Genomic DNA, 115,343 nt, shown 5'->3' on the forward strand with positions numbered 1-115,343 from the left:
CTGGTCTGGCAGGGGACAGAGGAAGACCGCCATGACTTTATGGGTTTTCTGATCACAGCGGAAAATTTATTTATGAGCAGCGGGCACCCAGGGCACGGTTCTGACCTTCAGAATCCTCTAGGCGTAATGACAAGTGACGACCGCGGCGAAAACTGGGAAACAGGAGCACTTTACGGGGACGTGGATTTTCATCTTATGGATGCTAATGAAGGGGACTCCAGCTTTCTGTACGGTTTTGATGCTTACGGCGGCAGAATGTTTAAGTCAGAAGACGGAGGCCAGGAATGGGAGCAGGTGGAAGCTGATGGAATAAATGATCGCTTCCAGGAACTGTATTCTATCACTTCCGACCCCGAAGACCCGGAAACAGTCCTGGCAGGTATGTCAGACGGTATTTACCGTTCAGAGGATGGCGGGGAAAGCTTTACGTTATTTAACCGGCAAGTAACAATGACAAGTGTGAGCCAGGGACCGGATGGAGTGATTTATGCCCACGGTATCGGCGCGATCGAAGGGTTAATGACGAGCAGTGATATGGGTGAAACATGGGAGCCGCTTGGAGTATTGCCAGAAGGGTCAGATCCGGTCATTTCACTTGCGGTCGACCATCATAACCCGAATACTCTTGCTATTGGTACAATTGCCGACTCTCTTTACTGGTCAGAGGATCAGGGGGAAACTTGGGAGCTGCTTATCGAAGATGGAGAACCAGTTTAAATAAGTGAGGAGATTGAAAGATGAAAAAATCGAGCATTTTAACAATCCTGGCTGCATCAAGTTTATTTCTCGCAGCATGTAACAATGATGCGGACGATACAGCGACGAATGGCGGGCCGAATAATAACAATAACGAAATGAGTAATGAAGAAATGAATGATGACAATGGTGACGGACATGGAGATCATGGCGGCGATGGTGAAAACAATAATGAGAATGAGGAAAATCATCATAACGACCATGATGGTAACCATCATGAGAATAATGATGAAAACGATCACCACGGCCATGGTGGTGAAGGTGCCGGAGACAGAGAGGACATTGAAGCTGAGGCAGCTACTGGCCCAGAGTCTATAAATGAAAATGCAACTGACGGTTTAATGGTAGAAAACACGAAAAACGTTACGAGAATTGGAGAAGATGATCCAATTACTTTTTCTATTTTAGCCTCCCAGACAATCTGGCCGGCAACTCATGAAGGTAACCAGCCAGGGACTGTTATACTTGGTCCGCTGGATTCCTGGCAGCATTCTCTCGCTGCTCTGACACTTGTTCACCATCCTAATGACGGTCCGTTGCTTTATACAGAGGGCTCTATTTCAGATGAAGTGCTTCAGGAAATTGAGCGCCTGCAGCCGTTAGGAAACTCCGAAGGAATACAGGTTATGGTGATGGAAGACCTCCCTGAAGAGGAAATGGACAAGCTTTCAGGATTCGAAGTGGAAACAATTTCAGCGGATGATCCTGCGGAGTTCGCAACTAAGATTGACGAGCGTTATGCGGAGATCGTTGGCAGTCTGCCGGGAAGTGTGATAATCGGCTCAGCGGAAGAAGAAGCACAGCTAATGACAATGGTGGCAGGTGACTGGATTTCACACATGGATGAGCCTGTGCTTTATGTAAACGAGTTTAGCATTCCAGAAGCAACAGTAGATGCACTGGAAAAACGTAATGGAGAAGCCAATATTTATTTATTAGGATCTGAAGCAGAGGTTTCCGCAACTATTGAAGAAGAACTTTCGGAATATGGGACAGTAACACGTATTTCCGGAGAAACACCAGTTGAACTATCGATCGCGTTTGCTTCTTTTTACGATGAGGAAACAGGATTTGGCTGGGATATTACTGAGCCTGGCCACGGAATCACTTTTGCATCTACAGAAACTCCGGAGCTGGCACTGCCTGGAGCGCCTCTGGCCCATTTAGGAAAGCATGCTCCAATGATCTGGCTGTCGGAAGGTGAGCTAAACCAGAAGGTATATGATTATCTGGCAAAACTAAAGCCTGCATTTGAAGAAGTGCCAACGGAAGGTCCATATAACCACGGCTATGCTTTCGGAAGCACAGATTCCATCAGTTTTTCCGTCCAGGGCATTATTGATGAAAAAATGGAAATCGTCTCTATTAGCGGAGATGACCACGGCGGCCACGGGCATTAAAATTATTTATTTGAATTTCTAATAGAGAAAAGACGTACGAGGATGCATACGTCTTTTCTCTTTTTTGTCGTTAGTTGGTGAGATTATTCAGCAGGAAGTGCTGCTCCCGTATCGGGTGGCGATACGCGCCGGGGAGCCGTTGTTTTATACCAGTGATAGCAAAGGATAATGATTATAACCACATCGACCATATCGCCTCCGTAATACATGAGCATACCGCCTGTTTCAGCATCGGCCCTTGCTACGCCTTCTGGCGGATAAGCATAAATATGCTTGGACAGGATTTTATGCCCGGCAAGCGCAAGAATGAGTACCAGAGCACGATACACATAGCTGTATCGGTGTGGCGATACGTCCATATAAATAATCGAAGCAGTGAAAAGATACCCGGCTAAAAATACATGGAGATGCACCAGTACATGGAGGAGCAGGGAGTCGTGCATAGCGCTGTACAGGCCGGTAGTATATAGGACAGCCAGCCCGCCAATGTTTAATGTTCCCGCCACAATCGGATTGCTTACAAACTGAATATATCGGCCTTTTAATAAGCGTGATAATATTCTTGCATTAGTGGTGTTCAGTGTACGGAGAAGAAGTTTCACAGGCGCTGATATAACAAGAAGGAGCGGGGAAAGCATACCCAGGAGCAAGTGCCCGAACATATGGGCAGTAAAGCTGCTGTGAGCAAGCTCTGCAAGGGGACCAACTAACGCAGCGCCGGCTGTAACAACCCCCAGAATCCAGAAAATGTAGCGATACAACGGCCAATTTTTATATGTTTTGCTTGTGAAATATGCTGCAAGGGGGTAGGCGAGCATAGCAGCTATCAGTATGCTTACTATGACTATGTCATAACCAGCCCCGGTGAGTGTCTCGTGATGGTTGTGGTGATGCATTTCCATCTTAACTACCTTCCTTCATTTTCCCGGATGCTTTCCTTGTCTGTTTAAGGAGAACTAAGCCGATTATTAAAAGAACGACTGCGCTGGCATTCCAGGCGATATCGTATACGAGAATATTATCCGCGTTATAGCGAATTTGATGCACACGGAGGATTTTGTGATTAACGATTCCATCAAAAAGCTGAAAGATACCTGCTCCCAAAAACACAGCACCCGCCCATTTTTTCATCCAAAAAACATTTCTCCGCCGGAGGTCAGCAAACATAAACAGGGACCCAATGGCGGCAAACCAGGCAAAAGACATAAGCAGCCCATCGCTGAAAATCCCGACAGCCGTTGTAGATAGATCGTAAAAATGATGCCACTGCAGTAAAAAATGAAAGACTACTTCGTCCACAAAAGCCATCGTTCCTATACCAAAGAGGAGGCCGCTCCATAAGTTTCGTTTTGAATACTCGAGCTTTTTATGTAAATCATTATGTAGATTAATCTCAGCTGAGGTTGTTTCCTGCATTTAATCACCTCATTTATTTATTTTTTCATCTTTACCCGGTTATTTACTTTCTTAAAAGGTGGAGATGGGAGGTTGTTGTACATTTAGAGGGGTGGTTCGCGCAACTTGGTGGGGCGTTTGCACAACTTCGATGGTCGTTTGCACAACTTGAGGGAGTACACGCTCAAGTAGAGGTTAATCGCACAAGTTAGAAGGTGATTCGCGCAATTTCGGAGGCGGTTCGCACGGTTCGCACGGCCGTTCGCACAACTTAAAACGTTTCTAAAGAGAGAAGAGGAGTTTCCGCCTTGCTTATTCGTTGGCAGAGCTTCGAAGCATATCAGCACTATTAAGAATTGAAATTAATTAAAATAGTTTTTTACTAATTTCGATGGCATAATTCGCATTTCCTGAATAATTTCCCGGGAAAAGTGCCGGAGTTTGATGATTAACTGCAGTTGCCCTCATGCAAAAGGCAGGATTCGTTCTGCGAAGTCTTATTACCGCAGAGAAGTGTGCATATTCGAGTATAAGAGAGGGAATCGACAGCAAAGAAGAGCAAACGAGAAGAAACTTAACTTAGGCAGAGAAGAAGAGCAGACAGCACCCGCAATAAATATATTTCCCTGGTAGATGTGGAATTTCCAGCCGGTTAGAAAGAGGAATTAAAAAGTGACCGGAGGAATTTATAGAAAACACTTTACATTAACCTCCAATCCGGTATACTAATAAGCAACTGAATAGTTATAACTAGGGGTGCCCGTGAGCGCGGGCTGAGAAAGAAACGCGATGAAGTTTCTTGACTCTTTGGACCTGATCTGGATCATACCAGCGTGGGGAAGTTAAACATCGGCAGTCATTACATACGCAATTATCCGCATATAAAGCCGGGTCCATCCTTTTTTTCTGGACCCGGCTTTTCTGTATTCACACTCTATTTTTACAAGGGTATCTCTATTCCTCTGTATTCCCCGTCCCCAGTCTGCTTCCAGGTCTCGTCCCACTAACATAAAAAAAGGGAGAGATCACAATGCAAACACCACTTAACGAAAAGAACATCTCGATTATGTCCAGCTTTACAGGCAGCAAAAAAGTTTATGTCGAGGGATCCAGACCAGACCTCAAAGTTCCAATGCGGGAAATTGAACTTACGCCTACAACTGGAACCTTTGGCGAGGAGGATAATCCTCCGGTGAGAGTTTATGATACGAGCGGGCCGTACACCGACAATAATTTTACCCCGGATATTTCAAAAGGGCTTCCAGCCGTCCGGCGCAACTGGATTGAAGAGAGAGGCGATGTGGAGGAATATGAAGGGCGATCCATCAAACCGGAAGATAACGGCTATCGTGACGAAAGTGATCCCCGAACTACGGAAAAACAGTTTCCAGGGCTAACAAGAAAACCTTTCCGTGCGAAGAAGGAAAAAAATGTTACACAGCTCCATTATGCGAAAAAAGGTATTATCACGCCGGAAATGGAGTTTATCGCAATCCGTGAAAATATGTCACCGGAGTTCGTCAGAGATGAAGTTGCAAAAGGGAGGGCGATTATCCCTTCGAATATTAACCATCCGGAAACTGAACCGATGATTATCGGACGGAATTTCCATGTAAAAATAAATGCGAATATCGGTAACTCAGCGGTCACTTCCTCGATTGAAGAAGAAGTGGAAAAAATGACATGGGCCACTCGCTGGGGCGCTGATACTATAATGGACCTTTCGACCGGGAAGAACATCCATACGACAAGGGAGTGGATCATCCGCAATTCCGCTGTTCCAGTAGGTACAGTGCCGATTTATCAGGCCCTTGAGAAGGTGAACGGAATAGCTGAAGACCTGACCTGGGAGGTTTACCGTGACACCTTGATCGAGCAGGCGGAGCAGGGAGTGGATTATTTTACGATCCATGCTGGTGTACTCCTGAGATATGTGCCAATGACAGCGAAACGTCTGACAGGAATCGTGTCCCGTGGTGGATCGATTATGGCGCAGTGGTGCCTGTATCACCATAAGGAAAACTTTCTTTACACGCATTTTGAAGATATCTGTGAAATTATGAAAGCTTACGATGTGGCGTTTTCCTTAGGGGATGGGCTGCGTCCAGGCTCTATTGCAGATGCGAATGACGAAGCGCAGTTTGCGGAACTGGATACCCTTGGTGAACTGACGAAGATTGCCTGGGAGCATGATGTGCAGGTGATGGTGGAGGGACCTGGCCACGTACCGATGCACTTAATAAAGGAGAATATGGATAAACAGCTGGAGGTATGCCAGGAGGCGCCATTCTACACGCTCGGACCATTAACAACAGATATCGCTCCAGGGTATGACCATATCACATCTGCAATCGGAGCTGCGATGATCGGCTGGTATGGTACGGCGATGCTGTGTTACGTTACCCCGAAGGAGCACCTTGGCCTTCCAAACAAAGATGATGTAAGGGAAGGGGTAATTACTTATAAGATTGCGGCCCATGCTGCCGATTTGGCGAAAGGACACCCTGGCGCACAAAAACGGGATGATGCTTTGTCGAAGGCCCGCTTTGAATTCCGCTGGCGGGACCAGTTCAATCTGTCACTGGATCCGGAGCGTGCCACAGAATACCATGATCAGACCCTTCCGGCAGAGGGAGCGAAGACAGCGCACTTCTGTTCCATGTGCGGGCCAAAATTCTGCAGCATGAGAATCTCTCAGGACATCCGAAACTACTCGAAAGAAAACAAGCTGGATATAGATGAAGCCTTCGAAAAAGGGATGAAGGACAAATCAGAAGAGTTTAAAAAGTCCGGGAGTAAATTGTATTTGTAAAACTGTTCTGGCGTGATGATTAAAGGGGTAGCGGCAGTTACGGACTTGGCGCGATAACTCATTGAATCGGCGTAATAAATAGAGAGATCGGCGCGATAATGTATCAGTTTGGCGTGATAAACATACAGTTCGGCGCGATAAGTATTCAATTTGGAGTAAGTCTGCGCTAAACTCGTACTAAAAACCGAGTGAGCGGTAACGCAAGATGTTCTCGCATGCCCGCTCGAGCTGAAAAGGCGCGATAACTCATTGAATCGGCGTAATAAATAGAGAGATCGGCGCGATAGTGTATCAGTTCGGCGTGATAAACATACAGTTCGGCGCGATAAGTATTCAATTTGGCGTAAATCTGCGCTAAACTCGTACTAAAAACTGAGTGAGCGGTAACGCAAGAGGCGCTCGCATGCCCGATTGAGCTAAAAAACTGAGTGAGCGCTAACGCAAGAGGCGCTCGCATGCCCGCACGAGCAAAATAACCGAGTGAGCGGTAACGCAAGAGGCACTCGCATGCCCGCACGAGCTAAAATACTGAGTGAGCGGTAACGCAAGAAGCTCTCGCATACCCGCTCGAGCTAAAAAAACGAGTGAGCGGTAACGCAAGGGGCACTCACATGCCCGATTGAGCTAAAAAACTGAGTGAGCGGTAACGCAAGAGGCGCTCGCATGCCCGCACGAGCAAAATAACCGAGTGAGCGGTAACGCAAGACGTTCTCACATGCCCGCTCGAGCAAAAAAACTGAGTGAGCGGTAACGCAAGAAGCTCTCGCATGCCCGCTTGAGCTAAAAAACCGAGTGAGCGGTAACGTAAGAGGCTCTCACATGCCCGCTCGAGCCAAAAAACCGAGTGAGCGGTAACGCAAGACGTTCTCGCATGCCCGCTTGAGCTAAAAAACTGAGTGAGCGGTAACGCAAGACGTACTGCATGTCACTTCAGTTATAAGTGATTACAAGGAAGCTGGCGTGATAAGCACACAGTTCAACGCGATAACAATCCATAACTCTTTAATAACTCAACTTTTTACGCTAAAACTGTTCATGGGAGGTATTTTCATGAAAGGACAGCATATTGAAGCGGAAATCAGAGAGCTGGAAAACCGGCTGGATTTTTTGAAAAAACAGCTGCAGGAAACCCAGGAGCACTGTGATCATCAATTCGAAGGCAATAACATCATGGAGAAATGCTCGAAATGTAATAAAGTGAATGTGCTTTATTATTAAAAGTAGCGTCTCCTTCCCCAGGCTGAAGGGATAGTTTTATGAAAATAACAGGGTAACCTAACGCCTTAACTCGCCTGTCTAATGAAAAAAACAGTTTTAAAAGCACCTGAATTTTGATATTCTCCCCCAAAGGTAAACAGGTTTTGTTATTTCCGCTGTCTACATGACGGGGTGCTGTTCATTTTCAGGTGCTTTTCTCTATGTGTATATTTTCTGCAGAGTTCATCTGATTGCTCCACTGAAGATAGTAATTACATATGTGCAACACCAAAGATGATGGATATAAGGAGAAATCCAATAATTAGTAAGCCATACAGACTTAATAAAATAGTTTTCAGTTGACCCTTCTCACTGAACAAAGCTGTAAAAATAGTTAGTCCTGCCCCTGTCAATAGAATAATAATATCTGCTGGGCTCGATACTTTTCCTCCTACAAAAAATTGTATAACCAGAGTTGTTGAAATAAGAGTGATAATTGACACAATCCCTAAGTATTTCCTCATTTTTACTTCTCCTCTTTCTATGATAAAAACCTTTACTCAATATACTCTTTGTCAGCACAGCTCCTGGTTTTTGCACTCCGCTACTTTAAAAACTATATAGGTTTCCAATCAGGTTCTTGACATCATTTTCATCTGGTTTTCTTACAAACTCAACACATCTTTTTTCACTAGCACCAAATAACATATAGTTTTTCTGTGCTTGTCTTAAAGAAGGGGTATTCGCACCGCCGCTATAATCAGGATCATCAAATTGAATTCCATCATCTTCCCAATAGCAGATGCTGCAAATAGCATATGTTCCAGGAGGTTCTTCGTCTAAGGTTTTATAGCCGCAGCAGGGGCAAGTAAATTTCATCTGATCACTCTCTTTCACTCTACCGTTCATTAGGGGTTACTTAAATTATATATCGTCTCTCCTTAAGAGAATTTAAGTGTTCTGCTATAGTTATTGGCTGAAAATTATCAGAGAGCATGGCTTCTTTGCGGCTCTTCAAAATTCTCTGTCCGGGTTAAATTAAAGAACAGAATCATACTAACAACCCCCATGCTGCCAATTATAAAAGTTAAGATGACAGGGGGAAGCCAGCTGCTGATGATTATAAAAACTCCTGCTGTGCTTACTCCAAGGAGAACAGCCACGGCATACACCGCCATGTAAGTGCTGCGTGCATGATCAGGCACAATTTTGGACAAAAGCGTCTGGGTAACGGGGATGTGCATCATCTCGCCAATTGACACGATAAGCATAGCAATAATAAGGATGATTGGGGTAGTACTAATACTTATTACGGTGAATCCGCTGAAAAACAGAAGTAAGCCTATCATTAAACTGTACCTGTCATTCCAATTCCTGATTAAATAAGCGACGAGTATTGTGAAACTAACAACGATAATGGTATTTTCCGCTTTTAGTATACCAAGGAGGTTTACCCCATCAATATGCAATGGAAAAAAGGAGGCAAGAGGTACCGGTTCGTTTATTTCATTGGCCAGACGAACCCCAATGTAATTCGTTAACTGCTCCTCAACGGATACGATGAGAAGGCTGGCAAGGGAGAAGATGGTGAAAAACCTGTGAGTCAGTATTTTAAAATATGCCTGGAACATGCGGGTTGTACTGCGTGTATTTTGCATACTTGTTTCTATAACAGGCGTAAATGTTTCTTTTATAAAAAATAAAGTGATGATGAATACGAACAACGTTGCAGCGGCAACAGCTAAAAACAAATTAAAAAGATGACTGAAAAACATAAATGCTCCAATCATACTTCCAAAAGCAATCCCCGCATTCCGAACCCAGTAAGAGTAGGTGTAAATGGTTTTTCTTTCATCTGGCGTACTGATATCAATGATTAACGCTTGATAAACAGGGGTGCCTGCCCCTGTACTGAACTGAATGATTACAAAGCAAAGAAAGGTTAAATAAGGATATATTCCCCAAGGTGAGTTAGCCAGGGCTGCGCCCAAAAAGCCAAGAAAAACAATAAATTCAGATATGAGAATAATTTTCTTTCTGCCGCTTCTGTCAGAGACATATCCTCCTAAAACAGATCCAGTTACATTGGCGAGCATTACAACTAAAAACAACAAACCTGTGATTACAGGGCCTTTCTGTCCGGAAAAATAAATAATCAAGTACGGGAGAACAGACATTGTTGCCATGGTGGAGATAAATAACAGGATTAGCCGGATCTTAATAGTAGAATTTAAAGATTTTAATGACATTTCTTTACCTCACTTTATTTATGATTGATTAATCAATCATTTGTTAGTCAAAAGCAGAACCTATTTTTCAATAGGCCCAAAAAGATTTAACGCGGAAGGAACATATTTTTCCCATATGTCATTGTATCTGGTGTCAGTGGAGTTTAAGCGGATTCCAATAAGAAGACTAGTATACAGTGTAGCGACAGTCAGAGGATCCTGTTTAACAAGCACACCTTGCTGCTGGCCATTTTTTACAAGACTGCTTACTTTCTCTCTGAATTTATCATGGAACTCATCAAGTTCTTTGAAGATATTCGGATATCGCTGGTACTGCCCGATAACCTGAACTACAAGAGTCAAATAATGATTAAATCCTGAAAAAAGCTTTATATGTTTCTTAATCATTTCTTCGAGCTCCGCAACAGGGTTTTCTGCATTATGGTTAAAATCGAGTATATGAATGGATATTTCTTTTAATGGTTCTGTCACAGCGGTATAGAAGAGCTCTTCTTTATCCTTAAAGTAGGTAAAGACACTTCCAAAACTGATATTTGCAGCTTCCGAAACCTTTTTTATTGTCGTTCCCTCATAACCCTCTGTGGCAAAAAGGTATGTAGCTGTTTCTAGGATTTTTTCTCTTCTCCTTTTCATATTTAACAATTGCTTTTCTGATAATGGCATGTATCTCCCTCTTTTATGAATGATTAATCAATCGTTAGTGATAATTATAAAGAAACTGGTTTAAATTGTAAAGTTTATTCTGAGATTAATTTTAATGAAAAGAGGGGGGAATGAAAGTGGGTGGTCAATGAACGAAATCTGGGTTTCAATGAATGAAAACAGGGGGACAATGAACGAAATCAGATGGTTAATCGACGAAAGCTGTATTAACTTAGTGGCCAATCCACAATCATCTTGATAAAAACCAAAAATATCATATTAATTAAAATCTCACTTAATTGTATGAGCTGCTCGAAAGCTCCGCGTGCAATCCAGCAAGGAAGTTAAGTAAATCAATCATTAACAGGGGATTAGAATTATTATAAGTTGTGCGAACGCCCCCTTCAACTGTGCGAACCACTCCTCCCAATAGGCGCACAGCCCCCAAACTTATACGAATCCTCCACTTTAAAAAGTAACAAAATAAAAAACCGCCGCCTGTCATGCAGGCAGCGGTTGGGATGAGTGTAATTACTTTTTCAAGAAAATGGTTTATATAACCGGTTTACCGGGTAATCTTCCATTTATATAAGTCTATCTAATTAGCGTACGCGGCCAGCGCCAAGGTAGCGAGGAGCCCAGTAAGAGTTGCTCATGCTAGCTACAGTTACACCAGTAGAAGATCCGGAGTGGATGAACTGGTTGTTTCCAATGTAGATACCAGCATGGGAAACGCCGCTTCCGGAAGTGTTAAAGAATACTAGATCACCAGGCTGTGGGTTAGATACGCGAGTTGTCGCAGACCACATCTGGGAAGTAGTTCTTGGAACTGAGATTCCGTTTTGAGCGAAAGCGTACTGGATGAAACCACTGCAGTCAAAGCCGCGTGGAGTAGTGCCGCCCCATACATATGGAGAACCAGTTAAGCTTCTGGCTGTTGAGATAACGCTTGAAAGCTGTCCGGATGCTGAGCTTGTTGAAGCAGATGCTGTCTGAGTTGTACGAGTGCTTGTCTGAGAAGAAGAAGCACTTGAACTTGAGCTTGAGCTTGAGCTTGAAGAACCGCCTAACGCGCCGAACGTTTGTGGTCCTGCAATTCCGTCAACAGAAAGTCCGTTAGAACGCTGGAAGTCACGTACAGCCGCAACTGTAACAGAACCGTAGAATCCAGTAGAGTTAACACTTCTGCTGAAATGGCCAGACGCCTTTAATGCGTCCTGAAGCGCTCTTACATCATTTCCGCTTGAACCTTGTCTCAGCGTGCGTGAGAAGTTAGCAGATGTTGATGAAGATGAAGAGCTGCTGCTTGCAGAGCTGGAACTGGATGATGAAGATGATGAACTGGAAGATCCGCCGTTTGCTCCGAGTGCGCGGAAAGTCTGTGGTCCAACGATTCCATCAACTGTAAGTCCGTTTGCTCTCTGGAAATCACGTACAGCACTTACAGTGATTGATCCGAAAAATCCTGTGGAGTTAACACTGCTGCTGAAGTGTCCGCTGCTTTTTAAAGCGTCCTGCAATTCAGCTACGTCACTGTGGTTCATGCCCTGGCGTAAAGTCTGATCTCCTAAAGCTGCGTCTGCCAAACTTGGTGCTGCGAATAATGTCCCCGCTAAAACTAAACTCATAACCATCTTTTTCATAAGTTAAATACCTCTCCCCTGTTTGTTTATATTCTTTCTCACGGCGTACTAAAGTAATATAAAAATAGGCTTGTCTGTAATTTTAGTAGAAATTGTTTTAGTAGATTGTCAATTAATGGGCTGTTTATTTCATAAGTGTGACGGTTCTTTCTTTTTTGTAAAAGTAAGCCTGTTACATTTATTACTTTAATCCCCCTGAAAACACTTTCTTGCGATAACTATACTTTACTGCCTGTTCTCTCGCTTAACAATAGAAAGCGATAAACAGACAACAAACTCTAATGGTATTGTAAAAATTGAAACATTCCTGTAACAATTAAGGGGAATAAGACCAGTTTTTGGCGAAAAACATAGTACCAGCCCATAAAAAACTCTTTTTTCCCCCTTTAACGCAATCCAGAAACAGCAAATGCTGTCTTAATACGTGTCGATTAAACTTCGTTTTTTCACAGGGAAACGAAAAAAAGGCATTAAAAAACCGCCGCCTGACCTGCAGGCAGCGGTTGGGATAAGTTTATTCATTTTCCTGAGATAAGGTTTCAGAATTCCTCAGAGCGGGTAATCTACTATTATCTCATTCTTGCATTCAATTAGTTTACACGGCCGGCGCCAAGGTAACGAGGAGCCCAATAAGAGTTGCTCATGCTCGCGATTGTAACACCAGTAGAAGCACCAGAGTGGATGAACTGGTTGTTTCCAAGGTAGATACCTACGTGAGAAACGCCGCTTCCGGAAGTGTTGAAGAATACGAGATCTCCAGCTCGCGGGTTAGATACACGAGTAGTTGCACTCCACATTTGTGAAGATGTTCTTGGAAGTGACACGCCGTGCTGAGCGAATGAGTACTGTACGAATCCACTGCAGTCAAATGCCCGTGGAGTAGAACCGCCCCAAGTATATGGTGTTCCGATTAAGCTTCTTGCAGTAGAAAGAATGTTTGAAACTTGTCCGGAAGTTGAGCTTGATGTTGAAGACGAAGCTGTCTGAGTTGTACGAGTGCTTGTCTGAGTTGCAGACGAAGAGCTTGACCCGTTAAGAGCTCCGAATGTTTGCGGACCAGCGATTCCGTCAACTGTAAGACCGTTAGCTCTCTGGAAGTCACGAACAGCCTGAACAGTAATTGTTCCGTAGAATCCAGTGGAATTAACACTGCTTCGGAAATGTCCTGTTTGTTTTAATGCGTCTTGTAACGCAACAACGTCATTACCTCTTACACCCTGTCTCAACGTGCGTGAAAAATTGATTGAAACTGATGATGAAGAAGAGCTGCTGCTAGCTGAGCTGGAAGAAGATGAACTTGAAGAAGATCCACCGTTCACTCCAAGTGCTCTGAATGTTTGTGGTCCAACGATTCCGTCAACTGTAAGACCGTTAGCTCTTTGGAAATCACGAACTGCCTGAACAGTGATTGTTCCGAAGAATCCAGTTGAATTAACGCTGGTTCTGAAATGTCCAGTGTCTTTAAGTGCGTCCTGTAACTCTACAACGTCATTGTGGCTCATGCCCTGGCGTAAAGTCTGATCTCCTAAAGCTGCATCTGCTAATGTTGGTGCTCCAAATAACGTCCCCGCTAAAACTAAACTCATAACCATCTTTTTCATGTTAAAAATACCTCTCCCTTTTTAAGTTCTCTTTGATTTTTCTCTAAGTAGCTGAAAAAAGGTTCGTCTGTTTCTGGTTATTTTATTTTGTCGAATAATTGTAGTAGTAAGTTGATATATTGCTGAAATATTATCTGTATGTATTTGTACTGGTGTAATTATGTACTGTATTTAATCTGGAATTCTTGTAAAACCTTTAATATTTCTCTCTTTTTTATAACTCCTGATCCACTTTCCTGAGACATATATACTTTACCTTCACCTCGCTCGCTTCTCAATACCTTTCAAGGAACAGAAACGAATTTCTAATCTCTGTGTAAAATTTGAAATGTTTTTGTAACATTTTGGGACTAAAGGCTTGAATTTTGTGACGAAAAATAGCGGAAAAACAGTGAAATAATAGTAAAAACTTCCTTTGACAAAAAACGCAGAAAAATGTAGAGAATTAATGCAGTTAATTAAGAGGTGAAATTTAATTGAAGGGTTAAGGTGGTTTTTTGGTGGAAATTGAGGTTTCTATCAACGAACTGGAATTCAATCAACGAAACCGGAGATGCAATAAACGAATTGGAATTCAATCAACGAAACCGGAGGTGCAATAAACGAATTGGAATTCAATCAACGAAATCGGCTGTTCAATCGTCGAAATCGAGTGTTTAATCAACGAAACCAGCATACCAATCAACGAAATCCTCATGCCTATCCGCGAACCTCAATCCCTCATCAAAAACAATTTAACTAATTCCTCCACATAATTGAATTCAACACTCATATTTTGGGAAGGCTTTTAATTAAAACTGGCGGCAATGTGAATTTTTACGTTAACACACTTGATCTGGATGTTGAAATAGTGCCTGGCAATCATACTAACCTTCTGATCTTATAGCATTCATCACTCCACTACCGGAACGCCGCCCGCCAATACATAAAAGTTATCAATGGAGGAAACGGATGACCTTAATTCCAATCGCAGCTGTCTTTCTTTTCCTGGCAGGGTTCCTTGAAAGGCGCTGGCACCAGAGAAATGTTGAAAAAATACCAATTCGGATTAATATAAACGGCGTCCGGGGAAAATCCACGGTCACCCGCCTTGTCACCGGCATTGTCAAAGAGGCCGGTTACCGGACTGTCGGAAAGACGACGGGCACACAGGCACGGATGATTTACTGGGACAGCCCTGAGGAAAAGCCCATTCTCCGTGATCCGGAAGGGCCTAACATTAAGGAACAGAAACGGGTTGTAAGAGAAACTGCCAATATAAAAGCAGAAGCTCTTGTGAGCGAATGTATGGCAGTGAACCCTGATTATCAGGTGGTTTTTCAGGAACTTCTTCTTCAGGCGAATATCGGCGTCATCGTAAACGTGCTCGAGGACCATATGGACATGCTTGGCCCAACCCTCGATGATGTGGCTGCCGCTTTTGTGCCCACGATTCCTTACAACGGCCATCTGATTTTGAACAACTCACACTACGTGGATTATTACAGGGAAATTGCCGAGCGCAGGAACACCGAAGTGATTATCGCTGACAACAGCCGAATTTCCGAAGACTATTTGCGGGAGTTTTCCTACATTATTTTTCCGGAAAACGCAGCCCTTGCCCTTGCTGTTGCCGATGCAATGGGTATCGATGAAGCCACCGCTCTGCAGGGAATGCTGAACGCCCACCCGGATCCAGGAGCTTTGAGGATCACCCCGGTGAAAAATAAGGCGGGGGAAGAATCGCCATTTGTAAATGCCTTTGCAGCGAATGACGCCCATTCCACGCTGGCGATCTGGGAGCGGGTGCAGATGCTCGGCTATCCGGCGGAACACCCGATAGTTATTATGAATTGCCGGGAAGACAGGGTGGACCGGACCGAACAGTTTGCAAGAGACGTACTGCCGAAAATGGGAATCGGCACCCTTGTTTTGATAGGGGAGGTTACGAGCCCGATCGTAGAAGCTTTTGAGGCGGGAAAAATTGAAGCGGAACGGCTGGAAAATCTAGAGGGAGTCCGGCCAGCTGAGGTTGCAGGAGTACTGCGGGAGCACGTGAACGGAAATGTCATGATAGGGATCGGAAACATCCACGGAGCAGCCGAAGAAGTACTGGAGCACTTTGAAAAACAGTGAAAATATACTTCTAATTTATGAATTTTATTTTAAAAAACAGGATTTAAGCAATACTAGTGAGAGACGCAGGTTAATTAGTTTGCTGTATGCACTTGATCGTGTACCTTGTGCACAGGATCGAGTGGTGTTTGCACAAGTTGGGTGAGGGTATGCACAGGTTTGGGTGCTATATGCACAACTCAAATGGTGATATGCACAACTTAAAATAATTATTAACTAACTTCTCTGCTTAATTGTCAGGTTAGCTTCGAAGCCAGGACATGCAATAAAGCCGGATCTTTGTTCAATAAAAATTTGTTACCTATAGGATTGAGATGAGATTCGCACGAGATCGGAGTGTTTATGCACGGAATCAGGTTGTGTTTGCACGACTTGGAGTGGTATTCGCACAACTTAAAATGATTATCGAAACGCCACTCCAATAAAAAACCAACTGCTTTGCTGAATTACCGAGTTACGCTTCGCAGCCGCTGTAAAGGAGGAATCCAGTTTAATGTTCGGTTCAGATTTATACATAACACTAGTTCTGGGAATTGTCATAAGCCTGCTTTACGCGGAAAAAGCCGGAGTGCTGCCAGGAGGGATCATTGTTCCTGGATACCTGGCGCTCATCTTTGACCAGCCGTTCTTCATCATGTCTATATTCTTCATCAGTTGTCTTATTTATCTGCTCGTCATCCATGTGCTCACACGGTTCACGATTCTTTACGGACGGCGGAAGTTCGCCGCCATGCTGCTTACAGGGGTTGTTTTAAAACTGGCATTTGATTATTTTTATCCGATTATGCCATTTGAAATATACGAACTCCGGGGAATCGGGGTAATTGTCCCTGGGCTGATCGCCAACTCTTTTCAGAAACAGGGCGTGCTTATAACGGTTACAGCAACGATGGTGCTCAGCGGAATAACCTTTGCAATTATGACTGCGTATTACTTTATTTTTTAGGCGGATATCGCTACCCGATATAAGAGGGGAGGAGGACTTGGAGCCTTCAGATCGCCACCCGATACAGAGTTGTACGAACGGTTAAAAGGCGTATCGCCACACGCTACACGAAACAAACACCTTGTATCGCCACCCGATACGCACACGAAAACCTAGGTTTCACCAACAAATAAAAGGAGCTGCCGGCTTATGAGTCATCGGTTTACGTTTCAGGAGCATTTGCTTCGCTGGTCAAAAAAGCATAAAAAACAGCTCACTTTCCATACATCAGTACTTGCTGCTGTTACCGGCACCATCCTTATTGCTTCGAATTTTTTCGCATTCACTTCCCCGCCGGAAGTCATCGAAAACGAGGATTCCATACTTACGGCAACATTCGTAGGCGATATGATGTTTGGCAGATATGTGGAGGAAGTGATCGACAGGAAAGGGTATGATTACTTGTTCGAATACACAGACCCTTATTTTGCTGTGTCCGACTTTGCCACCGGGAATTTCAAGCATCCCCTCCTGATCGAAGACCGGCCGCCGAACCCTGACCAGGCTTTCGTTTTTTCCACAACGACAGATACGGTGGATGCCCTTAAACAGAGGAATTTCCGCTCCCTGTCCATCGCCAACAACAACATCTACGACCACGGCCAGCTTGCCTTCCGGGACACGGTGAATTACTTCAATGACCAGGAGGATATCGCGGTAACCGGGCATATGACCGACCATGAGGACCTGGATAACGCGGCGATCTACGACCATAACGGGCTCACGATTGCCACCCTTGGAGTGACGGATGTCCTTGCAAAAAATTCAGCTGTCACCTCCTACAGACCCGGGGTGATTCCTCTGGAGCCGCCTCACTACATTATCAATTCTATCGTCAATGCGAGCAAAGTATCCGACCTTGTTATCGTTCATGTCCACTGGGGGGAAGCGTATGACTCCCATATCAGCAGCCGGCAGCGTGATCTGGCAAAAGCTATGTCACATGCAGGGGCAGACATCATTATTGGTCATTACCCGCACGTCTTAGCACCGATCGAAGTTTACAATGACACGGTCATTTTCTACAGCCTCGGCAACTTTATTTTTGACCAGGGCTGGAGCCGGACGAAGCAGACAGCCCTTGCGCAGTACAATCTGCTGGAAGATGGGACAGCGGAAATTGAGCTCGTCCCGTATGTCACCCGGGAGGGGCAGCCCCGTCCGGTGGGCGACAGATCACCCCGGGCGAGCGTTATCCAGAAGATGCTCACGAAAAATCTGGACCCGGAAACGTATGAACGAAACGGGGCGAAAATAATCCTGAAGGTAAATCACGAACGTGTCATCCAGGCAAATAATGAGCCACTTGAGACGGTGAAGAAAGGCGGTGGCAGCGATGTGGCTTCGTAAAATGACCAATATCGTTGGAATTCCGCTGATCATCTTATTTATCATCGGTGCTTATATTGAAATTAACCCGGAGCGGGACGAGGATCAGCAGCAGGGGCAAATTTTTGAAGCGGTAGATGCAAATAACGCATTCGCTGTGTCAGCCTCCAATGCAGAAGCAGTGCAGGCCGGTATCGAAGTGATGGAAAACGGCGGAAACGCTATCGATGCTGCAATCGCTGTTTCGTTCATGCTCGGTGTCGTTGAGCCGTACGGTTCCGGCATTGGCGGGGGCGGATCCATGCTCATTTTCGATCCGACAGCAACTGACCAGGCAAGCCAGATGCGCTATATTGATTACCGGGAAACCGCGCCACTCTCCCTCGTAGTCCGGGGGCAGAACCAGATTGGGGAAGAGGAACCACTGGAAAACCAGGAGGACGGTGATGCAGGGGAGGAGCCTGCCCGAATTCCACAGGGGCCGGCTGCCCAGCAGATTAATTTAACGGAAATGCGTGATTTCGGCGTGCCTGGTTTTCTGAAAGGGATGGCTTATCTGTTTGACAACTATGCAACAATGGATTTTTCCGATCTGATCCGACCTTCGATTGAAACGGCGGAAAACGGCTATACGGCTGACCGCTATCTGGCAGAGCGGTTCCACTATGCGCAGCACCGGCTGAACCATGCGGAAATACCGCATTTTTACCCGGAGCATCAGCTGATTCAGGAAGGCCAGCTTCTCGTTCAGACCGAGCTTGCGGAAACACTCAGGGAAATCGAGCGTCTCGGGCCGGACAGTTATTTTCACGAGGAGCTTGCAACGGCCATGTCTGAGCGGTACCCGATTCTCACGGAGCAGGACTTCGAGGAGTACATGGTGCTTACAAATCAGCGACCGTCCCATGGAGAATTCCAGGGTTATCAGGTGTACGCCGCCCCGCCGCCACTCGCCGGACCGGTGCTCATCCAGACCCTGTACATGGCAGAAATGATGAATCTCGGGGAGCATGAACTTCTTGCGGAAACAGAGCCTGACATCGAATCATACATCGACCTGGTGGAAAAAATCGCCGGAATCAATGACCAGACGTACCGTGCCCGGTTAGGGACGATCGGTGATCCGCACACATCTTATACTGCATCAACAGAAGCGGAACGGATCGTCACACGTGAGTTCGCCGGCGAGCTTGTTTCCAGATGGGAATCCGCCCAGGCAGAAAGAGATGAACAATTTTTCCAGGACGAAGAGGATTACAGGGAGGAAGGGACGGAATCGTACGTACCGCCAGCAAACCGAAGCTTGTTTGCCGGGAAAGGTTTCGGAACGACCGAAACTACCAGCCCGGCCGTTTCGTTCCTTGATTCACCGGCTGATATCAACCAGCACAACAACACGACTCACTTCGTTGTCATTGACCGTGAGGGAAGGATGGTCTCTGCTACACATACATTGAGTAACTTCTTCGGCTCTGGTGAGTATTACAAAGGGTTTTTCCTGAACGACCAGCTGAGCAACTTCAGCTCCACCGAAGGAAATATTAACGCCCCAGCACCTGGCCGTCGTCCGAGAAGTTTTATGACACCGACTATTTTTATCAGGGAAAACGAAGGGGCAATTGAAGAGGTGATCGGGCTCGGTTCCCCAGGAGGAGCGCGAATTCCGATGATGCTTTCCCAGGCGCTTATCTACCATCTGATTCATGGGGAGGATTTCCTTGATGCGGTGGAGCGTCCCCGCCTGCAGTACGATTTTAATGAAAACACCCAGCAGTTTGAAGTGCGTCTCGAGCCTCGTTTTACCGAACTGCCGGAATACCCATGGATCCGGGAGGCTCTCATTCAGCGGGGCTACCCGGTCTCCGTGGAATATAGCGATATGTATTTTGGCGGAATTCAGGCATTGATTTTCGATGCACGCCAGCAGATCATCACCGGAAGCGCGGACACACGCCGTGGCGGAACCTGGGAACACGGGGAATACAATGAGGGAGGAGGGGGCTGATGAACAGAAAATGGTTTCCAATCGTATTTTTCCTGGCCGTCTTCTTCTTCATGGTCGTCTTCCGTCACGAAGAATACCTCTCCGGATCGGAGTCCCGCCAGATTGAACAGGTGACCTTCGAAGAGGACTGGGCCGAGCACGGGAACATTCCCGAGCATCTGCGGGACATCACCCGGGGGCTGGACGGCCCCCTCCGGAGCAAAATTATTCATAAAGTGATCAACGGGGAAACACTGAATGTTTTGTATCTCCCGTCCACACCGTTTTTCGAGCGGACTGTAAGGACAGACATCGAAGAGCAACAACCCCTCTGGCTGGAAAAAACAGAGGAAATCCTCTCTGACGTTTATAAATATGATTTCGTGGATTTGCTCGTTTTGCCGCCAGACGCACTAAGGTATGAGCTTCAGGAAGATGGGGAAGTCATCGAGGATGACGATGATCTGAATGATGAGGCTCCATATGGTGAGCTGCCTGGCCAGGAAGAGGAGCCTGATGCGCCGGAACCGAGCTATCTCCAGTCGGTAAGGGAGCTCCGGGAGCTTGAACCGGACGTGATTCTTCTCGATATGGCACTGATCGCTGAGCATCTGGATGACAGTGAATATTCGGTGGAAGGGTATACAGCCCAGGTGCTTGAGCTGCTGGAAACTTTGTATCGGCCCCGTGACAGGTATTTTACCTATATGCTCGCTGGTGTGGAGCTACATGAAGCGTTGTTCTTTGAGCGGGAGGATACTACACTGAATGATCATATCGAGCGGTTGTCCGAGCAGCTGGATTTCGGTGTCAAGCAGGCGGTTATCGACTTCGAGCGGGGCGCAGCCTACATGCCAGAGGACCAATTGCATGAACGGTGGGCCCGCCAGGTCATGGTGCCGCTGTTTTATCGGGGGATCATACCGGAGTAGGTGGTTTGTCTTTTCTGTAGTAGGTTCGGTTGGCGCGATAAGCATGGAGTTTGGCGTGATAAGTATGTGGTTTCGCGCGATAAGCATGAAGTTTGGCGTGATAAATATCGAGTTCCGCGCGATTACATGAATTAAGTGCTTTGTTTAATTGTAAGCTTGCGTTGAAAAAGCCCTCACTGGAGGGCTTTTTCAACGCATCGAAGCTTAACCCCAGCATACAGCAAAGCAGTTAGTTAAATAATCTTTTAATAAATTTCTCTTGCTTCGCGCGATAAGTATGGAGTTAGGCGTGATAAGCAGTTGGTTTGGCGCGATAAGCATGCAAATCGGCGTGATAAGTACCGAGTTCCGCGTGATAATATGAATAAAGTGCTTTGCTTCATTGTAAGCATGATGTTTAAAAAGCCCTCACTGGAGGGCTTTTTCAACGCTTCGAAGCTTAACCCCAGCATACAGCAAAGCAGTTAGTTAAATTATCTTTTAATAAATTTCTCTTGCTTCGCGCGATAAGTATGGAGTTAGGCGTGATAAGCAGTTGGTTTGGCGCGATAAGCATGCAAATCGGCGTGATAAGGATTGAGTTCCGCGCGATAATATGAATTAAGAGCTTTGTTTAATTGTAAGCTTGTGTTGAAAAAGCCCTCACTGGAGGGCTTTTTCAACGCATCGAAGCTAAACCCCAGCATACAGCAAAGCAGTTAGTTAACTAATCTTTTAATAAAATTCTCTTGCTTCGCGCGATAAGTATGGAGTTAGGCGTGATAAGCAGCTAGTTTCGCGCGATAATCAGTGAAATTGGCGTAATAAGTATCGAGTTCCGCGTGATAATATGAATAAAGTGCTTTGCTTCATTGTAAGCATGATGTTGAAAAAGCCCTCACTGGAGGGCTTTTTCAACGCTTCGAAGCTAAACCCCAGCATACAGCAAAGCAGTTAGTTAAATAATCTTTTAATAAATTTCTCTTGCTTCGCGCGATAAGTATGAAGTTAAGCGTGATAAACAGCTGGTTTCGCGTGATAAGCATGAAGTTTGGCGCGATAATTAAACAAGTGCCAAGTGACTACAACAAACTTACAAATAATAACTTATATAAAGGAATTATGTCTGTCTTTGCCGAATATAAAGGCGTAATAGCACATCACCATACAAAGGAGGAAGACTTATTGATTAAAAAAGTACTGAAACCTTCATTAACACTTCAGCAGCATGAAGCTTTACTTAGGAACCTTGATCCTCACCATTTTCGAAGAAATCTCATTGAAAAGAATTATCGGAAACTACTTTCCGGTTTCAGAGGGGAGAAGCAGCTTAATTATGAACTGACCTTTCTGAGAAATCACAAATTCACTATTTATAATGATCTCCGCCTCCCGCATCAGGGTAATTTTTTTCAAATCGACTGCCTCTTGCTTTCCCCGACTCTTATCCTTCTCCTTGAAGCAAAAAATCTTTCCGGTCGTATCACAATTAACCACCATACAAACGAGATGTCTCGCATTGTACCTGCAACAAACGAAGAAGAAGGTTATGCTGATCCAACTCTTCAGACAGCCAGGCACAGGCTTCAACTATACGAATGGCTAATAAAAAATAACCTCCGCACTATTTCTATCGATTCCCTCGTGGTTTTTACTAATCCAAACTCAAACCTGTCTATTTCCAACGGGCACCCTTCCGGGAAAAGTATAATAAAGGGCCCAGCTACGGCACAGTCGGTTAGTCAACTACAAAAAAAGCATGAAAAAAACGGACCTGTAACTACACATGAGCTTAGCAACATTAGCAGTCGGCTTCTGGCAGATCATACTCCTAAAAAGGAAGACATTCTGCAGAGATATAATATACGAGCCAGTGAAATCACAACCGGGATTGCTTGTCCTGACTGCAGCCAACGCCCGATGATTAGAGTACGGGGAAAATGGAAGTGTATAAATACTGTCTGCTTAAAAACAAGCAATGATGCTCATTTAACGGCACTGAAGGATTACGCCCTCATGTTCGGTCCCCGAATAACAAACACATCGGCTAGACATTACCTGAATATTAAATCCTCCTCAATTACACAAAAACTGCTTGCTGAAATGAACCTACCTAGTAATGGTACTACAAGAAACTATTCCTACGAGCTCCCTATAGAAAATTGAAGGCTCAGTCTGAAAATACTGCGCAAGGGGTGAAAATTACAAAAGGTTAGGCGCGATAACAGTAGAGTTTCGCGTGATAAGTATAAAGTTTCGCGCGATAAGCAGCGGAATCGGCGTGATAAGTGCAGAGTTCCGCGCGATTAAAATCTAATTGAACAAAAGGTTTAAACCCCTTCCCGAAATGAACCACCCTGTTATAACCCGCCTCCCTTCTGGGTATAGATAACCACACAACCAACAAAGGGGGAGACCCGCATATGGAAGATAACTACTTAAATTTAAAAGGAAAGACGGCAATTATTACGGGAGGAAGTTCCGGAATCGGGAGGGGGACTGCTCTTAAACTGGCTGAGCAAGGTGTTCGTCTCGGCCTTATTGATATTAAGCATGAAAGAGGAGAAGAAGTGGTGCAGCAGATTGAAGAAAAAGGGAGCGAAGCCGTGCTTGCCGAAGCGGATATTTCTGACCCCGGGGATACAGAACGGGCAATTAAAGAAATAGCCGATAAGTTTGGCGGGAAAATTGACATTGTTTTTGCCAATGCAGGTATGAATGGGGTGCTTGCACCCATTGAGGACATGGAGCCGGAGGACTGGCACAGCACTATCAGCACCAACCTTAACGGGACTTTCTATACGGTGAAATATGCAATTCCTTATATGAAAAAAGGCGGCGGGAGCATCATCATAACAAGCTCGGTGAACGGCAGCCGGATTTATAATAACTTCGGGTTTTCTGCCTATAGTTCATCGAAGGGAGGAATTAACGCCTTTGCAAAAATGGCTGCTCTGGAGCTGGCCAATCATGCCATCCGGGTGAACACCATCTGCCCCGGAGCGGTGAAAACTAAAATTGGCGAGGAAGGAACAGAAAGATCGGAAGCGGTGGAAAAAATAGAAATACCTGTGGAATATCCGGAAGGAAACCAGCCTTTGGACCACCGGCCGGGCCAGCCAGAGGAAGTCGCCAACCTCGTTCTGTTTTTATCATCAGAAGCATCTCATCATATCACAGGGACCGAGATATTCATCGATGGAGCAGAATCACTGCTGTAAATAAAAAGCCCTCCAGTGAGGGCTTTTCTAATGTGGAAGGATAATTAATAAAAAGCCAGCATCATTGAGGGCAGGGGCTTCGGAGCTTTGCTAATCAATTAAGCAAAGCATTTAGGTAATTAAGAATTAATCTAAGTTGTGCGAAAGACACTCTGAGTTGAGCGAATCCCCCTTGAATTAGTGCGATTCACCATTAATGTTGTGCGAACTACCTCCTGAAGTTGTGCAATCCCCCTAGATACACCTCCCCCAACTAAATAACCTCCATACCTTCTCCATACATCGACAATAAATCTGCGGCTTATATGATATAACCTAAATAAACGGGAGGGGATCATGATCGAATGAATAAGAAACCTAGAGTTTTTATTGGATCCTCGCGAGAGGCGATTCCGTATGTGGATGCCATCCACGGCCGGTTACGATATGAAGCTGAAGTTACTCCATGGCATACCGCCTTTCGGGAAGCGCATGCTTATAATATGGAAGAATTGGAAAGAGCACTTAATAATGCTGATTATGCTGTGTTTGTCTTCTCACCTGACGATGTGGTGAAAATCCGCGGCCAGATTTTTTACACAGCGAGGGATAACACCTTATTTGAGCTCGGTCTGTTCTGGGGCAAACTGGAGAGGTGGAGGGTATTTTACCTGATACCTGATAAGCTGCCGGAACAAACCAACGGTGAACCGGCGGCTGGGCTGCGTCTCGCAACAGATTTAGACGGTATCGCTCCGCTGACCTATGAGGTGAGGGAGGATAATAATTACGATGCAGCGGTAAGTTTTCCCTGCAGTAGGATCATTAGAAGAATTCAGGAATTGGGGCCGTTTGAAGACCCTCAAAAAGTAATAGAGCAGCTCGAGAAGAAAAACACAGACAAGGCACATGCACTTCAGTTTTTAGTCCCATTCTCAAAAGCGTTAATGGAGAAAGAAGCCAATAAATATGAAGTGCTGTATGAAAGCCTGAGGAGTGCCTTTGCTCCGCCAGCGAGATTCAAAGTGAGCGGAGGGACAGTCTTCAAAGCCGCCGACAAAGGCCTCGCATATGCCGCTGGGAGGGAGAACAGAGAGACATTTATTCCCTATGATATAAACGGCGGGAAACAGGGGGAGAAGCTGGTGGCAGACTGCTTTTTAAACAGCGAGGAGCGTGTTTTGTTAATCAACGACCTGCTCGTGAAAACCTATATGATATGCTACCCGTTTAAAAATATAGTGGCAACGGTTCATATAAGCGGGCCTTACGAACTTAATAAGGAGCAGTTAGACGAAATGTTTTTAACGAACCAGGAATTGCTCAGGATCATCCAGTTTCTTTTCGGTCCTCCAGCCAAAAAGGTTTTCAACCAGGAAAAAGACGACCACACAGCTGTCTTTGCCAACTTAACCAGCCATTCAGAGTCCATTGTTTACAAACGAAAAGCCGAATATAAAACACCGGACTATCTAATCTGAAAAAAGGCACCGCAAATGGTGCCTTTTTCATGGAAAAAGAAACCCTCCATATTTATTGGGGAGTTTCTATCCTAAATGTCTGAGGGAGTCACACACTTATTCTTCATAATCAGCTGCTTCTTCTACTTCGTCATCTTCACTATCATCTCTCACTGTAACGTCGTGGTCTTCATCCAGTTCCAGGTGGGTGCGGAGGTCTTCGGATACACGTCGCCGTTCCTCGTCTTCCACGAGGTAGTACCATACTTCATCAATTAAAGTACCGCTGCCATCGATCTCTACTGACTCTGTGTTATGCCTGGCATCGCCGTATTTCTCATATATTTCCCACATCTCATCGAAGGTCATGTCTGTTCTGATGTTATCGCCAAGAGCCTGGAGGATATGCTCGACCCTTGTTACAGATGAGAAGCTGGCCGCCTCGTCAATAATCGCATCGAGAACTTTTCTTTGCCGGGCGTTTCGTCCAAGGTCACCGTCCGGGTCTTCCTTTCGCATGCGTACATAATGGAGGGCTTCTTCTCCGTTCATGCTGATTTCTCCTTCGGGGTATTCGTGGCCCCTTTTTTTAAAAGCGAAGGTGTTCTCCACTGTTACTCCGCCGACAGAATTAACAATATCCCGGAAACCGCTCATGTTTACGGCTACGTAATAGTCGATTGGCACATCGAGGAAGTCCTCCACGGTTTCCATGACCAGCTGTGGTCCGCCATATGCATGGGCGTGGTTGACCTTATCCTCAGAGCCACGGCCGGGGATTTCCAGTCTTGTATCCCTGGGGACGCTTGTCATTTTCATGGAGTTGTCATTGGGATTGACGGTAACTACAAGGATCGTGTCAGATCTGCCGCTGAAATCATCTTCATCGAGACCGAGCAGCAAAAAGGACAGGGGCTCCCTCGTTTCAATATTCACTTCTTGTTCCCGTTTCTCGGAATGTTCCCGTTCGGTTGGGGCGTGCATGCCTTCGTCCACAGTACTTACAGCGTTATTATATAGATAAACGGCGTAACCTCCGGCAGCACCGATAAACAGTGTCAGAACGATTCCAATAATCAAAAGTATTTTTTTCATATTTATAGCTCCTATTGTGGTTGACTTTGCCTGAAAAAAGAAGGGTTTGCAAGCGGCTATTAAAACTCCTGCCTCACAAACATGAGATTAGATAAGATGTGTCGGTGTAGAGAACGGACGCTAGAATCCCGATAAGTTGGCCTAAAAATCAGTGGGGGATAAATAGTACCCTCACTGATTGAAGTTTCACTTTACTACTTTTTACCCCATATCTCCATTGCATTACCGTGGAATTTTACATAATAGAAATGTTTCTGAAAAGTTTTTGAAAAATTGGCGGTTAAAAAGAAAAAGTACTAATACAAATGTATTAGCACTTTTTATAGTTATGTGCAGAGGCAGTGAGGTGATGAAAATAAACTTTGCCTTTGCAGCTCCTTATTAATCGTCTTCGTATTCCGGTTCTGGCTGGGAGTTATTAGAGCCGCCGGAATTACCGCCTGAGTTCCCCGAACCTGAGTTGTCAGATCCTGAGTCTCCAGTACCGCCGGAGTTATTGGAACCGCCTGAACTTCCGGAACCACCTGAGCTGCCGGAGTCGTTTCCGCCACTGGAGCCGCCGGAATTGCCCGATCCTCCGGTGCTGCCAGAGTTATTGGACCCGGAACCACCAGATCCGCCACTTGAACCTCCGGAGCTACCTGAAGATCCACCAGAACTTCCCGAACCGCTGCTTCCTGAGTTATTGCTTCCGGAGCCTGAGCTGCCGGAACCACTTGATCCGCCCGATCCTCCAGAACTACCAGATGATCCACCAGAACCTCCGGAACTACCAGAACCGCCTGAAGACCCACCAGAACTTCCAGATCCACTGGAACCTCCGCTACTTCCAGAGCTTCCCGAATTACCGGAACTACCTGAACTATTTGTTCCGCCAGAACTACCTGACCCAGAACTTCCTGAACTGCTGGAACCTCCCGAACGGTTAGAGTCAGATGATGACCCGGAAGAGCCGTCTGACGAAGAGTCGTCTGATCCAGTGGAGGAGGAGTTGTTATCCTGGCTATCTTCCGGATCTATATTCTGGGAATTTTCCTCGTTTGCCGTGCCTTCCTGTGCAAAAACTGCAGTAACTGATTTACTTCTGTCCATATCGAAGTTTACAGTTGCTGTTGCTCCAGATATATCCCCTTCCCAGCGGACAAACTCCCAGCCGTCAGCTGGCTGAGCTGTCAGTGTGACAGGATCCATATACTCGAAGCTTGTTTCAGCAGGATTTGAAAATATTGTTCCTTCACCAACTATGCCGAGGCTTAGTTCAAAGGAAGAAGTCTCTTCAAACACTGCTCCAATGGATTTATGGTCGTCCATCACTAACTCCAGAAGGTTATCCGTACCAGATGCATCGCCTGTCCATTCTACAAACGCCCAGCCAGGCTCAGGTACAGCTTCGATTGTTACTGTGTCTCCGAGCAGGAATGAGTCTTCGTCAGGGGAGATGGATAAGCTTCCTTCTCCGGTAATTTCATATTCCAGACTTCTTCGTTCGTCACCGATAGATATATTAAATGCTGATTTGAAGTCTTCAAAGCTGATGATCAACGTTTCCAATCCTTCTTTTTCAGCTGTAAAAGTATTTGTGTCACCAGTATCTTCGCTTAAGGTCCCTAGACCTTTTTTCAGCTTCCATTCCAATTCCTCATCCATTTCTTCGCCTGTAGCATCAAAAGCTGCGACGGAGAGTTCAACAACTTCCCCGACAGCAAGTGCTTCGTCAATTTCCGGCCCCAGGACTACTTCTTCCAGTACCTGTTCGAGGATGGAAATCTCTAATTGAGCGGTAATAGATCCTACAGAGCCTTCAACCATTACTGAACCCAGATCATCCGATGCAGTAAAAACAGCTTCTTTCGGATTTTCAGCCAGTTCAATGTTACCGAGCTCATCCTCTACTTCCCATTCCGCCTCAATAGAGATAATGATATTATCACCTTCCATCCAGACGAGCTGCAGTGTTCGGTCATATCCTTGCTGAACGACCGTGCGCTCGGCAAAAACTTGAAGGTTGTTCTCCAGTGCCTGGTAAAAACGCTCCAGTTTTGCAGCCCCTCCGTCAGCAGGGTTGTATGAGTCAAGGATATGGACTGCCTTTTTTATTTCTTTTTTGTCTATATACATTTGAGCAAGGTTTGAATAATAGTCAACGGCATGTGGACTGAGCTCAACCCCTCTGAGCAGTGTTTTCTCGGCGTCCTCCCAGCGATTCACAGCCATATAGGAGTCAGTTAAACCAAGCCGTGCCCTGAGGTGTTGCGGATCTGCGTCCAGGATCCCGCGGAAAGCATTAATTGCTTCCTCAAACTCCCCGTTATTATAAAAATCCTGTGCAGCTTCCAATTGTTCATCCAGACTGTCAGACTGAACAATGTTCCAGGTGAAGAAACTCATAAACAAAACAACAACAGCACTGCTCAAATAAAGATACAGCTTCTTTCTGTTCATCATTTGCTCCTTTCCCGCTAAATGACCGTCCGTCCATGTAAATAGTATAAAAAAATGGTATAGGTGTTTTATTGTTCGGTTCATTTCCAGTTATGTATATCGACATAATACCATATAATTCTATAAATTGTTGGAAAACTTTAGTAGAGTTGTTTTGAAGCAAGGAAGTTAGTTAAATGGAGTTATTCATACTAATTATAAGGTGTGCGAACGCCTGCTGAAGTTGAGCGAATGCCTCATGGAAATGTGCGATCAAGTATGAAAATCGTGCGAATGCCCCCTGTAGACGTACGATTAAGTATGAAAGTTGAGCGAATCCCCCTGAAGATGTGCGGTCGGCCCTTCAGGACGTGGGATTCAGCATAGAAAACAAAACCCCTGCTCCATATGGGCAGGGGGCATTTAAACAAACGTTTGTTTAATCTGCAGAGACTACTTCGTTGTTATCAATTCCGAGATGATCACGTAACGTGTTTGATACGCGGAGTCTTTCATCTTCTTCGACGAAATAGTACCAGATGCCGTCGATACGGCCGCCGGAGCCTGTAATTTCAAGTGTCTCTGAGTTGTGGCGGGCATCCCGGTAGTTTTCCTGAATTTTCATCATGTCATCGAAAGTCATATTAGTCGTAAGGTTATTTCCTAATGCGTCTAAAATAGAACCAGCTTTAGTGACACTTGAAAGCTGGGCGCCTTCCTGAATCATAGCATCCACGATCTGACGCTGACGGTCGTTACGTCCTAAGTCGCCACGTGAATCTTGCTTTCTCATTCTGGAATAAGCTAGTGCCTGATCACCGTCTAAGAAAAGCTGTCCTTCTTCGAATGTGTGGCCGCTTTGATTAAATGCAAAAGCATTATCAACAGTCACCCCACCTAATGCATCAACAATATCTTTAAAGCCTTCCATGTTTACAGTTACAAAATAATCAATAGGTATATCTAAGAAATTCTCAACTGAAGCCATTGCCATTTCCGGGCCGCCAAAGGCATATGCATGGTTTATCTTATCCTGATGTCCACGTCCTACCATTTCTGTATAAGTATCACGAGGGATACTTACCATTTTCATCGATCGGTCCTCCGGGTTAACGGTAACAACCATCAAGGTGTCAGAGCGGCCGCTGTCAGCAGCACGGGCGTCAACACCCAACAAAAGAAAAGATAATGGTTCTCTATCTTCCATATTTACTTCAAGATCCCGGCGTTCTGACTTTTCCCGTTCAATAGGCTGGTGCATTTGATCCACCGTGCTCTGTACACTGCTATATAAATAGTAACCATAGCCGCCAATCGCCAACACAACTGTGAGGAGCAAGGCTCCAATGATTATCAACGCTTTTTTCATGTTTTCATTTCTCCTAATAAAATTAATAATTACAATTTTTAGTATAGTCGTAAATAACGATACTGACAATCCTCTTTTTTGCAGAAAATATTCCAATTTTCCTCAAGCTTATTTACAAGTTTAGTAAAATCGGATAGCATATGAGTATTGAATACGGAACGACATGGTGTCGACAGGAGGAAAAAATGGAAGAAACTATAAGTTTAAAAGAGATATTTGACACGCTTAAAAAGAGAGTTGCTTTAATTATATCTATTACACTAGCTGCTGTAGCAATTAGTGCTATTGTATCCTATTTCTTACTAACCCCAACATACCAGTCCTCAACGCAGCTTTTAGTTAACCAATCAGTGGAAGAAGGTCAAACTTACACTCAAGGAGATGTCCGCACAAATCTAGAACTAATCAATACGTACAACGTAATTATAACTTCCCCGCGTATTTTAGAACCAGTAGTAGACGAACTTCAGCTTACCCGGTCCGTTGGTGACCTGAGGGACCAGATAAATGTAGGGAGCCAGGGAGATTCTCAGGTAGTATCAATTAGTGTAGAAGACACAGACCCGGCAATGGCTGTAAACATTGCGAACACGATAGCTATGGTATTCCAGAGAGATATTGTAGATATTATGAATGTAGACAACGTGTCTATCCTATCCGCTGCTGAGTTAGGAGAAAACCCTTCACCAGTAAGCCCGAACCCAACACTTAATATGGCAATCGCTTTTGTAGTGGGCTTAATGGCTGCTGTTGGCTTGGCATTCCTGTTAGAGTTTCTTGATAACACGGTAAAAACAGAAGATGATATTGAAAAGAAGCTGGGCATTCCTGTATTAGGAATGATAGCTACAATGGATACATCAAACACGGAAGTGAAAAATGTTTCCCATAACAGAAGAAACAAGAATGGAAGTGAGAAGTTTGGCGCGTAAAAAGAAAGACAACACACAAATTTCTGATAAACAGAGAAGTCTTATCGCTTATTATGACCCGAAATCACCGGTGTCTGAACAATACAGAACGATCCGAACGAACATAGAATTTGCTTCCGTTGATAACAAAGTAAAAACATTAATGGTAACTTCGAGCACACCTGGTGAAGGGAAGTCAACGACGACTGCTAACCTTGCAACTGTGCTGGGGCAGCAAGGCAAGAGCGTGCTGGTAATCGATACAGACATGAGAAAGCCTACTGTTCATTTTACATTCCAGCTTCCGAATACTTCAGGGCTGACAAATGTAATTACGCGGCAGCAGAAGTTTGATGATGCCGTTTATGAAACTTCTATTCCGAATGTAGATGTACTAACGTCAGGGCCAATACCGCCAAATCCAAGCGAGTTAATTGGTTCACGTGCCATGCAACATCTAATAGGTGAACTAAAAGAAGCGTATGATTATATTATTTTTGATGCTCCTCCAGTAAAAGCTGTTGCTGATCCGTTGATCCTTTCCAAATATGCCGACGGTGTGGTACTTGTAGTAAGAAGCGGTAAAACGGAAGAAGAAGCGGCGAAAGATGCTGTGGATGCTTTGAAAAAAGCAGAAGCGAATATATTAGGCGCTGTATTAAATGATGTGAAGATAAAGGATACAAGTTACTACTATTACTATAGTGAAAAATAATGAAAATTCAGAAAAAACAACAAGGGCTATAGCGAAAGTTGCAGATTGTGCTATAATTATGCCTAGTTATGTAACAAAGGAAAGGGGCCTGAACTATGATTGACTTACACTGCCATATACTACCGAATCTGGATGACGGCTCCCAGTCTTTTGAAGACACACTTCTGATGGCTGAAAAAGCTGTGGAGGAAGGAATTACTTCTATCATAGCTACTCCTCATCATAACAATGGGAGCTATGAGAATGAGAAACAAGTTATTAATCAAAAGACAGAAGAAGTTAATAAATTTTTGAGCGACAGAAAGATAGATTTAAAGGTTTATCCGGGACAGGAAGTTAGAATATACGGAGAAGTTATCGAGGATTATGAACAAGATATTATTCATACATTAGCAGGCAGTAAGTACATATTTATTGAGCTGCCATCAGGCTATGTACCGAGATATACGAAAGATCTTCTTTACAAGCTTCAACTGGAAGGACTAATGCCTGTCATTGTCCATCCGGAAAGAAACCAGGAGTTAATCAGCAAGCCGGAAAAGTTGTATGAATTTGTTAAAAACGGCACGCTTACTCAGCTTACTGCAGGTAGTGTGGCAGGGAAATTCGGCAAAAAGATTAAAGGCTTTTCAGACGAACTAATCGAAGCTAACTTAGCACATTTTATAGCATCTGATGCTCATAATACGACAAACCGTAGCTTTCACATGACCGCAGCTTATGACTATGTACAACAAGAGTTTGGGGAAGACTTGGTTTATTTTTTTAAGGAAAATGCACAACTGGTCCTTGAAAATAAACATGTGATGCTGGAACAACCGATGCCGGTTAAAAGACGCAAAAAGATATTCGGCCTCTTTTAACTTTTTATGACAATGTTTTCAAAAAAGTTCTTAATATTAAGGGATACGCTATGGTTTTTGTTTCTGGCTGTTATCCCTTTTTTATTAAAAAAACAAACAAAGTATTATTATGCCATTAAAGATAAGGTATATCGGTAATGCCTCCTCACCGTTAAAAATGGAGGTACTCGGCCGTGCTGTGGGAATTTCGTAGAATTTCCTTAGGCGCAGCAGTTGCCAATGGTGCGGTGTGAGGTCAGGTTAAATGCCTGTTTTTAAAACAACGGAAGTGTAGGTTTAGTCCTATTACTTTAATTGTTTTCTTTTAAAATTATTATAACATGAAGTATGAAAACCACAATAGTTTAGGTTCTTGCGGTTAATTAATTTATCGTTTTTTAACAAACTTTTGTGAGATATCGCTATATTTATTGCAATTATGCAATAAAACAACCAACATAACCTTTTTTATATATGATATTTTTCAAGACTTTTAATATATACCCTCGCCCCCTAGGTATCTAAACCTTAATAAAAAAGCATCATGACTTATTCATTAGTTTTTTAGGAAGGCGTTCAGCGATATTTCGCATAGTTTTTATGCGGCGGATCGCTGAGCGCTTTTTCTTTCTGAAAGAAAAATACTAATATTTCCTTGGAAGGAGGAGCGATTTTGAGTTATCGCTTACGTTTGTCTTTATTAATTCTCGTCGACTCTATTATCGTCCTATTTTCTGTTTTCTTAAGCTATTGGCTACTTTTAACAACCTCTTCAGTTATGGTGCCACTAGCAATAGTGGTGAGTTCTGCATCGTTATTTGCATTTCATCACCTCTTTGCCCACTTTTTTAAATTGTATAAACGAGTTTGGGCTTATGCGAGCATTCAGGAATTAATTGCTATATTTAAAGGGGTGAGCTTATCTGTTGCGGCAACTGGTCTCATTCAGCTGATCGCTTTTCAGGGGATTTATACTCGTACGTTATTAATCACATGGATGCTGCATATTCTCCTTATTGGTGCTTCGCGTTTTTCGTGGAGGCTTATCCGTGATACTAAGTTCGCTGTCAATAAAGATAATACACGGGCACTGATTATTGGAGCTGGTTCTGGAGGGACGATGGTTGCCAGACAGCTTTTAAACAGTGAGAATTCTGAGCTTCATCCAGTAGCGTTTATTGATGATGACTTCTCGAAACAAAATCTTGAAATTATGGGCTGCCCTGTTGTGGGAAAAACAAAGGATATTGAAAAAGCCGTGGAAGAACACGACATCGAACATATTATTATTGCGATTCCTTCCATGAAAAAATCAGAAATCAATCATATTTTCCAGCAATGCCTTAACACAAAAGTGAAAACTCAGATCATGCCTTCTGTAGAAGACATCATGGCAGGGAAGATTTCAGTAAGCCAGATGCGTGATGTGCAGGTGGAAGATCTGCTCGGCAGAGATCCTGTAGAGCTTGACACTGGAGCGATTTCGAACAAGCTCACTGGAAAAACAGTATTGGTTACTGGTGCTGGCGGATCGATTGGTTCGGAAGTTTGCCGCCAGGTTTGTGGCTTTAACCCAGGAAAACTTATTCTCCTCGGCCATGGAGAGAACAGCATTTATACGATTGAAATGGAATTAAGAAATACGTTTAGTGAGATTGAAATCGAGCCAGAAATTGCAGATGTCCAGGATGCTGAGCGTATGAATGAAGTGTTGCAAAAATACAGGCCGGACGTAGTTTACCATGCAGCTGCCCATAAGCATGTACCGTTAATGGAAAGAAATCCTCACGAAGCGGTTAAAAATAATGTGATCGGCACAAAAAATACTGCCGAAGCGGCAGATGCGGCAGGGGTAAAAACATTTGTAATGATCTCCACAGATAAAGCAGTAAATCCAACGAGCGTAATGGGAGCAACGAAACGGATCGCAGAAATGGTCATCCAGCATATGGACATGGTTAGCAGCACGAAATTTGTTGCAGTACGGTTTGGTAATGTACTAGGAAGCCGTGGAAGTGTAATTCCTTTGTTCAAAAAGCAGATTGCAGCCGGTGGCCCAGTTACAGTAACACATCCCGAAATGGTACGTTACTTTATGACAATTCCTGAAGCATCACGACTTGTCATCCAGGCGGGTGCTATTGCGAAAGGCGGAGAAGTATTTGTCTTGGATATGGGGGAACCAGTAAAGATAGTAGATCTGGCTAAAAACCTTATTAGGTTATCTGGATTCAGTGAAGAAGAGATTGGTATCAAATACTCTGGAATGAGACCGGGAGAGAAACTGTTTGAAGAACTTCTCGGTGAGAATGAAGTTCATAGTGAGCAAATTTATCCTATGATTTACAGAGGGAAAACTCCTACCGTGAATATATCAGTAATATATGATTTGATAAAGGAATTTGAAAAAAGCCCTAACACTGAGCTACGGGAGTGTCTGTTAAATATTGCACATTTTAAACTTCGTGAGTTAAAGTATTTGGAGTTAGCGAAATAGGTAATAGCTCTTAAATAAGTTATTTTGATAAATAAATAAACGATCTTCAATTTGTACCGATTAGGAACTAGTTCAAGTGTTTAGGTAGTTAACTTAATGGCTTAGTAACTAAACTAAAACTTACTTAATAACAGTAACTCTAAAGTGAGGTAAAAATATATGATTAATTCAACAGCAAGAAGGAATATTCTCTTTTCTCCACCAGATATTTCCGATGTGGAAATCGAAGAAGTGATAAAGACATTAAAGTCAGGCTGGGTAACAACTGGACCCAGAACAAAAGAATTTGAGAAAAGAATTGCTGAATACATTGGTACAAAAAAAGCTGTTTGCTTAAATTCTGCAACTTCTGCTATGGAGTTAACACTTCGTATTTTAGGTATTGGACCGGGAGATGAAGTTATAACTTCCGCCTATACCTACACAGCCACCGCATCAGTCATAAATCATGTGGGGGCTAAAATAGTGCTGGTAGATACTGCCCCAGATTCATTTGAAATGGACTATTCAAAATTAGCTGATGTAATTACTGATAAGACAAAAGCTATAATACCTATAGATATTGCGGGGAAAATGTGTGATTATGAGGCGATATTTAGAATAGTAGAAAGTAAAAAAGATATATTTAAAGCAAATAATGATCTTCAAAAGTTATTCAATAGAGTAATAGTAATGACAGATGCAGCCCATGCCTTTGGAGCTAAAAGAAATGGCTTAAATTGTGGACAAGTAGCAGATTTTACTTGTTTTTCATTCCATGCAGTAAAGAATTTGACCACTGCTGAGGGTGGAGCTGTTGTTTGGTCAAGTATACCAGGATTAGATGAGGAGTGGCTTTATAAGCAGTATATGCTCTATAGTTTGCATGGTCAGTCAAAAGATGCTCTATCTAAAACGCAAAAAGGTTCATGGGAGTATGATATTCTATATCCCGCCTATAAATGTAATATGACAGATGTTATGGCGGGTATAGGTTTAATACAATTAAAAAGATACGAACAATTAATAAATAGACGTAGAGAGATTATCGAGATGTATGATAAAGCATTATCTCCAATAGGCATTAAAACTTTAAAGCATTATGATGATAATTATTTATCATCCGGACATCTTTATTTAGCAAGAATACCAGGAATAAATGAAGACGAAAGAAATGGGATAATAAGTAAATTAGCCGAAAAGGGCGTTTCGAGTAATGTGCATTATAAGCCACTCCCAATGTTTACGGCTTATAAAAAATTAGGTTTTGATATAAGAGAGTTTCCTAATGCTTATAAGCAATATGCTAATGAAATTACACTTCCACTGCACACTTTGTTGAGTGACGAGGATGTGGAGTATGTTATTAGGAGTTTTATATCAGTAGTATGAGCGGTTAATCAGCTGAAGTTGGCAGGGATAAATATTCTCATTGATATGAAAGGTGCTATATTCCAGAACTTATAGTGAGTTCATATGATATGAGAATTGAAGGGGGATATTTAATGGAATACAAAATATTAACAGTTTCTGAATTGGCGGCTCTGACTGATCAATTTTGTCATTTATATAGAAAATGTTTTACAAGTCCCATTAGCAAAGATATTGTTAGATGGCGTTATCTCGAGAATCCATTAAATGAACTTCTTGTTTGTGTGGCAGTTGATAATGGCCGAGTAATTGCTAATACTGCTGCATCCCCTTGCGAGTTTTTTAATAACGGAATAATAGAGAAAACCGCAATCTCTTTAAACTTAATGATTGATCCAGACTACAGAGGGAAAGGAATATTCACTGATATAACATCTAAACTTTATAAATATATGGAAGAGAAAGGATACAAATCTGTCCTGGGCTTTCCTAATTATCTCTCTAACCCTACATTCGTAACTAAGTTAGGTAGACAAACAATTTATGAGATACCGACTTTAGAATTAAATTTAACAGACGTAAGATTAAAAAAAACAAATACTGCTCACATATTAGAAGACGATCAATTTACTTTAAATTACTCTGAATATAGTCATGAAAGCCGTTCATTATATTTATATAAAACACGTGAATATCTGAGATGGCGATATTATAAAAATCCAATAAATAATTATAAAAACTTTATTATAAAAAACGAATTAGGCCACGTAAGGTCTTTTATAGTCTGCAAAGAATATCATGATAAACTTAATATTGTTGATTATTGTTTCAATGAAAGTTCAGACATCGAACCATTAATAAATAGTGCAATAAAATATGCGCTAGATATTAAAAAAAGCTATGTAACAGTTTGGTCACAAATAGGAACAGACGAGCATTTGTTAATGCAGTGGTTAGGTTTTAGAAACAATTATCCAATAACATATTTTAGTGGGAAAATATTAGGAATAACTGAGAACCTTAATGAATTTTATGATTATAGAAATTGGTTTATTAATATGGGTGATGACAACGTGTACTAAATATAAAAAAAAGAAAATGTTTATAAAGGTAGGGGGTTCAGTTTGAAAAAAATACTAATCATTGGTGCTGGTTTCCTTCAATCTTTTGTTATTAAAAAGGCAAAAGAGTTGGGGTATTACACTATTGCAATAGATAAAAATCAATATTCGCTAGGCTTTCAATACGCTGATGAATATGGAATTGTTGACATTGTTGATCAAAAAGCTTGTTTAGAATATGCTATCTCTAAGGGTATTGATGGGGTAATAACCGCTGCTACAGATTATGGAGTACTTTCGACAGCTTATATTGCAAGAAAAATGAGGTTGCCAGGTCTTAATTATGAAGTAGCAAAAGTTATAAAAGATAAATATAAAATTCGCAATATGTTGTTTGAAAATAAGGTAGACGATGTATCGCAATATTACGAGGTTTATAATAAAGACTTTGTTGATAATTTAAAAGATAATATAAAATTCCCAGTCATGGTCAAACCTAGTGATGGCTCAGGTAGTAAGGCCGCTAAGAGGGTAGATTCATTTGTAGAGATGAAAGATGCTTGTAATGAAGCGATAAGAACATCTTTGGTGGGGAAGGCATTAATAGAAGATTTCATTGAAGGAGAAGAGTTTGGGGTTGAATCCTTTGTGTACAAGGGAGAAGTCCACATACTTGGAGTTTTAGGGAAAAAAATGACAAGTCCACCAGATTACGCTGAATTAGGACATTATATGCCTAGTCGATTAGATAGCGAAATGAAGATTAAAGAAGTTGTAAGAAATGCTATTAGATCACTGAATATCAACTTTGGTGCAGTAAATATGGATGTATTAGTTACTGAAGATAACCGTGTGTGTATTGTGGATGTGGGAGCGAGAATGGGTGGGAATTTAATAGGATCCCATATTATTCCTAAAAGTACAGGGATTGATTATATGAGAATTCTTATTCGAGCTGCTGTAGGAGACGAAGTTGATTTGAAAGCTCACAACAACGGCGGGTGTATTGTTACTCGGTTATTGGCGTTAAAACCAGGTAAAATAAAAAGTTTACCAGATTTTGAAAAAATAAAAGAAGAATACAAAGTTGACATATATCACGATCTTAAAGTTGGGAGAGAAATCAGAGAATACCATAATAACATAGATGGTTGTGGATACGTTGTTTCTATGCTAGATGATATTAAAGATGCAGCAAGCCGAGCTGAGAAGGCGAAAAGATCAATTGATTTAGGGATCATTAGAGAATAAATGAATTCTAACTTGTAAGGAGTGAAGTTATGTATAAAACGGTCTTTAAACGCATCCTTGACATTACAGTGGGTATTGTTGGACTACCAATATTTATATTGTTTGTTATTGTTTTCGGGTTCATTATTAAGCTTGAAGATAGCGGGCCTATATTTTATAAAGCGGAGCGCATAGGCAAAGATAGAAAAATATATTCGATGTATAAGTTTAGGTCGATGAAAGTAAATGCCCCGAAATTATTAAATCCAGATGGTAGTACTTATAACGCTACCGATGACCCAAGAGTAACAAAAATAGGGAGATTTATGAGAGAAACTAGTATAGATGAGACCCCCCAGCTCTTAAATGTGCTTAAAGGTGAGATGAGTATAGTAGGCCCGCGTGCTAGTTTAGCAACTGCGCTTGACACCTTTAAAAGTGACGAACTTGATAAAATGAAGGTCAGACCGGGGATTACTGGCTACACACAGGCGTACTTTAGAAACGGCTTATCTAATAGGGAAAAAAGAATTAAAGATGCTTGGTATGCAAATAACGTGTCCCTGTGGTTAGATATGAAAATTTTTATGAAAACTATTTCAACTGTTTTAAGAAAGGAAGGGTTATATACAAATACGTCAGGAAATGAAACGTCAGAAGTTAAGAAAGATATCAATGTTTAGAATTTAGAAGAAAAAGTACCTGTATGCACATATATATGTAACTACTCATATTTACACATGAAAAATTAAGAGTGATATAATTATTTGTTAATGGTGGGGGATATAAATAGATGAAATACATTTTCAATAAAATTAAGAAAGTAAACCAACATATAGAAAGATACATTGATACAAAAAATAATTTCCTTTTGAAGATTACAATTTATTTTGATATTTTATATTCGATTTTAAGATACGGGATGAATTTAGATGAATATTTTCAATATAAATTTTTCGGAAAAAGACACTATGAGAAGAAAAGCTTTTTTGTATATAGAAAGCGTATGTTAATAGTTAATAAATACAATAGCTTTGAAGACATGAAAATATTTGATGAGAAACCCTTATTTAATCAAGAATTCAAAGAATTTGTAAATAGAAGATGGATGAATATTAAAAATAATACTTTTGATGAATTTGTCAATTTTACAGAAAGCTTTAGAGAATTTATTGTTAAACCATCTAACGGGTATTATGGGTTAGGTGTTAGAAAAGAGTCTATAAATAACGAGGTCAATTTACGAGATTTATATAAAAAATTAGTGGAAGAAGAGGCTCTAATAGAAGAAGTGGTTAGTCAGTTAGATGATATAGCAGAATTTAATCCTTCTTCAGTAAATACACTTCGTGTAGTTACAATGAATCAAGGGCAAGGAAGAGTAGAAGTAACAACAGCTAATTTAAGAGTCGGAAATGGTGTTGACAAGTGTGCGGACAATTTTCATCATGGTGGTATTGCCTCATTAATTGATATAGAAACTGGTATAGTTAAAACTACTGGAATTGATAAATATTTAAACACTTATGTTAAACATCCTATTAGTGGGAAACAAATTGTTGGTTACGCTATACCATATTGGAATAAGGTTAAGGAAACTGTAAAAGAAGCCGCTTTAATTAAGCCAACAGTAGGGTATGTTGGGTGGGATGTTGCAATAGGAAAAGATGGTAAGATTATCATTATAGAAGGGAACCCTAAGGCAGACCCGGATGTCTCTCAATTACCAGACGGGAAAGGGAAGTGGCATCTATACAAAAAGTTTGTTTAACTATCATTTATGGAACTTCTCACCTGCCCCCTAGTTAACTATCAGAAAAAGGGTGAATAATCTCTTATGTATTTACCGAAAAATTAATTAATACTTAAATAATTTTAATGAGCAAGTATAAAGGAAGAGGGACAAGATGAATAACAAAATTGACTTTGTAATCACCTGGGTTGATGGAAATGACCCTGAATGGCAAAAAGAGAGAGCCCAATTTTCTAATTTTAGTGGTGATAACCGGAGTGTACGTTTTCGGGACTGGGATAATTTACAATACCTTTTTCGAGGCATTGAAAAATTTACCCCGTGGGTAAATAAAGTTTACTTTGTAACTTGGGGACATACACCTTCATGGCTTAATGAAAATAATCCAAAATTGAAAATTGTAAAACACACAGAATTTATACCTCAAAGGTACTTACCGACTTTTAATTCACATACAATTGAGCTGAATTTACATCGAATTCAGGGACTGTCAGATAGGTTTGTATATTTTAATGATGATACGTTTATAACCGGTCATATGAAGGAAACTGATTTTTTTAAAAAGGGTTTACCTTGTGATTCTGGAGTATTAAGCCCGGTAATTGGGAATTTTAGAGGTTCTATCTCATCAATTATCATAAATAATATGGAAATAATTAATTCTAACTTTACAAAAAATGAGGTATTGAAAAATAATTTAGGTAAGTGGTTCAACCCTTTATATAAAAAGGATAACATTAATACATTTTTGCTGCTACCTTGGAAAAAATTTGTAGGATTTAAAAATCCACACTTGCCAGTTTCTTATTTAAAGGAAACCTTTAACCATCTTTGGGAACAAGAGCATGAATTACTTGATGATACATGTGAGTTTAAGTTTAGAAATAAACAGAACATTAATCATTGGTTAATGAGGTATTGGCAACTAGTAAATGGAACGTTCACTCCGAGAGATACAAATATTGGATACTGTTATAGTCTTACCAATAAAAATGAAAAAGTATTTAATGCAATAAAAAACCAAAAGTATAAGTTAACATGTGTGAACGATAATGACAGTGATCCCATTTCAAACTTTAATTTGGAAAAAGATTTATTAAAGAAGGCATTCCACAATATTCTCCCGGAAAAGTCTTCTTTTGAAATGTAACTTTTTTCGAATGAAGGGTAGACTTGGCATCTAGGGTTTTGACTAACGATAATAGCTTTTGTAAAATTTTTCATACAAGAAGCAAGTAATAGAGGCTTTAGATTACGTCAATTTTTAAAACACAAACTCTAATGACTCTACTTTGATTTGTTCTAGTAAATAAGATAACAGTTTAGAAGTGGTCTATATGCCAATTTACTCCATTAGCACCGTTAATTAGATACAGTTAGTTAGTAAAATTTCACATGATTTTTTGAAGGGATAGGGAACTATGAGCTTTAAAATCGTACTAATACGATTTAGCGTGTATATTGACGCTAAAGGAATTATATGAACATACTCTATCTCCAATAAAAGAATACATGTATAAAAAATGGGTGGTCTTTTGGATATAAAACTATCTTTAATAAGTCTATACAGACATATAATCATTCTCATATCTATGGTTGTGATGGCTATCAGTATAGTAGCTGATTCACCGATGTGGGCGTTTTATTCAGTAATGTTAATTTGGTTAAATAATATTATCTTTGCTTTCCAAAAAAGTCATGGCCGAACTGCTTTGCTGGTGTTTCAACTTGCTTTTTTTAATTTTTTATTGGGTGGAACGTTTATAAATTTTATAGATACTGGAACCCCGTTATATAATTTTGATAATAGCATTTTATTACATTCTTATTTAGCACTTTATATTAGTCAATTATTTTTATATATTAGCTATAATTTTTTTGAAAGAAGGACACTTACAAAAAAAATTGCTAATCCTGAGGGTGAACGTAAAAGCAATATAATTAGTTATATCCGTTTTGCAAGTTTAATAATTATGGGAATAACTTTTATACCATATTTATTGGAGATCTACGATAAAATTCATTATGTATCTAATAACTCGTATGCTGATATCTACTTAAGGAGTTCTTCAAGTCTTCCTTATCCTATACAGAAAGCTGCTCAATGTTTTGCACCTTCATTTTTTGTGTACCTTGGCACAATGCCTTCAAAAAGAAAAGCTATGCTACCAATTTCAATGTATATTTTCGCGGGTGCTTTATCAGTACTGGTAGGAGCTAGGGCAGACTTTGCAAGGTCAATTATGGTTGTTTTCTTCTACTTCTTAGCCAGAGACAGGTGGGCTAATAAGCGCGGGGAACGTTGGTTTGGAAAAAAAGAAAAATTAGCTTTGATAGCCTTAGTCCCTATTTTACTATTGTTTTTGTATAATGTTGGTAATGAGAGATGGGATAACTCAGAAGAATCAAGCTCAGGGTTAAATAGTATTAATAGCTTTTTCGTGGAACAAGGCGTAAGTGTTTCAGTAATTCATTATGCTAAACAATATGAAGACGTTATTCCAAATAATATGTATGTCCTTGGTCCTGTTATAAACTTGTTTATAGAAAACCCAGTAATAAAGGATGCTTTCGGTACTGAAACATACCGTAATCAAACTATTGAGGGAGCTTTATATGGTAATAGATTTGGTGATACAATCTCTTACATTGTTATGCCAGGACGTTATCAGTTAGGCTACGGAATGGGGTCATCTTATATAGCTGAGGTATACCAATCGTCTGGTTATCTAGGTTTAGTATTAATTAATATTTTATATGGTGTTGTATTTCTTTTAATTGATCGTTTTTTTGGAAGAAATACTTGGGTAACTGCTATTTCACTTTTAATGTTGTATCGCTTAATTTATGCACCTAGAGCTGCAACTTTAGATTTTTTATCTAATACATTTAATATCACCTATATTGCTATATTTCTTGGTATCTTTATAATTGCGAAAATGCTATCTGAGAGTACTAACAAAGATCATAGGTTAATGATAGATACTAGTCAAAACCAAAAAACATTATAAATGAGATAGAGTATATTTCGAAGTGTATTCCTCTTGTAAATACGACTATAGATTCAAAACAATAAGTGGTTATATTATAAACAAAAATGAGGTAATTTAACTTGAAAATTAATCAAAGAAAAGCTGGTGCATTGCTTTCATATATATTTACTGTAACTAATGCAGCAGTAGGTTTTATTTATATTCCACTATTAATTTACTTTTTAGGTCAAGAAGAATACGGTTTATATCAATTATTAGGTTCATTCTTAATATATTTAGGTTTATTTGATTTTGGGCTCGGCAAGACAGTAACAAGGTACTACTCAAAATATATTGCATTGAAGGATGACATAAGGAAAGAAAATCTATTAGCTTTATCTACTATTATTTTTTCGGGATTAACGATTATTTTAATAATAGTAGGTAGTATCTTTTATTTTTTCTTGGAGGAATTGTTTAAAAACTCCTTAACGTCTAATGAGATAATAATAGCACAACAAATGTATATTGTTATACTTGTAACAGCTACAATAACTATACTAACCACAATTTTTAAAGCAATTGTAACAGCAAATGAGAAGTTTGTTTTTTTAAAAGGTTTATTAATTGTACAAGTTATCATGCGTCCCATAATCGTTTTAGCGGTATTCTCTATTCAAGCTAGTGCCTTTAATTTAGTAATAGTCCAGGCTGCAATAAATATATTAGGTATAGTCGCGATGGTATATTACTCATTTAAGAAACTTAATGTTAGAATAAAATTTCACTATTGGGACATCTCTCTATTAAAAGATCTACAACGTTTTTCATTTTTTATTTTTATTACAGCGGTTATGGATCAAATTTTTTGGAGATCTGATCAAATTATATTAGGCATTATTGTTGGAACAGCTTCAGTTGCTGTGTACTCCATCGGTTCCCAAATTGTTATGTACTATATGACGTTATCTACTGCAATGTCAGGAGTTTTTCTTCCAAGCATTACTAAGAGAGTTGCTCAAAATGCCTCCAACAAAGAATTAACAGATATTTTTATAAAAATAGGGCGGTTACAATACATCTTATTGGGAGCTGTTTTAATTGGGTTTATATTGTTTGGCAAAGAATTTATTTCTTTATGGGTTGGTGATGATTTTACGCAGGCATACTATATTACTTTAATTATCATGCTCCCATTTACAATTGATTTAATTCAAAATATTGGTTTAGCTATCCTCCAAGCAAAAAACATGTATGGCTTTAGAGCTTCTATATTTCTAGGAATGGCGTTATTAAATGTAGCAGTTTCAATTCCTCTTGCAAAATACTACGGAGGTATAGGAACTGCTGCGGCTACTGGTATATCGTTTTTAATCGGAAATGGATTAATAATGAATATATACTATTACAAAAAAGTGGGTTTAAACATTTTCAGATTTTGGAAGGAAATATTTAAATTAAGCATTTATATAGTATTTCCTTTTTTAATTGGTTATTTTATTATAAATCAAATTTCCTTGGAATCTCACATACTCACATTGATAATTAAACTCTCTATCTTTGTTTTAGTATACGGTTCTATCCTGTGGGTATGTGGTATGAATAAGTACGAGAAGGACTTATTCATAAGGCCAATCAGGAAGATCATAAATCGAATTGCCTAATAGTAGCTCCTTAATTTCTCTTCTTCTTCTTCTAGGATAGTATTAGGGAGTGACAATTTTATGTAGTATTTCTAAGTGTGGAATAATAAACAATGGTGGAACTGTATTAATTGCTGTTGAAGGTTTATCTTTTTAGAGTATATATACTATCGGAGTGGGCATTTATTAAAAAGTGCCTGCTCTTATTTAATTTAAGGGGGGAAAGATGTGCGTGTAGAGGACTTGGAAAAGATTATGACTGAGATTAAGGAGCGGAGTGAGCAAGACCCTAATGTTGATGCAAGTACTATTCTTCAATTAATAAAAGAGCGGCTGGAGAGTGGGCTTAAAACAACAAAGAATAACAGGTGAGGAAATAATGAAGAACTTGAACGACTGCCCAAAGACAATCAAGAAAACAGCAAGATACATACTCCAGGATGCCGATTTAGAAAAGCTGGAGCAGATCGAGGATATCCTATTGTATAAATCAAAGAAAAGCTAAATTAATCAAACAAAGTGAGGAAAATGGATAGCATTCCTTTACTATAATTAAAAGTTTTATATGCCCTTTAATACTCGAGACACTTAATCTAGCAAAGGAGATTTACATGCGCGGCAGTATTTATTTAGTGAAGATAAACAATCAAAGGACCGTACCAGCGCTCTGTTTAAAAGTTAACGGGGAAAGCTTAATCTTTGCCCAGCTGCGTACTGCGAAAAAGGAGGATCAACCTCAACAGGCTGGCTATATGAAACGAAAATACAGAAAAAAGAGAGTCCTCCAGGAGCAAAAGGAAAATAACGATCCTAAAAACATAGACGGAGTTTTCATCGGTAAGCCGGAAGGCTTGAAAACCCAATCTGTAGTCATGGTGAAAAAGCTATTCAAAGTAAATAAAGAAGCTGGCAGGAAACTTATTTCTGAAGTATCCGAAGACACCGTTATAAAATGCCTGAAAACCTTAAAAGAAGTAAAGGAAATCGACCATCTGCAACAGGAACTAAAACAGCTTCAGCAAAAAGTCCAATTCGCTCAGCTCCACAACGAACGATACGACCACCACGAAAAACGAATCGACCAAATACGCAAAAAACTCAACTACCCAGCCATACCACCCAAATCCAGCAAAGCCTACCTAAACTACAGAGAAGTACCAACAGACAAACACATAACCATTTATAGAGGGTGAGTGGCGGTGCCTGTGACACCCCGAACATCTTGTTTCACAAAGACGTTCCAAGGCAGGCAGGGTCCACTTTTAATCAAAGCCCTTTGATAAAAGCCACAAGATTGATCAATATGGCTGGTTCAGCAATTAGAAGCAAACCTTGCTGAGGTATCTGTCATATAAGCTAAAGGCCCGGTCTTCATTATCCATAAAAAAGGGCTGCATTCCTGCGAAGGAAAATGCAGCCCTTTTTCAATTCTCTCTTGATTACTGTATTCCGCAGCTTCCTTACTAGTCCTTTTCCTCCTCAAACAGAGGCAGGAGCCCTGTTTCTATTTCTTTGCTTAACTCAGATGGGACGGTACCGAGTGCCATTGCCACCTGAAGCAACACTTCGTAGGAAGGATTCCGTTTACCGCCTTCGATACTTGCTAAATAGGAAGGATCAATCCCGGCTGTGTTTGCTATATACAGCCGGGATTTGCCCAGCTTCTGTCTTCTCTCCCTGACAACGTTGCCTACAACTTTTTTATAATCGTATGTTTCTTTCAATCTATCGACCCCCTTTTTTCTCAAAAAAATAACTCGAAGAAAATCTCCCGCGATATACAGACCGGATTAGCAGAAAACAATATGTTTGTCCCAATATTATTGGGTGCCTGATGGAGGAACAAAAGAGTTATATACGCTGTCATTCCCGTTCCATTTACTTGCGAAGCAGGTCATGCAGTATGAAGTACGGTATAATTGCTTTTGTACGAGCTGGCTGCGAAGTTTGAGATTGATCTTATGGCCATTTTTAAAAGTCAGGATTGATGCACCACTGCTCGCTTTGCTGTCAGAAACGATGGTATCTACATGGGACAGCATAATCCATGAACAGTCCGGATGTGCTGGCGAGCAGGTTGGAAAAGCGAAAATGTTCTCATCTATATCAACAGGGATCGGCAGCTTTCTCTTCATGCCCGTTTTATGCTTTACAGCTGATCTTCTTCCATTATAGTCCGAACCGCCGTTAAGGCATGCAGCTTTAATAAGTTCTAAAGGCGGTCGTTTTACAAAGTACTCTCTGCCGCTTTCTAAAGCTATCGTACAATACTCAAAATGAAACGCGGGAATCAGAGCCATCGTCTTCCTGTTTATCACATACTCCTGTACTACCTCTTCTTTCATTCACTTCAACTCCTCATGGTTTAATTAATAAAAATATATTATTGCTGCAGCAAGGAAGTATAATAGTAGGAAAATTAAGCATCTGAATGGCCTTTTATAGGAAAAAGATTCACTTGTTTAATTGTAAAAATTCATATAATTCTATCAATTAATATCATATTATCTATTATCTGACATTATTCGAACTAGGTAAATAGACTATAGACCAAAGTAGGATAATAATTTGCCAGGTTATGTTACTGCCCTGCTAGTTTGTGCCCTTTTCTGCTAAAGGTACTGAGGTTTGCTTTGGGCTAACCTGCTGAGGAGGGTTGTGAGAATACATAACTTACTTTTGAAGCGGATGGGGTATGGAAGCGTTGCCTGCTTTACAAAATGTAACCCCATTTGCACCTCCTGCTGAAAGGTCTGACTGTGTTTTCCAGAGAGCTCTCCTTCCAATTATACTTCTGCTTTCCTAATACGGTTGAAAGCAATATATAGTTAATAAGACAAAAGCCCTCTGTTTAAGACAACATTTATTTAATTGACCTCAATATGAACTAGTTCAACATGAAATATATGGTATAATGCATTCCAAAAGGACTAATTATAAGAGAGGGGAAAGGAACTAATGATTGATACAAGACAGTCTTTGTTACATAGTCTCGAAGATTTAAAGGAGCAGGCAGGAACGCTGGATAAAAATAATAAGAAGATTGCCCGGCTAGAGGAAAAGATGTTTAAGAGAACTAAAGGTAATTTACGGATGCTCTTTATGCTTATCACGTTAGGCCCTCTTTTTATCTTGTATTTTATTGAATCACGACGGGTGCCTGTTTTGGATGAACTGCTTTTTGTTATATTGCCTAATATAATTCCAGGTTTTAGTTTGTTTTTCAGGGTATTTGTTATTGGGTTAGTTATTTTATTCTTCTATAGCATGTTAACTGTGGGGAAAGAAAGTTCCTATTTAAGGCAGCTCGGGTTTTTGGAGCGAGTAGTGGTAAAAATACAATCTGGTTTTCATGAAAAAATAGTGAGGTTAAAGGGTGAGAATAATAATATCTTAAATGCCTGCAATCTCGGGAATCTTCCACCAAAATACAGAAACTCGAGAGCAATTGATAAGATATACGGATATTTAATAAATCTGCGCGCGGATAATTTAACAGAAGCAATCAATTTATACGAATTCGATGATCAGCAAATGCGGCAAGCGATGGCGGAGTCACTTGCTTTATCTGATATGAAGAGGTCGATGAAAGAAACGGAAAGAGCCGCGCAATCAGCAGAAAGAATGGCTGTAGAAGCGAAAAATTCATTAGGGAGAAGACGAGTGTAACTGGAAGCAGTGGGAAGAGCAGGGACGGTTCGGTGTGCACCTATAAGATTAGAGCGGTCCGAAGGGTTTAATCAGTCCCTTATGCTATAGGGTGTAGGGAATTGTAAATAGAATAAACCAGTCTGTAAGCAGATAGCTGGTATGGTTTTTGGAAAGGAGTGCTGAACTTGAAGCCGATTGAACAAAAAAGAAGGATGCTGCATGCCGGGCAGGATCCTGTTTTAGACTATGTTGTCCGGTTTCCGGATGGAGAAATAGGAGAGGCAGCAACACCGTTTTATTTATGTGACCTGATTTTTCACAGAGACTTTACTGATTGTGAAGATCCGGTTACATGGTTCATTCTTGTAAGCGGGCATCTGAAGAGTCTGGCATTATCTGGTGCTATGGAGGAAGAGAGAGTCATAGTTTACGATGCTAAGGGGAGATTTTTTGATAATTCTATCTCTAAGCAGGCAGATATTGAAAAGGAAGAACTTAGCTTTGTAAACCGGGATAATCCTGTTGTTTTAGATGGGTATGATCCCTGGACTGCCATTGGGAGTTTAATTAGAGAGGGTTATATTGAAGTATGGGAAAAGTATCCTACATTTTCTGAAGTAAATAAAACGCACGGCTGCAGCAACTGTATCTTTAATGAATTAAAAGAAGGAGTACCCTTTTGCAAGGCATGGGACTATACATATGCTCAGATGGATTGGGAAAAGCCTTGTTTCTGGCTGACGAACGGCAATAAAATGAATGGTTATCACTATGTAACCCCGAATGAAATAATGCGGGATATGTCCCACCGTACAGCCTTTAAACCAGTCACTGAGAGGACGGAGCATCGTTTTTAGCAGAAGCAATGGAAAGACAATATAAGGAGTAATGGAAAATGGCAGATAAAATACTATATTATCCAACAATAGATATACCCAAGGGAACATGGCTGCAAAGTTCATTACTTTATTGGGATGAAATACAAACGATTGCTCCTTCTGAAGCCTACAACGACCCAAAAAAATATGGAAAAAAAGTAATCCGGGATTTAGTGGATCACGGTTTAGTTGTTCCGAATATGCCTACTGAAAAGATATTCTGCCCTGAATTTGAAAAAGGTTTTCTCGATTATGTTAATTCAAATTTTACGAAATTTGAGCAGGAGAGCATAATTAAAAACCTTGAAAAAATAGAGTCTGTAAAGGATGTCAGAGGGAAATTTAAACCATTTACTTTGTTAGAAAGTAAATTGGGTAACGTAGGGGAAGAGTTGATTGATCGAGGGCTTGTTAAGAAGCTGGAAAACGGGTGGTGCATAACGATTGAAGGCATTGCCAAGCCGTATATGGCTTATTTAGCGAGTTTTATTTCATTTACTGGTGATGCTGCTCCTTGCGCTAATTCTGTTGATAGTATAGATCATTTTTCGAGTAAGAAAGTAAATTTAAATGAAGGCCTCGTCAAACAGGAGAAAGAGATAGATTCGTTGACATTCAGCCAACTGAATAAGTTTAGGACAAAAATTGTTGATGATCTCCTGGTATATCCAGATGGTAATATTCCCGCTTGGAAACTGAGAATGTTTAAAGACCAAAATGGTGAGTTGCTGAAGAATTTCAGAACAGAGGTAGAGAAGTTTTTATATGAAATTGAAAGCGATCCGAGTAAAGCCCAGGATAAACGTGTGAGTGACTTTATCAAAGATGCAACTGAGGAAAAACATCGAATCGCATCAAGAATGAGGAGCTTTAATCTCGGTTTCGAGGGTTTTAAAACAACAAACTTTGTTACATTACTAAAACCTTCTTTAGATATTCTGGAGAGTTGTGTTTCTAAGAATTATGACCAAACAGCCTCCGGTATAGGAGAAATACTTATTGCGGCATATAAAGTGACAAAGGAAATTGGAGAAATTAAGAAAGAAGAAATGTCCAAGCCAATGGCATATACTGTTGCCTTTAATAAAAAGTTCAAAACATACGAATTTCCAGCCCGTAAAGTATACGGTTTTGTATAAGGAGGAGGATGAGGGTGGTTTCGTGCCCGATTATATTAAAACAAACTAATATAACGAATTAGGCTCACTTCCAAGTGAGCCGCAGGCTGTTGAGAAAGTCTTCTCAACAGCCTGTTTTTTTGATTAATTATCCAATTATTCAGATAAAAATAGTATAATAAAGATAGGGTTCTTAAAATTTGTACAATCTCATTCGCTGCAGACGGACGCTTTCCGCGGGCAATGCTTCAGCTACCTCCGGAGCTGAAGAGCGCTCCGGAGGGGATCTTCAGCTATTGCTTTTCCCGCAGGAGTCGCCGTCTTTCTCTTATTCGATTGCAAGATATACATAAAGTTTTGATTCAAAATTTCCTTATCCGAGGTGAAAAGAATGTTACGTCCAATAAGGGAAAAACAAGTTGAACTTGAAATGGTTTCTATTGATCAGCTCGTGCCGGAAGACCATATTGTTCGAAAAATAGACGAAAAGATCGATTTTAACTTCATTTATGACAGAGTGAAGCCTTTTTACTGTGAAGATAATGGCAGGCCGCCAATTGATCCGGTAATGCTTTTTAAGATGATGCTTGTTGGTTACTTCTTTGGGATCCGGTCAGAGCGGCAGCTGGAAAAAGAGATTCAAACCAATGTAGCTTATCGATGGTTTCTTGGATTAAATTTAACAGATAAAGTTCCCCACCATTCCACGATTAGCTTTAATCGCCATAAACGTTTTAACGATACTACCGTCTTTCAGGATATTTTTGATGACATTGTCCTGCTTGCGGCTGAAAACGGGATGGTAGGAGGAAGAGTTCTTTTTACAGATTCCACTCATTTAAAGGCAAATGCTAATAAGCATAAGTTCGTTAAGGAAAAAGTACAGGTAGAAACGCAGGAATATATAGAAGAGCTTGATAAAGCCGTTGAGGAGGATCGCAAAGCCCATGGAAAAAAGCCCTTAAGAAAAAAAGAGAAGGAGGTGGAAGAAAAGGAAGTCAAGGTTAGTACAACCGATAAAGATAGCGGATATATGTACCGGGAAGGGAAACCAGAAGGCTTCTTTTATCTGGATCATCGCACGACAGATATGAAATATAACATTATTACAGATGTCTATGTCACTCCCGGAAACGTCCATGATTCCCGTCCTTATTTGTCTCGTTTGGACCGCCAGCGAGAGCGTTTTGGTTTTGAAGTAGAAGCTGTTGGACTGGATGCAGGTTACTTAACCGTCCCTATTTGCCATGGGCTGGAGAAGCGAAACATTATGGGCGTCATCGCCCATCGGCGCTTTACTCCCAAGAAAGGCTTATTTCCAAAATGGAAGTTTACCTATGATAAAAAGACAGACAGCTATACTTGTCCCAACGGAAGCACGTTGACCTACTCTACAACGAACCGGGAAGGTTACAGGCAGTACCATTCAGATCCGAGTAAATGCAGGGTTTGTCCTTTCCTTTCCAAATGCACGTCTTCCAGAAATCATAAAAAGGTGATGACGAGGCATGTATGGGAAGAAAGTAAAGAGAAGGTCAGGGAAAACCGGCTGTCTCCCGAAGGGAAACTACTTTATAAAAAGAGAAAAGAAACGATTGAGCGAAGCTTTGCAGATGCGAAACAACTCCACGGGCTTCGCTACTGCCGGTTGAGGAGTGTGAAGGGCGCCAGTGAACAAGCACTGATGACAGCCATCGCACAGAACATAAAGAAGATCGCAAACCACCTTACGAGGGGGTAAGATGGTTTGCGATCTCCTTTAACCCACTAAGAACTTGTCTTTATTAAATCATTTTTATAGAAAGAGAAACCCTCTGCTTTAAAAAAGCAGGGGTTTCTCGACAATCTGAGGCTCACTTCCAAGTGAGCCGTTTTTTATTACTAAGTTATAGATTCGTATTCTATTAAATTATACTCTTTAAAGTTATATGTTATAATTGTAAAAGTATGGAATTATTTCGCTTAATTAGGGATGGTAATAAAGAACTACTTTCGACAAAAATCTAAACAAGCTTTTTGCGAGGATTCTTTTAAGGAGGGGTGTTTACAAGATAAGGAGATTAAGTTATAGGGTTTAATCTTCGAAAATGCATCAAGTACATATTAAACAAAAGTGAAATTAGGAGATGAAGAAATGTTTTCCGGAAAAAAATGGTTGATCGTGTTGACGATAATGACGGCTGTACTTTTAACAGCTTGCAGCAGTTCAAACGCAAGTAAGCTAATAGGAAGCTGGAAAGTAGTTGTAGGCGAAAATGTAAACTCGTACGTGGAAATAGGGGAAGAAAGAGTAATAATCAGATCAGACTTAAATGATAGTCCAATGTCTGCTGCATACATACTAACAGAAACTCAAAATGACCGCATTATGATGGAAGTTATCAATCCAGAAAACGGCTCACATGAATTTATGTTTGAAGGTTACTTTGAAAATAAAGACAAAATAACAGTTGTACAAACCCCAGATGGCGCTGCTGAAGAAACCAGTGAATTAATTAGAGTGGATAATATAGCAGAAGAAATAGAACAAAAAAGAGTAAAAGAAATTGAGGAAGAAGAATTAGCAAAAGAGGAAAAGAATAGACTGCAAATAGAAAAGGAAAAAGAACTAGCGGAAGAAAAAGAGCGGAAAAGATTAAAAGAAAAAGAGGAAAAGGAACTGGCAATAGAAAAAGAGGGCTCACAACAACAAAATGTGAATGATAACAGTGTTAAGAAGGAATATTTGCAGATGGCCGATGACCTTGAGGATGGGATAATGAGAGAAGCTAAAGAATTGTTTGCACATGATATGCAAGCTGGTTTTTATGGTGAATTCTATAGTGAATGGGATAGTTTATTAAATGAAGTTTGGGGCGTATTAAATGATACTATGCCACAAAACGAAATGGAAAAATTAAAATCCGAACAAATAGACTGGATTGAAATGAAAGAGCATAATTTTGCTGAAATACCGGATGAACCAGCATCAGAAAGAGCCAGAGGAATCGACTACCTGGCATTTGAAACTAAAGAGAGAACTTATTATCTAATAGAAAATTACATGAATTAACATTGATAAGAGCCAAATTAAGATAAATTCTTAATTTGGTTTTTATTGTGCATGCGAAGCACGGGGAGGGTTTCTTGGGTTCCTTAGAAAGTGGCAAGAGATTTCTGGAAGATATGTAATCTTTGTTGATGGATTATATTGTAAAATAAGTTCAGGAAGAAAATTCTGGTAAGGACCGATGTGTGATGAAAATTAAATAATATTTTGGTGTGGTAATGTGTGCTTTGCTTCTTGCTGCTTCCTGTCCTCAGCAGGAGATGGATAGGGGGATGATATAAATATAAACAGTAATTCACAGGCACAACTTCTTTACCATGTTGCAGAACGATTAGGTGTTGATATAAATTACTTTTTTACAATTAGCGAGACCCCTAAATTGGAGACCTTTAGAAGAAGGTCATTTTAATGAACTTATGAGTAAGAAGGGCATTTACTAAGAAATGTACAAATCCCAGGCCAAATGGTATCAAGAGGAAAAATAAACAATGGGAGTTGGTTAAGATTAACCAGGAAAATCAAAAAGATGCGATATTGCAAGTTAAATCTCTCAGCAAGACATATCCGGGTGCAGGAGCGGGGGTTGAAGCTTTAAAGGATGTTTCCTTTAATTTATATAAAGGTGAACTTCTGGCTATTATGGGAACTAGTGGTTCTGGCAAAAGTACCTTGCTGAACATTTTGGGGGCGATGGATCAGCCGAGTGAAGGGGAAGTAATTCTTGATGGCCAGTCATCAGAGAGTATGTTCAGCGAACCCGAAGCCACTTACTATCGACGGGACAATATAGGATTTATATTTCAATCTTTTAACTTATTAAAAGATTTAACAGTTGAAGAAAACATCGCCTTACCATTGATCTTAAAAGGCGTAAATGAGTCACAGATAAGCCAAAAAGTAAGTGAGATTGTGAACATCGTCGGTCTTTCAAAATGGAAAACCCACAGACCTGTTCAGCTTTCAGGAGGTCAGCAACAACGTGTTGCAATCGGGAGGGCATTAATCACTTCACCACCAATTGTATTAGCAGATGAATTGACAGGGAATCTCGACTTTAATACATCCACAGATATCTTGAAAGTACTGGTCAGCATGAAGGAAAAGTTTAATCAAAGCATTATTATGGTTACACATGATCCTTATGTGGCCACCTATGCTGATCGTGTCTTTTTTTTCCATGACGGGCAAATTGTTGATACATATGAAGAAACCACGGGTTCGAAGAGTATGGATGAGATTTTGATGAAATTCAGGCGTATTCTGGTGGAACATCATGATTAACTCGATCAGAGGGTTAGCGCTCCGTTTTTTTCAGGCTAATAAGTTTATTGCTCTTTCATCTATCATAAGTATTATGTTATCGGTTTCTTTAATATTAACAATGGCTGTATTTTCCTCAAACGCCAAGGAATCACTTGTCCAAGAGATTCAGCAGCTATACGGTAATATGGATTTATCTGTTGGCTATAACCTTCATGAAGAAAAAGTGATCGATCAGGATTTTATAGATGAAATAAGTTCCCTTACTGATGTTTCCAAGTATTCAAGTGTTATTATTTCGAATCAATATATAGATGAACTGGGGGCTGCCGTTTACACTGTTGGTGCAGAGAATGATTCATTAGTCAAAAGCCGTTACCATTTCGGAGAGGATATCGATAGGGGTGAAGTAACCTTAAACCAGTCACTAGCCGAATCGTTACATGTTTCTGAAGGGGATTCTGTATCGATAGAAGGAAGGGACTTCGTAGTAAAAGAGGTTATTTCTAATTTAGAAGAAGCTGGTCTGACTACCGATAATCTCATTTTATCCAGGGATTCATTGAAAGAAATCATCTTTGATACTACAGGAGTGTATAATGAAGCCACTTATTTATTAATTGAAGCACAACCTGAAGCTGATGTTTATGCTTTAGCAAATGAGATACGTCAATTAGATCAGGATTTGAGAATTGACGTGGCAGCTGAAGATGAGTTTTTAGTATCTAATCTCACAATGTTAAATCAATTTATGACGGTTTTATCGATTCTTATACTAATTATTGCGTCTTTATTCATCATTTCAAACTTTGAAATGTTCTTGTACAAATACAGAAATCAATTAGCTATTATGCGTTCCATGGGTGCTTCCAAGGGACAAGTGTTTACTATTATCCTGTTCCAAAGCAGCCTGATTAATATATGCGGTTCTATTCTTGGGTTCTTGCTTGCTTTGTTTACTCATGGGATTTTAAAGAACTGGATTAGTGTACTATTTTCATATCCTATAAACGATGCAGGGTTTAATTATTCACTAGCTGGCTTTTATACGCTCATATGTATGGTAATCATACAGCTTTTCATGATCTTCCCATCCTATAGAGGAAGCCGCGCTTTACCAATTAAAATTATCCAGGACAACGAAAAAGGGGATATGAAAGGAGTTAAACAAAGGAAAATAATAGGATATACATTGATCTCTATTAGTGTATTGCTTATATCAGCAGGATATTTTAATGATATTGATATTTCGTTATTAATAGGGGCATTTATGTTAGTTGCTTCTATATTTATACTCTTCCAAGTGTACCTGTCTGGATTGTTGCATCTTATGTTGCCTGTAATGAAAAAGGTGTTTGGGAAAACGGCTTTTATAGCAGTTAAAAACCTTATCCCCCAAGTACAGAAGAACACGTTTGTTATTATAATCATCAGCACACTGCTCATGATTGTAATATTTGGTTCAAGTTTATTCAGTACAATACAAAATAATGAACAGGAATACCTGAAAAATCAATATCCAACTAATATTGTAATCACAAGCCGGGCTGACGATAACTCTGTTATTAATAGTTTTGAATTTCGTGGAATCATAGAAGAGTACCCGTCCATTGAGGGAGTTAGCACACAGAGTACAGCAGATTTAGGTGTCATCAATAATGCAGCTTACATAGATTATGCGTTAGTGGATATAACCAATATGCATGAACAGGGTTTATTGCCTGATCTCGCTCATATTTCCCCAGAGCAAATTATTATAACGCATGATTTTGCGGAGACATATAACATTGAGCTCGGTGACGAACTCAGTATATCTTTCATTATTGATGATGTAGTCGAAAGTAATACAGCTGGAACTCTTACCGTGACCTCTATCGTTGAAGAATTTCCTCAACACCTTTTTGGCCGGGAAGGGATTATTGATTGGAGAAGTTCTGTTTTTGAAGAGGGACAGGTATCATTTGAACGGGCTTTTATAAGCACTGCCGATGAACAGGCCGCAATTCAGGAGTTAGAAAGTATAAGAACTATTTACCCGGAAGTACAGGTTAATAGTTTGGAAAGATCCTTAGAACAGGCAAATGAAATGCTGCTGCAAAGATGGGCCATATTTATAGTGACAATCATAATTATGCTGATTAGTGTTTTATTAGGAGTTTTCAATACACTTATCAATAATATACACTCAAAAAGAAAGGAGTTTGCGATTCTCAGAACAATTTCACTGGATAAGAAGGGGATCGTGAAGGTAATCCTTACCCAAGTTTTATTGTATGTGTCATTTGGTATCATCCTTGGCATCACCAATGGCACCATTTTAACATATACACTAGGTCTGATAGATTCTGGTTCGGTCTTATTTAATCCCAATTTAGTACTAATGTTAACCATCATTATCATCGTCTTGTCATTAATTGTATTTATCCCCTTTGGAGGGAGAATCGCCTCCAGGAATATTACGATTGAACTTACTCAGGATAATAAGTAACTGCGGGTAGGCTCTAATTTGCGGGAAAAGTCGTGAAGGCAAGTGATCTGGTGCAAAGTCACCAGGGTAAGCCCCTACCCAAAAGGAGGGGAACTTGACGCAAAGCCCACGTCACTGGAAGAAAAGCTTTTTAAATAATCTGCCATGTGTCAAGCAGAAGCCGGTGAGGTGGAGCCACAGAGCCGGGGTCGAATCGAAAGTAGACCGCTTGGGGCGGAGTATCTTACGTGTAACTCGGAAAATGCCATGTGCTAGTCATCCAGGGGCGCGGAGAGTAGGGAATACGAACATGAGCGAGAGGGAGAACACGTTTTTCTTTTGAAGTTCTTTGTGTACTCTCTCCCAGTCCACTGGGTAATAGCCTTTCTCAATTGCTGGTTTCTCGGGGAACAAAAAATCATTTAGCCAAGCGTCCGACATAACATCATCTAAGGCTTGAATCCCAAAAAAGAGGGATGCCTGAAAGAAGTTTTTAGAGGGGTTAGGATGAAACCTAAGGTGGCGTCCCTTTCACTATCTATGTACATATTTCTCCGCAAAAAGGAGTAGGTGAAATTTAACATTTTTTCTAGGCACCGAAGTTGCGGCTACTCTCACCGGTTACGGGCACGGTAACCGAGGTCTGGAGTTCTAAACTGTCTGAGTTGACTTTTCTGCATCGGCAATGAAGCTTCTGACAGTGGAGGTGAATTTTTCATTTTCATCTCCGAGGACGTTATGGCTGCTGTTTTCGAACAGGACAAACTTGCTGTCAGGAATTAATTCGGCAATCAGCTTATTCTCGTCGACCGGCGTTATCCAGTCATGTTTTCCAGCGATAACTAGCGTGGGAACAGATATTTCGGAGAGGGAGGCTGTTAGATCATATTTTTTCAGGAAATTTCCGAACCCTTCATTTAATGCTTCAAAGGAACGGTTAACATTGGAGACCGGGCTTCCTGAAACTCCTTCTTTCTTTACCTTTTCAGAATACAGGGGAGACATAACTTTATAATATTCCTGTAGCTGTTCTAAAGACTCGAAGCTTCCGTCCCATAAATACTGAGTGACTCTTTTTTGATCATCGGTTCCGTTTTTTTCGATATACTCCCGGGCTTTTTCCATGAAGCGGTAGCTCGGTGAGGTTGTAACAAGAATCAGTCCCTTTAAATTCTGCTGATATTTCCGGGCATAACTCATCGCTACCATTCCACCATAGGAATGGCCAAGAATGTAAATTTCTTTCAGTCCGAGATACTGTCGCAAAGCTTCAATATCTTCAACATTATTATCAAGATTATAGGACTCCTGAGGTCCTTGGGCGGAAAAACCGCTGCCCCGGTTGTCTATGTAAACAAGCTGTACCTGTTCTGCGAGCTTTTTTACATGAGGTTTAAAATTAAAATGAGTTCCCCCTGGACCGCCATGGAGAAGAAAACATACAGGCTTTTCCTTTAATCTGCCGTCCTCTAACTCCACACCGTTTCCCTCAATATCGAAAAATATTTTTGTGCCATTGATAGATGCGTACATAGTTGATTCCTCCTGAGATATAGTTTTTATGCTGAGGGTTTATCTGTCGTAAAAGCGCTTTTGCCTTTTTTACCGGCTCTTTTAGGGAATGCATATATAAGGAGCATTACCACGCTGACGGCTGTATTTATGATTAATAAACGCCAGATATCTAATTAAAAATGCTGTGAAAAAGACAACTGCTGCAAAGAACTATGGAAGATCCTGTTTTTCAACTGTAGAAAAGTTCCTCTGTACACATTTTACACTTTGTGCAGCGTGGAGGTGCACCCGTACTAATATATTTCGTTTACCTAAATATTCTTAATATTACCAATGTTAGTGCATTAGGTTAATCCAGTCAAATATATTTTGAATTATATTTGAGGGGTCTCCGGTACTTTGGTATCCGATTTTAACGGATTTATGAAATAGGGAAGGATGTGCACGACATTGCGCATAGTTTGCGTGAGTTCAACTGTTGTTCGCTCATTTTAGAGGGGCATTCGCATAAGTAAACCAAACATATGCACAAGTTATACTTATTATAATTTGCCAGGGGATACGGCCTTGGGCAGGGGGACCTGCTGAGGAGTGTAGTGAGGATACATAACTTACTAAGAAAGCGGATGGGGTATGGAGGCAGTGCCTGCTTTGCAAAATGAAACCCCATTTGCACCTAATAAGAACAGAGCCGACTGTGTTTTTCATGAAGATACTTTTCAGAACACTCTGATATAATAGGAGGTAGGGTACGTCTCCCTGCTTCTAAAGATAAAACGGGCGGCCTTGTATATATACGGAGTGCCTTATTTTGGTTAATTAATAGATAAACAGGTTCAATTTTTTATAGGGGTTAGGGGGATTGTTATGGATCAAACTGGCATACTACAGGTTCTGTTAACATGTGGGGTGATATATAGCCTTGTAACGTTTATTCTGTCGATTAGGAAAGGAGATAAAAATCAAACGTACACTACTGTGGGAATATTTATTTCCTGTACTGCCTCGTTTCTTAGTATGACATTCTATTAAATGTTTTTGCGTATAAAAGAAAGTTGTGAGTTAAAAAAGATTGAAGGGAGAGTGAAGTGATGAGTGCTCAAATGGGAAAAGATATTAGGGTGAAACAGGAATTCAATAAGTGGAAAAAGTTTTTTGAAGTAATAGATGGGTGCAATTTGGTTAATATGGGACTGGCGGATGGACGGTACAAGATAGCTGCTCTGATTAAAGTTCCATGGCATGAGCATTTAAAAGCGCAGTACAATGAACATCCGGATAAAATTGGCTACCTGTATCCTCAGAGCAGCGGGATGAGGCTGGATATCGATTTTCCGTCTCAATCTGTAACAAAAGAGGAAGTTCAATCTATTATTGATCCCCAGCAAAGGATTCCTTATTTTCCACCTGGGCAAAAAGCACCTGGGAGAAAATCATGGTGGCGCTTCAGGTCAGAAGCGTATGATACAGTTACAATAGTAATACGTGAAGATACATCAGGGATGATTGATTTATCGAGTCCGGAGGTGGAATTGCTTTTTAAACGGATGATTAATTATGCTCGATTATAGTACATATAACTCAACTCTATACTAATCGACAGAGAGGGGCCATTAGGATGTTTCCTAATACTATAAAAAGAAATGAACAAACTTATCACATAATTGATGAAGGTTTAAGCTACGGAGATTTAAAAGAAATGTTAATGGCCCAATCGAATATTTATGCTCTAGTAAATGAGAGCCTTGAGCCTGATCAAACATTACTGACCACCCGTTCAGGCCAAATTTATCAGATTTATTTATAAGTTATTTCATTTTTTTATCTACAGAGTAGGATCTTTTGGACAGAAGTATACTCCCCATAAGTAGCCAGTTTTATTTTTTTCTGTCTACCTATAGGGGAGTATATCATTAGTAAGAGTCATTTTTTATTTCTTTTTTTCTTTAATTAAATGTAGCTTTATCTAAACTTACTTCTCTAGTTGAGAGTTTATTATCCCAGTTATATGCAGGAACTTTAAAACTACCTATTCTAATTGCTCTTTTTGTCTCATTTACTAGTGTGTCTTTCCAACTGTCATTTTCCGTGGTAATTAGTGAAAATGGTACTGCTCCTATTCTTTCAGATAGATTCTCAGCCTCAACTTCCTGACGATGAAAAGCCTCTCCAAACATAGGACGATGTGAATCCACCATGCCACAATAAGAATTTACTGTAATATTAATTTCTTCTTCAATTTTTTTGGGGGTTAAGTCGATTGATAGCTTGAAGGATTCTCCTAAGTAATCTCCCGTCAACTCAAATGGTTCATCAAAAATATTCTTAACTTTGTTGGCAATAGCGACTACTTCCTCATCAGTTAATTTACTCATTAAATATCCTCCTATATAACTAAGACTTATTAACTAAATATAATATACCAAATATAAGATTATTAATCAAATTTTTCCATTATAGTTGTTTTATTGCGGGAGATTAGAATGTTTCATAAAGTGATTTTTCGTCTGTCTCCAAGCTGGGATGCTGATTATTGCAGCAGCTGAAGGATACCCTGCGGCTGCTGGTTTGCCTGGGCAAGCATGGCTGTTGCTGACTGGTTAAGGATATTGCGCTTTGTGTATTCCACCATTTTTAGAGCCATATCTGCATCAGCAATGCGGGATTCTGAAGAGGTGATGTTTTCCGCATAATTAGCTGTTCTTTGGAGAGAATGTTCGAGTGCGTTTTGATAGGCTCCCCATTTGCTGCGCTCGGCTGAGACCGTTTCAAGGGCCCGGTCCAGTATTTTAATTGCCTCCTGTGGGGAGGAAACGACATCGAGAGCATCTATACCCAGTGCTTCAGCTCTTGCATCAGTCAGCAGAATTTCGAATTCTTCCCCTGAGTTTGCTCCGGTCTGCAGGGTAATGAGAGGCTGATCATAATTACGGCCTCCGCCAGAATCTGTTGTTACATAATCCGCAAGCTCTTCCAGGCTGTCCCCAAAATTGCTGTTTATATCAAAATAGCGTTTTTCGGGGTTCTCTTCGGAAAGAGGGGTCGCTAACTGTGATAACTGTGAGTATGTACCTGAGTCACTGGTAGTGCTGACAATTGTGGTGTTAATGCCTTCGTTTCTTAATACTTCTGCTACTTCAGCAGTTGAGTATTCAGATAATCCAGTTGTTTCCCGGTCGTGGTTTGGTGCGTCAGTTAATAAGATAAATTGCTTTGAGGCGCCGGCTGCAAAATCAAAGGACAGAGCTCCGTGTTCTGGGTCCATTATTGCTTCCAGCCCAGACTCGGGCCAGTCGCCGCCCCCATAAATATTAATATTCTGCAGCTGCTCTCTGAATTCATCGACATTCCCTGTGAAAGGATATTTCACAACAGGAGGATCCATTTCAACTTCATGAATATCAGAATATGTAACTAAACCGTAACGGACAGTGATTTCATTTCTTGTTAAACTTTCGGTAAAAACACTTAAATTAGCAATTACGTTAGAGATTGGGCCACCCATACTGCCAGTACGGTCGATAATAAAAACGATATCGGCTTTCCCTGTCACAGTTCCATCGTCATTTTCAACTTTCTGTGTTTTAACAAGGGGGAGGATGCCGTTAAAATCCGTTCCGTAAGCTGTATCATCAATACCTTTTTTAAGCTGGTCAATTTCACCCTGCATTTGTTTCCTGTCAAATAAGGTGTATGTGTCATTGGCAGCCTGCACGGCCAGCTCTCTCATTCGCTGCAGCTGGTCCTGGATCGTAGCCAGGCCTCCTTCTGCTGTCTGAATCAAAGAGATGCCATCTAAAATATTTCTGTCGGCCTGCTTTAACCCGCGAATTTGTGATTTCATCTTCTGGGAAATAGTCAGACCTGCAGCATCATCTGACGCACGGTTAATCCTGAGGCCGGACGATAATTTCTCCATCGTTTTAGCGGCGGCAGAGGTATTGCTTTTTAAATTGTTATAAGAATTAAGCGCCATGATGTTATTGTTTATGATCATAATTTACCTCTATCATTAATTTAGGTCCTGTTTACTATATTATCGGCAGATGAAGGCGGGACTTTTAGCGGTGCCTTTTTAACGGTGCCTGTCACCACCCGAATTTTCTTGTTTCACGGCGAATGTTTCACGCTGATTAGAGAAAAGAACACAGGGACGGTTTTGGGAAACCGTCCCTCTTCTTTCCATCGTTTCCAGAGTCCAATCGAGACTAATTCCAGGGGCGCTCCTGAATTAGCGGGTAATAGATTAGAAAAAGTATATTTTCTTAACAAAAATAACATCTCCTGACATGGAGATGTTATTTTGGGGTGACAAATAAATTATTGTAATCCACTTTTTTCAGCAATTCTTCACGGTACCTCTCCCGATTTGGATTTATTTCCTGTTCGTTAACCACCTTGTTCATCAATGTAACAAAGAATTTTTCCATTTCCCTCACAGGAAATCGTTCAGCGGGCGCCAGTTTAGCAGGTGGATGGGCAAGAAATTTGGTGCGTAACCGTTTAGCCATTTTTCTTACTTCCTCCTGATTGAGAGAGTCTCTTTCCGCACTCCAAAGGGCTTGGTACAAAGATGATTGAAGGCGTTTCACGTGTAAAGAATGATTGGCTAATAGCTTAAAACGATTGAGGTACTCTTTGTCTGTTAAGACATAGAATACAAATGCGTTCCGTACCCTGCGGTCTGTTATAGTCTTTTTCAGCAGAGTATCAAAATCGCTTTCACCAAAAGCTAAAAAAACCTGTTCTTCTTTAACTAACTGAAAAAAGGCATCCTCTTTATTCATCTTTTTCACCTTCCTTTCTTTTTGTGTTTCTCCCAATCACTTAAAAGGTCGTCTAAGCTGTTATAGCGACGTTCTGGCAAGATAGTATAGCCTAGATACTCTGTATATAACATTTTTAACTTATTGATATCAGCATGGTCTAATATGCCTGAATTTAATACATCTTCCGTATCCTTTGTGGTTTGCTGGGTGGCAAACAGCTTTGAGATTATGAGAAGTTCAGCGGATGGTAACTCTACTCTGATATTATTAAAAGGCACATTTAACGTTTGAACGTCCTCATACACATCTTCCATTGGAGGAAGTTCCATTACACTCTTCAAATCATCGTTATATCAGAAGCTAGCAGAAGCTGAGGTGCAAATTCAGAACGGTGAAGAGCTTTTAGACGGAGAACAAGTTTCAAAGACCTGAAGAAAAAACAAGGAAGAAAATAATTATACAATTTAAGTTTACTCCAAAATCATTTGATAACCTTGAAGAAATCACTATTCATCGATAAACGAAGCTGAAAATGTTGTAATTATACGTGTTCTGTTCCCTAAACAAAATTTATCGGGATCTGATTTAGCATCAGGTGTCAGTGCCACCCCAAAAATCTCTTGTTTCACGGGATTTCAGGGTTCATTCCCCCTTTGAAAAAAAGAGCAGTCACTAAAATTAGTGGCTGCTCTGTATTGGTTTTCATTAAGAGGTTTAAGAACAACGAATTAATATAAGAAATAGATTAGAATGGACGTAAGAATACCAACCCAGATTGATAGCAGTATACAATAGCCCATTATGTGGCGAATATGAAGTCCTACTATGCTCAAGATAGGCAAAGCCCAGAATGGCTGAATGAGATTCGTCCAGGCGTCTCCCCAGCCAACAGCCATAGCAGTCTTGGAAGGATCTACTCCAAGCTGTAATGCAGCAGGCATCTGCAAAGGACCTTGGAGTGCCCATTGTCCTCCTCCTGAAGGTGCCAGAATATTAACGAATCCGGCTGCCCAATAAGAAAATACATTGAAGGTGTCGCTGGAGGCGACAGAGGCCATTCCATTAATGATTAACTCACCGAGTCCGGAATTTCCTAATAGAGCGATAATACCAGCGTAAAACGGAAACTGTAATATTATTGGTGAAATAGATGTGGCAGCATTTTTGAATGCTTCAGAGAAAGCTCCTAATGACCGGTGAAAGAAAAGGCCAGCTGATAAAAACAAAAGATTAATAATATTTAAGTCCAGGTCACCGCCCTGAAAAAAGTGGCTGAATATAAATATTAAACCGATAAGCCCGGTAACCAAACCGAAAACAGGGGTAGTTTCTAACTTTTTAGCAGGAGTTAAATTAGCCTCCTCTGGTTCAGGATCAACTTTTGAAACTGTATCAGTTTTTGGTTTATAAGGGATGATTTCTTCATTATTCTTAGGTGCCATTAAGATTATAAATATTGGCAGTGTAACAACTAAAGAGAGGAAAATAATAATAGTAGACGGGTGGAATATGGTTTCTGATGTAGGTATTACACCTATTAGATCAACCAGAAAATGATCAGATGTTGCGACTGTTAAGCCTATTGAACTGGAGAAACCGGCTGTATAAAGTACAGTAGGGGCATATGCAGAAGCAACGAGCAGCGGGAAGTGAGCCTGTTTATTACGTTTTCCAATTTCTCTTGCTAAAATTGCTCCCACAACAACCGCAAGTCCCCAGTTAATGTAGTAGGCAGCCGACGCAACCATAAAGGTGAGTACATAGGGCTTTTTTGAACCAGCCGAAAAGTCAGCAATTTTCTCTAGTGAACGTCTAATAAAAGGAACGGAAGCCAAGACCATTCCAGTCATTAGCAGCAGTACCATTTGCATTGTAAAAGCAAGGTATTCCCAGAATCCTTGCCCCCAGGATTGAACCAGAGCCAGCGGGGCTGATATGTTCATGAGCCAGCCAGCTATAAATACTAGCAAAGTAATCATGACGGCAATAACAAAGGAATCTGGCAGATACCTTTCAATCAAACGGGAAAAACGATTAGCAACCTTTGAAAACATGAAAGTTCCTCCTAACGCTCATATTAATTCAAGACGAATTAAAGTGATTAATAAGTTTACAGGTCATCAATGGTTAATCAGCAAATGGCACCAATATAATGGATTATCCGACTGGCCTTTTTCCTGTCCAAGGATATGCTTGTTCAAAGGCATAAGACGTCTGCAGAATAGTCATTTCCTTGAACCTTGGAGCAATCAGCTGCATTCCAACAGGAAGACCTTTTTCAGTAAAACCGGCTGGCATGGAAGCTGCCGGATGGCCTGTTAGATTGAAAAGAGAAGTCAGCATCCAGTCAGTTCCTGGATTGGCTTTTATCCCATTAATTTCATCAGGACCTTTTAAATTATGGGGAAAGGGAGGGACGGCCAGGGTAGGAGTGATTAATAAGTCATATTCATTAAAAATTCCCTGTATCTTACCCCAAACATGACTCCTGATCCGTTCTACTTTTTTGTAGTCCATAATGTTGATCTCCCGTCCTTTAGTGATTATCTTTATGATATCTTCCGAGAGGTCATGACTATGTTTTTCCAGAAGGTGAGAGTAGTTAATTGCCATTTGGGAAAACCACAGAGTATAAAAGGCCCGGTCGATTTCTTTTTTGGAGTAATTAAAGGACAATTCTACTTTTTCTGCTTTGCAGCCCAAACCTTCCAGCTTGTAAACACCCTGCTGCGTCAGTTTGTCTACTTCATGGTCAATGCGGAATAACCCTAAATCCCTGCTGTAGGCGACTTTCATTTCCTCAGGAAGTGCCAGTAACCTTTTTTCATCATATTCGATAGTTTCTGGTAAACAAAAAGGGTCCTTTTGATCCGGACCTGCCATGACAGAGTACATTAGATAGGCATCTTCAACAGTACGGGTGAGAGTACCTAAGTGGACAAAAGGGTTATGGGCGCTGAATAAGTTTTCTATATTCAGGTCAAACGGAATCCTTCCGAACGTAGGTTTAAATCCGTATACTCCGCACAGGCTTGCGGGGATGCGTATGGAACCTCCGCCGTCACTGCCTTCAGCCAACGGGACAAGGCCTGCTGCAACAGCAGCCGCGGATCCACCACTTGATCCGCCGGCTGTAAGGTTTGTATCCCAAGGATTTTTGGTTACTCCGAACAAGTCATTGTCAGTAGTTCCTTTATAGCCAAATTCAGGTGTGTTTGTTTTGCCAGTAACTATAGCACCGGCAAGTTTTAACCTTTTTACACACTCACTGTCATGCTCAGGTATAAAGTTTTTATAGGCTCTCGATCCGAACGTCGTAGTGATTCCTTGTGTTGGTGTTAGGTCCTTGATTGCTGTTGGGATACCGTGCAGTAAGCCAAAACTTTCATTTTTCATAATTTTTTCTTCTGCGAGCCGTGCCTTGTTTCTGGCAGATTCTCCGGAGATGGTGCAAAAAGCATTTATTTCCGGGTTGATTTTGTTTATTCTTTCTATAGTTAAGTCCATTAACTCTACAGGCGACAATTCCTTCGAATGGATAAGCTTGTTTAATTGCGTAGCAGATAAGTAATGGAGGTCATTAGCTTCACTCATGATAAAAAACACCTACCTTTTTACGTTTTCAATAACCATGGCAATCCCCTGACCGCCGCCAATGCACAGGCTGGCAACACCGTATTGCAGGTTCCGTCTCTGTAATTGGTAGGATAGAGAAAGAAGGATTCTTGCTCCGCTTGCTCCTACCGGATGGCCGTAAGCTATAGCTCCTCCATTTACATTCGTTTTTTCCCGGTCAAGGCTAAGTTCTTTTTCAACTGCCAGATATTGAGCAGCAAACGCTTCATTCACTTCGAACAGATCGATATCCTGTAAGGAGAGCCCGGCTCTTTCAAGTGCTTTTGTAATTGCCGGGGCAGGGCCGATGCCCATATAGGAAGGGTCTACACCAGCTACACTCCAGGAGACAATTCTGCTCATAGGTTTCTTTTCATTACGGTGCACATAATCTTCGTTGGCTATAATGATGGAAGCTGCTCCATCGTTTATCCCGCTCGCATTTCCTGCGGTTACGGTACCTTGCTTTTTAAATGCAGGTCTTAAGCGCCTTAAGTCTTCTAAAGTAGTATTTGGCTTTATGTGCTCATCCTCCGTAAACAGTTTCTTTGATCCGTCCCGGGCTGGTAATGCAACAGCTGTTATCTCCGGGGTGCTTTCTCTGTTCACTCTTGCAGTTTCCGCTCTTGTTTGGCTTAAGAGAGCGTACTCGTCCTGTTCTTCTCTTGTAATACTATATTTTTCTGCAAGGTTTTCGGCTGTAATCCCCATAGGTGTACTGCAATTATGGTCTGTCAGTGTTCCTGTAAGCATGTCCTCGTATTCAATGCTCCCCATTTTCTTAACCTTGAACCTCTGGGTGAAGTTTACAAAAGGAGAGCGGGACATATTTTCAGCTCCTCCAGTAAGCGCCACTTCAGACTCCTCTGTAATAATACTTTGGGCTGCACTTACAACAGCCTGAAGCCCGGAACCGCATAACCGGTTTACAGTAAGTGCAGGGGTGGACTGTGGTACTCCAATGTTCAATGCGATGTGCCTGGATATATAAGCTGCGTTTATATGAGAATGGATAACATTGCCAAAAACGACATTATCGATTTCTTCAGGAAGGACATTTGCGCGGAGCAGGGCTTCTTTTGAAGCTATTTCCCCCAATTGTGCAGCTGTTAAAGATTTGAGAGAACCAGTAAATGAACCGAAGGGAGTACGTGCTCCATTCAGGATATAGATATTTTTCATAAACAACGCCTCCTGTTAAGTTCTGTTTACTTTCACGCCTTCTTTAATTCTGTCCCAGCTGTTTTCAATGCCTTCTTTTCTTAACTCGAATTTCTGGACTCTTTCTGTTGCTGTTTTAGGAAGGGAGTCTTTTATCTCAACATACCGAGGCACCATGTAATAGGCCATTCGTTCCTCGCAGTACTTGATAAATTCCTCCATAGAAAGAGAGTTATTATCCTGAAGGACGAGTACCACTTTAACGTCTTCTTCTGTTAATTCTGAAGGCACACCAATGGCTGCAGATTCTTTAATATCAGGATGCTTATTTACAATTCTCTCTATCTCATAGGAGGATATGTTCTCTCCCCGATACCTGATACAGTCTTTCATCCGGTCTTTGAAGTAAAAATAGCCCTCTATGTCTCGGGTTCCCCTGTCTCCTGTATGAAACCAGCCTCCTCTCATTGCTTCCTCCGTTTTATCCGGCATCTTATAGTATTCTTTAAAAATAGTATTTGGTGTTAATTCTTTTACTACTATTTCTCCTTCTGTGTCAGCTGCTGCTTCCTGGTCGTTATCATCAAATATTTTTACTTCTACATTAGGGAGCGGCTTGCCGATGGAACCTAGACGTATGTCATCAGGAGGGTTGCACAGACAGACAGTGGCAGTCTCCGTCAAACCGAAACCTTCTATTATGGACAGATCGAATCTTTCTTCAAAATCAGCCCAGATTTCTTTAGGTGCTGCACCGCCGAATGTTTTAGTAACAGTATTATTTTTCTCATATTCAGATATTGGCTGTTTATAGAGGACAGTCAGGATGGAACCAATATAATTGAAAATAGTTGCTTTATGGTGGTGAATTTCTTTCCAGAAGTTACTCGCACTAAACAGTCTTGATAGAGCAAGCTGTGCTCCGGAGAGCATGGTGCCCATTACAGAGAGCTGCTGAGCGTTACAGTGGAATAACGGAAGACAGGTATATAATATGTCATCCTGTTTTATATCAGTCATTTCACCAGTGAAGTTTTCAGCAGTATTAATATAAGAGTAATGAGGTAATACAACTCCCTTTGGCGGCCCTGTTGTCCCGGAGGTGTAAATAATCGACATAGGGTCATCTTTGTTTAAAGCAGGTTCCCCATGTCTTTCACTGCTTTCAACAGCAGAGGAAGTTTTGAAATCATCCAGGTTTAATAGTTTTAAAGCAGGGGCAGCTTTTGCTGCAGCCACTGCTTCTTTTTCATAGGCTGACTCAACGATAGCCAGGGTGGAATCAGAATGGCTGAAGATATATTGCAAGCTTTCACCTTTAATATGGTAATTGACCGGAACCATTACTGCCCCGAGTTTGGCTATACCAAACCAGATAAAGAGAAAATCCGGGGTGTTGCTTAAAAGGAGGGCAATATGATCGCCTTTTTTTACCCCGAGCTTTTCAAGGCAGTTAGCGACTTTATTGGCTTCCTTATTAAAATCTGAATACGTATATTGTTCGTTTTCAAATCTTAAGAAAATATTATTGGGTATGGTGTTTGTATTGTGATTCAGCACCTGTGGTATAGTAGCAAAACTATTTTTCACGTGTCATTCACTCCTTCTGGATGGTATTAGCGGGCAGGCGGTTCAGGAAGGCATGCCCGCTGTGTCTATGTTTTATCAAATGAAAATCAGCATGCTTATCGAGGAGACAATTATATAGATAATCATTGCTATCAGACAGTATCCCCATATATCCCGAATACCGAGACCAGCTATTCCCAGAGCGGGGAGGGCCCAGAACGGCTGAAACATGTTCGTTGTAACATCCCCTATCGTGACAGCATTGACTATAGAAGCTACGCTTACATTCAGGCTTTCTGCTGCTTCAATCATAATTGGACCCTGGACGGCCCACTGGCCACCAGCTGAAGGTACGAAGATATTTACAAGACATGCAGATAAATAAACGAATAGCGGCAAGGTAGCTTCAGTTGAAAATGATACGAACCATGCTGCAATGAGCGAAATAAGACCGGAGCTTGCCATAATTCCCATTATTCCTGCATAAAAAGGAAACTGAATGATAATGCCGGCTGTTGAGGTAACAGCTTTCTTAACTGCGGCAATGTATTTGCTCGGAGAACCATGAAGAGCCAAGCCGAGAATAATTAGCAGGAAGTTGGCAAAATCAATATTCAGGTCCAGGCCTCTCGTAGCAAAGTAATAAACTATCCAGCTTAAACCGGCTATAACGATAATGTAGGTAAGAATCTTACTGTTATCCAATCTTTCAGCAATAGTTTGAGGCTCTTCGAGAGTTGCTACAGATTCGTGCTCAACTTGTGAAGAAGTTTTCGGATCAACTTCTTTGAAAGGCACCGTATCTTCAGCGGCTGGATGCATTTTTCTGAACAGGAAGGCGAAGATTATCACTGAAACAATGGCAGGCACCATGAGCTGGGGACTAAAAATGGTCTGTGCTAAAGGAACCAGCCCTATTGATTCTTCTAAAGGATGCCCCGGCGTGTTTACCAGTAATGGAGCCGTTATTGTTAAAGACATTGGGAGGACAGCCATTGCTCCGCAAAAAGCTGCGGCAATAAGCACCCTGTAGTCCACCCCTTTAATATTTTTGGCGAGCTCTCGTGCGAAAATAGGACCAAGAATTAACCCGAAGCCCCAGCTTAAAAATGCAGCCCCACCACTAACAAGTACAGTGGACATTACTGCGTTCGCCGGGTTTTTAGGTATGGAAGCTAATCTCCTGATCCCTTTTTGAATACTTGGTGCTATAGCGAGGCAATAACCAGCTACCAAAATAACTACCATTTGCATAGCGAATGCTAAAAAGTCCCAAAATCCCGCATACCAAAATTCAACTAACTCAAAGGGACCGGAAGGGGTTAGGAAAAGGGCCAAAAAATAAGCAAGAATTGTAAGGATTAATGCGAAAACAAAGGCATCCGGCAAGTACTTTTCCACTCCTAATTTAAAGCGGTTAGCAAGCTGATATAACATTTAATCACTCCTTTTTTCCAGATTGATTAATATTAGTTGCAAGAATCATGCCAGTTTGGAAAACGCTTACATGAGGGCGGTTTGTACCTTATATGCAGAAATGCATATGCGATCTTACATACATTGTGCATGATTGCGTATTCAGAATTTTTGCACTAATATATTCTTAAAGGATGATTGAGAGGATGGTGGGAGCTATGTTTAAGTCGCCGCATTTTAAAGCAGTTGAAGTGGACGAGATAAATACTCTGTTTAATGCTATTTTTAATACTTCAAATGACGGATTATATGTATGTGACGGAGAAGGGAGAAGCCTGGCTTTTAACAAGGCATTCCTTCAAATTTCGGGAATAGAGGAACATTTATTATATGAGTACACCGTCTTCGAGCTGGTTGAAAATGATTTTGTCCCCAATTCCTGTGCAGCAGAAACACTTCGGACGAAACAAAAACATAATACGATTATTGATTATTACACAGGGAAAAAGGGCATGCTTACTTCCACGCCGATTTATAACGGGGAAGGTGACATTGTTTGTGTCGTTTCCAATGTCCGGGATATTACTGAGTTGAACAGACTGCAGGAGGAACTGGAGGAAACAAGGAAGATAAATTATAAATATAAAGAAGCATTATATCAGATGCAGGGAGAAATGGAAGAGAAGAAACAGCTTGTGTATCGCAGCAGGGAAATGCACCGGGTTGTTAATTTGGCGAACAGGCTGGCCAAAAATGATTCTCCAGTATTAATTTTAGGTGAATCAGGAGTCGGGAAAGATGTCATGGCCCGGTATATACATAAAGAAAGCGGACGCAGAGGATCTTTCGTGACAGTTAACTGTGGTGCTATTCCTGATCATCTCCTTGAATCAGAGTTGTTTGGTTATGAAAAGGGCGCTTTCACCGGAGCAAACCACTCAAAAGCAGGGCTTTTTGAATTGGCGGATAAGGGAACGATTTTTTTAGATGAAATAGGGGACCTGCCGTTTACTCTTCAGGTGAAACTCCTGAATGTTTTACAGGATCAGAAGGTGCGGAGGGTCGGAGGTACTTCCCAAAGAAGTGTGGATATGAGAATAATAGCTGCAACAAATAGTGACTTAGAAAAACTTATAGAAGATAAGAAATTCAGGAAAGACCTGTATTACCGTTTAAATGTGCTGCAATTAAATATCCCTCCTCTAAGAAAGAGGCCAGAAGATATTCCGATTCTAGCCTTAAGCTTTCTGGATCGGCTCAATAAAAAGTACAAAAGTAACAAAAAAATTCAACCTATGGCTATTGAATGCTTGTATTCCTACCCTTGGCCTGGGAATGTACGGGAATTGAAAAATGTTATAGAAAGAATTTTCCATTTAAGTGAAACAGAGAAAATCCCATATGATGCACTACCTCACAATGTGCAGTATAAAAGAAGCGAGGAAAAAGAAGGAAATACGCAAAAGAAAAAAGAGAGCAATTCACTAAGAGAAGAATTATATTTTTATGAAAAGCAATATATTGAACAAAAACTCCAGGAATCAAAAACACTTAAAGAGTGTGCACAGAAATTAAAAATCGATATTTCTACGTTAGTAAGGAAAAAGAATAAGCTGGGGATTCGGTAGGGGCAGGGGATAGGTGCGGCGTCCCCGACGAATTTTTTTACAAGGGATTTTTTCTATAAGTAGTATAAATGGGAGAAACCGAATGCGAAAGTACACATCTATGGTTAAGGCGCATAACGAAGTTATGCGCCTACAAGATTATTTTTTAGGAACCTATCAGTCTTCAATATCAATTACAATTCGATTGCTGAAACTAGGTGTGCTATAGCTGTAATCCCCCAGCAAATGGAAATGGAATAATATTTCCTCGTCACTTGCTTCTATTGTGAGGTGGCTTGCGCGATTTCCAGGAATATTAAATTCCCCAATATCAGCTATGTTCTCACCTAAGACGGCAAAAGGAACAGAGAGTGTTATTACATCATCCACTTTTTCAGTCGAGTAGTCTATATCCCGGTTTAAGTCGAGAACAATTCTTGTATAAGTTGGATGTTCACCGAAACGAATATTTTCAATGATATTTTGTGCTACAGTGACTTCTCGCTCGGCATTAAACCTTCCGTAACCCACCTTAATCGTTGCTGTTCCCTCTGACAGAGCTGTAATAGTCCCATCCCCGTTCCATTCAACTACCTCCCCATCTTGTTCAATGGAAACAGAAACATTCTCCGGATCCAGTAATGATCTCTCCGAATTTCGGTCTACAAAATAGAGATCCAGTTCTTCTGTTTGTCCAGGTGAAAGGGATAAATCATGTGGGAGGATCCCAATGGTTCCGTGGTTATTGAAAGGCTTTCCTTTAAATGGAGGGTAAAGTAAATACTGATACCTTACTTCTTTATTCCACTCCTGAAGTTCATCTTCCCACATTGCCATAATCTCATTGACTGGTACGTTATCTGCCAGCATCGGACGGACGTCGGCGTGTCCGATTAGTGTATCGTATAAGTACCTGCCACCGCTGTACGTAAACCTGAAATCCTCAGGAGATTGATTTTTAATAATCGTTAAAAGATTTAAACCCAGGCTGACAACATCCATCTTATGGGGATCTTCTACGATAATTTCTACTCCTTCAATTTCCTGACCTGCATAGAGGTTTGCCTCTGGAGTAAAAGTGATTGCCTCGAGCTTCACTCCTTCTACATCTGTTTCCTCAAATGCGTTGACGATCGCTTCCCCGTCAGCCCAGGGAGCGCCAATATATTCAAATGGACGGTCTGTTCCTAGCCCTACAGAGATATTTGTATCTACCATCAGAACTGTGCCGGTGTATAAGTAAGAAGTTTCGATGCTAGGCATATTTGGAGATGGTGCTACCCAGTCCAGACCCGTTTCACCAAAGTACATGTCCCGTCTCCAGTGTTTCATTTCCACCACTTCCAATTCGACACCGAGATTATGAACATCATTGAACATGTATGCTAACTCTCCTATCGTCATCCCATGTCTTACAGGCAGCAAGTAACGGCCCATGAAACTTATTAATTCCGAATCCCGGACAGGCCCTTCAACTCTTTCGCCGGACATTGGGTTTGGGCGGTCCAAAATGACGACTTCTTTATCATTTTTTGCTGCAGCTTCCATGACAAAGCCCATCGTGTAGATATACGTATATACATTGGAACCGACATCCTGTATATCAAAAACAAGGACATCCACGTCTTCCAGCATCTCTGGGGTCGGCTCCCATGTGGCTCCATAAAGGCTATAGACAGGAAGTCCCGTATCAGGATCAACGTAATTATCGATCGGCTGTCCTCCAGGGATGTCCCCTCTGATGCCGTGTTCAGGCCCATACAGTGCACGGAGGTCTACTTCAGGATGTTCGTGAAGGACATCAATAGTCATCTTTCCGTCACCATTAACCCCGGATACATTTGTAACGAGTCCAACCCGCTTATCTTTTAACAGGTCTAACTCCTTTTCTATCAGTCTGTCAATGCCTAACTCAACTGTTGGACCTTTCTGTGCTTCCGCTGTATAAGCTGAAATGCTGAAAATACTCAAAATAACGAGCGTTGCGAGCGTAATTGCTGTTCCTGACCTAATGAATGAATTTTTCATATACATCGTTCAACCTCCATTTTGAAATAATTGTTCACTTGCTTATGGGATAGTTTGCTTGAACTGGAGCAGGAAGACCTTCACCTCCTTTAAAACTAAGATTTAAGCATTAAATAAAACTTAGGAAAACCAGGGTATTAATGTGGATAACAATCTGGGTGTCAACACTCAGTTGATCTCTTGAGGTGTGGTAATTTAGATGCGGTGGCAGGAACAAACTTCCAGAAGACTCGCCATGACAATGCGGTGAGTGAAGAATATGTAGCTGAGACAAGATGTAATAACGAATTTATCAAAAGTATAGATGGTTTTAAAATTAAGTGTCAATAAGTACTTGAAACTATGAAATCAAATTTCAGCCATTCCCCAATACTATGTATTCGGTAAAAACATCTCACGTAATTAACATTAATTAACAAATAAACCAATGAAAGTATCTATAATGAGGATATATATACGGATTTATACCCTAAATTTCCCAGTAGTTTGATATGAAATTAATTTTTATATTTTTCTGAATATATTGACATTAAGTTTTAAGAGTGTTTATAATGCCATTAAAAGGCAGGGGATGAAATTGGTAAAACATAACGGAGGGTTAGTCCGGATAAAAGAGGCCTTAAAATATATCAGGCCAGCAGAAGAAAATGCTGCCAGATACATATTGGAAAATCCGGATGAAGTTGTTGGGCTCTCCATCAAAGAATTGGCGGTGAAGAGCCAATCGAGCCAGGCGGCTATCATTCGTCTGTGCAAAAATATTGGTGTGGAGGGCTTTAAAGAATTAAAGGTTAGGATCGCTGGAGATTTGCAGGCAATGCAAAGTAGTGACCAGGCTTATAAAGAGATTTCCCCAAACGATGATATTAAGACGTTAATTAACAGCATTTCCTATAACAATATATATGCAATCCGCCAGACACTTCAGTTACTCGATTTTAAGGAAGTGGAACGGGCGGTGGAAGCAATAGAAGCTGCAGGAAGAATCGATTTCTATGGTGCCGCAGCGTCCCAAATTATTGCACAGGACGCCCAGCAAAAGTTTTTAAGAATCAACAAGGCCTGTACAGCGTACACAGATTCCCATCTTCAACTTACCTCGTCGGTCACCCTGACAGAAAAGGATGTAGCTGTCGGCATTTCCTACTCTGGAGAAACCACTCATGTTCTGGAAGCGATAAAAATATCAAAAGAAAACAATGCAACGACAATTGGAATCACCCGTTACGGGGCAAACCCCTTGGCCAGCATGGTCGATATTTGTTTAACGACTTCCGCGACAGAATCAGATATTAGGAGTGCGGCAACCGCATCACGAATTGCACAGCTTAACATTATTGATATCCTGTTCAGTTCAGTAGCTTCAAAGAACTACCATTCCTCTATTGACTATTTAAACAAGACCAGAGATGCCACCCAGAATACTTTCCGTTAAGTAGATGACTAACATTGGGAGGGGATATACATGGATGATATAAGAGAATTAGTAACTGAACAACGGAACGTATTGTCAGATGGAATCGACAGAAAAACGCCGCTGGAGATTCTAGGGATTATAAACAAGGAAGACCAGAAGGTGCCGAATATTATTGAACAGCACTTACCTGAGATTGAAAAGGTGGTAAAGGCGGTTGTCAACTCTCTTTCCAATAAAGGGCGGCTGTTTTATGTTGGTGCCGGAACAAGCGGAAGAATTGGTATACTTGACGCTTCTGAATGTCCTCCCACATATGGAACACCGCCGGAAATGGTTCAGGCCTTAATTGCTGGAGGGAAAGGCGCTGTTTTTCAGGCAGTTGAGGGGGCAGAGGATAATGAGGAAGTTGGTAAAAAAGATATTGATGATGCCTCATTAAAACAAGAGGATATCGTCATTGGCATCACAGCAAGCGGGCGGGCGCCTTATGTGATAGGAGCTCTGAGAGAAGCCCGGAAGCAAGGCGTTACTACAGTATCTTTTACATGCAATAAAAAAGCAAAGTTAAATGATTATGGAGATTATCTGTTAAATATTGAAGTGGGGCCAGAAGTAGTGATGGGATCCACACGCATGAAGGCAGGAACGGCACAGAAATTAGTCTTAAACATGATCACGACAACAAGCATGATTCAACTGGGGAAGGTTTACGGGAATTTAATGGTAGATTTACAGCCGCTAAATCAAAAGCTGGTGCAGCGCTGCCTCCGGATTATCGAACATGGAACAGGCTGTACAGAAGCAGAAGCAAGTGACCTGTTCGATAAAGCTCTTGGAAACCCGAAAGTTGCTATCATAATGGGGCAATGTAATGTGAGCAGAGAAACAGCACTTCAAATGCTTGAGGAGAAAGAGGATTTTATCTACCTTGCTGTTGAAGAGCACAATGCTCGCAAACAGGCCAGATGATCGTAAAACCTGTATTCTAAACCTCTATCGAAATATGGTGAATCTTTTTTAAAACAAAGTAAATGGATACGTAGGATATTAAGGAAAAAGAACACAAGAATAAGAGAATTGGGAAGTATAAAGAAATGACAACGATTGCCACCAGAGATACAAGCATTCCGATTGTATATAACGGTTTAAAAAAGACTAATAAAAAAGCATTTTTTAGCAGCTGTTTAAATGAAAGTTCAATATGAAAATGCAGGGTGACTGCATGCAGCAAGAACAGGATATAAATAACGAGAATAAAGCCGCTCATGATACCGAGATAAAAAGTATATTCACCATCCATGGAAAAAAATGCGTATGGGTAATAAGTTAAACTGAAAAACACGATGAAGGCTGGGATTCCAGCTAAATTACCTTTCCATAGATAACGGTATAGTTCCTTAAAATATAACCGGAACACACTGGAAGATTTCAGGGCTATTTTTTCCCTGGAAGTGGAGAAGAGAGCCATTGTGGCTGGAAAAATTGTAACTACAGCCAGACAGGAAACCATCCATAAAAATTGCAGAATAACAATGGAAGTGACTTCATCCAGTATTTTATAAAACTTGGAATCTAGTATGGACATTGGACTCCCCCTAAGAAAACCTGGTAATAGGAAAAATTATACACTGGATGAAACAAAATTTCAAAATAGGTATTTTAATTTAAAACAAACATTTAAAGGGGCATCACGATAATGTATTTTTTAGGAGTAGATGGTGGAGGGACGAAAACTTTCGCGATGATAACGGATGAAAACGGTCAGGTTCTTGCAACTGGCATCTCGGGTAACAGCAACTATCAAATAAATGCCACGCAGGCAAAACAAAACTTAGAACATGCGGTATTACAGGCGTTGACAGAGGCAGGGATTCAACGAGAGGCGATCACCAGCTCATGCTTTGGACTGGCAGGAGCGGACCGTCAAGTTGATTTCGTAAACTTGCAACAACTGGTTGGAGAATTGGATATTCCTAATTATGAAATCCATAATGATGCCCTCATCGCTTTGAAAGCGGCTGTGCCTGAATTTTACGGCATTACTCTTATATGCGGGACAGGAACAAATGCCATCGGAAGAGATCAAGGTGGAAAGGTGGTTCAAATAGGCGGTTTTGGCTATTGGTACGGCGATTACGGTGGAGGCTCTCATCTTTCCCTGGAAGTTTTCAGAAGTGTTATACGCTCCTGGGAAGGCAGAGAGACGGAAACGGCCCTTACTAATCTCGTGCTGAAGGAATTGAATTTCACCAGTGTAGAGGAAATGTATCATTATTATCTTGATCACCCGCAGGAATTTCCAAAGACGCTGACACCTTTATTATTTGAAGGGGCTGAGGAAAATGACCTGACAGCACTTTCGATTATCGAAAAACAAGTAGAAGAACTCTATTTGTCGGCAAGGGCGGTAAAGGAAAAAATGGCTGAAAAGGATAAAGAAGTCCCTCTCGTACTTGCAGGAAGTGTCATCCTTAAATCGAAAGATAACCTTCTTTTAAGGGAGTTTGAGGCTTATGCCCGTGAGCGTGATCCATCATTTCGAGTTTTACCGTTAACGACAGAACCAGTGGTTGGGGCCTGTCTGTTGGCGCTTAATCTAAACGGTGTTAACTCGGTAACAATCAAAAACAGAATGATAGAATCTCTACAGCGAAAGGTGGAGGAGTTGTGAAAATTGCAGTTATCGGCGGGGGTTCTTCGTATACACCTGAATTACTTGAGGGACTAATTGAAAACAGTCACGTATTGGGCCTGGAAGAAGTCTGGTTATGTGACGTCCCGGAAGGACAGGAAAAGCTGCAGGTGATCGAACAATTGGCAAATCGGATGGTAAAAGCTGCAGACAACCCTTTTACGGTCAATGCCACCCTGGAGCGTAAAGATGCTATTGTAGGTGCCGACTATGTCATTACGCAAATCCGGGTAGGGCAGCTGGAAATGAGGCGGAAGGATGAATATATCCCCCTTAAATACGGAGTAATAGGGCAGGAAACGACCGGACCGGGAGGGTTTATGAAGGCCTTGCGCACCATACCCGTTATTCTGGACATCTGCAAGGATATTGAAGAACTGGCACCTGACGCATGGCTGTTTAATTTTACAAATCCAGCCGGAGTGGTGACAGAAGCAGTGCTTAAATACAGTAAGGTGAAGACGGTCGGGCTTTGCAATAATCCAATTAATTATTACAAGAAGTTTGCCGCCCATTACGGTGTTTCGCTGGAAGATGTCAGTATTGATTTTGTTGGAATCAACCATCTGAACTGGATTACCGATTACTACATCCAAGGAGAATCGAAGCTTCATGAAGTACTGGCTGGAAAGCAGGCCGCTTATGAAGCTGAGAATATTCCCTCCTTCGATTGGGAGCCGTCATTTTTACAAAGCTTGGGAGCTATCCCGTCCGGTTACCACAAGTATTATTATCAGCAGGATAAAGTGTTGAAGAAACAGCTTGGTGAATTTAAGGAAAATCGGACGCGTGCCGATCAGGTAAAGGAAATTGAAGCGGAGTTATTTGAAAAATATAAGGACCCTGATTTATCTGAGAAGCCAAAGGAACTGGAAAAGCGGGGAGGGGCTTACTATTCGGAGGCGGCTGTGCAACTGATTAAGTCGGTTCACCTGAACTTGAAAAGGGTGCACACATTAAATGTCCAGAATAATGGTGCCATAGCTTGTTTACCTGACAATGCCTGTGTGGAAGTAAATTGCGTTGTAGAAAATCACCGTGTTACCCCATTGCAGACAGACCCTGGAAAAACAAGCCCTCAGATTCGTGGTTTGCTTCAGGTAGTGAAGGCATATGAAGAACTTACTGTAGAGGCCGCGGTAAAAAAGGATAAAGGGATAGCCATTCAAGCATTGTCAATTCATCCATTAGTTCCGTCTTATGAAATCGCTGAGAGTATTTTAAATGACATGCTTGCTGCAAATAAAAACTATGTTGATGGCTTTTAATAATATTTTTCTGAGGGGAGTGAGCCCTGATGCAGTAGTGGTGAAACGGACAGAGCCGGGAGTCATGTATTTTACTTATAAAAAGGAGGGGCAAATGTTGAGGAAATATAAGAGGTTTTTAACGTGGATGGCACTATCCGGGTTATTGCTGGCAGCGGCAGGATGCGGGAATGATGAGGACGCCGGTGCAGGTAACAGCGGCAATGATGATGTGGATAACGGCGCAGATGAGAATGTTTCTGATGGGGATGGCAATGACAATGATAATGATAATGGGGATGGGGAAGGGGCAGCAGGAGATGAGGAAGTTCAGCTGGAAATCTTCAGCTGGCGAAGCGGTGACACCGAAGAGTTTGATGCTATTATCGCCGAATTTAATCAAGAACATCCGAATATTCGGGTAAATTTTGATCCGACGACAGCACCTGAATATGACTCAGCGCTAAACACCCAATTAAGCACAGGTACCGGAGCAGACATATTCTTCGTACGTCCATTTGCTCTCGGGGAAAATATTTATGATGCCGGGCACCTGGAAGTCGTAACAGATGATGATATACCTAACATGTCCTCCGTGGAGGATATTCAACGTGATATTTACACTTCTTCAGAAACAGGAGAATTATATGCGGTTCCGTTTAACTATGTGTCCTACGGCTTCCTGTATAACAAAACAATGTTTGAAGATAATGGCTGGGAAGAGCCGGAGACATGGGATGATTTTTACTCCCTGCTTGATGAAATCAGTGACAGTGGTGTGACGCCATTAGCACTCGGAACAGCAGACGGCTGGGTAATTGACGAGATTGTTGCCAGCGGATTTTATCCGAGTTTTGTCGGTGGTGAACCTTGGAGAGAGAATTTATTGGTTGGAGAAAATCGTCTGACAGACCCTGAATATGTTGAATTCCTCGAGAATATTGCTCAATGGGGAGATTATATGCCAAGCAACTTTGAAGGAATCGGATACGTCGATGCACTTCAAATGTTTATGGCAGAAAATGCGGCCATCTGGGTAACTGGATCGTGGGCACTGACGGACTTGGATCAGGATGAAATCGCTTTCGATATCGATATGTTCCAGTCACCGGTGCAAAATGCCGGAGATCAGCGCTGGGTCGGCTTTAACGGTGGTGCCGGACTTGGAATAAATTCAGACTCAGAGCATATTGAAGAAGCGAAAACGTTCTTAAACTGGCTGATGGCCGAGGATCCCCAGGCACTTGTAATGAATCTGCTGCCTGGTCAGTTCCCGACAGCAGATGTTCCGCTGGATCAAATCGAGGATGAAGTAAACTTAAAGTGGCTGGAAGCCGGCGGGGCAGATGGAGAAAACTATGCTGTTGGTCTGGCATTTGATGTGTTAAATGGCGGAGATCCTACATTAGGCACGTTACAAATGGAGAATGTAACAGATTTGCTTGAAGGGCATATTACAGCGGAGGAAGCAGCAGAAAACATGGATGCAGGTTTATCAAACTGGTATGAACCTTTTCAGTAAAAGTAAGGTTGCTCAGGGCCTTTCCGTAAGGCCCTGAGCCTCTTGTTAAGGGGTGAACGTCGTTGAAATTCCATAAAAAGCTATTACTGTTTATTTTGCCGGCTTTTGTTATTTATTCCGGCTTTATGTTAATACCATTAATCTTATCGATGAGAGTATCCTTTTACGAGTTTTCTGGAATTGGAGATATGACCTTCATCGGACTGGATAATTTCCGCCGGCTTTTATTGGAAGAACCTTATAGTGTCAGGTTTTTCAATGCGGTTGGAAATACGTTTGAATTTTTCGCCTATACGATGGTGTTTCAAAATGTAACTGCACTGTTGCTGGCGTTAGCCTTAACAAGAGGATTAAAATTCACTGGTTTCTTCCGCACAGTCATCTTTATTCCGGTTACCTTGTCCCTGCTCATGATCGGGTTTGTATGGACATTAATGTTAAATCCAAACATTGGAGTAATTAATGAAGTCCTGACTATGATAGGCCTTGAAAATTTAACGAGGGCGTGGCTTGGTTCCGAAACGTGGGCCCTTCCGGTTGTGACAATGGTAAACGCCTGGCAGTATACCGGCCTGATGGTAATGTTATTTGTCGCCGGAATACAGGGGATACCAGAAGAGCGTTATGAAGCTGCGAGAATTGACGGGGCGAGAGGCTGGGCAATGTTCCGGCACATTACTTTGCCGCCGCTATACCCGATCATAGGGATTGTCACCATTATGACCTATATGGGTGTATTTAACCAATTTGATCTTGTATATGCGATGGTGGGATCTACTGGAGGGCCGAGATACTCCGTTGATGTGCTAGGAACCTTTTTCTACCGGACAGCCTTTGGAGGTTCCGGAGGTCAGATGCCACAGATGGGCTTAGGGGCGGCAATTGCCACGATGACTTTTCTCTTTATCGCAGTAGCCGTTTGTTTCTTCTTGTACTTATCGCACCTGAGAGCAAAGGGGGATCGATAACATGGTTAAAGGAAAAAAGGATAAGCTACTGGACATATTCATTTACTTGTTTTTGATCATAGCTGCTTTTATTGTTATCTATCCGTTATTTGTGATGGTGTCGACCTCGCTGAAAACAAATATGGAAGTATTGGTTAATCCATTTGGGCTGCCGACGGAGTTCAATCTGGACGGTTACCGCTATGTACTGGAAGTGGCAGGTTTCCCAACCTTCTTCCGGAACAGTATCATCATTACCGCTGTGTCATTATTCGTGTTGCTGCTTGTATCGGTCATGGCGAGTTATCCGTTATCCCGGTTTACCTTCCGGGGAAACCGCATGATTTATTTTTACTTTATTATAGGGGCAATGCTTCCGGCTCGTCTGGCTACGGTAAATATGTATCAGATTATCAACGCATTAGGGCTTTTTGATACGCTGTTTGCACTGATTTTAATTTATATTGCCATGACGATACCGATTTCCATTTTTATCATCGCTGGATTTATGGCGGAATTGCCGAGGGAACTGGATGAATCGGCGAGAATCGATGGGGCGTCAGATAGCAGAATTTTATTTTCGATCTGGGTGCCTTTACTGCGGCCGGCGTTAGCAACGGTTGCGATTTTTAACTTCATCCCGATCTGGAACGAATTTTTCTTCCCGTTGATTTTTATCAGCAGCGATCAATGGAAGCCGCTGCCCCTTGGTATCGCCCAATTCTTTGGCCAGTACCAGTCTGATTGGCCGACTGCGTTTGCTGCCTTGACGATAGCAATTCTGCCACCATTAATTTTCTACTTGATGGCTTCGAAGCACTTTATTAAAGGATTGACGGCAGGTGCCTTGAAAGGATAATTACAGGAAGGTGAGGGGTTGCAAAATTATGGATTTGATGAGACCATTCACGATGGGCACAAGTTACTTTGGGAACCGAATGGTGCAGCATGTGAAAAAGGATTTGGAAACTCTTAAGAAGGAAGGCTATACGGATATATTGCATACTGTATCAGAAAACGATCTGAAGTTTTACCGGGGAACAATGAAGGAGATCATTGAAGCGTCAAAGAAGGAAGGATTTACAGTAACGGTAAGCCCCTGGTCCATCGGTCTTGTCTTCGGAGGAGAAGCATTTTCCGAATTTCATATTCTGCACCCGGAAGCGTGCCAGGTGACACAGCATGGAAAGCAGCTCCCACAGGCATGTTTCAATCATCCCGAATTCCGCAAGTTCATGAAGGATTGGGTAGATGCGGTGAAAAAAATGGGGGCAGACGCCATTTTATGGGATGAACCCCACTGGGCTGGGAACGGTGGCTGGTATTCTATTAAAGATGATGAATGGACCTGCCGTTGTAAAACGTGCCAGGGCATTTTTGAGGAGAAAAGTGGCAGGCAGATGCCGGGAGAGTGGAGCACCGATGTGGAAGAGTTCCGTAAGGATAGTATGATAGACTTTTTAAAGGAAATGACGGACTATGCAAAAGGAAAAGACTTTACAAACATCATCTGCTTTTTCCCAAACCGCCGTAAATTCGAAGTGCCTTCCGAGTGGGAAGAAGCGGCATGCCTCGAAGGAGTAGATGTCTTTGCTACTGATCCATATTGGGTCGGAGCAAACTATGAGGTGGAAAAGTTCATATCCTTTTATGTGGAACAAGCTATTCGGATCGCAGAAGCCAATAACCTGAAAGTACAATTATATATTCAAAATTTCCGAATTGAAGAAGGGAAGGAGCATCAGGTAGAAACTGCTGTGCGTGTCGGATGGGAAAAGGGGATTCGCCACTTTTACACGTGGGGGTTCAACAGCTGCGGCCATATGTCCTTTTTAGCCAGTGATCGCCCAGAAAAAGCCTTTGAAAACTATCATGGGACACTTCGAAAACTAAAATCTAAAAAAGGTTAGAGGACAGAAGAACAGGTACAGCGTCCGGGTGATTATCAAGGTATTAGGATGAGCCTTCTGAGAATATATATAGTGCAGCAAGCATAATAATACAGGCAGATAAATAACTTATTTTATGACAAAAACACCTCGAACAAATTCGTTCTAGGTGTTTTTGTCATAAAATTGTTTATTGTTCTATTAATTGATTAATAAGAGAAAAAGTAACTGGGTCGGTTATACCTTTTTGTCCATGTCTGAAAGTACTGTATAAAAAGAAGAATTTGTAAAATCGGAAGGGGGATACTTTAGGCGAGTGCTGCTTGATGAGGTGTATCTAAAGGGCTATCAATCACTTTAAAGAGTTTTGACTTTGCTGTTATGAAGTAGTGAAAATTGTTTTTACGGACCAGGATAACAGTAACTTGTAAATATATATAGATCCTTTTTGATCTGTGCCAGGGTTATATAGGACTTTTTTCACACCGCATTACTAATTACACCCTGTACTTGTTACGTTTGGGATAGTTAATCTGTCCCTTTGTCCCTCAAAATATGTCAAAAATGCACAATTTATTGGATTTTTATGCTAATTTTTAAAAAAAAGGATTGCTTTATAAATAAAAGTACTGGTATTATTTAACTAGTTAATTTATATATCCAGAAAAAGAAAAAGGCAAAGCTGCGGAAACGTAGTGACGCAAAGCTACAGGGGCTAAGGTATGTGCTAAGCCAGCCAGTTACCGTTTCAGGAAGATACCAAACATCCTGCGGCAGTATTCCAGGGTGTTTTCTGTATTTTTATAGTAGTTTGGTATATTCCGAGATCACTTTCCCTATTAATTTCCCTATAATAAACTTGTTTTAAAACCAACTAATCTTATAAGAAAAATTATATATAGAGGTGGAATGTATAGTGTACATTGGGACAGTTAAAGAATCGTTAGTAAAAGTAAATTATATTGATCCGTTAAATCAGCTGTCTGATTCTTTAAAACAACATATTTTAAATGAGTCACAAAGTTTTTCTGAAAGCTCTAAAAGCAGCGGCTCTGTTAATAGTCCGCTGAGTAATCTCACTATTGTGATGATTGACGGGTTGGGGAGAAGGAAGCTGAAACATTTTTTTGACAGCGATATTAATGAATCAAGCTATCTGTTAGTAAGTGAAGATGCTGGAAATACAGATTTAATTTCATTTCTGAGATATCCTGTTTGCGGCATTGTATCGCTCTCCTTTTTAGAAAAACAGTTAGGAACTCTTCTGAGGGCGCTCGCTGAAACAGGAACAGTGCTGGAACCTGGTTTACTTGTCCAGGTAGCTCTAAAAATTGATGAAAAAAGAGAACAGAAGGAACCAATTAAGGAGCTGGTTCTTAATCGTAAAAAAGTAATTGGTATTTTTAATGACAAGGAAGCAGAAGTCTTCCAGTTAATTCTTCATGGCTGCAGTAACCAGGAGATAGGAAAAAAACTTTATTTCGCAAATTCTACTATCAATATGGTTGTCAGTAAGATTATCAGAAAGCTGGGAGTCAATGACCGGACAGCTGCTGTAAATAAAGCAATAAGGAATGGGTGGGTAGTTGCGGAGCGTTAGTTGTTATTTTCGAAAGGCTGCACGAGAAGGGAGGCGGCAGTATTGCTGAGGCAGAGCCTGGTAACAGACGACGCCATTCTTAGGCATATGCAGTTGTATTCAACCAGTACATAGATTTAGTATCAGTTTTTATAAAAGTCTTTGGTAAAGGCTGATGTTGATTTTTTCGCTTGTGTTGATTGTAGCGAAAGGAGGCGAGAGTGTCTCTTCCTCTTCCTGACTAGATCCGTAGAATATACGTCGAGACAAATCGACGCATTTGCGAAGGAGCGATGCTCTTGCCGGTCGGGAATAGCATTAGCTGAAGATCCCCTCGGAAGCCACTTTGGCTTCCGAGGTAGCTGAAGCAATGCCCGAGGCAAGCGAGTATCCTGTAGTGAAAATCAACATTAAAGTTTTACAGAGCTTAAGAAAACATAAATTATGATCTACTGAAGGGGAGTTAGTTAACGTGAAGTTTATAAAAAATTTAAAGATAGCGACAAAGATCAACCTGCTTGTTATTGGAATTTTACTGCTTTTTTCGCTGGGAATTGGTGTTGTAATTCAAAATAGTGTTGCTGAATCAGTAAAAGATATAGCGGTGAAGAAAGCGCAATCAGATTTGTATCTTTCGTACGCGGCAATTGATCAAGAGTATCCCGGCGCCTGGGAAATAAGGGATGGGCAATTATACAAAGGAGATACTTTAGTCAATGAAAATTATGAGATGGTAGATTTAATTGCTGAGGTAACCGGCGGCACGGTAACAATTTTTCAGGGAGATACCCGTGTTTCCACAAACGTAATTCTGGAAGACGGTGAGCGGGCAATCAATACACAGCCATCAGATGAGGTTATTCAAACCGTTTTAAACGAGGGGAACAGCTACTATGGCGAGGCGGATGTATTAGGCACATTGACTCAGACTGCTTATCAGCCGATTCTGGATGAGAGCGGAAATCCAATAGGAATTTGGTATGTTGGAGAGTCAACTGCTTTTATTGACGAAACAATAGCTTCTATCATTACCAGTTTAGTTATTGTACTTGCTGTGGGAGCAGTTATAGCGGCGGTCATTGTTTATTTATTTTCCAAAGGAATAAAAAAGCAGCTGGATAATGTGGGATTGGCATTGCAAAAAGCTGGACAAGGGGATTTTACATATGTGTTAAAAGCTGGTTCCAAAGATGAATTTGGACAGTTGTCCTCTAACTACAATCAAATGAAAGATAACTTAAAAGAGCTTATTGGCCAAGTTTTTGAGGCGACGGAAACGGTTACCAGCCAAAGTGAAGAGTTAACGCAATCATCAAACGAGGTAAAAGCGGGATCCCAGCAGATAGCGGGTACGATGCAGGAATTAGCTTCCGGTTCTGAATCGCAAGCCAGCTATGCAACAAACATCTCGGAAGAAATGGATGTCTTTGCCGGCCAGATGCAAGCGGCCAATGAAAACGGTGATGAGATATATGCTCTGTCGAATAATGTTTTGAAGATGACTAATGATGGCGGACAGCTTATGGAAGCGTCTGTTGAGCAGATGGAAAAGATCGACCGCATCGTCCAGGGGGCGGTCGGGAAGGTGAGAGGCTTAGATGCCCAGTCACAGGAAATAACTAAGTTAGTATCTGTCATTAAAGATATAGCGGATCAGACAAACTTACTTGCTTTAAATGCGGCGATAGAGGCAGCTCGCGCCGGAGAGCATGGCAAAGGCTTTGCCGTTGTCGCTGATGAAGTAAGAAAGCTTGCGGAGCAGGTCGGTGGTTCTGTTACAGATATAACGGGAATTGTCCGGAACATCCAGCTGGAATCAACAGCTGTGGCTGATTCCCTCCAAGTTGGATATGAAGAGGTGGAGAAAGGGACTAATCAAATTCAGGTTACCGGTGAAACTTTTAGCGGGATCGAGAATGCTGTCAAGGAGATGGTAAGCAGTATTCAGTCGGTCACGGACACCTTGTCGGCCATGACCTCCAGTACAAATAAAATGGGCTCCGCTATTGAGGAAATCGCCGCGGTAGCTGAGGAGGCGGCGGCAGGAGTTGAACAAACGTCTGCTTCGGCCCAGCAAACAAGCAGTTCCATGGAAGAAATCTCTAACAGCTCGGAGCAGCTGGCGGAGCTGGCAGAGGAGTTAAATAATCAAGTCAGGCAGTTTAAGTTTTAGGAAGTTCGGGCGGCTTCGGGTGGTGCCTGTCACCACCCGAAAAATCTTGTTTCACAGAAATTGTTTCACGGTACTTTCGGGTGATTCGGTGTTTATATTATGGCACCTGGCGATGATCCCCTGGTGGAACAATTAATAGGACTAAATAACTAGAGGAAGAGTAAAGTTTTTTGGGCAAACAAGCTTCCCTTAGCAGGGAAACAGATCTTTCTGGAAATCTGTCTGCCTTAATTAAGGGGAGCATTTCATGTTAGTTATGCCTTATTAAACCTATTACATAAGTAAGAGATTTCTTTGTTTGATCTGCAGAATATTCTTATTCCGTGCGGCTTTCACGACCATCTAAGAAGTCTGGCCAAGTAGTTACGGGCGATATAGTAATTGGAATTAACAGAATAAATGGAATATTTATATGACTATTGTATTATGGAAAATAATACTATATATTAGGTAAAGAGTTACTAAAGTCATGTTTAATTACAAATAAATGGATTGAATTTAGTTGATAAAGGCAAACTGCTTGAAAAAGTAGGACGCAAAGCCTAGGATCTAAGGTGGTCTTTTGTATTTGACTACTATGACCGCCTGGTTGCCATACTTGATTTATTGTTATCAATAAAACTTGTCTGGTCATTCTTAAGGTTAAGGAATGGCCTTTTGTTCGAGTTATTAGTTTTAATTTAAAAGTTTTTCAGGTTAGCAGGGAGACCAGACAAATCTCCCAATATATGAAATTTACTTGTTAGCAATTAGACATAGTTATGTACAGAACAGGAGTATGAAGATGAAGAAATTAGACGTTCTTACACCCGTAGGAATTATTGTAGGAATCATAATGATGTTAGCAGCAGTTTATTTTAATGATGCAGGAACCGGCCGTTTAGACGACTTTATAAAAATGGCGCCTGTACTTATTGTTACAGGAGGTCTCGTTTCAGCTATATTAATTAACTTTTCAATGGAAGACTTACGCTCTGTTCCGAAAACAGTTAAGGAAGCTTTTCAGAACAACCAGCAGGATACGAAAGAAACTATCGATTCTTTTTTGGAAATGGCCGAGTTAGCCAGAAGAGAAGGTTTACTGTCAATCGAGTCTGAAGTTGATGAAATGAGAGATCCCTTCCTTCAAAAAGGGATGAGATTAGCTATTGATGGGGAAGATCCGGAAATCATTAAAGATATATTAACAGCCGATATTGCTGCAATGAAAAGCAGGCACACGGAAAGCAGGGAGATTTTAGAAAAAGCGGGAGAGTATGCACCAGCCTGGGGGATGATTGGTACATTAGTGGGATTAGTGTTAATGCTTCAGAATTTAGATGATCCATCCTCTCTTGGCCCTAGTATGGCAATAGCATTATTAACGACACTGTATGGTTCCTTATTAGCAAACTTAATATTCCTTCCAATGGCAAATAAATTAAAATCTAACACTAAAAAGGAAGTTTATTTTAAGCAAATCACTGTAGAAGGCCTCATCGGTGTTCAATCCGGGCAGAGCCCTAAGAAGCTGCGGGATAAGCTGTATGCTTTCCTCCCTAAGGCCATCAGTGAAGCAGACAATGAAGAAAGTAAAGGGAAGGAACAAACATTAGAGGGTGATCTGGGTGCCGGATAATAATTTTAACTACGATGACGAGGAACAGGAAAAAGGTGCTCCTAAGTGGATGGTCACATACTCGGATATGGTAACGCTGCTGCTTGTATTTTTTGTACTTCTATTCTCTATATCTTCTGTTGATGCTCAAAAATTTCGTTCCCTGGCAGAATCAATGCGGGGCGACAACATTCATGAAGGGTATGAATCTATTATAGAGAACCAGTATCAACCAGCATCAAACCCGGAGATCGCAGAGGCTGCAGATGGTGAAGAAGATAGTGAAGAAAAAAACGAAGAAGAGTATGAAGAAAGCAATGAAGATAATAGTGAAGAAGAGCCAAGCCTGGATGAATTACTGAAGAAAATAAACAAGTACATAGAGGAGAATGGGCTGGAAGAAGTAATATCGGCTGCCAGGGATAAAAGAGGGGTGCTGGTTATCTTACAAGGTAATATTCTGTTCGATACAGCAAGTGCTGAAATTATTGACGAAGCTTTCCCTGTCCTTGAAGAAGTTGCCTCGTTATTAAATGAAGTTTCCAATCCGGTTGAAGTACAGGGGCATACTGATGACCGGCCGATTAATACTTACCGTTTTCCTTCCAACTGGGAGCTTTCCGGTGCCAGAGCCAGCCGGATAGTGAGAGAGCTGATAGAGGAGTCTGTAGATTCTTCAAGACTTCTGTCCGTTGGATACGGGGAGAAGGAACCGATAGCTTCTAATGCCACAAAAGAAGGCAGACAGAAAAACCGCAGGGTAACTATAGTAATTATTGATACCAGTGCTGAAAACGAAAGTGAAGACCAATAAAACAGGCTTAATGAGAGGGGAAAAAAATGATTAAAACAACAGAAAAAAGCAGTTCGAACACTCACTTACTGAATGGCACAATTTCATCTATGGCTTCTATTATACCTATACCTATCGAACTCCAGGAATCACACCCCCACGGCAGTAAAGTTATATTTGAATTTGGGGTGCTGATTGGCATTACTGGAGGAATGAAAGGCAAGATGCTGTTAACAGGAGAATCAAAGGTGTTTGGAGCCATAGGAGCAAAAATGTTTGGAATGCCGCTGGAAGGGGAGATGCTGTCTTCCTTTTGTGGAGAATTAGGAAACATGATTGCCGGCGGGATGGCTACTCACCTTAGTGAACAAGGAATTGTTATAGACATTACATCTCCAACCCTGTTAGAAGGGCAAACAACTCTTACGGGCTATGAAAATGCTTTACAAGTACCGGTCCGTTTAGAAAACACCGGAGAAATAAAGGTTTATTTACTGCAAGACGCATAGACCCAAAGGAGGCCTCACACATGGATACAATGGAGTACATAGATATGTTTCTGGATGAAAGCCGGGAACACCTGCAGGCCGTAAACGATCACCTGCTGGTTCTCGAAAAGAATCCTTCAGAAGTAAGTCTTGTAAATGAAATTTTCCGGTCAGCTCACACCTTAAAAGGTATGGCGGCCACAATGCAATTTGAGGATATTGCCTCTTTAACCCATCAAATGGAAAATGTGCTGGACTTAATTCGAAATGAAAAATTAAGTGTAACAACCGAAGTAATCGATATTACTTTTGAAGCTGTTGAATCATTAGAAAAAATGGTGGAGGACATCAGCCGGGACGGCACCGGGAAGAAAGATGTTTCTCACCTTGTTTCGAGGTTAGAACAAATAGAAAAAGGGAGTTCTCCAGAAACGAATAATCCTGCACAGAAGCAGCCGCCTTCTTCGGCATCTTTTGATATTTCATTAGATGAGTATCAGGGCACCGTGGTAAATCAAGCAAAGGAACAGGGTTACCAGGCAATTCAGCTCAACATCAGCCTCAAGGAAGACTGTGTGCTGAAAGCAGCAAGGGTGTTTATGGTGTTTGAAGTTCTGGAGGAAGCTGGCGAAGTCATCAAGGCCGTCCCTTCCGTTGAAGAATTGGAACAGGAAGAATTTGACCGGAATTTTTCAGTGATTTTATTGACAGAGGAAAAAAAAGAGGTAGTGCTGGAGAAAATTTTAAAAGTTTCAGAGGTGGAAGAAGTAACAACCGCTTCCTTCACTCCAGCTAAGGAAGAAAGTGAAAACAGCGAAAAAACATCTAACGAGTCTGAAAGTGAAAACGAGAGCGCTGAACAATCACAGCAGCGTTCCTCAAAAACGATTCGGGTAAATCTCGAAAGAATAGACGGTTTGATGAATTTATTCGAGGAAATGGTTATTGACCGGGGAAGGCTGGAAGACCTCTCTCAAAAGATTGGAAATAAAGACCTCAGCGAAACAGTTGAACATCTCGCCCGTATTTCACAGGATATGCAAGGTATGATGTTAACGATGAGAATGGTGCCCGTTGAACAGGTATTTAACCGTTTTCCGCGTATGGTAAGGGGACTGGCGAAGGATTTAAACAAAGAGATTGAGCTGGAGATCATTGGAGCAGAAACGGAACTGGACCGGACTGTAGTAGATGAAATCGGAGATCCTTTAGTCCACCTTATTCGAAATTCTATTGATCATGGTATTGAAACGCCGGAGAAACGGAAGGAACAGGGAAAAACTGAAGCTGGAACGCTTACTTTGAGGGCCTACCACAGTGGAAATAGTGTATTTATTGAAATAGAGGATGATGGGGCTGGAATTAACCGGGAGAAAGTGATGGACAAGGCAATAGCTAATGGGCTGCTTACGAGAGACAGGGCAGAACAACTGACCAAGGATAAGATCGAGAATTTAATCTTTTCATCAGGCTTCAGTACAGCTGAAACAGTTTCTGATATTTCAGGGCGGGGGGTCGGCCTTGACGTTGTCAGAAGTAAGATTGAATCGCTCGGAGGCCAAATCGCTGTGGAATCAGAACCTGGCCGTGGAAGTAAGTTTTCCATTCAGCTCCCTTTAACCCTTTCTATTCTTTCTGTACTTCTGGTGAAAGTTGCGGACGAAATTTACGGAGTGCCGCTTTCTTCTATTGAAGAAACTGTCCTGTTAAATAAGGAGCACATTAAGTACATACAAAAGAATCCTGTTATGGATTTTAGAGGAAAGGTCATTCCGGTAGTTTCCTTAGCAGAGATACTGAACACTCCTGGTAATGAAGCTGCTGACTCTTCGGTTAAACCGGTTGTGGTAGTCAAAAAAGGAGAAAAGATGGCAGGGTTGGTTGTCGATTCCTTTATTGGACAAAAGGAAGTGGTTCTTAAATCATTGGGAAGCTACTTACAGGATATTTTCGCGATCTCTGGTGCGACCATTCTAGGCGATGGAGGAGTATCTTTAATAATTGATCCAAATGCTCTAATTAAGTAAAAACAGGAGGAATTCCAGTGGAAAATACAATAAAAGTAATTGTTTTTCAACTCCATAATGAACAATACGGAGTGAATATCCAGCAGGTTCGTTCCATTGAAAAACTGCTGAATGTAACACCTGTTCCAGGTACAGCTGATTTTATCAAAGGGGTGATTAACCTCCGGGGAGATATTACCCCGATTATTGATTTAAAAGATCGGCTTCAAATTGGGAAAACGGAATATACCGACCATACTCGTGTACTGATTATTAATATAGAGTCTATACAAATGGGGTTAATTGTGGATAATGCTACAGATGTGCTCGATATAGAACAGTCCATTATTGATGCTCCGCCGGAAGTGATCGGAGGGGTTACTGAGGAATATTTATCCGGGGTCGCAAAAATAGATGACCGTCTGCTGATTTTATTAGATTTAGAGCGTATCTTAAATTTTCAGGAGCTGAACGAAGTAGAAAAGGCTGCGGCTAAGCAGCTGTAAACAAAAGGAGGAACTTACCATGGCAAGAGTATTAGTAACCGATGATGCAGCATTTATGAGAATGCAGCTGAAGAATATTTTGACAGGTTTAGGACATGAAGTAGTTGGAGAAGCAGAAAACGGAAAGGTTTCCGTGGAATTGTATGAGGAATTAAGACCGGACCTGGTGACAATGGATATTACTATGCCGGAAATGAACGGGGTAGAAGCCGTCAAAGAGATTAAAAAAATCGATGATAAAGCAAAGATCATTATGTGTTCAGCCATGGGCCAGCAAGGGATGGTTGTAGAAGCAATTCAGTCAGGTGCAAAGGATTTTATCGTAAAGCCTTTCACTCCGGAAAGAATAGCCGAAGCAGTGGGCAAGTTATTTTAATTTATCCCGATGAAATCGTCCGTAAAACTCCCCACTCAAAACATGAGTTGAACCTGTGATGTTCAGGTGGGAGATAACGGACGCTAACATCCCGATTGGTTCAGCTGACAATCAGTGGGGGATGAACAAAACCCCCACTGATTGAAGGCTCACTTTATAATGCTGGAAGAACTGCAAAACATGAACAGAGGTGCAAAGGAAATGAAAAATATATTTAATTTCAGGAGTATCCGAGCGAAGATTTTGTCCGGTTTCTCCGTAGTTATTCTATTAGTACTTTGCTTAGGAATCTTCAATTTTATTAGTATTAATAATATTACTAACAGCACAAATGATATTGTGGAAAATCAGCTTCCTGTATTAGTGGCAGACCAGACACTCGCATTTAATTTATCTCAGCGTATTGGGTTAGCCAGAGGCTACGTTTTATATGAAGACGAAGAGCTTAGAGAGCAATTTGAAGTATACAGCAAGGAAAGTGCTGAATTAGAAGAACAACTTTTAGCCGGCGGCAGGTCGGAAGAATTCCGCGACCTGGCAGAAAGAAGTGCAGCATGGAACGAACTAGTTGTAAGTGAGGTATTTGGGGAATATGACCGGGGATTCAAAACCAAAGCCAGGAATACACTTCGGGATGAAGCTCAACCTCTGGGCAGAGAAATCATGGATGGTTTACGAGCTCTTTCTACTCAGAGCGAGTCCCAGATTGCAGCTGAAGGGGAAGCGGTCGTCTCTTATGGCCAAGTCTTATTAATAATGGGTACCATCGTTTCTGTTCTTGTAGTTCTGTTAGGGGTTGGATCAGCGTTATTTACTTCCCGGATCATTTCCCGCCCTATTAATGCTGTCATGGGAAGGATGAAAGCAATTGCAGATGGCGATTTAGACCATGCACCGCTGAGATCTAAAGCCAGGGATGAAATTGGCCAGCTTGTGCATGCTGCAAACGAAATGAACGAGAATATGCGTGCATTGCTGAGCCAGATTACTACCGTTTCAGAAACAGTAAGCAGCCAAAGCGAAGAGTTAACACAGTCTGCCGGTGAAGTGAAGGCAGGATCACAGCAGGTGGCGGGCACAATGCAGGAACTGGCTTCAGGTACAGAGACACAAGCAACTAATGCAACAAACCTTTCGTCCATGATGGAAACATTCTCAGGAAAAATGAAAGAAACATCCACAAAGGGGAAGGACGTGTACCAATCTTCCCACAATGTTTTGGGTATGACGACTGAAGGCGGCCAATTAATGGAACGATCTGTAGAGCAGATGGCTATGATTGACCAAATCGTGCAGGAGGCAGTACAAAAAGTTAAAGGTTTAGATACACAGTCACAGGAAATTTCAAAATTGGTATTAGTCATTAAAGACATTGCTGATCAGACTAATCTTCTTGCACTTAACGCAGCCATCGAAGCAGCACGTGCGGGAGAACATGGTAAAGGGTTTGCAGTTGTTGCAGATGAAGTACGAAAGCTGGCAGAACAGGTAGGGGATTCGGTTAAGGATATTACAGGGATTGTAGCTGATATTCAGACGGAGTCCACCGGTGTAGCAGAGTCCTTGCAAGGTGGTTATCTTGAAGTAGAAAAAGGAACAAGCCAAATTAAGACTACTGGTGAGACATTTGCAAAAATAGAAGAATCTGTAAAAGAAATGGTGGACAACATTCAGGCCGTTACTGATAATATATCCTCTATGTCTTCAGACAGTGTCGAGATGAGTACTTTTATTGAAGAAATTGCTGCTGTTTCCCAACAGGCTGCCGCGGGCGTGGAGCAAACTTCTGCCTCTGCACAGCAGACAAGCAGCTCAATGGAAGAGATTTCCGACAGCTCAGAGGATCTGGCAAGGTTAGCAGAAGAATTAAATGGGCATGTCCGTAAGTTTAAATTCTAAATTCAATACTTATTAAAACGATTAAACCAAGGAGAATTAGCAGTTGTGATTAACCATAACTGCTTTTTCAAGATTAAGAAATAACATTGTAGCTAATAGTGGAGGCACTATGAACTGTATACTCATTCAAGAACCCTCTCTTATGCGGGAGGCGATGATCCGTCTGTTGAGCGATAATTTCCCTGATGATTCATTTACTTATGGAACCAGTCAATTTATCAATCAATCAAACCACAATTCCGTTGATATCGTTATTATCGATGTGGAAACAGAAGGAGAGATTCTGCCGACCGCTCGTCTTTATAAAAAACAGCAGAAAAAAGTCATCATATGGGGAAACCCTTTCAATAAGAATGAATTAACAGAGTTGTTCAAATTAGATTTAGAGGGATATTTATATAGAACAATGGTTAAAGAAGAGGTTTTAAGCGCACTAAATATAATCCTCAAAGGTGGAAAATATATTCACCCTGCTCTCTCCAATGTATTGTTAGAGGAATATTTAGCTCTTACAAATGAGGCTGGAAACAGACCTGATAAACTACTGACCAAAAGAGAATGGGATATACTGGAGCTGATTACTCAAGGATACAGTAATGAGCAAATTTCAAAGCAGATGGTTATTTCTGACGGTACTGTAAAGAATCATGTCAGCAATTTACTTAAAAAATTGGGGGTTGCTGACAGAACAAACGCAGTATTAACCGCTATACGTAACCGATGGTTTATTATCAAATAGGAGGATCTCATGAAAAAATTCTCTTTTGGGAGGTCGAGCACCTTTTGGCTCAAGGCGGGCACTAATTTAGCAGCTGTTGCAGGGGCGGGGTTACTTCTTATATTTGTTTACCAGCAATTTTTTCCCCCTCCGGGAGAGTCCTGGCAGTTTTTACTTCCTGCTTTCAGTTTAGTAGTGGTAATGCTGATTATTATAAATATGCTGGTAATGCGGTCTTATCTGTCTGGAATATCAGAAATATTCGATAAGCTTGGAAAAGGTCATTCGCCCAGCGAGATAAAGGGAGTCGATCCACAGTCAGAAATTGGGGCAGTTGTAGAACAGTTTAACACGCTGATGAGCGAATTAAGAGAATATAAAGAAGCGAGTTATCAAAAAGCATTAGAACTTCAGCAGCAACAAAGGTTTCTGGAGCGTGTGATTAATCAAAACCCTAATGGTATCTATGCCATCAATAACGATGGAGTATACAGAGTTGCCAACAAAGCATTTGCTGATTTATATAATTCCACACCAGAAGAAATTATTGGTTTAACAGAAGAAGAATTCAACCCTTCAATAAGCGATATTCAAAAATACAGGGAAATTAATAAAGAGGTTATAACGTTGAGGAAGGAGATCGAGATAGAGGACTTCCTCATCGACGAAAATGGAAAGAAACGATGGTTTCATATCGGAAAGGTTCCGATTAATCAGGGAGGGGAACAACTAGTCCTGACCGTAGCAACTGAAATTACAGATCGTAAAGCCCATGAACAAAGTATGGAAAAACTGGCTTATTATGATGACTTAACGAGCTTGCCCAACCGCAAATCTTTTCAAATTAAACTGGCGGAGGAAATAGAGAGGAAAAGATCAACTAATGAGAATTTTGCTTTACTGTTCCTGGACTTAGACCGGTTTAAATATATTAATGATACGTTTGGCCACGACGCTGGTGATGCGATACTGGTAATGGCAAGTGAACGTCTCAGCAATTGTCTTTCAGGGGAAGGGATATTATTCAGGTTAGGTGGAGACGAGTTTACCATTCTATTACCTTCAATTCAAAGATTAGAGGACGCCACAGAGCAGTCTAAAAGAATTTTAGCGGCATTAGGTGAGCCTTATAACTTCCGGGATAATATATTAATTTCTACCGGAAGTATAGGAGTCAGCATTTTTTCCGGGGAACAGGATGTAAATACTCTGACTAAGCAAGCTGATATTGCTATGTATAAGGCCAAGGAACAAGGGAAGAACACCTTCCGCATTTACACAGAAGACATGGAAACGGAAGTAGCGTCCAAATTAAGGCTGGAAATGGATTTGTACAATGCGGTAGCCCAGGAAGAACTATTCCTTCAATACCAGCCGATCGTTGATACAATGAACGGGGATATAACCGGCATGGAAGCGTTAATCAGGTGGGAGCATCCGCAGCTTGGCCTCATCTCCCCAAATGCTTTTATTCCAATTGCAGAAGAAACGGGATTAATTCATGTTATAGGAGAGTGGGTTTTATACAATGCCTGCCGTCAGCAGAAGGAATGGCAGCAAAGAGGGATGAAACCGATAAAAGTTTCTGTGAACTTGTCGCCTGTTCAGCTGACTGATGAGAAATTGTATGAAAGAGTTAAGACGATTTTACAGGAAACAGAATTTGAACCGGAACTCTTAGAATTAGAAATTACCGAATCTACCATAATGGAGAATAAACGAACGGTTGTGAAACTCCTCAAACGATTCCGGAGACTCGGTGTGCGGATAGCTATCGATGATTTTGGAACAGGTTATTCTTCTTTAAATGTGTTAAAGCGTCTCCCGGTCGACACGCTTAAAGTAGACCGTTCTATCGTTCAGCATTTGCTTGAGAGAGAAATAGACGATGTGATTTTAAACGCCGTATTCGATATTGCGAAAAAAATGAACTTGATAGTGGTCGCTGAAGGGATAGAAACAAAGGAACAATTATTATATCTGAAAGGAAAGTACTGTCATAATGTTCAAGGCTTTTTCTTCAGCCAGCCATTAACGAACGATCAATTTATGGATTACGTACGGAACCAAAAGACAGCTTAGCGGTCCGCGGTGCCTGGTGTATGAAATAATAAATGTCGAATCATCTTCGATGTAATGGAGGTTAAAAGAGGATAAAAAAAGACCCCAGCGACTATGTGTAGTAAGATAAGGCTACCTGACAAGAAAGCCTCATCCTATACAAAGAAAGAGTGAAGTCACATGGGGCGAAAGTATAAAAAATCTAAATCCACTTCTAATCATATTAGAGGAAAGAAAGGAAGTCAATTCCGAGCTGAATTAAGAGGGATTGACCTGGAGAAGGTATTGATCGTTTCGATTGATGCAGCGAAGTTTTATCAGAAAGTAATGGTCTGTAATTACTTTGGAGATGTCTTATTAGAACCTATGTTTTTCGGAGTCAATAAAAAAGGGATAAGTAGCCTTCATGAAAAGCTACAGAAGATCAAGGCCAAAGTAGAGGCAAAGCGTATTTTCGTTGGTATTGAAGCAACTGGCCATTACTACGAGGATATAGTAAGGGAATTAGAAGCCTTAAAATATGTGGTTACCATTATTAACGCAGCTACAACCTATGAAGAAAGGGCCGGAGCACTAAATTGGAGTAAAACAGATGACCTTGATCTGGATGCCATAGCGCAAGTCATTATTCAAAATAAGGGGACAGAAAATAAACTTCCGCAAGGAAAGTACCAGGAATTATTGACATTGACAAGAGCTCGCAGGAATGAAGTTCGTAAGAGATCGAGGGTAAAAGTAGAGATACGAACGCTGATGGATAAGATATGGCGCGAATTCCAAGGTCATGTTTTAGTAAATGGAAACACCCCGACTAAAGTGGAGTTATTCAGCGACTTCTGGGGGAAATCCTCCCTGTTTTTCATGAAGCACTTCCCTCATCCGGAAGACATACTCTCTATGGATGAAGAGGGTATTCGAGCCCTTTCTGTTAAGCACAATTTGAAATTGAGAGACTCAACCATTAGGAATCTTTTATATGTGGCCAGAGAGAGCCTATGTAAGCCAAAAGAAACCGTACGTCCAGAGTTATTATTACTTAAAATGGCTCTACAGAACATAGAGTACCTCAATGAAAATATAAAGGTTTTAGAAAAAGAGATTGAGAAAGTATTATTGGAGACAGACGGAAGGCTTCTGCTTAGCATTCCAGGAATCGGAGTAATTACAGCTGCAGAGTTTTATAGTGAAGTTGGCGACCTATCAAACTTTGAGCACGCTGGGCAAATTATAAAGAAAGCAGGAACCAACCCTATTGTCATCCAATCAGGTGGTCTGCAAGGGTTTCACGGAAAAATTTCGAAACAGGGAAATAAGAACCTTCGGTTTATTGTTTATACAATCGGCAAGTCTTTAGCTCAACACAATAAGGATCTGCGTTCCTATTACAATAAACTTCGAGATCGTGGCAAACATCAGAGGAAAGCCTATATAGCTTTAGGAAATAAGTTCATTCGTATTGCTTTTTCCATGCTTAAGAATCGTATAGTCTATGAAACAAAAGATGAGTCGTATGAGTATTTAAAGATGATGAAAGAGAAGTTACGCCATACAAAAATGAAGGATTTTTATCAATTGATTAGTGCAGCATAAAATTATGATAATTTGATTCTTACTAATAAAATATGAGTCTCCTCCTCTGGGGCTGAGGGAAAATCGACTCGGTGCCGGAGGCATAGACCTCGAGTGACAGCATGATTTACCTCGTCCTACAAATGCGAATTGTACGTTATGACAACGAAACCTGAACTAACCAGGCTGTATCCCTGTAGTATTGAAACGAGGTAGTGTTCTATTCAAGTCCGAGAAGAGTGAGACTCATCTATAAAGCTTTCTGTCAGTTGCTTAATGGTATTTTTTGTATATTTTTACGTAAGGTTATTTGGATTACGCAAAAACAAGAAAAAACTAATTGACATAGTACGCTGTCACCACCCGAAAAATCTTGTTTCACGGAAAATGTTTCACGGGGCTTTCGGGTGCTTGAGCTTCGGGAAAACGCGGGATGAGGATCCGATCCGTCTATAATCACAGCACGTGAGGATCCGTAAAGAAGCGCATTCGCTTTAAAACAAACAAAACGCCTGGATAATAAAATCCAGGCGTTTTTTGTTCATTTCCATAGCTAATCTTTTGGATATCCTCTTTAATTTTTCGGCATCGGCACGGGGAGATATGAGACAGTCTGCCGGCCCCTTTGTCCCGCCTCTATCCCGAAGAAAGAGGGTGCCGCCAAAAGTCTGGCTTTTGGGACACCCTCTTCCTAATTGGTTTTAATAGTCCTCACTGGAGGTCTCGTTAGTTTCGAGCAGCTCTGCCACTCTTAATCCTTCGTCTGTCATTCTCACATGATAGACGGAATCGAAGGCTTTTCGTTTTGCGCTGCCGTCTTCGTAATAAATGATATATTCCTCTTCTGTTTCTACTTTGAAGAGATCGTCATCCACACGCTCGACAGCTGTTGCTGCTGCGGAAAGGAAGTCTTCAAAGATATCCCTCGAATCAAGATAGTCAATATAATCTGCTACTTCTTTCTGGTAATCGGAAGCCGCAGGATCAATGAAATCTTCCACGAAGGAAAAATCCCGTGAATTGATCGCAGCCACATTACTTGAAACAAATGACTGCATCAGGGAAGAGAACTGGCTGAGATCTTCTTCGACCGCTGTCATCATAGTTTCATGCACTTCTTTATCAAGGTCATCCGCATCAAAGGTATATTCTTTCACATTGTCGCCGATAGAGTTCCAGGAAGATTCCATGCTGCTGATGAGCCACATCTCTGCATCTTCGTCATAAATCAGGTCATAAGTTATGTTATACAGTTCATCATATATATTTGGGGTATAGCCGCTGTAATAATCAGCTTCTTTCCAGTTTTCCGCGGTTGTAACATATGTCTGCCATTTGCCATCCTGTTCATATACAACCAGGGAGTCCAGGTCGAAACTGGTGCTTAAAAGGCTTCCTATATAAAGTTGATTATTCCTGTTCATGGAATTGATCGTCCTTGTAAGCTGTTCCCTGAGCGAAGGACCCGCATTCTGGACAGTAGACATGCTCCGTGAGATCTTTGCTTCTTTCCAGTTATGGAGGAATTCGTTGACTGATTCAAAAACAGCCTCAGCGTCTTCATCACTCAGTGTAAAGCTGAATGACAAATATTCAGAGTCCACAGCCCGGGGCCGGCTCTCAATCGTGCCGAACGGCGTTTCTTTTTCAAGGTGCATAGTTAATGATCCGTCCAGAAGAAGGGGTCCGAAATATTCTCCTTCTGCAGGAACGGAAGCACCTGTATTTTCTCCATTTATGAATATGTCTGCTCCGGAAATAGAGGAGTCGATTTCTGTATAGCTGATATTGAACCAGAGGTCGGCATAGTTTTCGTAAAATAATTCAACATCTGTTTCTACTTCCAGATCCATGAACTCGCTGTCCAGTACTGCCTTCACATTATGGACGCCTGGAGGGAAGGTGCCGAGTGTGAGCGTGTCCTCATGTGCAGATTGCGGTTCTGTTTCGTTTCCGTTCACGAAAAACTGCACGTCGTGGTAATTAGTGTATACATACAGCTCCTGGGGATGGACGGTAAACTCATAGTTGTCATAGAGGAAGAATTTTTTCCCCGTTTTCTCAAAGGTAATGAGCGGAATTTCCCAGTATTCATCGTGAACCGGCTCTTCGGCTGCAAGGCTGACATTCCCTTTGAAGGAACGGGCCTGCTCACGGAAAGCGTGTAACATATCGTCTTTAAGATAAGGGTAGTCTTTGAAATAGGATAAAATAGCTTCTGCAGATTCCTCTGTGAATTCTTCTGCTTCGCCAGTATAGCTAAGGTAGCTCATAAGTGCTTCTGCATCGCCTTCGCTCACTGCTTCCGTGAATTGGTCCAGACGTTTTTCCGGATCTGTATAGGCTTCACCTGCTTTATACAAACCGAAGAATAAGGAAGCGGCAGCAATCACGCTTCCGCCGATGACCATTGTTTTTTTCGAAAAAGAAGGCAGGGATGGCTTTGGCCCGGGAGTGTCCGGTGTACCGGACACTTTCATTTCAGAACCGCATTCCGTACAAAAACCAGATGAAGTTTCATGCTTTGCGCCGCATTTTGTACAAAAATTCATTGGATGATCTCCTTTATTGTTAATTAAGATTGTATTTTTCGCAGGAAGATGCAGGTCTGCTTATGCTGCCTGCTGTGAAGCAGTATTGCTGTTTGCACGGCTTGTGAAAAACAAAGCGCCGGCATATGTTCCGATAAAGGCAAGGACCGAGCTGAACAAGAGTACAGCAAAAGTAGAGAAGCCGAGAGACATCGTAAAGCTATCACTTAGGTTGGTAGTAATCGAGAAGCGGGAGATGGATACTATTGCCGCGTTCACAATGCCAAAGGAAATGGCGTAGGCGCCGATTTCATAGAGCAGGTTTCCTGTCCCTGCTTTCAAGAGCACCCCTCCCGTCCAGAAATGGATGGCCAGAGGGATCAGGATTAGCAGCCATAGAAAGCCGCCGAAAAATTCCTTTATGTCTTCTTCAAAGTAAGGGTCATAAGGTGTTGTCTTGGCTCCTCCAAGCACGGAATAGCCTGCACTCACCTGCTCATAGTCCATCTGTGCATCAAAGCTGATGGAAGACAGCTGGGACAGTGACCAGAAATAGCCGCCAATTTGTGAGACCGCCATCGTCCGCTCCCCTGTATTAGAAGGCTTGATTTCATCATGTGCAGAAATGAAAATGAACGCTGCAAAAAACATGATTGCCAGCCCGGCCGCTGTGTTGGCTGCTGCACGGGATAAAGATACACCGTAGTTCGTGTTTCTCCCTGGGCTCGCTGATCTCGGAACGGAGAGTACAGCCCCTGCAGTGGTGAAAATCAGGCTGATGATTAATGCATTTATAAGAGTAGAGAAAAATCCGTAGCTTGCAGAAATCGTAATATTGCCAATGAAGCCTGAAGGATCCGGAACATTGACGGAAGCACCACCGAACAGGCTGATGAATGCGATCATTACAGCATAAATGAGTGCAAAAGAAATATTTTTATAAAGGCGTGGCAGCATTGCCGATCCCTGCTGGTTTCTGTTCATCAGGTAACCGGCCAGGATAAGAACAATTGCAGGAATTATAAGGAATAGGAAAAGTCCACTCGATGTTGTGGCATAAAAGCTTGCAAACGCAATATCACCGCCGTAGCTTACCCCTGACATATGCCCGAGAAGCAGCACGTCACTTGCAGTAATGAGCTTCAGGTTCTGCAGGATGTCCGGAGAAAGCGACATTCCAATTTCATTGGAAATCTCGTCCATAATTAATCCCTGGATAAAGCGGTTAAAGGCGGAGCTGATGATGAATGTAAGAATGAATAACGCGGCAACTGCCATCCCGCTCCATTTAGCTGCATGGAGCAGATTATCTTTCTGGAAAATATCCTGAAAACTTGCTGGAGCCCCTTCCTGGGAGTGTGTGGAGCCATGGCTGTTATCTGATGCTGCCGCCGTCTGGTGAAGCCCTGATTCTTTATGGGCAGTGCTTATTTTTTCGAGGGAGTGTCCGCAGCCGGTACAATAAACAGCTTCTGTTGAATTCTGTTCGCTGCAGTTCCGGCAGAACTTGCTTTCTCTCCGTGTAACCTGGGCCCCGTAAGAAGAAGTTAATGGCATGCCGTCATTAACACAGTAGAGCGCACCTTGTTCATTTTTTGTTCCGCAATGTGTACAATGCAAAATATTCACCTTCCTTAATTATGTAGGGTTTTAGTTAGGTAGTTTTTAAAGGGCTAGGTTTATAGCCGGTTGAAAAGCTTTCCTGGCTTATACGGCAACAGGGACTTTCTTACCGCAGCATGGGCAGAAGTTAGCTGTGGCGGGGTAGGTGGTTTCACAAGCAGTACATGATCCAGCTGCTGATTCCTGGTTAGATTCTTTCTCCAGCTTACTGCCGCATCCGCCACAAAACTTATCGTCGGGGCCGTTTGCTGCACTGCAGGAAGTACAGATTACCTGACCTTCCGTGCCACTCTGGCTTAGTGCTGCTATGTTTTGATTTGCTGAATACATCTCTTTGTCCAGCTCTGTGAGGCCCTCTGCTGTTTTAGAAAACTCTGAATCTGTTATTTCACCTGTACGTAACTTCTGGTATGTAAGCTGGCCAAGCTCTATTAAAGCCTCAGACTTTTTCAGAGCGCTCTCCTGAACTATTTTTTTCAGACGGTTGATTTCCTTTGTGGTATGCAGCTTTTGCTTACCTTGTTCAATACCTCCCTGAAATTTTGACAGACCTTCGCCGATTTTGGATTGTAAGTCGTTTGACATAATGTGATCCTTCCTTTCTGTTTGTTTAATTGATAGAGCAATCTGCAGTTTTCCTGCAACTTTTGTCTCGAATCCTTTTCTCACTTTTCTGAAATCCCAACTCGCATTTGGTTCTTTTGCATTATATCGACGCTGCTAAAGAAAGTGTCCATAAGCAAAAAGAACTATATAAATGGAATTATATAATATTTGGGTGGTGCCTGTCACTACCCGATTGCAGGGGTGCCTGCAGGGGTGCCTGTCACCACCCGAAAAATCTTGTTTCACAGCAAATGTTTCACGGGACAGAGGGACAGGTAAAGTGCCCCTCTTGGAGGGCGCGGATAGGTGCTCGACAATCTATTTAATGCGGGAATTCAGTATATTTGCACCTGTTTAACACTACAAAATTATTAAGTTCACTCTCTCGGGATGATGGAGAGGAATCTCCTGTTTTTTCCGAAAGCAAAATTTATATTTTACCCGCCGAAAATATCACCTGACAGGCAAGTCATTTTATTTTTCATAGGTAATTAGTTTGGTGTATATTCGAATTGTAAGCGTTAACAAAAAAATGAGGGAGGCGGGGAAGATGAAAGGGAAAGAGACGATTTTGGTTAATGAGTTTATCAACGGTGTGCTGGATCCTGAAGATAAAATGCTGGGGCCAGTGAAAGACGGGGGACATATTGTTGCTAACACTACGCCAGGCTGCTGGGGGCCGATGATCACTCCATGTCTTCGAGGCGGACATGAGGTTACAAAGCCTGTGTATGTGGAAGGTGCTGAAGTCGGTGATGCGATAGCAGTGAAAATCGAGTCGATCCGTGTTACTTCCATCGCTACTGCTTCTGGTCATGATCAGCCGGTAGAAGGACGATTTAATGGAGATCCATTCGTTGCGCCGAAATGCCCTAACTGCGGAACGGTGAACCCGGATACGAGAATAGAAGGGATCGGCCAGGAAGCTATCAGATGTGTGGAGTGTGGCGAGGATATTACTCCTTTCAGATTTACAAATGCCTATACGATGACATTCAATGATGGCAAGCAGGTTGGGATTACATTAAACCAGCAGGGTGCTGAGAAAATCGCCCATGATGGGAAACACTATATGTCAACACCGGAAAATTCCGTCCAAAATCCGATTGTGACGTTCGCTCCCCATGATATTGTCGGAGCTGTCGCGAGACTTCGTCCATTCCTTGGTCAGCTGGGAACGACACCTTCAAGGCCTATGCCTGATTCCCATAATGCCGGGGACTTCGGTTCGTTTCTAGTTGGTGCTCCCCATGATTACACATTAACGAAGGAGGAGCTGGAAGACCGGACGGACGGGCATATGGATATTAACCGGGTTCGTGAAGGTGCGGTTATTATTTGCCCAGTGAAGGTTCCAGGGGGCGGTATTTACTTAGGTGATATGCATGCCATGCAAGGGGATGGGGAAATTGCCGGCCATACGACGGATGTTTCCGGCATTGTAACACTGAAGGTGGAGGTTTTGAAGGGTCTAACGATTGACGGGCCAATTCTGCTGCCGGTGGAGGAAGATTTGCCATACTTAGCAAAACCGATCACTGCTTCTGAGAGAAGGCAGGCGGAACAGCTTGCTGCAGAGTGGGGAATGGAGAAGCAATTAGAAGAGTCACTGCCGCTTTCTTTTATAGGTACGGGTGAAAACTTAAATGCTGCTACTGATAATGGGATGGAAAGAGCAGCTAAATTACTTGAAATGACTGTGCCGGAAGTGATGAACCGGGCAACGATAACCGGATCAATAGAAATTGGCCGCCACCCAGGTGTCGTGACGGTAACCTTCCTTGTGCCAGTAGAACGTATAAAGAAACTAAAGCTTGAAAAGTATGTTGCGGAGCAGTATGGGGGATAGAGTAGTGGTTCAGAGGGAGAGGAACCATAAGGTAAAATAAAAGGGAGACCGGGTTGAAGACACGAAATTACAAGTGTCTGAGTCAGATGGCTTAATCGTCCAGGCCGGCAAACGGAAATTTGCCAGAGTGCAAATATAAAGATAAGGTGCAGCTGACGCTGTGCCTTTTTTATTATCGGAAAAATAGAGTAATTGCCAGGTTATGAGAATAAACTCCCTCTTTACTAAAAAAACAGATTTTAAGATTTACTCTGGTTTTTTAAGGGTAAACGTACATTAGCATGTTTATAACCATGCATTCCCATCAAATGACTAATACTACGAAGCTTTTTACCTTTAAAGGAGGAAAAGATCATGAGCAGTCCAAAATTTAAGGTATTTCATAATGATGAAACGTTAAGCGAATCAATTAGCAAGCTTAGAAAAGATGGTGTCCGTGATGATGACATTTATGTTCTCTCTCATGATAATGACCATGAAAGAAGGACTCGGAAAGAAACAGATGCCAATAAGATTGGAGTAAGTGAAACCGGTGTTGGAACCGCAGTGAAAAATGTCTTCCGCAGCAAAGGAGACAAGCTTCGTTCCAAAATGATGGAAATCGGATTTGACTCAGATAAAGCGGGAGAGTTAGAAGAAGAACTTGATAAAGGAAAGACGCTTCTTGTTGTCACAAATCAGGATAAAGTAGAGTTTTAATAGCCCATTAGAACGCTGCCAGCTGAGCTTTAAATGTACCAAAGACCTGGTCTGGAGCTCATGTGGCAGTACATCGCTCAGGTAAACAAAACACATTTTAACAATTAAATCGAAAATAGTTACTAAATTAGTAGAAGGTATATCTGCATAAAGAGATATACCTTCTTTTACATATATATAATTTTATTTTCGAAGTTAATTCTTATTTTTCAGGGAACACGGGGACGGTTCGCATGCTTTCTTTTTGAGAAGCTGAAGAACCGTCCTGTTGGTTCATTGCTAAAACTCACTACTCATGTGCACATATACTGATACTCTATTATATCCCATCCAAAATCCTGACGTCTCGGACTCCTCCTTCCTCTTCCCATTTAACACTTTCTTTTTAAATTCATAGGCTATACAACGGGTTAAATCGGCTGCTGTGTGTCGAGCTTGTTGTAAAGGGGAGGGAATATGGAGCTGACTGAGAAAGTGGATTTAAAGATGGAGCAACTGGTCCGTGGTTTTCAAAACAGACAAGGTGAGGATGGCGCATGGCGCTATTATTTGGGCACGGGTGCTTCGATGGACGCGTATATGATTATATTTTTGAAATCATTAAAGCTCGGGGAAGACTGGCTGGTGGATGAACTGTGCCGGAGAATCCGGAGCAAGCAGGCAGAAAACGGGGCATGGAAACTATACCAGGATGAAGATGGGAACCTGGAGGCGACTGCGGAGGCCTATTTTGCGCTGCTTTATGCCGGAAACAGCCGTAAAAGCGATAAGCATATGAGAAAAGCAAGGGACTTTATTTTATCCAGGGGTGGATTGGGAAGAGTCAAATCGTTCTTGACGCAGTTTTTTCTGGCGATAACAGGGCAGGTTCCGTGGAAAAAAACAGTCGCTCTTCCGCCGGAATTTATCCTTCTTCCAAACTGGTTTCCGGTAAATTTATTCGATATTGCCGGCCATTCCAGAGTCCATTTCGTTCCTCTTATGGTTTTATCCAGCCGGAAATTCACCGTTATTCATGAAAGAACTCCTGATATTAGGGAGCTCTATATAAAAGGAAAAGATAATTCCAGTAAACTGGCGGCTTTCAACTTTATGACGGCAGCTCTGAGATCAGGTTCCAAACTCGTCCCTGTTCTTCCCACGTATTTAACTAAGAAGTCCGAAAAACGAGCTGAAAAGTATATGCTGGACAGAATTGAGGAAGACGGGACACTGCTGAGCTATGGAACTTCCACTATTATGATGGTATTCGCACTGATTGCCCTTGGCTGGTCAAAGGAATCTAAGGTGGTCAAACATGCTGTCGATGGTCTGAAGTCTTTCGCCTGGAAAATGAGAGAAGGATCGCATATTCAGCTGACTACCTCCACTGTATGGGACACAGCGATAATAAGTTATGCGGTACAGCAGGCAGGAATGGATCATGATAGCCAGTCAGTGCAAAGGGCCGCCAGCTATTTGCTGTCACGGCAGCATACGAAATTCGGGGACTGGAAAATGAAAAGCCCGAAAGCAGCACCAGGCGGATGGGGATTCTCCGATATAAACACAATATATCCAGATGTGGATACTGCCGTCGCAGCACTGCGGGCGATAAAGAAGGCTGATCCAAAAGATATCAGCCAGTCCTGGAAGCGAGGCCTTGACTGGGTGTTAAAAATGCAAAACCCTGATGGGGGATGGCCGGCCTTTGAAAGAAAAACAAATAAGAAGCTGTTGGCGAAGTTGCCTGTGGAAGCGGCGGAAAGCTATGTTATTGATCTATCCACTCCTGATCTCACTGGCAGGGTGCTCAGTTTTTTATGCGAAGAAACAGATTTTTCAGGGGAAAGCAATGTGGTTCAAAAAGGGGTAAACTGGCTTCTGAAGCAGCAGGAGGCAGACGGGTCCTGGTTCGGGCGCTGGGGAATCTCTTATATCCATGGGACAAGTGCCGCTATCATCGGGCTGCTTGCCGCCGGGGTAAAGCGTAATCATCCGGCCATTCGGTCTGGGGTTGCCTGGTTGGAGAGTAAACAGAATCCCGATGGTGGCTGGGGGGAATCCTGCAGTTCGGATATACACAAAAAATATATTCCGTTAGGCGCTAGTACACCAATCCAGACAGCCTGGGCTGTAGAAATGCTGCTGGAGTACTATGGGCAAGAGACAGAGTCTGTCAGACGGGGAATTGAATTTCTCACACAGTCATTTAAGAAAGAGGACTGGCGGGTGAATTACCCTATGGGCGGCGGAATTCCAGGAAGCATTTACTTTTTCTATGAAATGATGAATGACGCCTGGACACTGATCGTGCTTGGGAAATACAAGCATATATACGTCCGCGGTTGCCTTGTATAGTAAATATTTCATGAAACTAAAAAAAGCCACCGTTTTCCAACAGAATGAAAGCACCTATCACAGAACTTCCAAACTCAATCCCAACCAAATCTTGTGGTGCCTGTCACCGCCCGAATTTTCTTGTTTCACGGTGAATGTTTCACGCACTGGGCGGTACAGGTAGTTTGTTCCTCCTTTTTGTGGACTTTACTAATCTGGGTATTAAAATTCTTCGTATTATTTGTTCCGCCAAACTGCCTTTTAACCCCCACTTTTGCATAAACAAAAAAGCCTCAAGTCTACCAATTTAAAAGGTAAACTTGAGGCCTTGTTTGTTATTGTGTTACTTGTTCATTTTTTACTGTGAGAGCCCAAACGAGAGCTACTACCCATCCGATAAGTGACCAGCCAAGGAAAATGTTAAGAACTAAAATAGCTGCAAGATTGTCTTTCTTTCGTACGTACGCAACAATTGAAGGCGCAAAATAGACCCCAATGCCAATAATAAAGAGAATAATAAGAAATAGACCACCAATAAGACCTTCCATTTACAGCACCCCCTCTCCAAAAAATTGTTTTCATACTGCTACAGTAATGAACTACCTCCCTCTAAGCACTCATCAAAATCCCAAATAGAAGCAGAGCCAAAAAATTACGGCTAGCTGTATAGAACTTTTGGAGTAGTCTTAAAGTATGTAAATACACACAAATTTTACCATGATAAAGTATTGGAATCAAACTAAAGATTTAGATATTTTTCATCGGCACTTTCTGTATCTGGGGAATGTTGGGATACAACTGATTTTAAAGTGGGAAATATACAGTTTTTTCGATTGCTTTAAGAGCTGTAATACTTAGTAAAAAAATAGTTAAATTAACTATCTCATTTTCTTTAAATAGTTTTGTATGGTCTATAATGGAAGAATAAAAGGGAATAAATCTTATACATTGTAGCAACCCGGAGAAAAATTAAAATGATGGATCTGCCGGTACTCAATTATGGTAAAAGTGAAAGGAGAGGTGCAAATGCCAGTGATTTATAAGAACTTCAGAAACGATGCTTATTTTTTGCATAGTAAGTTAACAAAGAAAGGAACGACAACGTATCATTTTTCAAAAGATGCGAAAGGTGCTGCCGATTTAAACCAGATTCCAGAAGGGTATGAGATTTATGAAAATCCTAATGGGAGAGTGTTTTTGAGGAAAGAGCAAAAGCCTGTTATACATAAGGAAGAAATCAGCGTAATTAATGACGGAATGAAAAAGTATTCGGAAATAGAAGACTTTAAGCTGGATATTAAAAAGAATGTTGTTTTTATTTATACGGTTGAAGACTTATACTTTAATAGTTCTATTCCGAAACAACTTCTGCAGCAAACTAAAAATTATGCCACGGAATTGCGTTTTGTGCTGGTGGATAAAGAAGAGCGTGCATTTGAAGTGGAACGATTCAATTATAGTGGCAGCGTTGATGATTGGATTTTTCTTGATGGATCCAATGATTTGGAGGCACTTGTTCAAGAATATGTCCAGCATCTGGGGAAGGATTCGTTTTATGATTTGATGTGAAGAGCATGGGGGCGGTCCCCGTGCTTCTTTCGTCATATAGTGGATAAGCCGAACTTTAATTAATAGCCGCTGCAGTGGCTGCATTGAGAAATGAAACCCCAGCTGGGTCTGATAAGGCCAGGGTGACTATGTTTTCGGTAAATAACGCAGACAAACAAGCATTCTACTGAAGAAGAGGTGTTGTAATGACAGAATGGTATTTTAGAAGTTTGTACTACACAATTGGGCTCAGCTGTATTTCGTTTGGTGTAAGTTTAATGGTAATTTCTAATTTAGGAGTTGGTCCGTGGGATGCACTGTTTGTAGGCTTAGCCGGAACAATTGGTTTATCTGTTGGCAGCTGGATATTAATAGTCGGCAGCTTGCTGATAATCCTAAACGGCAGGTTGTTACGAAGGAGAATGGATTTCACGGCATTTATAACTATCCTGATATTAGGAGTATTAATTGATTTCTGGTTAATGTACGTGTTTCCTGGTATGCTCCTGACTGTATTAATTGTCAGGCTGATCATTTTATGTCTGGGTATTACCTTGATCGCTTTAGGGGTTGCGCTTTATCTGCAAGCAGATTTCGCCAAGAACCCTATTGATAATCTGATGCTGGCGGTACAGTACAGGACAGGAAAAAGTTTAACTTTTTGTAAAACTGCAATAGAATTAACTGCTTTAATCCTTGCCTTTTTAATCGGTGGTCCCATTGGGCTAGGGACTGTTCTGGTCGCTTTTTTTATTGGTCCTCTCATCAATCTTTTTTATACCTCCATTTCAAAGCGTAAATTTCTGAAAAAAACAAAAATTTTAAATAGTTAAAGGAATCGCTGGGCAGAATAACGAATAATTATAAAAACTAACACCTCCTCATCGATGAGGAGGTACTGATAAAGGGGGTGGAATATTGAAAAGTGAGAACATTGTGGTCTTTTTGCAGCAAGCTTTTTCGACAAAAGGAGAAATTACAGAATATATGTTATTGAGAAGTCTGGAGGAGACAGAAAGTCCAGTTGGTTCCTGGCAATTAAAAATGAAAGTGGAGGAATCAGGCCTGGAGGTGAGCACCGCTACTATTGGAAGGATACTAAAAGATCTGGATGGAAAAAAATACAGCAGGCTGGTCGAGAATCAGGGCCGTGTGTTAACTCCTGAGGGTCTGAAATATGTACAGAAAATAACTAATGATTTAGAAAGAATGCAGCTTCAGCAAAACTTAATGGATGCTTCAATTCCAGGTGACTATAAGGAATTGCTGGATTTAGTCTACGCAAGGAAGACAATCGAAAACGAAACAGCAAGACTTGCCGCTTTGAGGGCAACCGATGAACAAATTAAAAATCTATACCGTTCTATTAAGCTGCATGAAAAAGAAGTTACGGTAAACAATGATCCTACGCCAGTTGCCTGTGAATTTCATGAATTGGTAGCCGAGGCTTCCCAAAACCGATTTTTGATTGCATCACTTAATATACTTATCTTCGAAGAACTTAAGCTGGAATCTAAAATTTCTGATTTAATCACCCGGGAAAAAGGAGAGGAATACGGACAGCATCACCGCCTAATAACAAATGCTATTAATAATAAGGATCCTGAGTCCGCTGTGCTTTATATGAATGAGCATATGGAAGCGATCATAAACGCAATTGAAAAACAGATTAAAGATTCTGTAACCAGTAAAATAGCAAACAGTTAATAATTTTATAAGGGGGCTTTAAGTGTGGAATTCGGAATATTGGCAATTATCCCACCGTTAGTAGCCATTATATTTGCTTTAAAAACAAAGCAGACTCTTTTATCGTTATTTATCGGTGTGTGGGTTGGTGCTACGATTATTTATAATTGGAACCCTTTAGTTGGTTTTATAAATACAATATCTGATTTTATCATTCCGGCGATTGCAGACCCTTGGAATGCAGGACTTCTTCTGCTCGTTACATTAGCTGGAGGGTTCGTCCATGTGTTAAGAATGTCTGGTGCTGCCCAGGCTTTTGCTCAGGTGGTTACACGGAAAGTTAATACGAGAAAGCGTGCACAAACTACTACCTGGGCCAGCGCGTTTGCTTTTTCATATACAGAGCCGGTACTCATTCTTGGTACGATTATGCGGCCGATTACGGATCGCCTGAAGGTTTCCAGGGTGAAACTTGCTTATATACTTGATTCCATGGGAGCTTCTTTAGCTGCAATGTCTCCTATCAGCAGCTACGGTCCTTTTATTGTTGGGTTAATTGCTGCACAGTTAGCAGTCATAGGCCTTTCAGATAACCCATGGAGCTTATTTATTGCTATGATCCCGTATAATTTCTACGGCATTTTTGCCATGTTAACAGTTCTTTTTGTTATTCGTACTGGTTTAGATATTGGGCCAATGTACCATGCAGAAAAACGAGCTACAGAGACAGGTAAATTGTTAGGGGAAAATGATAAACCTTTAATGATTGATGACGAAGATGACAGCTTGCCAGAAGGATATAACTTATCCATTAAAAACTTTTTAGTGCCAATGGGTCTGTTATTCGGGACTATCTTTGCTGTTATTTTCTGGACAGGTAATATTGTCGAAAATGGTTTCAGAATGTCTTTTATTGAAGGTAATATCGTTTTAGCCATTTCTGCAGGATTTGTTGTCGGGTCCATCGGGGCAGTTTCCATTTCCATTTCTACTGGATTGCACAATTTTAAAGATGCAGTAGATGGGTGGACTACAGGTATTAAAAACCTGGTGATCGTTCCAATAATACTTATTTTAGCCTGGTCAATTGGCGGTGTTGCTAATGAGATGGGCTTAGGAGAATATTTATCTTCGATTGCAGACAGCTATATCCCGACTGCAATGGTACCAGCCCTGATCTTCCTGCTTGGAGGGATAATTGCATTCTCAACAGGAAGCTCATGGGGAGTGTTTGCGATTATGATGCCAATTGCCATACCTATGGCAGATATGCTGGGAATCCCTCTTCCGTTAATTATTGGTGCGGTTATTAGTGGTGGACTATTCGGAGATCATTGCTCTCCAATATCTGATACTACAATC

General features: G+C 41.4%; 93 protein-coding genes and 3 riboswitches (2 of these 96 only partly in view). Of the genes, 64 read left to right on the forward strand and 29 right to left on the reverse strand.

Annotated features, from left to right (window positions below; genetic code table 11):
* Positions 1-717 carry the 3' portion of a F510_1955 family glycosylhydrolase gene (locus BK582_RS06695; RefSeq protein WP_078593594.1) on the forward strand. It extends 288 nt beyond the left edge of the window, so 717 of the gene's 1,005 nt are visible here — the last part of the coding sequence; its start codon lies off the left edge, out of view; it ends in the stop codon at positions 715-717.
* Positions 718-737: 20 nt separating this feature from the next.
* Complete coding sequence (locus BK582_RS06700; RefSeq protein WP_139368212.1) at positions 738-2,156, forward strand: cell wall-binding repeat-containing protein; 1,419 nt, start codon at positions 738-740, stop codon at positions 2,154-2,156.
* Positions 2,157-2,239: 83 nt separating this feature from the next.
* Here the strand turns inward: BK582_RS06700 and BK582_RS06705 are convergent, their stop codons facing one another.
* Together BK582_RS06705 and BK582_RS06710 are read right to left on the reverse strand one after the other, a co-directional pair.
* Entirely contained in the window at positions 2,240-3,058 is an 819-nt protein-coding gene (locus BK582_RS06705; RefSeq protein ID WP_244895352.1) for a cytochrome c oxidase assembly protein, read from the reverse strand.
* A 1-nt stretch (position 3,059) separates the two neighbouring features.
* Positions 3,060-3,572: a DUF2243 domain-containing protein gene (locus tag BK582_RS06710; RefSeq protein ID WP_078593596.1), complete on the reverse strand. Its 513-nt coding sequence runs from the start codon at positions 3,570-3,572 to the stop codon at positions 3,060-3,062.
* A 721-nt stretch (positions 3,573-4,293) separates the two neighbouring features.
* A riboswitch (TPP riboswitch) is annotated at positions 4,294-4,408 on the forward strand.
* 173 nt (positions 4,409-4,581) lie between these two features.
* On the opposite strand from BK582_RS06710, the gene thiC reads away from it, so the two are divergent.
* Positions 4,582-6,363 carry a phosphomethylpyrimidine synthase ThiC gene (gene thiC / locus BK582_RS06715; protein WP_078593598.1) on the forward strand — a complete coding sequence of 594 codons (1,782 nt, stop codon included), beginning with the start codon at positions 4,582-4,584 and terminating at the stop codon, positions 6,361-6,363.
* A 1,050-nt stretch (positions 6,364-7,413) separates the two neighbouring features.
* Positions 7,414-7,581, forward strand: coding sequence for a serine protease (locus BK582_RS06720; protein ID WP_078593600.1), 168 nt, complete (start codon positions 7,414-7,416; stop codon positions 7,579-7,581).
* Between the two features lie 251 nt (positions 7,582-7,832).
* On the opposite strand, the gene BK582_RS06725 is transcribed toward BK582_RS06720, so the two are convergent.
* From BK582_RS06725 to BK582_RS06750, 6 genes are all read right to left on the reverse strand, one after another.
* Positions 7,833-8,084 carry a hypothetical protein gene (locus BK582_RS06725; protein WP_078593601.1) on the reverse strand — a complete coding sequence of 84 codons (252 nt, stop codon included), beginning with the start codon at positions 8,082-8,084 and terminating at the stop codon, positions 7,833-7,835.
* 85 nt (positions 8,085-8,169) lie between these two features.
* Complete coding sequence (locus tag BK582_RS06730) at positions 8,170-8,439, reverse strand: CPCC family cysteine-rich protein (protein ID WP_078597842.1); 270 nt, start codon at positions 8,437-8,439, stop codon at positions 8,170-8,172.
* A gap of 107 nt (positions 8,440-8,546) precedes the next feature.
* Positions 8,547-9,809 carry an MFS transporter gene (locus BK582_RS06735; RefSeq protein WP_078593602.1) on the reverse strand — a complete coding sequence of 421 codons (1,263 nt, stop codon included), beginning with the start codon at positions 9,807-9,809 and terminating at the stop codon, positions 8,547-8,549.
* Between the two features lie 60 nt (positions 9,810-9,869).
* On the reverse strand, positions 9,870-10,472 hold the full coding sequence (locus BK582_RS06740; protein ID WP_078593604.1) for a TetR/AcrR family transcriptional regulator: 603 nt from the start codon (positions 10,470-10,472) through the stop codon (positions 9,870-9,872).
* A gap of 581 nt (positions 10,473-11,053) precedes the next feature.
* Positions 11,054-12,079, reverse strand: coding sequence for a C40 family peptidase (locus BK582_RS06745; RefSeq protein WP_244895353.1), 1,026 nt, complete (start codon positions 12,077-12,079; stop codon positions 11,054-11,056).
* 605 nt (positions 12,080-12,684) lie between these two features.
* Positions 12,685-13,680 (reverse strand): C40 family peptidase, encoded by a 996-nt coding sequence (locus BK582_RS06750; protein WP_338066806.1) that lies wholly within the window; start codon positions 13,678-13,680, stop codon positions 12,685-12,687.
* A 966-nt stretch (positions 13,681-14,646) separates the two neighbouring features.
* Between BK582_RS06750 and pgsB the strand changes: the two genes are divergently transcribed.
* From pgsB to BK582_RS06790, 8 genes are all read left to right on the forward strand, one after another.
* Positions 14,647-15,810 carry a poly-gamma-glutamate synthase PgsB gene (gene pgsB / locus BK582_RS06755; RefSeq protein ID WP_078593611.1) on the forward strand — a complete coding sequence of 388 codons (1,164 nt, stop codon included), beginning with the start codon at positions 14,647-14,649 and terminating at the stop codon, positions 15,808-15,810.
* Positions 15,811-16,303: 493 nt separating this feature from the next.
* The gene (gene pgsC / locus BK582_RS06760) at positions 16,304-16,756 is read left to right on the forward strand and encodes a poly-gamma-glutamate biosynthesis protein PgsC (protein ID WP_078593613.1); all 453 of its coding nucleotides are present in this window, start codon (positions 16,304-16,306) and stop codon (positions 16,754-16,756) included.
* A gap of 189 nt (positions 16,757-16,945) precedes the next feature.
* A complete protein-coding gene (locus BK582_RS06765; protein ID WP_078593615.1) occupies positions 16,946-18,145 on the forward strand; it encodes a CapA family protein in 1,200 nt (399 codons plus the stop codon).
* 1 nt (position 18,146) lies between these two features.
* Positions 18,147-20,129 carry a gamma-glutamyltransferase gene (locus BK582_RS06770; RefSeq protein ID WP_218190706.1) on the forward strand — a complete coding sequence of 661 codons (1,983 nt, stop codon included), beginning with the start codon at positions 18,147-18,149 and terminating at the stop codon, positions 20,127-20,129.
* The gene (locus tag BK582_RS06775) at positions 20,129-21,040 is read left to right on the forward strand and encodes a hypothetical protein (RefSeq protein WP_078593619.1); all 912 of its coding nucleotides are present in this window, start codon (positions 20,129-20,131) and stop codon (positions 21,038-21,040) included. The genes BK582_RS06770 and BK582_RS06775 overlap by 1 nt, the downstream gene beginning before the upstream one ends.
* A gap of 1,023 nt (positions 21,041-22,063) precedes the next feature.
* A complete protein-coding gene (locus BK582_RS06780) occupies positions 22,064-23,185 on the forward strand; it encodes a nuclease-related domain-containing protein (protein WP_244895486.1) in 1,122 nt (373 codons plus the stop codon).
* Between the two features lie 257 nt (positions 23,186-23,442).
* Positions 23,443-24,240, forward strand: a complete 798-nt coding sequence (locus BK582_RS06785; protein WP_078593623.1) for an SDR family oxidoreductase — start codon at positions 23,443-23,445, stop codon at positions 24,238-24,240.
* Between the two features lie 344 nt (positions 24,241-24,584).
* Entirely contained in the window at positions 24,585-25,700 is a 1,116-nt protein-coding gene (locus tag BK582_RS06790) for a TIR domain-containing protein (protein WP_078593625.1), read from the forward strand.
* A 96-nt stretch (positions 25,701-25,796) separates the two neighbouring features.
* On the opposite strand, the gene BK582_RS06795 is transcribed toward BK582_RS06790, so the two are convergent.
* From BK582_RS06795 to tagU, 3 genes are all read right to left on the reverse strand, one after another.
* Positions 25,797-26,774: an LCP family glycopolymer transferase gene (locus tag BK582_RS06795; protein ID WP_078593628.1), complete on the reverse strand. Its 978-nt coding sequence runs from the start codon at positions 26,772-26,774 to the stop codon at positions 25,797-25,799.
* Positions 26,775-27,155: 381 nt separating this feature from the next.
* Positions 27,156-29,219 carry an InlB B-repeat-containing protein gene (locus BK582_RS06800; protein WP_218190707.1) on the reverse strand — a complete coding sequence of 688 codons (2,064 nt, stop codon included), beginning with the start codon at positions 29,217-29,219 and terminating at the stop codon, positions 27,156-27,158.
* A 415-nt stretch (positions 29,220-29,634) separates the two neighbouring features.
* Complete coding sequence (gene tagU, locus BK582_RS06805; RefSeq protein WP_078593634.1) at positions 29,635-30,564, reverse strand: polyisoprenyl-teichoic acid--peptidoglycan teichoic acid transferase TagU; 930 nt, start codon at positions 30,562-30,564, stop codon at positions 29,635-29,637.
* A gap of 185 nt (positions 30,565-30,749) precedes the next feature.
* Between tagU and BK582_RS06810 the strand changes: the two genes are divergently transcribed.
* The 15 genes from BK582_RS06810 (at position 30,750) to BK582_RS06870 (ending at position 46,731) form a co-directional block, all read left to right on the forward strand.
* On the forward strand, positions 30,750-31,496 hold the full coding sequence (locus BK582_RS06810; protein WP_078593636.1) for a YveK family protein: 747 nt from the start codon (positions 30,750-30,752) through the stop codon (positions 31,494-31,496).
* Positions 31,477-32,190 carry a CpsD/CapB family tyrosine-protein kinase gene (locus tag BK582_RS06815; protein ID WP_338066846.1) on the forward strand — a complete coding sequence of 238 codons (714 nt, stop codon included), beginning with the start codon at positions 31,477-31,479 and terminating at the stop codon, positions 32,188-32,190. The genes BK582_RS06810 and BK582_RS06815 overlap by 20 nt, the downstream gene beginning before the upstream one ends.
* 95 nt (positions 32,191-32,285) lie before the next feature.
* Positions 32,286-33,053 (forward strand): tyrosine-protein phosphatase, encoded by a 768-nt coding sequence (locus tag BK582_RS06820; protein WP_078593638.1) that lies wholly within the window; start codon positions 32,286-32,288, stop codon positions 33,051-33,053.
* Positions 33,054-33,705: 652 nt separating this feature from the next.
* The gene (locus tag BK582_RS06825) at positions 33,706-35,529 is read left to right on the forward strand and encodes a nucleoside-diphosphate sugar epimerase/dehydratase (protein WP_078593640.1); all 1,824 of its coding nucleotides are present in this window, start codon (positions 33,706-33,708) and stop codon (positions 35,527-35,529) included.
* 159 nt (positions 35,530-35,688) lie between these two features.
* A complete protein-coding gene (locus BK582_RS06830; protein ID WP_078593642.1) occupies positions 35,689-36,900 on the forward strand; it encodes a DegT/DnrJ/EryC1/StrS family aminotransferase in 1,212 nt (403 codons plus the stop codon).
* 113 nt (positions 36,901-37,013) lie between these two features.
* Complete coding sequence (locus tag BK582_RS06835; RefSeq protein WP_169910876.1) at positions 37,014-37,961, forward strand: GNAT family N-acetyltransferase; 948 nt, start codon at positions 37,014-37,016, stop codon at positions 37,959-37,961.
* 42 nt (positions 37,962-38,003) lie between these two features.
* Positions 38,004-39,191 (forward strand): ATP-grasp domain-containing protein, encoded by a 1,188-nt coding sequence (locus BK582_RS06840; protein WP_078593646.1) that lies wholly within the window; start codon positions 38,004-38,006, stop codon positions 39,189-39,191.
* 29 nt (positions 39,192-39,220) lie between these two features.
* The gene (locus tag BK582_RS06845) at positions 39,221-39,853 is read left to right on the forward strand and encodes a sugar transferase (RefSeq protein ID WP_078593648.1); all 633 of its coding nucleotides are present in this window, start codon (positions 39,221-39,223) and stop codon (positions 39,851-39,853) included.
* 110 nt (positions 39,854-39,963) lie between these two features.
* Complete coding sequence (locus BK582_RS06850) at positions 39,964-40,941, forward strand: sugar-transfer associated ATP-grasp domain-containing protein (RefSeq protein ID WP_078593650.1); 978 nt, start codon at positions 39,964-39,966, stop codon at positions 40,939-40,941.
* 136 nt (positions 40,942-41,077) lie between these two features.
* On the forward strand, positions 41,078-42,073 hold the full coding sequence (locus BK582_RS06855; RefSeq protein WP_078593652.1) for a stealth family protein: 996 nt from the start codon (positions 41,078-41,080) through the stop codon (positions 42,071-42,073).
* A 373-nt stretch (positions 42,074-42,446) separates the two neighbouring features.
* Complete coding sequence (locus BK582_RS06860; RefSeq protein WP_078593654.1) at positions 42,447-43,934, forward strand: O-antigen polysaccharide polymerase Wzy family protein; 1,488 nt, start codon at positions 42,447-42,449, stop codon at positions 43,932-43,934.
* 101 nt (positions 43,935-44,035) lie between these two features.
* Positions 44,036-45,559 carry an oligosaccharide flippase family protein gene (locus BK582_RS06865; RefSeq protein WP_078593656.1) on the forward strand — a complete coding sequence of 508 codons (1,524 nt, stop codon included), beginning with the start codon at positions 44,036-44,038 and terminating at the stop codon, positions 45,557-45,559.
* Between the two features lie 207 nt (positions 45,560-45,766).
* Positions 45,767-45,910 (forward strand): hypothetical protein, encoded by a 144-nt coding sequence (locus tag BK582_RS26845; protein WP_169910880.1) that lies wholly within the window; start codon positions 45,767-45,769, stop codon positions 45,908-45,910.
* A gap of 7 nt (positions 45,911-45,917) precedes the next feature.
* Positions 45,918-46,043 (forward strand): hypothetical protein, encoded by a 126-nt coding sequence (locus BK582_RS28055; protein WP_276328200.1) that lies wholly within the window; start codon positions 45,918-45,920, stop codon positions 46,041-46,043.
* A 106-nt stretch (positions 46,044-46,149) separates the two neighbouring features.
* A complete protein-coding gene (locus BK582_RS06870; RefSeq protein WP_078593658.1) occupies positions 46,150-46,731 on the forward strand; it encodes a hypothetical protein in 582 nt (193 codons plus the stop codon).
* Between the two features lie 270 nt (positions 46,732-47,001).
* Here the strand turns inward: BK582_RS06870 and BK582_RS06875 are convergent, their stop codons facing one another.
* Both BK582_RS06875 and BK582_RS06880 read right to left on the reverse strand, forming a co-directional pair.
* Positions 47,002-47,262: a helix-turn-helix domain-containing protein gene (locus tag BK582_RS06875; protein WP_169910881.1), complete on the reverse strand. Its 261-nt coding sequence runs from the start codon at positions 47,260-47,262 to the stop codon at positions 47,002-47,004.
* A gap of 96 nt (positions 47,263-47,358) precedes the next feature.
* A complete protein-coding gene (locus BK582_RS06880) occupies positions 47,359-47,883 on the reverse strand; it encodes a competence protein ComK (RefSeq protein ID WP_078593662.1) in 525 nt (174 codons plus the stop codon).
* Between the two features lie 613 nt (positions 47,884-48,496).
* Here BK582_RS06880 and BK582_RS06885 point away from each other — a divergent pair.
* The 7 genes from BK582_RS06885 to BK582_RS06915 all read left to right on the forward strand — a co-directional run bounded on the left by BK582_RS06885 (position 48,497) and on the right by BK582_RS06915 (position 57,982).
* Positions 48,497-49,207, forward strand: a complete 711-nt coding sequence (locus BK582_RS06885; protein WP_078593664.1) for a hypothetical protein — start codon at positions 48,497-48,499, stop codon at positions 49,205-49,207.
* 167 nt (positions 49,208-49,374) lie between these two features.
* Positions 49,375-50,046, forward strand: a complete 672-nt coding sequence (locus BK582_RS06890) for a hypothetical protein (RefSeq protein WP_078593666.1) — start codon at positions 49,375-49,377, stop codon at positions 50,044-50,046.
* 38 nt (positions 50,047-50,084) lie between these two features.
* Positions 50,085-51,206 (forward strand): hypothetical protein, encoded by a 1,122-nt coding sequence (locus BK582_RS06895; protein ID WP_078593668.1) that lies wholly within the window; start codon positions 50,085-50,087, stop codon positions 51,204-51,206.
* 370 nt (positions 51,207-51,576) lie between these two features.
* A complete protein-coding gene (locus BK582_RS06900; protein ID WP_078593670.1) occupies positions 51,577-52,926 on the forward strand; it encodes an IS1182 family transposase in 1,350 nt (449 codons plus the stop codon).
* A gap of 432 nt (positions 52,927-53,358) precedes the next feature.
* Positions 53,359-54,237, forward strand: coding sequence for a lysozyme inhibitor LprI family protein (locus tag BK582_RS06905; RefSeq protein ID WP_218190708.1), 879 nt, complete (start codon positions 53,359-53,361; stop codon positions 54,235-54,237).
* Between the two features lie 492 nt (positions 54,238-54,729).
* Positions 54,730-55,515: an ABC transporter ATP-binding protein gene (locus BK582_RS06910; protein ID WP_244895354.1), complete on the forward strand. Its 786-nt coding sequence runs from the start codon at positions 54,730-54,732 to the stop codon at positions 55,513-55,515.
* Complete coding sequence (locus BK582_RS06915) at positions 55,508-57,982, forward strand: FtsX-like permease family protein (protein WP_078593674.1); 2,475 nt, start codon at positions 55,508-55,510, stop codon at positions 57,980-57,982. The genes BK582_RS06910 and BK582_RS06915 overlap by 8 nt, the downstream gene beginning before the upstream one ends.
* A gap of 630 nt (positions 57,983-58,612) precedes the next feature.
* Here BK582_RS06915 and BK582_RS06920 read toward each other — a convergent pair.
* A complete protein-coding gene (locus tag BK582_RS06920; RefSeq protein WP_078593676.1) occupies positions 58,613-59,494 on the reverse strand; it encodes an alpha/beta fold hydrolase in 882 nt (293 codons plus the stop codon).
* Between the two features lie 1,073 nt (positions 59,495-60,567).
* On the opposite strand from BK582_RS06920, the gene BK582_RS06925 reads away from it, so the two are divergent.
* Entirely contained in the window at positions 60,568-61,047 is a 480-nt protein-coding gene (locus BK582_RS06925; protein ID WP_078593678.1) for a hypothetical protein, read from the forward strand.
* A 47-nt stretch (positions 61,048-61,094) separates the two neighbouring features.
* Positions 61,095-61,283, forward strand: a complete 189-nt coding sequence (locus BK582_RS06930; protein WP_078593680.1) for a hypothetical protein — start codon at positions 61,095-61,097, stop codon at positions 61,281-61,283.
* A gap of 139 nt (positions 61,284-61,422) precedes the next feature.
* Here the strand turns inward: BK582_RS06930 and BK582_RS06935 are convergent, their stop codons facing one another.
* The 9 genes from BK582_RS06935 to BK582_RS06975 all read right to left on the reverse strand — a co-directional run bounded on the left by BK582_RS06935 (position 61,423) and on the right by BK582_RS06975 (position 72,027).
* Positions 61,423-61,851, reverse strand: a complete 429-nt coding sequence (locus BK582_RS06935; RefSeq protein ID WP_078593682.1) for a hypothetical protein — start codon at positions 61,849-61,851, stop codon at positions 61,423-61,425.
* A 155-nt stretch (positions 61,852-62,006) separates the two neighbouring features.
* On the reverse strand, positions 62,007-63,473 hold the full coding sequence (locus BK582_RS06940) for a flagellin N-terminal helical domain-containing protein (protein WP_078593684.1): 1,467 nt from the start codon (positions 63,471-63,473) through the stop codon (positions 62,007-62,009).
* 301 nt (positions 63,474-63,774) lie between these two features.
* Positions 63,775-64,263 carry a hypothetical protein gene (locus tag BK582_RS06945; RefSeq protein WP_078593686.1) on the reverse strand — a complete coding sequence of 163 codons (489 nt, stop codon included), beginning with the start codon at positions 64,261-64,263 and terminating at the stop codon, positions 63,775-63,777.
* A gap of 5 nt (positions 64,264-64,268) precedes the next feature.
* On the reverse strand, positions 64,269-64,559 hold the full coding sequence (locus tag BK582_RS06950) for a DUF6036 family nucleotidyltransferase (RefSeq protein WP_139368213.1): 291 nt from the start codon (positions 64,557-64,559) through the stop codon (positions 64,269-64,271).
* A gap of 414 nt (positions 64,560-64,973) precedes the next feature.
* Positions 64,974-66,299, reverse strand: a complete 1,326-nt coding sequence (locus BK582_RS06955) for a short-chain fatty acid transporter (protein ID WP_078593689.1) — start codon at positions 66,297-66,299, stop codon at positions 64,974-64,976.
* A 103-nt stretch (positions 66,300-66,402) separates the two neighbouring features.
* A complete protein-coding gene (locus BK582_RS06960; protein WP_078593691.1) occupies positions 66,403-67,839 on the reverse strand; it encodes an amidase in 1,437 nt (478 codons plus the stop codon).
* Between the two features lie 12 nt (positions 67,840-67,851).
* A complete protein-coding gene (locus tag BK582_RS06965) occupies positions 67,852-69,042 on the reverse strand; it encodes an acetyl-CoA C-acetyltransferase (protein ID WP_078593693.1) in 1,191 nt (396 codons plus the stop codon).
* A 15-nt stretch (positions 69,043-69,057) separates the two neighbouring features.
* A complete protein-coding gene (locus BK582_RS06970; RefSeq protein WP_078593695.1) occupies positions 69,058-70,611 on the reverse strand; it encodes an ATP-dependent acyl-CoA ligase in 1,554 nt (517 codons plus the stop codon).
* 75 nt (positions 70,612-70,686) lie between these two features.
* Positions 70,687-72,027 carry a short-chain fatty acid transporter gene (locus tag BK582_RS06975; protein WP_078593697.1) on the reverse strand — a complete coding sequence of 447 codons (1,341 nt, stop codon included), beginning with the start codon at positions 72,025-72,027 and terminating at the stop codon, positions 70,687-70,689.
* Positions 72,028-72,224: 197 nt separating this feature from the next.
* On the opposite strand from BK582_RS06975, the gene BK582_RS06980 reads away from it, so the two are divergent.
* Positions 72,225-73,634 carry a sigma-54 interaction domain-containing protein gene (locus tag BK582_RS06980; RefSeq protein ID WP_078597846.1) on the forward strand — a complete coding sequence of 470 codons (1,410 nt, stop codon included), beginning with the start codon at positions 72,225-72,227 and terminating at the stop codon, positions 73,632-73,634.
* Positions 73,635-73,790: 156 nt separating this feature from the next.
* On the opposite strand, the gene BK582_RS06985 is transcribed toward BK582_RS06980, so the two are convergent.
* On the reverse strand, positions 73,791-75,647 hold the full coding sequence (locus tag BK582_RS06985) for an exo-beta-N-acetylmuramidase NamZ family protein (protein ID WP_078593699.1): 1,857 nt from the start codon (positions 75,645-75,647) through the stop codon (positions 73,791-73,793).
* Positions 75,648-76,212: 565 nt separating this feature from the next.
* Between BK582_RS06985 and BK582_RS06990 the strand changes: the two genes are divergently transcribed.
* Positions 76,213-77,076 (forward strand): MurR/RpiR family transcriptional regulator, encoded by an 864-nt coding sequence (locus tag BK582_RS06990; RefSeq protein WP_078593701.1) that lies wholly within the window; start codon positions 76,213-76,215, stop codon positions 77,074-77,076.
* A 30-nt stretch (positions 77,077-77,106) separates the two neighbouring features.
* On the forward strand, positions 77,107-78,027 hold the full coding sequence (gene murQ, locus BK582_RS06995) for an N-acetylmuramic acid 6-phosphate etherase (protein ID WP_078593702.1): 921 nt from the start codon (positions 77,107-77,109) through the stop codon (positions 78,025-78,027).
* 16 nt (positions 78,028-78,043) lie between these two features.
* On the opposite strand, the gene BK582_RS07000 is transcribed toward murQ, so the two are convergent.
* Positions 78,044-78,643: a YesL family protein gene (locus tag BK582_RS07000; RefSeq protein ID WP_078593704.1), complete on the reverse strand. Its 600-nt coding sequence runs from the start codon at positions 78,641-78,643 to the stop codon at positions 78,044-78,046.
* A 111-nt stretch (positions 78,644-78,754) separates the two neighbouring features.
* Here BK582_RS07000 and BK582_RS07005 point away from each other — a divergent pair, with 111 nt between their 5' ends.
* From BK582_RS07005 to BK582_RS07090, 18 genes are all read left to right on the forward strand, one after another.
* Positions 78,755-79,729, forward strand: a complete 975-nt coding sequence (locus tag BK582_RS07005; RefSeq protein WP_078593706.1) for an N-acetylglucosamine kinase — start codon at positions 78,755-78,757, stop codon at positions 79,727-79,729.
* The gene (locus BK582_RS07010) at positions 79,726-81,018 is read left to right on the forward strand and encodes a 6-phospho-beta-glucosidase (RefSeq protein WP_139368214.1); all 1,293 of its coding nucleotides are present in this window, start codon (positions 79,726-79,728) and stop codon (positions 81,016-81,018) included. The genes BK582_RS07005 and BK582_RS07010 overlap by 4 nt, the downstream gene beginning before the upstream one ends.
* Positions 81,019-81,112: 94 nt before the next feature.
* Positions 81,113-82,519: an ABC transporter substrate-binding protein gene (locus BK582_RS07015; RefSeq protein ID WP_218190709.1), complete on the forward strand. Its 1,407-nt coding sequence runs from the start codon at positions 81,113-81,115 to the stop codon at positions 82,517-82,519.
* 62 nt (positions 82,520-82,581) lie between these two features.
* Positions 82,582-83,487, forward strand: coding sequence for a carbohydrate ABC transporter permease (locus BK582_RS07020; RefSeq protein WP_078593712.1), 906 nt, complete (start codon positions 82,582-82,584; stop codon positions 83,485-83,487).
* A gap of 1 nt (position 83,488) precedes the next feature.
* Positions 83,489-84,325, forward strand: a complete 837-nt coding sequence (locus BK582_RS07025; protein ID WP_078593714.1) for a carbohydrate ABC transporter permease — start codon at positions 83,489-83,491, stop codon at positions 84,323-84,325.
* Positions 84,326-84,353: 28 nt separating this feature from the next.
* The gene (locus tag BK582_RS07030; RefSeq protein WP_078593716.1) at positions 84,354-85,376 is read left to right on the forward strand and encodes a hypothetical protein; all 1,023 of its coding nucleotides are present in this window, start codon (positions 84,354-84,356) and stop codon (positions 85,374-85,376) included.
* Positions 85,377-86,020: 644 nt separating this feature from the next.
* A riboswitch (cyclic di-GMP riboswitch) is annotated at positions 86,021-86,103 on the forward strand.
* A gap of 168 nt (positions 86,104-86,271) precedes the next feature.
* On the forward strand, positions 86,272-86,955 hold the full coding sequence (locus tag BK582_RS07035) for a LuxR C-terminal-related transcriptional regulator (protein ID WP_078593718.1): 684 nt from the start codon (positions 86,272-86,274) through the stop codon (positions 86,953-86,955).
* Between the two features lie 451 nt (positions 86,956-87,406).
* A complete protein-coding gene (locus BK582_RS07040; protein ID WP_078593720.1) occupies positions 87,407-89,107 on the forward strand; it encodes a methyl-accepting chemotaxis protein in 1,701 nt (566 codons plus the stop codon).
* Between the two features lie 500 nt (positions 89,108-89,607).
* Positions 89,608-89,704: riboswitch (cyclic di-GMP riboswitch) on the forward strand.
* Between the two features lie 187 nt (positions 89,705-89,891).
* Positions 89,892-90,725: a MotA/TolQ/ExbB proton channel family protein gene (locus BK582_RS07045; protein WP_078593722.1), complete on the forward strand. Its 834-nt coding sequence runs from the start codon at positions 89,892-89,894 to the stop codon at positions 90,723-90,725.
* Positions 90,715-91,518, forward strand: a complete 804-nt coding sequence (gene motS / locus BK582_RS07050) for a flagellar motor protein MotS (RefSeq protein WP_276328201.1) — start codon at positions 90,715-90,717, stop codon at positions 91,516-91,518. The genes BK582_RS07045 and motS overlap by 11 nt, the downstream gene beginning before the upstream one ends.
* A gap of 26 nt (positions 91,519-91,544) precedes the next feature.
* Entirely contained in the window at positions 91,545-92,006 is a 462-nt protein-coding gene (locus BK582_RS07055; protein ID WP_078593724.1) for a chemotaxis protein CheX, read from the forward strand.
* A 20-nt stretch (positions 92,007-92,026) separates the two neighbouring features.
* Positions 92,027-94,012 (forward strand): chemotaxis protein CheA, encoded by a 1,986-nt coding sequence (locus BK582_RS07060; RefSeq protein ID WP_078593726.1) that lies wholly within the window; start codon positions 92,027-92,029, stop codon positions 94,010-94,012.
* A gap of 17 nt (positions 94,013-94,029) precedes the next feature.
* Positions 94,030-94,497 carry a chemotaxis protein CheW gene (locus BK582_RS07065; RefSeq protein WP_078593728.1) on the forward strand — a complete coding sequence of 156 codons (468 nt, stop codon included), beginning with the start codon at positions 94,030-94,032 and terminating at the stop codon, positions 94,495-94,497.
* Positions 94,498-94,516: 19 nt separating this feature from the next.
* Positions 94,517-94,873, forward strand: coding sequence for a response regulator (locus tag BK582_RS07070; RefSeq protein WP_078593730.1), 357 nt, complete (start codon positions 94,517-94,519; stop codon positions 94,871-94,873).
* 201 nt (positions 94,874-95,074) lie between these two features.
* On the forward strand, positions 95,075-96,772 hold the full coding sequence (locus BK582_RS07075; RefSeq protein WP_078597850.1) for a methyl-accepting chemotaxis protein: 1,698 nt from the start codon (positions 95,075-95,077) through the stop codon (positions 96,770-96,772).
* A gap of 109 nt (positions 96,773-96,881) precedes the next feature.
* Entirely contained in the window at positions 96,882-97,511 is a 630-nt protein-coding gene (locus tag BK582_RS07080) for a response regulator transcription factor (RefSeq protein WP_078593733.1), read from the forward strand.
* A gap of 9 nt (positions 97,512-97,520) precedes the next feature.
* Positions 97,521-99,572 (forward strand): putative bifunctional diguanylate cyclase/phosphodiesterase, encoded by a 2,052-nt coding sequence (locus tag BK582_RS07085; RefSeq protein WP_078593735.1) that lies wholly within the window; start codon positions 97,521-97,523, stop codon positions 99,570-99,572.
* Positions 99,573-99,731: 159 nt separating this feature from the next.
* Positions 99,732-101,141 (forward strand): IS110 family RNA-guided transposase, encoded by a 1,410-nt coding sequence (locus BK582_RS07090; protein ID WP_078593737.1) that lies wholly within the window; start codon positions 99,732-99,734, stop codon positions 101,139-101,141.
* 680 nt (positions 101,142-101,821) lie between these two features.
* Here the strand turns inward: BK582_RS07090 and BK582_RS07095 are convergent.
* The 3 genes from BK582_RS07095 to BK582_RS07105 form a co-directional block, all read right to left on the reverse strand.
* The gene (locus BK582_RS07095; protein WP_078593739.1) at positions 101,822-103,672 is read right to left on the reverse strand and encodes a zinc ribbon domain-containing protein; all 1,851 of its coding nucleotides are present in this window, start codon (positions 103,670-103,672) and stop codon (positions 101,822-101,824) included.
* Positions 103,673-103,732: 60 nt separating this feature from the next.
* The gene (locus tag BK582_RS07100; protein ID WP_078593741.1) at positions 103,733-105,271 is read right to left on the reverse strand and encodes a zinc ribbon domain-containing protein; all 1,539 of its coding nucleotides are present in this window, start codon (positions 105,269-105,271) and stop codon (positions 103,733-103,735) included.
* 87 nt (positions 105,272-105,358) lie between these two features.
* Positions 105,359-105,943: a zinc ribbon domain-containing protein gene (locus BK582_RS07105; protein ID WP_078593743.1), complete on the reverse strand. Its 585-nt coding sequence runs from the start codon at positions 105,941-105,943 to the stop codon at positions 105,359-105,361.
* 487 nt (positions 105,944-106,430) lie between these two features.
* On the opposite strand from BK582_RS07105, the gene BK582_RS07110 reads away from it, so the two are divergent.
* The 3 genes from BK582_RS07110 to shc all read left to right on the forward strand — a co-directional run bounded on the left by BK582_RS07110 (position 106,431) and on the right by shc (position 110,768).
* Positions 106,431-107,729 (forward strand): acetamidase/formamidase family protein, encoded by a 1,299-nt coding sequence (locus BK582_RS07110; RefSeq protein WP_078593745.1) that lies wholly within the window; start codon positions 106,431-106,433, stop codon positions 107,727-107,729.
* Positions 107,730-108,083: 354 nt separating this feature from the next.
* Positions 108,084-108,428, forward strand: a complete 345-nt coding sequence (locus tag BK582_RS07115; RefSeq protein WP_078593747.1) for a YflT domain-containing protein — start codon at positions 108,084-108,086, stop codon at positions 108,426-108,428.
* A gap of 456 nt (positions 108,429-108,884) precedes the next feature.
* Positions 108,885-110,768 (forward strand): squalene--hopene cyclase, encoded by a 1,884-nt coding sequence (gene shc / locus BK582_RS07120; protein WP_078593750.1) that lies wholly within the window; start codon positions 108,885-108,887, stop codon positions 110,766-110,768.
* 314 nt (positions 110,769-111,082) lie between these two features.
* On the opposite strand, the gene BK582_RS07125 is transcribed toward shc, so the two are convergent.
* Positions 111,083-111,295 carry a superinfection immunity protein gene (locus tag BK582_RS07125; protein ID WP_078593752.1) on the reverse strand — a complete coding sequence of 71 codons (213 nt, stop codon included), beginning with the start codon at positions 111,293-111,295 and terminating at the stop codon, positions 111,083-111,085.
* Positions 111,296-111,746: 451 nt separating this feature from the next.
* Here BK582_RS07125 and BK582_RS07130 point away from each other — a divergent pair, with 451 nt between their 5' ends.
* The 4 genes from BK582_RS07130 to BK582_RS07145 all read left to right on the forward strand — a co-directional run.
* Positions 111,747-112,316: a hypothetical protein gene (locus tag BK582_RS07130; RefSeq protein ID WP_244895355.1), complete on the forward strand. Its 570-nt coding sequence runs from the start codon at positions 111,747-111,749 to the stop codon at positions 112,314-112,316.
* A gap of 185 nt (positions 112,317-112,501) precedes the next feature.
* Positions 112,502-113,128: a YczE/YyaS/YitT family protein gene (locus BK582_RS07135; RefSeq protein WP_078593757.1), complete on the forward strand. Its 627-nt coding sequence runs from the start codon at positions 112,502-112,504 to the stop codon at positions 113,126-113,128.
* A gap of 85 nt (positions 113,129-113,213) precedes the next feature.
* Positions 113,214-114,002, forward strand: coding sequence for an FCD domain-containing protein (locus BK582_RS07140; RefSeq protein WP_078593760.1), 789 nt, complete (start codon positions 113,214-113,216; stop codon positions 114,000-114,002).
* 24 nt (positions 114,003-114,026) lie between these two features.
* A protein-coding gene (locus tag BK582_RS07145; protein WP_078593763.1) for a Na+/H+ antiporter NhaC family protein crosses the window boundary here: on the forward strand, positions 114,027-115,343 show its 5' portion. 234 nt of this gene lie beyond the right edge of the window; the window shows 1,317 of its 1,551 coding nt (coding positions 1-1,317); it begins with the start codon at positions 114,027-114,029; the stop codon falls past the right edge of the window.

This window comes from Evansella clarkii (assembly GCF_002019695.1).
Taxonomy (GTDB): Bacteria; Bacillota; Bacilli; order Bacillales; family Salisediminibacteriaceae; genus Evansella; species Evansella clarkii.

Coding starts and splice junctions, on each gene's coding strand:
- BK582_RS06700 (WP_139368212.1), top strand. CDS start 738: ATGAAAAAATCGAGCATTTTAACAATCCTGGCTGCATCAAGTTTATTT.
- BK582_RS06705 (WP_244895352.1), bottom strand. CDS start 3,058: ATGGAAATGCATCACCACAACCATCACGAGACACTCACCGGGGCTGGT.
- BK582_RS06710 (WP_078593596.1), bottom strand. CDS start 3,572: ATGCAGGAAACAACCTCAGCTGAGATTAATCTACATAATGATTTACAT.
- thiC (WP_078593598.1), top strand. CDS start 4,582: ATGCAAACACCACTTAACGAAAAGAACATCTCGATTATGTCCAGCTTT.
- BK582_RS06720 (WP_078593600.1), top strand. CDS start 7,414: ATGAAAGGACAGCATATTGAAGCGGAAATCAGAGAGCTGGAAAACCGG.
- BK582_RS06725 (WP_078593601.1), bottom strand. CDS start 8,084: ATGAGGAAATACTTAGGGATTGTGTCAATTATCACTCTTATTTCAACA.
- BK582_RS06730 (WP_078597842.1), bottom strand. CDS start 8,439: ATGAAATTTACTTGCCCCTGCTGCGGCTATAAAACCTTAGACGAAGAA.
- BK582_RS06735 (WP_078593602.1), bottom strand. CDS start 9,809: ATGTCATTAAAATCTTTAAATTCTACTATTAAGATCCGGCTAATCCTG.
- BK582_RS06740 (WP_078593604.1), bottom strand. CDS start 10,472: ATGCCATTATCAGAAAAGCAATTGTTAAATATGAAAAGGAGAAGAGAA.
- BK582_RS06745 (WP_244895353.1), bottom strand. CDS start 12,079: ATGAGTTTAGTTTTAGCGGGGACATTATTCGCAGCACCAAGTTTGGCA.
- BK582_RS06750 (WP_338066806.1), bottom strand. CDS start 13,680: ATGAGTTTAGTTTTAGCGGGGACGTTATTTGGAGCACCAACATTAGCA.
- pgsB (WP_078593611.1), top strand. CDS start 14,647: ATGACCTTAATTCCAATCGCAGCTGTCTTTCTTTTCCTGGCAGGGTTC.
- pgsC (WP_078593613.1), top strand. CDS start 16,304: ATGTTCGGTTCAGATTTATACATAACACTAGTTCTGGGAATTGTCATA.
- BK582_RS06765 (WP_078593615.1), top strand. CDS start 16,946: ATGAGTCATCGGTTTACGTTTCAGGAGCATTTGCTTCGCTGGTCAAAA.
- BK582_RS06770 (WP_218190706.1), top strand. CDS start 18,147: ATGACCAATATCGTTGGAATTCCGCTGATCATCTTATTTATCATCGGT.
- BK582_RS06775 (WP_078593619.1), top strand. CDS start 20,129: ATGAACAGAAAATGGTTTCCAATCGTATTTTTCCTGGCCGTCTTCTTC.
- BK582_RS06780 (WP_244895486.1), top strand. CDS start 22,064: ATGAAGTTTGGCGCGATAATTAAACAAGTGCCAAGTGACTACAACAAA.
- BK582_RS06785 (WP_078593623.1), top strand. CDS start 23,443: ATGGAAGATAACTACTTAAATTTAAAAGGAAAGACGGCAATTATTACG.
- BK582_RS06790 (WP_078593625.1), top strand. CDS start 24,585: ATGAATAAGAAACCTAGAGTTTTTATTGGATCCTCGCGAGAGGCGATT.
- BK582_RS06795 (WP_078593628.1), bottom strand. CDS start 26,774: ATGAAAAAAATACTTTTGATTATTGGAATCGTTCTGACACTGTTTATC.
- BK582_RS06800 (WP_218190707.1), bottom strand. CDS start 29,219: ATGATGAACAGAAAGAAGCTGTATCTTTATTTGAGCAGTGCTGTTGTT.
- tagU (WP_078593634.1), bottom strand. CDS start 30,564: ATGAAAAAAGCGTTGATAATCATTGGAGCCTTGCTCCTCACAGTTGTG.
- BK582_RS06810 (WP_078593636.1), top strand. CDS start 30,750: ATGGAAGAAACTATAAGTTTAAAAGAGATATTTGACACGCTTAAAAAG.
- BK582_RS06820 (WP_078593638.1), top strand. CDS start 32,286: ATGATTGACTTACACTGCCATATACTACCGAATCTGGATGACGGCTCC.
- BK582_RS06830 (WP_078593642.1), top strand. CDS start 35,689: ATGATTAATTCAACAGCAAGAAGGAATATTCTCTTTTCTCCACCAGAT.
- BK582_RS06835 (WP_169910876.1), top strand. CDS start 37,014: ATGGAATACAAAATATTAACAGTTTCTGAATTGGCGGCTCTGACTGAT.
- BK582_RS06845 (WP_078593648.1), top strand. CDS start 39,221: ATGTATAAAACGGTCTTTAAACGCATCCTTGACATTACAGTGGGTATT.
- BK582_RS06850 (WP_078593650.1), top strand. CDS start 39,964: ATGAAATACATTTTCAATAAAATTAAGAAAGTAAACCAACATATAGAA.
- BK582_RS06855 (WP_078593652.1), top strand. CDS start 41,078: ATGAATAACAAAATTGACTTTGTAATCACCTGGGTTGATGGAAATGAC.
- BK582_RS06860 (WP_078593654.1), top strand. CDS start 42,447: ATGGGTGGTCTTTTGGATATAAAACTATCTTTAATAAGTCTATACAGA.
- BK582_RS28055 (WP_276328200.1), top strand. CDS start 45,918: ATGAAGAACTTGAACGACTGCCCAAAGACAATCAAGAAAACAGCAAGA.
- BK582_RS06870 (WP_078593658.1), top strand. CDS start 46,150: ATGCGCGGCAGTATTTATTTAGTGAAGATAAACAATCAAAGGACCGTA.
- BK582_RS06880 (WP_078593662.1), bottom strand. CDS start 47,883: ATGAAAGAAGAGGTAGTACAGGAGTATGTGATAAACAGGAAGACGATG.
- BK582_RS06885 (WP_078593664.1), top strand. CDS start 48,497: ATGATTGATACAAGACAGTCTTTGTTACATAGTCTCGAAGATTTAAAG.
- BK582_RS06895 (WP_078593668.1), top strand. CDS start 50,085: ATGGCAGATAAAATACTATATTATCCAACAATAGATATACCCAAGGGA.
- BK582_RS06900 (WP_078593670.1), top strand. CDS start 51,577: ATGTTACGTCCAATAAGGGAAAAACAAGTTGAACTTGAAATGGTTTCT.
- BK582_RS06905 (WP_218190708.1), top strand. CDS start 53,359: ATGACGGCTGTACTTTTAACAGCTTGCAGCAGTTCAAACGCAAGTAAG.
- BK582_RS06915 (WP_078593674.1), top strand. CDS start 55,508: ATGATTAACTCGATCAGAGGGTTAGCGCTCCGTTTTTTTCAGGCTAAT.
- BK582_RS06920 (WP_078593676.1), bottom strand. CDS start 59,494: ATGTACGCATCTATCAATGGCACAAAAATATTTTTCGATATTGAGGGA.
- BK582_RS06925 (WP_078593678.1), top strand. CDS start 60,568: ATGAGTGCTCAAATGGGAAAAGATATTAGGGTGAAACAGGAATTCAAT.
- BK582_RS06930 (WP_078593680.1), top strand. CDS start 61,095: ATGTTTCCTAATACTATAAAAAGAAATGAACAAACTTATCACATAATT.
- BK582_RS06935 (WP_078593682.1), bottom strand. CDS start 61,851: ATGAGTAAATTAACTGATGAGGAAGTAGTCGCTATTGCCAACAAAGTT.
- BK582_RS06940 (WP_078593684.1), bottom strand. CDS start 63,473: ATGATCATAAACAATAACATCATGGCGCTTAATTCTTATAACAATTTA.
- BK582_RS06945 (WP_078593686.1), bottom strand. CDS start 64,263: ATGAATAAAGAGGATGCCTTTTTTCAGTTAGTTAAAGAAGAACAGGTT.
- BK582_RS06950 (WP_139368213.1), bottom strand. CDS start 64,559: ATGGAAGATGTGTATGAGGACGTTCAAACGTTAAATGTGCCTTTTAAT.
- BK582_RS06955 (WP_078593689.1), bottom strand. CDS start 66,299: ATGTTTTCAAAGGTTGCTAATCGTTTTTCCCGTTTGATTGAAAGGTAT.
- BK582_RS06960 (WP_078593691.1), bottom strand. CDS start 67,839: ATGAGTGAAGCTAATGACCTCCATTACTTATCTGCTACGCAATTAAAC.
- BK582_RS06965 (WP_078593693.1), bottom strand. CDS start 69,042: ATGAAAAATATCTATATCCTGAATGGAGCACGTACTCCCTTCGGTTCA.
- BK582_RS06975 (WP_078593697.1), bottom strand. CDS start 72,027: ATGTTATATCAGCTTGCTAACCGCTTTAAATTAGGAGTGGAAAAGTAC.
- BK582_RS06980 (WP_078597846.1), top strand. CDS start 72,225: ATGTTTAAGTCGCCGCATTTTAAAGCAGTTGAAGTGGACGAGATAAAT.
- BK582_RS06985 (WP_078593699.1), bottom strand. CDS start 75,647: ATGTATATGAAAAATTCATTCATTAGGTCAGGAACAGCAATTACGCTC.
- BK582_RS06990 (WP_078593701.1), top strand. CDS start 76,213: ATGAAATTGGTAAAACATAACGGAGGGTTAGTCCGGATAAAAGAGGCC.
- murQ (WP_078593702.1), top strand. CDS start 77,107: ATGGATGATATAAGAGAATTAGTAACTGAACAACGGAACGTATTGTCA.
- BK582_RS07000 (WP_078593704.1), bottom strand. CDS start 78,643: ATGTCCATACTAGATTCCAAGTTTTATAAAATACTGGATGAAGTCACT.
- BK582_RS07005 (WP_078593706.1), top strand. CDS start 78,755: ATGTATTTTTTAGGAGTAGATGGTGGAGGGACGAAAACTTTCGCGATG.
- BK582_RS07015 (WP_218190709.1), top strand. CDS start 81,113: ATGTTGAGGAAATATAAGAGGTTTTTAACGTGGATGGCACTATCCGGG.
- BK582_RS07025 (WP_078593714.1), top strand. CDS start 83,489: ATGGTTAAAGGAAAAAAGGATAAGCTACTGGACATATTCATTTACTTG.
- BK582_RS07030 (WP_078593716.1), top strand. CDS start 84,354: ATGGATTTGATGAGACCATTCACGATGGGCACAAGTTACTTTGGGAAC.
- BK582_RS07045 (WP_078593722.1), top strand. CDS start 89,892: ATGAAGAAATTAGACGTTCTTACACCCGTAGGAATTATTGTAGGAATC.
- BK582_RS07055 (WP_078593724.1), top strand. CDS start 91,545: ATGATTAAAACAACAGAAAAAAGCAGTTCGAACACTCACTTACTGAAT.
- BK582_RS07060 (WP_078593726.1), top strand. CDS start 92,027: ATGGATACAATGGAGTACATAGATATGTTTCTGGATGAAAGCCGGGAA.
- BK582_RS07070 (WP_078593730.1), top strand. CDS start 94,517: ATGGCAAGAGTATTAGTAACCGATGATGCAGCATTTATGAGAATGCAG.
- BK582_RS07075 (WP_078597850.1), top strand. CDS start 95,075: ATGAAAAATATATTTAATTTCAGGAGTATCCGAGCGAAGATTTTGTCC.
- BK582_RS07080 (WP_078593733.1), top strand. CDS start 96,882: ATGAACTGTATACTCATTCAAGAACCCTCTCTTATGCGGGAGGCGATG.
- BK582_RS07085 (WP_078593735.1), top strand. CDS start 97,521: ATGAAAAAATTCTCTTTTGGGAGGTCGAGCACCTTTTGGCTCAAGGCG.
- BK582_RS07090 (WP_078593737.1), top strand. CDS start 99,732: ATGGGGCGAAAGTATAAAAAATCTAAATCCACTTCTAATCATATTAGA.
- BK582_RS07095 (WP_078593739.1), bottom strand. CDS start 103,672: ATGAATTTTTGTACAAAATGCGGCGCAAAGCATGAAACTTCATCTGGT.
- BK582_RS07110 (WP_078593745.1), top strand. CDS start 106,431: ATGAAAGGGAAAGAGACGATTTTGGTTAATGAGTTTATCAACGGTGTG.
- BK582_RS07115 (WP_078593747.1), top strand. CDS start 108,084: ATGAGCAGTCCAAAATTTAAGGTATTTCATAATGATGAAACGTTAAGC.
- shc (WP_078593750.1), top strand. CDS start 108,885: ATGGAGCTGACTGAGAAAGTGGATTTAAAGATGGAGCAACTGGTCCGT.
- BK582_RS07125 (WP_078593752.1), bottom strand. CDS start 111,295: ATGGAAGGTCTTATTGGTGGTCTATTTCTTATTATTCTCTTTATTATT.
- BK582_RS07130 (WP_244895355.1), top strand. CDS start 111,747: ATGGTAAAAGTGAAAGGAGAGGTGCAAATGCCAGTGATTTATAAGAAC.
- BK582_RS07135 (WP_078593757.1), top strand. CDS start 112,502: ATGACAGAATGGTATTTTAGAAGTTTGTACTACACAATTGGGCTCAGC.